The organism is Cellulomonas aerilata (assembly GCF_007991755.1).
Taxonomy (GTDB): domain Bacteria; phylum Actinomycetota; class Actinomycetes; order Actinomycetales; family Cellulomonadaceae; genus Pengzhenrongella; species Pengzhenrongella aerilata.
In genome coordinates this window covers 114364-228268 of sequence record NZ_BJYY01000001.1, presented here as the reverse complement: position 1 = coordinate 228268, position 113905 = coordinate 114364, and the positions used below count along the sequence as shown (strand labels likewise).

100 protein-coding genes, 3 tRNA genes and 2 riboswitches (2 of these 105 running past the window's edge) are annotated in these 113905 nt (G+C 74.8%); of the genes, 55 read left to right on the top strand and 48 right to left on the bottom strand.

Annotated features, from left to right (window positions below):
• The 4 genes in view from yidC to rpmH are tightly spaced (at most 51 nt apart) and all read right to left on the bottom strand, a layout consistent with a single transcriptional unit that may run on beyond the window.
• A protein-coding gene (gene yidC / locus CAE01nite_RS01000; protein WP_146898631.1) for a membrane protein insertase YidC crosses the window boundary here: on the bottom strand, nucleotides 1–443 show its start. It extends 754 nt beyond the left edge of the window; only the first 443 of its 1197 coding nucleotides appear in the window; it begins with the start codon at nucleotides 441–443; the stop codon falls past the left edge of the window.
• A gap of 51 nt (nucleotides 444–494) precedes the next feature.
• The gene (gene yidD / locus CAE01nite_RS00995) at nucleotides 495–803 is read right to left on the bottom strand and encodes a membrane protein insertion efficiency factor YidD (protein ID WP_146898628.1); all 309 of its coding nucleotides are present in this window, start codon (nucleotides 801–803) and stop codon (nucleotides 495–497) included.
• A 4-nt stretch (nucleotides 804–807) separates the two neighbouring features.
• Nucleotides 808–1167 carry a ribonuclease P protein component gene (gene rnpA / locus CAE01nite_RS00990; protein WP_146898625.1) on the bottom strand — a complete coding sequence of 120 codons (360 nt, stop codon included), beginning with the start codon at nucleotides 1165–1167 and terminating at the stop codon, nucleotides 808–810.
• A 7-nt stretch (nucleotides 1168–1174) separates the two neighbouring features.
• Nucleotides 1175–1312, bottom strand: coding sequence for a 50S ribosomal protein L34 (rpmH, locus tag CAE01nite_RS00985; protein ID WP_109131294.1), 138 nt, complete (start codon nucleotides 1310–1312; stop codon nucleotides 1175–1177).
• Nucleotides 1313–1698: 386 nt separating this feature from the next.
• Between rpmH and dnaA the strand changes: the two genes are divergently transcribed.
• The 11 genes from dnaA (at nucleotide 1699) to CAE01nite_RS00935 (ending at nucleotide 14141) form a co-directional block, all read left to right on the top strand.
• Nucleotides 1699–3177 carry a chromosomal replication initiator protein DnaA gene (gene dnaA / locus CAE01nite_RS00980; RefSeq protein ID WP_146898623.1) on the top strand — a complete coding sequence of 493 codons (1479 nt, stop codon included), beginning with the start codon at nucleotides 1699–1701 and terminating at the stop codon, nucleotides 3175–3177.
• 541 nt (nucleotides 3178–3718) lie between these two features.
• Entirely contained in the window at nucleotides 3719–4849 is a 1131-nt protein-coding gene (dnaN, locus tag CAE01nite_RS00975; RefSeq protein ID WP_146898620.1) for a DNA polymerase III subunit beta, read from the top strand.
• Nucleotides 4850–4863: 14 nt separating this feature from the next.
• Nucleotides 4864–5805, top strand: a complete 942-nt coding sequence (gene gnd, locus CAE01nite_RS00970; RefSeq protein WP_146898617.1) for a phosphogluconate dehydrogenase (NAD(+)-dependent, decarboxylating) — start codon at nucleotides 4864–4866, stop codon at nucleotides 5803–5805.
• Between the two features lie 91 nt (nucleotides 5806–5896).
• Nucleotides 5897–7123, top strand: a complete 1227-nt coding sequence (gene recF, locus CAE01nite_RS00965) for a DNA replication/repair protein RecF (RefSeq protein WP_146898615.1) — start codon at nucleotides 5897–5899, stop codon at nucleotides 7121–7123.
• Nucleotides 7113–7769, top strand: coding sequence for a DciA family protein (locus tag CAE01nite_RS00960; RefSeq protein WP_307724963.1), 657 nt, complete (start codon nucleotides 7113–7115; stop codon nucleotides 7767–7769). Before recF ends, CAE01nite_RS00960 begins: the two co-directional genes overlap by 11 nt.
• Nucleotides 7770–7935: 166 nt before the next feature.
• Nucleotides 7936–9990, top strand: coding sequence for a DNA topoisomerase (ATP-hydrolyzing) subunit B (gyrB, locus tag CAE01nite_RS00955; protein ID WP_246130965.1), 2055 nt, complete (start codon nucleotides 7936–7938; stop codon nucleotides 9988–9990).
• Between the two features lie 206 nt (nucleotides 9991–10196).
• Nucleotides 10197–12884, top strand: coding sequence for a DNA gyrase subunit A (gene gyrA / locus CAE01nite_RS00950; protein WP_246130964.1), 2688 nt, complete (start codon nucleotides 10197–10199; stop codon nucleotides 12882–12884).
• Nucleotides 12885–13015: 131 nt separating this feature from the next.
• Nucleotides 13016–13744 (top strand): DUF3566 domain-containing protein, encoded by a 729-nt coding sequence (locus tag CAE01nite_RS00945; RefSeq protein ID WP_246130924.1) that lies wholly within the window; start codon nucleotides 13016–13018, stop codon nucleotides 13742–13744.
• Between the two features lie 73 nt (nucleotides 13745–13817).
• Nucleotides 13818–13891: transfer RNA gene (locus CAE01nite_RS00940), tRNA-Ile, on the top strand.
• Nucleotides 13892–13912: 21 nt separating this feature from the next.
• On the top strand, nucleotides 13913–14032 hold the full coding sequence (locus CAE01nite_RS18305) for a DLW-39 family protein (RefSeq protein ID WP_222595784.1): 120 nt from the start codon (nucleotides 13913–13915) through the stop codon (nucleotides 14030–14032).
• A 33-nt stretch (nucleotides 14033–14065) separates the two neighbouring features.
• Nucleotides 14066–14141: transfer RNA gene (locus CAE01nite_RS00935), tRNA-Ala, on the top strand.
• Nucleotides 14142–14201: 60 nt separating this feature from the next.
• Here the strand turns inward: CAE01nite_RS00935 and CAE01nite_RS00930 are convergent.
• Entirely contained in the window at nucleotides 14202–14417 is a 216-nt protein-coding gene (locus tag CAE01nite_RS00930; RefSeq protein ID WP_146898607.1) for a hypothetical protein, read from the bottom strand.
• A 180-nt stretch (nucleotides 14418–14597) separates the two neighbouring features.
• Between CAE01nite_RS00930 and CAE01nite_RS00925 the strand changes: the two genes are divergently transcribed.
• Entirely contained in the window at nucleotides 14598–15251 is a 654-nt protein-coding gene (locus tag CAE01nite_RS00925; protein WP_246130923.1) for a methyltransferase, read from the top strand.
• 103 nt (nucleotides 15252–15354) lie between these two features.
• Here the strand turns inward: CAE01nite_RS00925 and CAE01nite_RS00920 are convergent, their stop codons facing one another.
• A complete protein-coding gene (locus CAE01nite_RS00920; RefSeq protein ID WP_146898601.1) occupies nucleotides 15355–16530 on the bottom strand; it encodes a hypothetical protein in 1176 nt (391 codons plus the stop codon).
• Between the two features lie 186 nt (nucleotides 16531–16716).
• Between CAE01nite_RS00920 and CAE01nite_RS00915 the strand changes: the two genes are divergently transcribed.
• On the top strand, nucleotides 16717–17256 hold the full coding sequence (locus CAE01nite_RS00915) for a peptidylprolyl isomerase (RefSeq protein ID WP_146898599.1): 540 nt from the start codon (nucleotides 16717–16719) through the stop codon (nucleotides 17254–17256).
• A 27-nt stretch (nucleotides 17257–17283) separates the two neighbouring features.
• Nucleotides 17284–18144, top strand: a complete 861-nt coding sequence (locus CAE01nite_RS00910) for a rhomboid family intramembrane serine protease (protein WP_146898596.1) — start codon at nucleotides 17284–17286, stop codon at nucleotides 18142–18144.
• 173 nt (nucleotides 18145–18317) lie between these two features.
• On the opposite strand, the gene CAE01nite_RS00905 is transcribed toward CAE01nite_RS00910, so the two are convergent.
• Complete coding sequence (locus tag CAE01nite_RS00905; protein WP_146898594.1) at nucleotides 18318–18566, bottom strand: cell division protein CrgA; 249 nt, start codon at nucleotides 18564–18566, stop codon at nucleotides 18318–18320.
• Between the two features lie 90 nt (nucleotides 18567–18656).
• On the opposite strand from CAE01nite_RS00905, the gene CAE01nite_RS00900 reads away from it, so the two are divergent.
• From CAE01nite_RS00900 to CAE01nite_RS00890, 4 genes are read left to right on the top strand one after another with little or no spacing between them, the layout of a single operon-like run.
• Entirely contained in the window at nucleotides 18657–19484 is an 828-nt protein-coding gene (locus tag CAE01nite_RS00900; protein ID WP_246130922.1) for a DUF881 domain-containing protein, read from the top strand.
• Nucleotides 19481–20266, top strand: coding sequence for a class E sortase (locus tag CAE01nite_RS00895; protein WP_246130921.1), 786 nt, complete (start codon nucleotides 19481–19483; stop codon nucleotides 20264–20266). The genes CAE01nite_RS00900 and CAE01nite_RS00895 overlap by 4 nt, the downstream gene beginning before the upstream one ends.
• The gene (locus CAE01nite_RS17955) at nucleotides 20266–20430 is read left to right on the top strand and encodes a hypothetical protein (RefSeq protein WP_186816356.1); all 165 of its coding nucleotides are present in this window, start codon (nucleotides 20266–20268) and stop codon (nucleotides 20428–20430) included. Before CAE01nite_RS00895 ends, CAE01nite_RS17955 begins: the two co-directional genes overlap by 1 nt.
• A complete protein-coding gene (locus CAE01nite_RS00890; protein WP_146898591.1) occupies nucleotides 20427–21053 on the top strand; it encodes an aminodeoxychorismate/anthranilate synthase component II in 627 nt (208 codons plus the stop codon). The genes CAE01nite_RS17955 and CAE01nite_RS00890 overlap by 4 nt, the downstream gene beginning before the upstream one ends.
• A gap of 103 nt (nucleotides 21054–21156) precedes the next feature.
• On the opposite strand, the gene pknB is transcribed toward CAE01nite_RS00890, so the two are convergent.
• Genes pknB through CAE01nite_RS00855 form a run of 7 tightly spaced genes read right to left on the bottom strand, consistent with a single transcriptional unit; the run spans nucleotide 21157 to nucleotide 30370 of the window.
• Nucleotides 21157–23268, bottom strand: a complete 2112-nt coding sequence (gene pknB / locus CAE01nite_RS00885; protein ID WP_146898588.1) for a Stk1 family PASTA domain-containing Ser/Thr kinase — start codon at nucleotides 23266–23268, stop codon at nucleotides 21157–21159.
• Complete coding sequence (locus CAE01nite_RS18300; RefSeq protein WP_222595783.1) at nucleotides 23268–24872, bottom strand: serine/threonine-protein kinase; 1605 nt, start codon at nucleotides 24870–24872, stop codon at nucleotides 23268–23270. Before CAE01nite_RS18300 ends, pknB begins: the two co-directional genes overlap by 1 nt.
• Entirely contained in the window at nucleotides 24869–26320 is a 1452-nt protein-coding gene (locus CAE01nite_RS00875) for a peptidoglycan D,D-transpeptidase FtsI family protein (RefSeq protein WP_146898585.1), read from the bottom strand. The genes CAE01nite_RS18300 and CAE01nite_RS00875 overlap by 4 nt, the downstream gene beginning before the upstream one ends.
• Nucleotides 26317–27750: an FtsW/RodA/SpoVE family cell cycle protein gene (locus CAE01nite_RS00870; RefSeq protein WP_146898582.1), complete on the bottom strand. Its 1434-nt coding sequence runs from the start codon at nucleotides 27748–27750 to the stop codon at nucleotides 26317–26319. Before CAE01nite_RS00870 ends, CAE01nite_RS00875 begins: the two co-directional genes overlap by 4 nt.
• Nucleotides 27751–29151 (bottom strand): Stp1/IreP family PP2C-type Ser/Thr phosphatase, encoded by a 1401-nt coding sequence (locus CAE01nite_RS00865; RefSeq protein ID WP_146898579.1) that lies wholly within the window; start codon nucleotides 29149–29151, stop codon nucleotides 27751–27753.
• A 10-nt stretch (nucleotides 29152–29161) separates the two neighbouring features.
• Entirely contained in the window at nucleotides 29162–29650 is a 489-nt protein-coding gene (locus CAE01nite_RS00860) for an FHA domain-containing protein FhaB/FipA (RefSeq protein ID WP_146898576.1), read from the bottom strand.
• 9 nt (nucleotides 29651–29659) lie between these two features.
• Nucleotides 29660–30370, bottom strand: coding sequence for an FHA domain-containing protein (locus CAE01nite_RS00855; RefSeq protein WP_146898573.1), 711 nt, complete (start codon nucleotides 30368–30370; stop codon nucleotides 29660–29662).
• 236 nt (nucleotides 30371–30606) lie between these two features.
• On the opposite strand from CAE01nite_RS00855, the gene CAE01nite_RS00850 reads away from it, so the two are divergent.
• From CAE01nite_RS00850 to CAE01nite_RS00825, 6 genes are all read left to right on the top strand, one after another.
• Nucleotides 30607–30689 (top strand) — tRNA-Leu (locus tag CAE01nite_RS00850).
• Nucleotides 30690–30807: 118 nt separating this feature from the next.
• Complete coding sequence (locus CAE01nite_RS00845) at nucleotides 30808–31812, top strand: Bug family tripartite tricarboxylate transporter substrate binding protein (protein WP_146898570.1); 1005 nt, start codon at nucleotides 30808–30810, stop codon at nucleotides 31810–31812.
• Nucleotides 31809–32345 carry a tripartite tricarboxylate transporter TctB family protein gene (locus CAE01nite_RS00840; RefSeq protein WP_146898568.1) on the top strand — a complete coding sequence of 179 codons (537 nt, stop codon included), beginning with the start codon at nucleotides 31809–31811 and terminating at the stop codon, nucleotides 32343–32345. The genes CAE01nite_RS00845 and CAE01nite_RS00840 overlap by 4 nt, the downstream gene beginning before the upstream one ends.
• Nucleotides 32346–32358: 13 nt before the next feature.
• A complete protein-coding gene (locus CAE01nite_RS00835) occupies nucleotides 32359–33888 on the top strand; it encodes a tripartite tricarboxylate transporter permease (RefSeq protein WP_246130920.1) in 1530 nt (509 codons plus the stop codon).
• Entirely contained in the window at nucleotides 33885–34289 is a 405-nt protein-coding gene (locus CAE01nite_RS00830) for a universal stress protein (RefSeq protein ID WP_146898566.1), read from the top strand. The genes CAE01nite_RS00835 and CAE01nite_RS00830 overlap by 4 nt, the downstream gene beginning before the upstream one ends.
• A gap of 124 nt (nucleotides 34290–34413) precedes the next feature.
• The gene (locus tag CAE01nite_RS00825; protein WP_146898563.1) at nucleotides 34414–35019 is read left to right on the top strand and encodes a flavodoxin family protein; all 606 of its coding nucleotides are present in this window, start codon (nucleotides 34414–34416) and stop codon (nucleotides 35017–35019) included.
• A 92-nt stretch (nucleotides 35020–35111) separates the two neighbouring features.
• Here the strand turns inward: CAE01nite_RS00825 and CAE01nite_RS00820 are convergent, their stop codons facing one another.
• Nucleotides 35112–36233 carry a ScyD/ScyE family protein gene (locus CAE01nite_RS00820; RefSeq protein ID WP_146898561.1) on the bottom strand — a complete coding sequence of 374 codons (1122 nt, stop codon included), beginning with the start codon at nucleotides 36231–36233 and terminating at the stop codon, nucleotides 35112–35114.
• 608 nt (nucleotides 36234–36841) lie between these two features.
• Between CAE01nite_RS00820 and map the strand changes: the two genes are divergently transcribed.
• A complete protein-coding gene (gene map / locus CAE01nite_RS00815) occupies nucleotides 36842–37651 on the top strand; it encodes a type I methionyl aminopeptidase (protein WP_146898559.1) in 810 nt (269 codons plus the stop codon).
• A 55-nt stretch (nucleotides 37652–37706) separates the two neighbouring features.
• The gene (locus tag CAE01nite_RS00810; protein ID WP_146899783.1) at nucleotides 37707–38219 is read left to right on the top strand and encodes a low molecular weight protein-tyrosine-phosphatase; all 513 of its coding nucleotides are present in this window, start codon (nucleotides 37707–37709) and stop codon (nucleotides 38217–38219) included.
• Between the two features lie 13 nt (nucleotides 38220–38232).
• Here the strand turns inward: CAE01nite_RS00810 and CAE01nite_RS00805 are convergent, their stop codons facing one another.
• A complete protein-coding gene (locus tag CAE01nite_RS00805) occupies nucleotides 38233–39225 on the bottom strand; it encodes a magnesium and cobalt transport protein CorA (protein WP_146898557.1) in 993 nt (330 codons plus the stop codon).
• Nucleotides 39226–39290: 65 nt separating this feature from the next.
• On the opposite strand from CAE01nite_RS00805, the gene CAE01nite_RS00800 reads away from it, so the two are divergent.
• From CAE01nite_RS00800 to CAE01nite_RS00755, 10 genes are all read left to right on the top strand, one after another.
• Entirely contained in the window at nucleotides 39291–40460 is a 1170-nt protein-coding gene (locus CAE01nite_RS00800; protein ID WP_146898555.1) for a pyridoxal phosphate-dependent aminotransferase, read from the top strand.
• Nucleotides 40461–40547: 87 nt separating this feature from the next.
• Complete coding sequence (locus CAE01nite_RS00795) at nucleotides 40548–40991, top strand: TFIIB-type zinc ribbon-containing protein (protein WP_146898553.1); 444 nt, start codon at nucleotides 40548–40550, stop codon at nucleotides 40989–40991.
• Between the two features lie 137 nt (nucleotides 40992–41128).
• Entirely contained in the window at nucleotides 41129–41347 is a 219-nt protein-coding gene (locus CAE01nite_RS00790) for an Lsr2 dimerization domain-containing protein (protein WP_186816355.1), read from the top strand.
• Between the two features lie 82 nt (nucleotides 41348–41429).
• Nucleotides 41430–41554, top strand: a riboswitch (glycine riboswitch).
• A gap of 374 nt (nucleotides 41555–41928) precedes the next feature.
• The gene (gene gcvP, locus CAE01nite_RS00785; protein ID WP_246130963.1) at nucleotides 41929–44784 is read left to right on the top strand and encodes an aminomethyl-transferring glycine dehydrogenase; all 2856 of its coding nucleotides are present in this window, start codon (nucleotides 41929–41931) and stop codon (nucleotides 44782–44784) included.
• Complete coding sequence (gene gcvT, locus CAE01nite_RS00780; RefSeq protein ID WP_246130919.1) at nucleotides 44781–46007, top strand: glycine cleavage system aminomethyltransferase GcvT; 1227 nt, start codon at nucleotides 44781–44783, stop codon at nucleotides 46005–46007. Before gcvP ends, gcvT begins: the two co-directional genes overlap by 4 nt.
• Entirely contained in the window at nucleotides 46008–46379 is a 372-nt protein-coding gene (gcvH, locus tag CAE01nite_RS00775) for a glycine cleavage system protein GcvH (protein ID WP_146898550.1), read from the top strand.
• 197 nt (nucleotides 46380–46576) lie between these two features.
• Entirely contained in the window at nucleotides 46577–46819 is a 243-nt protein-coding gene (locus CAE01nite_RS00770; protein WP_146898549.1) for a LuxR C-terminal-related transcriptional regulator, read from the top strand.
• Between the two features lie 56 nt (nucleotides 46820–46875).
• Nucleotides 46876–47964 (top strand): YeiH family protein, encoded by a 1089-nt coding sequence (locus CAE01nite_RS00765; RefSeq protein WP_246130918.1) that lies wholly within the window; start codon nucleotides 46876–46878, stop codon nucleotides 47962–47964.
• A gap of 153 nt (nucleotides 47965–48117) precedes the next feature.
• Nucleotides 48118–48597 (top strand): (deoxy)nucleoside triphosphate pyrophosphohydrolase, encoded by a 480-nt coding sequence (locus CAE01nite_RS00760; protein ID WP_281285545.1) that lies wholly within the window; start codon nucleotides 48118–48120, stop codon nucleotides 48595–48597.
• Between the two features lie 136 nt (nucleotides 48598–48733).
• The gene (locus tag CAE01nite_RS00755) at nucleotides 48734–49186 is read left to right on the top strand and encodes an Hsp20/alpha crystallin family protein (protein WP_146898547.1); all 453 of its coding nucleotides are present in this window, start codon (nucleotides 48734–48736) and stop codon (nucleotides 49184–49186) included.
• Between the two features lie 120 nt (nucleotides 49187–49306).
• On the opposite strand, the gene metE is transcribed toward CAE01nite_RS00755, so the two are convergent.
• The 4 genes from metE to CAE01nite_RS00735 form a co-directional block, all read right to left on the bottom strand.
• A complete protein-coding gene (gene metE / locus CAE01nite_RS00750) occupies nucleotides 49307–51679 on the bottom strand; it encodes a 5-methyltetrahydropteroyltriglutamate--homocysteine S-methyltransferase (RefSeq protein WP_146898546.1) in 2373 nt (790 codons plus the stop codon).
• The gene (locus tag CAE01nite_RS00745) at nucleotides 51676–52731 is read right to left on the bottom strand and encodes a methylenetetrahydrofolate reductase (protein WP_146898545.1); all 1056 of its coding nucleotides are present in this window, start codon (nucleotides 52729–52731) and stop codon (nucleotides 51676–51678) included. Before CAE01nite_RS00745 ends, metE begins: the two co-directional genes overlap by 4 nt.
• A 3-nt stretch (nucleotides 52732–52734) precedes the next feature.
• Nucleotides 52735–52830, bottom strand: a riboswitch (SAM riboswitch).
• Between the two features lie 51 nt (nucleotides 52831–52881).
• The gene (locus tag CAE01nite_RS00740) at nucleotides 52882–53496 is read right to left on the bottom strand and encodes a hypothetical protein (RefSeq protein ID WP_146898543.1); all 615 of its coding nucleotides are present in this window, start codon (nucleotides 53494–53496) and stop codon (nucleotides 52882–52884) included.
• Between the two features lie 10 nt (nucleotides 53497–53506).
• Nucleotides 53507–54235: a class I SAM-dependent methyltransferase gene (locus CAE01nite_RS00735; protein WP_246130917.1), complete on the bottom strand. Its 729-nt coding sequence runs from the start codon at nucleotides 54233–54235 to the stop codon at nucleotides 53507–53509.
• 131 nt (nucleotides 54236–54366) lie between these two features.
• Here CAE01nite_RS00735 and CAE01nite_RS00730 point away from each other — a divergent pair, with 131 nt between their 5' ends.
• Nucleotides 54367–54606 carry a hypothetical protein gene (locus CAE01nite_RS00730; RefSeq protein ID WP_146898541.1) on the top strand — a complete coding sequence of 80 codons (240 nt, stop codon included), beginning with the start codon at nucleotides 54367–54369 and terminating at the stop codon, nucleotides 54604–54606.
• Between the two features lie 55 nt (nucleotides 54607–54661).
• Here the strand turns inward: CAE01nite_RS00730 and CAE01nite_RS00725 are convergent, their stop codons facing one another.
• From CAE01nite_RS00725 to CAE01nite_RS00700, 6 genes are all read right to left on the bottom strand, one after another.
• Entirely contained in the window at nucleotides 54662–55672 is a 1011-nt protein-coding gene (locus CAE01nite_RS00725; protein ID WP_146898539.1) for a DUF2332 domain-containing protein, read from the bottom strand.
• A 64-nt stretch (nucleotides 55673–55736) separates the two neighbouring features.
• Complete coding sequence (hrpA, locus tag CAE01nite_RS00720) at nucleotides 55737–60464, bottom strand: ATP-dependent RNA helicase HrpA (RefSeq protein WP_146898537.1); 4728 nt, start codon at nucleotides 60462–60464, stop codon at nucleotides 55737–55739.
• A gap of 184 nt (nucleotides 60465–60648) precedes the next feature.
• The gene (locus CAE01nite_RS00715; protein WP_146898535.1) at nucleotides 60649–61821 is read right to left on the bottom strand and encodes a phenylacetate--CoA ligase family protein; all 1173 of its coding nucleotides are present in this window, start codon (nucleotides 61819–61821) and stop codon (nucleotides 60649–60651) included.
• Nucleotides 61822–62118: 297 nt separating this feature from the next.
• Nucleotides 62119–62559, bottom strand: coding sequence for a MarR family winged helix-turn-helix transcriptional regulator (locus CAE01nite_RS00710; RefSeq protein ID WP_146898533.1), 441 nt, complete (start codon nucleotides 62557–62559; stop codon nucleotides 62119–62121).
• A gap of 129 nt (nucleotides 62560–62688) precedes the next feature.
• Nucleotides 62689–63246 carry an aminoacyl-tRNA deacylase gene (locus CAE01nite_RS00705; protein WP_146898531.1) on the bottom strand — a complete coding sequence of 186 codons (558 nt, stop codon included), beginning with the start codon at nucleotides 63244–63246 and terminating at the stop codon, nucleotides 62689–62691.
• Nucleotides 63247–63269: 23 nt separating this feature from the next.
• Nucleotides 63270–64718 carry an MFS transporter gene (locus CAE01nite_RS00700; RefSeq protein ID WP_222595782.1) on the bottom strand — a complete coding sequence of 483 codons (1449 nt, stop codon included), beginning with the start codon at nucleotides 64716–64718 and terminating at the stop codon, nucleotides 63270–63272.
• A gap of 103 nt (nucleotides 64719–64821) precedes the next feature.
• Here CAE01nite_RS00700 and CAE01nite_RS00695 point away from each other — a divergent pair, with 103 nt between their 5' ends.
• From CAE01nite_RS00695 to CAE01nite_RS00675, 5 genes are all read left to right on the top strand, one after another.
• Nucleotides 64822–65166, top strand: coding sequence for an STAS domain-containing protein (locus CAE01nite_RS00695; protein ID WP_146898528.1), 345 nt, complete (start codon nucleotides 64822–64824; stop codon nucleotides 65164–65166).
• Nucleotides 65167–65291: 125 nt separating this feature from the next.
• A complete protein-coding gene (locus tag CAE01nite_RS00690; protein ID WP_146898526.1) occupies nucleotides 65292–66656 on the top strand; it encodes an APC family permease in 1365 nt (454 codons plus the stop codon).
• A 79-nt stretch (nucleotides 66657–66735) separates the two neighbouring features.
• Entirely contained in the window at nucleotides 66736–67941 is a 1206-nt protein-coding gene (locus tag CAE01nite_RS00685) for an exonuclease SbcCD subunit D (RefSeq protein ID WP_146898524.1), read from the top strand.
• Nucleotides 67941–71018: an AAA family ATPase gene (locus CAE01nite_RS00680; protein ID WP_146898522.1), complete on the top strand. Its 3078-nt coding sequence runs from the start codon at nucleotides 67941–67943 to the stop codon at nucleotides 71016–71018. The genes CAE01nite_RS00685 and CAE01nite_RS00680 overlap by 1 nt, the downstream gene beginning before the upstream one ends.
• Before the next feature lie 82 nt (nucleotides 71019–71100).
• Nucleotides 71101–71532, top strand: a complete 432-nt coding sequence (locus CAE01nite_RS00675; protein ID WP_146898520.1) for a hypothetical protein — start codon at nucleotides 71101–71103, stop codon at nucleotides 71530–71532.
• 6 nt (nucleotides 71533–71538) lie between these two features.
• On the opposite strand, the gene CAE01nite_RS00670 is transcribed toward CAE01nite_RS00675, so the two are convergent.
• The 4 genes from CAE01nite_RS00670 to CAE01nite_RS00655 all read right to left on the bottom strand — a co-directional run bounded on the left by CAE01nite_RS00670 (nucleotide 71539) and on the right by CAE01nite_RS00655 (nucleotide 75285).
• Nucleotides 71539–72552 (bottom strand): TIGR03885 family FMN-dependent LLM class oxidoreductase, encoded by a 1014-nt coding sequence (locus tag CAE01nite_RS00670; RefSeq protein ID WP_146898518.1) that lies wholly within the window; start codon nucleotides 72550–72552, stop codon nucleotides 71539–71541.
• A 69-nt stretch (nucleotides 72553–72621) separates the two neighbouring features.
• On the bottom strand, nucleotides 72622–73395 hold the full coding sequence (locus tag CAE01nite_RS00665) for a hypothetical protein (RefSeq protein ID WP_222595781.1): 774 nt from the start codon (nucleotides 73393–73395) through the stop codon (nucleotides 72622–72624).
• 80 nt (nucleotides 73396–73475) lie between these two features.
• Nucleotides 73476–74786 carry a multidrug effflux MFS transporter gene (locus CAE01nite_RS00660; protein WP_146898517.1) on the bottom strand — a complete coding sequence of 437 codons (1311 nt, stop codon included), beginning with the start codon at nucleotides 74784–74786 and terminating at the stop codon, nucleotides 73476–73478.
• 187 nt (nucleotides 74787–74973) lie between these two features.
• A complete protein-coding gene (locus CAE01nite_RS00655) occupies nucleotides 74974–75285 on the bottom strand; it encodes a hypothetical protein (RefSeq protein WP_146898515.1) in 312 nt (103 codons plus the stop codon).
• Between the two features lie 106 nt (nucleotides 75286–75391).
• Between CAE01nite_RS00655 and CAE01nite_RS00650 the strand changes: the two genes are divergently transcribed.
• Nucleotides 75392–76084: an LmeA family phospholipid-binding protein gene (locus CAE01nite_RS00650; RefSeq protein ID WP_146898513.1), complete on the top strand. Its 693-nt coding sequence runs from the start codon at nucleotides 75392–75394 to the stop codon at nucleotides 76082–76084.
• A gap of 53 nt (nucleotides 76085–76137) precedes the next feature.
• Here CAE01nite_RS00650 and CAE01nite_RS00645 read toward each other — a convergent pair whose 3' ends face one another.
• Nucleotides 76138–76866, bottom strand: coding sequence for an HNH endonuclease family protein (locus tag CAE01nite_RS00645; RefSeq protein WP_246130916.1), 729 nt, complete (start codon nucleotides 76864–76866; stop codon nucleotides 76138–76140).
• 218 nt (nucleotides 76867–77084) lie between these two features.
• A complete protein-coding gene (locus CAE01nite_RS00640) occupies nucleotides 77085–77606 on the bottom strand; it encodes a hypothetical protein (RefSeq protein ID WP_246130915.1) in 522 nt (173 codons plus the stop codon).
• Nucleotides 77607–77792: 186 nt separating this feature from the next.
• Between CAE01nite_RS00640 and CAE01nite_RS00635 the strand changes: the two genes are divergently transcribed.
• Nucleotides 77793–78233, top strand: a complete 441-nt coding sequence (locus CAE01nite_RS00635; protein WP_146898511.1) for a hypothetical protein — start codon at nucleotides 77793–77795, stop codon at nucleotides 78231–78233.
• A gap of 105 nt (nucleotides 78234–78338) precedes the next feature.
• Here CAE01nite_RS00635 and CAE01nite_RS00630 read toward each other — a convergent pair whose 3' ends face one another.
• From CAE01nite_RS00630 to CAE01nite_RS00620, 3 genes are all read right to left on the bottom strand, one after another.
• Complete coding sequence (locus tag CAE01nite_RS00630) at nucleotides 78339–79094, bottom strand: ZIP family metal transporter (RefSeq protein WP_146898509.1); 756 nt, start codon at nucleotides 79092–79094, stop codon at nucleotides 78339–78341.
• Between the two features lie 172 nt (nucleotides 79095–79266).
• Complete coding sequence (locus tag CAE01nite_RS00625; protein ID WP_146898507.1) at nucleotides 79267–80217, bottom strand: ABC transporter permease; 951 nt, start codon at nucleotides 80215–80217, stop codon at nucleotides 79267–79269.
• Nucleotides 80214–80933 (bottom strand): ABC transporter ATP-binding protein, encoded by a 720-nt coding sequence (locus tag CAE01nite_RS00620; RefSeq protein WP_146898505.1) that lies wholly within the window; start codon nucleotides 80931–80933, stop codon nucleotides 80214–80216. Before CAE01nite_RS00620 ends, CAE01nite_RS00625 begins: the two co-directional genes overlap by 4 nt.
• A gap of 128 nt (nucleotides 80934–81061) precedes the next feature.
• On the opposite strand from CAE01nite_RS00620, the gene CAE01nite_RS00615 reads away from it, so the two are divergent.
• From CAE01nite_RS00615 to CAE01nite_RS00605, 3 genes are read left to right on the top strand one after another with little or no spacing between them, the layout of a single operon-like run.
• Nucleotides 81062–82189, top strand: a complete 1128-nt coding sequence (locus CAE01nite_RS00615; protein ID WP_186816354.1) for a sensor histidine kinase — start codon at nucleotides 81062–81064, stop codon at nucleotides 82187–82189.
• Entirely contained in the window at nucleotides 82186–82938 is a 753-nt protein-coding gene (locus CAE01nite_RS00610; protein ID WP_146898502.1) for a response regulator, read from the top strand. Before CAE01nite_RS00615 ends, CAE01nite_RS00610 begins: the two co-directional genes overlap by 4 nt.
• Nucleotides 82928–83326, top strand: a complete 399-nt coding sequence (locus CAE01nite_RS00605; protein WP_146898500.1) for a VOC family protein — start codon at nucleotides 82928–82930, stop codon at nucleotides 83324–83326. Before CAE01nite_RS00610 ends, CAE01nite_RS00605 begins: the two co-directional genes overlap by 11 nt.
• Before the next feature lie 73 nt (nucleotides 83327–83399).
• Here CAE01nite_RS00605 and recD read toward each other — a convergent pair whose 3' ends face one another.
• Genes recD through recC form a run of 3 tightly spaced genes read right to left on the bottom strand, consistent with a single transcriptional unit; the run spans nucleotide 83400 to nucleotide 92346 of the window.
• Nucleotides 83400–85448 carry an exodeoxyribonuclease V subunit alpha gene (gene recD, locus CAE01nite_RS00600; protein ID WP_246130914.1) on the bottom strand — a complete coding sequence of 683 codons (2049 nt, stop codon included), beginning with the start codon at nucleotides 85446–85448 and terminating at the stop codon, nucleotides 83400–83402.
• Nucleotides 85445–88966, bottom strand: a complete 3522-nt coding sequence (locus CAE01nite_RS00595) for a UvrD-helicase domain-containing protein (RefSeq protein ID WP_246130913.1) — start codon at nucleotides 88964–88966, stop codon at nucleotides 85445–85447. The genes recD and CAE01nite_RS00595 overlap by 4 nt, the downstream gene beginning before the upstream one ends.
• Entirely contained in the window at nucleotides 88963–92346 is a 3384-nt protein-coding gene (gene recC, locus CAE01nite_RS00590) for an exodeoxyribonuclease V subunit gamma (RefSeq protein ID WP_146898499.1), read from the bottom strand. The genes CAE01nite_RS00595 and recC overlap by 4 nt, the downstream gene beginning before the upstream one ends.
• A gap of 164 nt (nucleotides 92347–92510) precedes the next feature.
• Between recC and CAE01nite_RS00585 the strand changes: the two genes are divergently transcribed.
• Entirely contained in the window at nucleotides 92511–94160 is a 1650-nt protein-coding gene (locus CAE01nite_RS00585; RefSeq protein WP_146898497.1) for an OmpA family protein, read from the top strand.
• 15 nt (nucleotides 94161–94175) lie between these two features.
• Here CAE01nite_RS00585 and CAE01nite_RS00580 read toward each other — a convergent pair whose 3' ends face one another.
• On the bottom strand, nucleotides 94176–95525 hold the full coding sequence (locus CAE01nite_RS00580) for an MFS transporter (protein ID WP_146898495.1): 1350 nt from the start codon (nucleotides 95523–95525) through the stop codon (nucleotides 94176–94178).
• A gap of 289 nt (nucleotides 95526–95814) precedes the next feature.
• Here CAE01nite_RS00580 and CAE01nite_RS17950 point away from each other — a divergent pair, with 289 nt between their 5' ends.
• Entirely contained in the window at nucleotides 95815–96453 is a 639-nt protein-coding gene (locus tag CAE01nite_RS17950; protein WP_186816353.1) for a hypothetical protein, read from the top strand.
• 72 nt (nucleotides 96454–96525) lie between these two features.
• Here the strand turns inward: CAE01nite_RS17950 and CAE01nite_RS00565 are convergent, their stop codons facing one another.
• Nucleotides 96526–97449: an NADP-dependent oxidoreductase gene (locus tag CAE01nite_RS00565; protein WP_146898490.1), complete on the bottom strand. Its 924-nt coding sequence runs from the start codon at nucleotides 97447–97449 to the stop codon at nucleotides 96526–96528.
• A 122-nt stretch (nucleotides 97450–97571) separates the two neighbouring features.
• Here CAE01nite_RS00565 and CAE01nite_RS00560 point away from each other — a divergent pair, with 122 nt between their 5' ends.
• On the top strand, nucleotides 97572–97862 hold the full coding sequence (locus tag CAE01nite_RS00560; RefSeq protein WP_146898488.1) for a hypothetical protein: 291 nt from the start codon (nucleotides 97572–97574) through the stop codon (nucleotides 97860–97862).
• A 24-nt stretch (nucleotides 97863–97886) separates the two neighbouring features.
• On the opposite strand, the gene CAE01nite_RS00555 is transcribed toward CAE01nite_RS00560, so the two are convergent.
• From CAE01nite_RS00555 to CAE01nite_RS00525, 7 genes are all read right to left on the bottom strand, one after another.
• Nucleotides 97887–99200, bottom strand: coding sequence for a glycosyltransferase (locus tag CAE01nite_RS00555; RefSeq protein WP_146898486.1), 1314 nt, complete (start codon nucleotides 99198–99200; stop codon nucleotides 97887–97889).
• A gap of 112 nt (nucleotides 99201–99312) precedes the next feature.
• Nucleotides 99313–101511 (bottom strand): glycoside hydrolase domain-containing protein, encoded by a 2199-nt coding sequence (locus tag CAE01nite_RS00550; protein ID WP_246130912.1) that lies wholly within the window; start codon nucleotides 101509–101511, stop codon nucleotides 99313–99315.
• Nucleotides 101512–101718: 207 nt separating this feature from the next.
• Complete coding sequence (locus tag CAE01nite_RS00545) at nucleotides 101719–102570, bottom strand: hypothetical protein (RefSeq protein WP_146898483.1); 852 nt, start codon at nucleotides 102568–102570, stop codon at nucleotides 101719–101721.
• Nucleotides 102571–102771: 201 nt separating this feature from the next.
• Entirely contained in the window at nucleotides 102772–103515 is a 744-nt protein-coding gene (locus tag CAE01nite_RS00540; protein ID WP_146898481.1) for a uracil-DNA glycosylase, read from the bottom strand.
• On the bottom strand, nucleotides 103512–104774 hold the full coding sequence (locus CAE01nite_RS00535; protein ID WP_186816352.1) for a low temperature requirement protein A: 1263 nt from the start codon (nucleotides 104772–104774) through the stop codon (nucleotides 103512–103514). The genes CAE01nite_RS00540 and CAE01nite_RS00535 overlap by 4 nt, the downstream gene beginning before the upstream one ends.
• Nucleotides 104775–105000: 226 nt before the next feature.
• Nucleotides 105001–105654, bottom strand: a complete 654-nt coding sequence (locus CAE01nite_RS00530) for a class I SAM-dependent methyltransferase (RefSeq protein ID WP_246130911.1) — start codon at nucleotides 105652–105654, stop codon at nucleotides 105001–105003.
• Complete coding sequence (locus CAE01nite_RS00525; RefSeq protein ID WP_222595779.1) at nucleotides 105651–106253, bottom strand: LURP-one-related family protein; 603 nt, start codon at nucleotides 106251–106253, stop codon at nucleotides 105651–105653. The genes CAE01nite_RS00530 and CAE01nite_RS00525 overlap by 4 nt, the downstream gene beginning before the upstream one ends.
• Nucleotides 106254–106423: 170 nt before the next feature.
• Here CAE01nite_RS00525 and CAE01nite_RS00520 point away from each other — a divergent pair, with 170 nt between their 5' ends.
• The 5 genes from CAE01nite_RS00520 (at nucleotide 106424) to CAE01nite_RS00500 (ending at nucleotide 113329) form a co-directional block, all read left to right on the top strand.
• Nucleotides 106424–108784: a glycoside hydrolase family 43 protein gene (locus CAE01nite_RS00520; RefSeq protein ID WP_222595778.1), complete on the top strand. Its 2361-nt coding sequence runs from the start codon at nucleotides 106424–106426 to the stop codon at nucleotides 108782–108784.
• A gap of 346 nt (nucleotides 108785–109130) precedes the next feature.
• The gene (locus tag CAE01nite_RS00515; RefSeq protein ID WP_186816351.1) at nucleotides 109131–110423 is read left to right on the top strand and encodes an ABC transporter substrate-binding protein; all 1293 of its coding nucleotides are present in this window, start codon (nucleotides 109131–109133) and stop codon (nucleotides 110421–110423) included.
• A gap of 1 nt (nucleotide 110424) precedes the next feature.
• A complete protein-coding gene (locus CAE01nite_RS00510) occupies nucleotides 110425–111384 on the top strand; it encodes a carbohydrate ABC transporter permease (RefSeq protein ID WP_146898476.1) in 960 nt (319 codons plus the stop codon).
• 1 nt (nucleotide 111385) lies between these two features.
• Nucleotides 111386–112312 carry a carbohydrate ABC transporter permease gene (locus tag CAE01nite_RS00505; RefSeq protein WP_146898474.1) on the top strand — a complete coding sequence of 309 codons (927 nt, stop codon included), beginning with the start codon at nucleotides 111386–111388 and terminating at the stop codon, nucleotides 112310–112312.
• A 3-nt stretch (nucleotides 112313–112315) separates the two neighbouring features.
• Nucleotides 112316–113329, top strand: coding sequence for a glycoside hydrolase family 43 protein (locus CAE01nite_RS00500; RefSeq protein ID WP_146898472.1), 1014 nt, complete (start codon nucleotides 112316–112318; stop codon nucleotides 113327–113329).
• A 15-nt stretch (nucleotides 113330–113344) separates the two neighbouring features.
• Here CAE01nite_RS00500 and CAE01nite_RS00495 read toward each other — a convergent pair whose 3' ends face one another.
• On the bottom strand, nucleotides 113345–113905 hold the 3' portion of the coding sequence (locus tag CAE01nite_RS00495) for an NAD(P)/FAD-dependent oxidoreductase (protein ID WP_146898470.1). It continues 399 nt past the right edge of the window; the window shows 561 of its 960 coding nt (coding positions 400–960); its start codon lies beyond the right edge, outside the window — the gene reads right to left on this strand; its stop codon occupies nucleotides 113345–113347.

Here is a 113905-nt window from a genome sequence, read left to right as displayed (position 1 = left end):
CGACCGAGCGGGCCGATCGGGTCCGCCGTGCCGGCGCCGATCTCGTCGAGCGAGTTCAGCACGCGGAACAGCGCGAAGAAGATCGGGGACTGGGCGAGGATCGGCAGGCAGGACGCGAACGGGTTCGTGCCGTGCTTCTTGTACAGCGCCATCGTCTCGCGGCTCATCGCCTCGCGGGACGCGGGGTCGGTCTTCCCCTTGTACTTCTTCTGGATCGCCTGCATCTCCGGCGCGAGCAGCTGCATCCCGCGCGACGCCTTGATCTGCTTGAAGAAGAGCGGGATCAGCAGGATCCGCATCACGATCACGAGCACGACGATGGAGAGCCCCCAGGCGAGCCCGGACTCCGGCGACAGCCCCACGGCGGTGAGCCCCGAGTGCGCCAGGTACATGATCCAGGCGACGACCCATTCGATCGGTGCCAGGAAGGCGAAGAAGTCCATCGGTGCGATCCCTACGTCGGTCAGAGCTCAGGTGCCCGCGAAGGGCGCTGTTCAGTGCTGGTGGTCGTGCGAGGTCCGAGCCTCATCCTTCACCCTCGCGGGCGGAACGTCGTCCACCCCACCGGGGTTCCACGGGTTGCACCGCAGCAGCCGCCACGCCGCCAGCGCCGCGCCCCGCAGCACGCCGTGCCGCTCCACGGCGACCAGGGCGTACTGCGAGCAGCTCGGGTAGAAGCGGCACGACGGCGGGTACAGCGGCGACACCACCTGCTGGTAGAGGCGCAGGAACCAGCCCACGACCCGCCGTGGCCACGCCGCCGCCCCGTGCACGGGACGCTCGTCGGGGACGTCGTCAGCCATGACGTCACCGCTGCCGGGAACGCAGGCGCTTCGTCGCCCCGGCCAGCGCCCGGTCGAGATCGCGGGCCAGGGCGTCGGACGTCAGGCCCGCCGCAGGAGGCAACGCACGAACGACCAGCCGCCCACCGTCGGGCAGCTGGTCGATCCGATGTGTCATCTGGGCGCGCAGCCGGCGCTTGACGCGGTTGCGCACCACGGCGTTGCCGACGCTCTTCGCGACGACGAACCCCACGTGGGGGTTCGTGCCCGGGACCGAGTCGCTCGCGAGGTGCACCACGAGAGACGTCGTCCCGCTGCGGGCACCGCGACGCACCGCCTGCTCGAACTCGGCAGGGCGGCGCATGCGGGACGCCGCGGGGAGCACCGAGCGGTCAGGCGGAGAGCTCTTCGCGGCCCTTGCGGCGACGCGCGGCGAGGATCGCGCGGCCCGCGCGGGTGCGCATCCGCAGGCGGAAGCCGTGGGTCTTCGCCCGGCGCCGGTTGTTCGGCTGGAAGGTCCGCTTGCTCACGAGGGTTCTCCAAGTACTTCGGGGATCACACCGCTCGGCGTGAGCGGTGCCAGGTCTGCTGCCACCCCGACGTCGCGGCGACGGGCCGCGGTGGTCCGTCGTGCGGGCACGACGGGGGAGCCGTCGAGAACGGCTTGGCAACGTTACGCTCCGCCGCTCGACCGGGTCAAATGGTGGCGCGTGGGTGCGATATCACTCGTGAGGTACTGGCGCCGGCACGCCACGCCGGGGGAAGATCCTCGGCGGAGTCCCGCCCGCGTGCTGGCGCGATCCTGCCACGAAGGTCACGGGCAGGTCGCGGAGATCACACAGGGTGTGGACAACTGTGTGGATCACGGGGGGCCGTGCCAGACTTCCGGCCGGACGTGCGACCAGCTGCAGCGAGGATGACCGTGTCAGGACAGGACGAGGGCATCAGCCATGTCTGGGACCGGGCCCTCGCGCAGATCGAGGAGAGCCCCGACGTCACCCCTCGTCAGCTCGCCTTCGTCAAGCTCGCCAAGCCCCTCGGGCTGCTGGACGGGACCATGCTGCTCGCGGTCCGCAACGACCTCACCAAGGACTACCTCGAGTCCCGGGTGCGCGCCGAGGTCAACGCCGCGCTGACCCACGCGCTCGGTCGCGAGGCACGGTTCGCCATCACCGTCGACCCCGACCTGGAGACGCCGATCCCGGAGCCGACGACGCTGCGGCCCGCGCCGCCGCTCCCGGTCGCCGTGGACGACGACGTCATGCGTCCCTTCGACGACGACCTGTCCTACGACGACCAGCCGTTCGAGCCCGGGTACACCGGTCAGCGGAGCGTCCCGGGCAAGAAGATCGTGGTCGAGCCGGCACGGCTCAACCCCAAGTACCTGTTCGAGACGTTCGTCATCGGCTCGTCGAACCGGTTCGCGCACGCGGCGGCGGTCGCGGTCGCCGAGGCGCCGGCCAAGGCGTACAACCCGCTGTTCATCTACGGCGACTCGGGGCTGGGCAAGACGCACCTGCTGCACGCGATCGGCCACTACGCGCACAACCTGTACCCCGGGGTCCGCGTGCGGTACGTGAACTCCGAGGAGTTCACCAACGACTTCATCAACTCGATCCGCGACGACAAGGCCGGCGCCTTCCAGCGCCGCTACCGCGAGGTCGACGTGCTCCTCGTCGACGACATCCAGTTCCTGCAGGGCAAGGAACAGACGATGGAGGAGTTCTTCCACACCTTCAACACCCTGCACAACGCCAACAAGCAGGTCGTGATCACCTCCGACCTGCCGCCCAAGCAGCTCAACGGGTTCGAGGACCGCATGCGGTCGCGGTTCGAGTGGGGCCTCATCACCGACGTCCAGCCGCCGGACCTCGAGACGCGCATCGCGATCCTGCGCAAGAAGGCCGGCAGCGAGCGGCTCCAGGCACCCGACGACGTCCTGGAGTACATCGCGTCGAAGATCTCCACCAACATCCGCGAGCTCGAGGGCGCCCTGATCCGGGTCACCGCGTTCGCCAACCTCAACCGCCAGCAGGTGGACCAGGCGCTCGCCGAGATCGTGCTCAAGGACCTGATCTCCGACGACAACGCCGAGCAGATCACGGCCGCCGTCGTGATCGGGCAGACGGCCTCGTACTTCGGGCTGACGATCGACGACCTGTGCGGGTCGTCACGGTCCCGGGTGCTGGTCACGGCCCGGCAGATCGCCATGTACCTGTGCCGGGAGCTCACCGACATGTCGCTGCCCAAGATCGGCCAGGCCTTCGGCGGGCGTGACCACACCACCGTGATGCACGCCAACCGCAAGATCCGCGAGCAGATGGCCGAGCGGCGGTCGACCTACAACCAGGTCACCGAGCTCACCAGCCGCATCAAGCAGCAGCGCCGCGGCTGACCTGCGGGCGCAGCGCGACGGCGGCAATCGCACCGAGATCTCCCCGTCGGAGTCACAGGTCCTGTCACGCCGGACGGCGCTCCGCTGTGCCCGCCCGGACCGACGTCGTCCTGCTCACAGGCGACCTTGTTCACACCTGTGCACATCTCTGTGGACGGCGGTGGACGGCGCGCCTGGCGCATGTGGACGCCACGGGTCGCTCCCGTGGACGCCAGATGACAGGAATCTATCCGTCCACGGGCGCACCCGGCGGTCCACGGCCCGGACACCGCGGGCGTCCACAGCGTCGGCACCGCCCTGACCAGGGAACTCGTCCTCGGTCCACACCGTGCACAGAGGCGATGACAACGATGAACGTGTCATTCCAGGAGAGATCCACAACGCCTTCATCAGGGCACGAGGGCGATCCGGCGCAGGGTCGGACGAGCGGTCGCGGGACCGTTACCCGCCCCTGGCGCTCTGCCGTAGTGTTCGGACGCAATCACCACGAGGCGCCTGACGCCGTCGTGCGTGGACGACGGCGCAGCGAACGGGGAGTGGCATGAAGTTCCGGGTCGAGCGCGATGTCCTGGCCGAAGCCGTCACCTGGACCGCACGCTCCTTGCCCACCCGTCCGCCGGTCCCGGTGCTCGCCGGGGTGCGGATCGAGGCGGACGCGGCCGGGACCCTGCACCTGTCGAGCTTCGACTACGAGGTCTCGGCGCGGTCCGAGGTCGTCGCCGAGGTCAGCGAGCCGGGGACCGTCCTGGTCTCGGGCCGCCTGCTCGCCGAGATCTCCCGTGCCCTGCCGGCCAAGCCGGTCGACGTGGTGCTGGACGGCACCAAGGTCACCGTCACCTGCGGTGCCAGCCGCTTCACGCTGCTGACCATGCCGGTCGAGGACTACCCGGCACTGCCGGTGATGCCGCCGCTGTCCGGGACGATCGACGGCGACCAGCTGACCCAGGCGGTCGCGCAGGTGACCGTGGCCGCCAGCCGGGACGACACGCTGCCCCTGCTCACCGGCGTCCGGGTCGAGATCGAGGGCGAGAAGATCACCATGCTCGCCACCGACCGCTACCGGCTGGCGATGCGTGAGCTCACCTGGAACCCGGCCTCGCCGGACTTGTCGGCCGTCGCGCTCGTCCGTGCCCGCACGCTCTCCGACGCCGCGAAGTCGCTCGGCGGCGCCGCGCAGGTCAACGTCGCCCTGGCCACCGGCGCCGGCGTCGACCTCATCGGCTTCGAGGCGGGCGGCCGGCACACGACGTCGCTGCTCGTCGAGGGCGACTACCCCGCCGTGCGCCGGCTGTTCCCCGACGAGACGCCGATCCACGCGGTCGTGGCGACCCAGCAGCTGGCCGACGCCGCCAAGCGCGTGGCCCTGGTCGCCGAGCGCAACACCCCGATCCGGCTGTCGTTCACCGAGGGCCAGGTCGTCCTGGACGCGGGGCAGGGCGACGACGCCCAGGCGTCCGAGGCGCTCGAGGCGGCGCTGGTCGGCGAGGACATCTCGGTGGCGTTCAACCCCCAGTTCCTGCTCGACGGCCTGGGCGCGCTGACCACGGACTTCGTGCGGCTGTCGTTCACGCACCCGAACAAGCCGGTGGAGTTCACCGGGCAGACCTCGCTCGAGGGTGATGACATCCAGCAGTACAGGTACCTGCTGGTGCCGATCCGGTTCGCGAGCTGACGAGGGGTTCGAACATGCACATCGGCCTGGTGGGTCTCGGCAAGATGGGCGCCAACATGCGCGAGCGCCTGCGCGACGGCGGGGTCGAGGTGACCGGCTACGACCGCAACCCCGACGTGACGGACGTGCCGTCGCTGGAGGCTCTCGTCCAGGCGCTGCCGGCCGAGCAGCGCGTCGTGTGGGTCATGGTCCCGGCCGGTGCGATCACGCGCGGCGTCGTGGACGAGCTCGCCAGGCTGCTGGGCGCGGGCGACATCCTCATCGACGGCGGCAACTCGTACTACAAGGACGACCTCGTGCACGCCGAGGTGCTCAGCCCGCGCGGCGTCCGCTACCTCGACGTCGGGGTCTCCGGCGGCGTGTGGGGCCTGAAGAACGGGTACGGGCTCATGGTCGGTGGCGACGACGAGTCGGTCGCCACCCTCATGCCGGTGTTCGACGCGCTGCGGCCCGAGGGTCCGCGCGACGAGGGCTTCGTGCACGCCGGCAGCGTCGGCGCGGGCCACTTCGCCAAGATGGTGCACAACGGCATCGAGTACGGCCTCATGCAGGCCTACGCCGAGGGCTTCGAGCTGCTGTCGGCGAAGAAGGACATCGTCACCGACGTCCCCGGCACCCTCAAGGCGTGGACCCGCGGGACGGTCGTGCGGTCCTGGCTGCTGGACCTGCTGGTCAAGGCCCTCGAGTCCGACCCGGAGCTGGGCACGATCGACGACTTCGTCGAGGACTCCGGCGAGGGCCGCTGGACGGTGGACGAGGCGATCGACGCCGCGGTCCCCCTGCCGGTGATCTCCGCCGCGCTGTTCGCCCGGTTCGCGTCCCGGCAGGAGCCGTCGCCGGCCATGCAGGCGGTCGCGGCGCTGCGCCAGCAGTTCGGCGGCCACGCCGTGCGCGCCGCCGGCGTCCACCTCCCGCCCGCCGGCACCGGCGAGGGTCAGCCGGCCGTCGCCGGCTGACCGGCCGCCCGACGGCGTCCCGTCCGGCCGGACCGGTGAGGTCCGGCCGGCCAGGGCCGCCCCCGCACCGCCCGTCGACCCGAGAGCCTGCGTGTACGTCTCCCACCTGTCCCTGACCGACTTCCGCTCGTACCACGCCGTCGACCTCGAGCTCGAGCCGGGGGTCACGGCGCTGGTCGGACCGAACGGCCAGGGCAAGACGAACCTCGTCGAGGCGATCGGGTACGTCGCGACCCTAGGCAGCCACCGCGTACCCACCGACGCGGCGCTGATCCGGGCCGGCGCGCCGCGGGCGGTCGTGCGCGCCAAGGTGGTGCGCGGGGACCGTCCGACGCTGGTGGAGATCGAGGTCACCGCGGGCAGGGCGAACCGCGCCCGGATCAACCGGTCCCCGGTGCCGCGCGCCCGTGACGTGCTGGGCATCCTGCGCACCGTCCTGTTCGCGCCGGAGGACCTGGCCCTGGTGAAGGGCGACCCGGACGGGCGCCGCCGGTTCCTGGACGAGCTGTCGTTGCTGGTGACGCCGCGGATGGCCGCGGTCGTCGGCGACTACGACCGGGTGCTGCGTCAGCGCAGCGCGCTGCTGAAGTCCGCCGGCGCGGCGATGCGTGGCGCACGCGGCGGTGCCGACCTGCGCACCCTCGACGTGTGGGACGCCAAGCTCGCCCAGACCGGTGCGCAGATCATCGCCGCACGTCAGGCGCTCGTCGGCGCCCTGCACCCGCACGTGGCCGGCGCGTACGAGCAGGTCAGTGCGGGGCAGGGCGAGGCACGGATCGAGTACCGGTCGTCGCTGGAGGCCGCCCTGAGCGACCCGTCCGACGCGGCCGGGCCGTCGGGCCCGTCGGTGCCGCCGGACCCGGCCGCCCCCCGGCTGCCGGGCGTCGAGGTCCTCGAGGCGCAGCTGCTCGAGGCGATGGGTCGGCTGCGCAGCAGGGAGATCGAGCGCGGGGTGTGCCTCGTCGGGCCGCACCGCGACGACCTGACCCTGACGCTGGCCGGCCTCCCGGCCAAGGGGTACGCCAGCCACGGGGAGTCGTGGTCGTTCGCCCTGGCGCTGAGGCTCGCGTCCTACCGGCTGCTGACCGAGCCGGACGGGCCGGAGTGGGTGTCGGACTGGGGCGAGGACGGGGAGCCGGTGCTCGTCCTGGACGACGTCTTCGCCGAGCTCGACGTCCGCCGGCGCGACCGCCTGGCGCAGCTGGTGTCCGGTGCCGGGCAGGTGCTCGTGACCGCGGCGGTCGCCGGTGACGTGCCCGAGCAGCTGTCCGGCGGGCGGGTCGACGTCGTGGACGGGACCGTCACCCGTGCCGTCTGACGACCGGGACCCGGTCCAGCCGGCGGAGCCGATCGAGCTACCGGAGCCGGGGGCCCGGGCGGCCCGGTCCGACGAGGACCCGGACGCCGAGGACCTCGCGCCGCGACGGCCGCCGGGCGAGGACGTCCGCCCGGTGGGCGAGCGGGTCGACCTCACGCCGCCCGCCGAGGTCGCGCGGGCCGCGCTCAACCGCGCCAAGGCCGCGGCGGCCGCGCGCGGCATCCGGCCCGGTCAGGAGCCGCGACGCCGCTCGCCGCTGGAGCCGCCCCGCGGGTCGCCGGGCAAGGACGGTCGCGACCCCCGGCTGGTCGCGGACACGCTGGCCGCCCTGGTGCGCGACCGCGGCTGGACGCAGGACGTGTCGGTCGGCGGGGTGGTGGGGCGCTGGCGCGACGTCGTGGGCGACCAGGTGGCCGACCACTGCGAGCCCGAGACGTTCGAGGACGGCGTGCTGACGGTGCGGACGGACTCGACGAGCTGGGCGACCAACCTCAAGCTCCTCGCGCCGCAGCTGCTGCGCCGGCTGGCCGACGACGTCGGGGAGGGCGTGGTCACCGAGGTGCGCGTCCTGGGACCGTCCGGACCGGGGTTCAAGCGGGGTCCGCGATCGGTGCCGGGACGCGGTCCGCGCGACACCTGGGGATAGCGGCTCCGCGGCGGGGGTTGGCGGCCTCCGCCAGGTAGACTGTGAGGGTCATTCCTGGCGCGTCTGCGCCCGGAACTCCAGCGCCCCGGACTGATCCGCCATCGACGGGTCTGTCGCGGCGCGTGCGAGACCTTGAGGAGCACCACCCACAGTGGCCGAACAGAGCCTGGACACGCCGACGCCGACGCCGACGGACGGCGGGCCGGCGACCCCCGACGGTGGCTACGACGCCAGCAACATCACCGTCCTCGAGGGTCTCGAAGCGGTCCGCAAGCGGCCCGGCATGTACATCGGCTCCACCGGCGAGCGCGGGCTCCACCACCTGGTGTACGAGGTCGTCGACAACTCCGTCGACGAGGCGCTGGCCGGCTACTGCGACACCATCGACGTCACGCTGCTCGCCGACGGCGGCGTGCGCGTGGTGGACAACGGCCGTGGCATCCCGGTCGACATCGTCGCCAGCGAGGGCAAGCCGGCCGTGGAGGTCGTGCTGACGGTCCTGCACGCCGGCGGCAAGTTCGGCGGCGGCGGGTACGCGGTGTCCGGCGGCCTGCACGGCGTCGGCGTTTCGGTCGTCAACGCGCTCTCGGAGCGGCTCGCGGTCGAGGTCCGCCGCGGCGGCAGCACCTACCAGCAGGCCTACCGCAACGGCGTCCCCCAGGCCGCTCTCGCCGAGGTCGGCCCCGCGGACTCCACCGGCACCTCGGTGACGTTCTGGGCCAGCGCGGAGACGTTCGAGACCACCACGTACGACTTCGAGACGCTGCGGTCGCGCTTCCAGCAGATGGCGTTCCTCAACAAGGGCCTGCGGATCTCCCTCACGGACGAGCGCCCCGAGCACACCGGCACCGAGGACGAGGTCGCCGGCGGCGCGACGGAGACCACCCCGGCGGAGACCGACGACCCGGCGCCCACCCGTCGCCGGGTGAGCTACAAGTACGACGGCGGCCTCGTCGACTACGTCAAGCACCTGAACTCGGCCAAGAAGGTCGAGGTGGTCCACCCGGAGATCATCGACTTCGAGTCCGAGGACACCGACCGCCGGATCTCGGTGGAGATCGCGATGCAGTGGACCTCCGCCTACTCGGAGTCGGTGCACACGTACGCGAACACGATCAGCACGACCGAGGGCGGCACCCACGAGGAGGGCTTCCGCGCGGCGATGACGTCGCTGGTCAACCGGTACGCCCGGGACAAGAACATCATCAAGGAGAAGGACGAGAACCTCACCGGGGACGACATCCGCGAGGGCCTGACCGCCGTCATCTCCATCAAGCTCGGCGAACCGCAGTTCGAGGGCCAGACGAAGACCAAGCTCGGCAACACCGAGGCCAAGACCTTCGTGCAGAAGGTCGTCAACGACCAGCTCGGTGACTGGCTCGACTCCCACCCGTCCGAGGCGCGCGACGTCATCCGCAAGTCCATCCAGGCCGCCGCCGCACGCATGGCGGCGCGCAAGGCGCGCGAGGCGACCCGGCGCAAGGGCCTGCTGGAGTCCGGCGGGATGCCCGGCAAGCTGCGTGACTGCCAGTCGAACAAGCCGTCGGAGTGCGAGGTCTTCATCGTCGAGGGCGACTCGGCCGGCGGCTCGGCCGTGCGTGGCCGCAACCCCCGCACCCAGGCGATCCTGCCCATCCGCGGCAAGATCCTCAACGTCGAGCGGGCTCGGCTGGACAAGGCGCTGAACAACCAGGAGGTTCAGGCGCTCATCACGGCGTTCGGCACCGGCATCGGCGAGGACTTCGACCTGGCCAAGCTGCGGTACCACAAGATCGTGCTCATGGCCGACGCCGACGTCGACGGCCAGCACATCTGCACCCTGCTGCTGACCCTGCTGTTCCGGTACATGCGCCCGCTGATCGAGAACGGGCACGTGTTCCTCGCCCAGCCGCCGCTGTACCGGATCAAGTGGTCCAACGCCGACCACGACTACGTCTACTCGGACCGGGAGCGCGACGCGGTGGTCGCCGCGGGGCAGGCCGCCGGCAAGCGGATCCCCAAGGACAACGCGATCCAGCGCTACAAGGGCCTGGGCGAGATGGACTACTCCGAGCTGTGGGACACCACGATGGACCCCGAGCAGCGGACGCTCTTGCAGGTCACGCTGGACGAGGCCGCCGCCGCGGACGAGATCTTCGCGATCCTCATGGGCGAGGACGTGGAGTCGCGCCGGTCGTTCATCCAGCGCAACGCCAAGGACGTGAGGTTCCTCGACATCTGACGCCGCCGGCCGGGCCCCGCACGGGCCCGGCCGGCCGCACGCGAGCAGCTCTCGAGGACAGCGCACGGATCAGGCGGCCACGGCCGCGGCACGAGACGAGGTAGACGGTGACGGATCAGACTCCCCCCGGCACGGGGGACGGCACAGCGGGCGGCCCCCGCGTCGCTCAGGGCGGCGACGGGCAGGCCGACGGCGCGTTCCACGACGTGCTCGCGCACGGGCGCATCGACCAGGTGGACCTCCAGCTGGAGATGCAGCGGTCGTACCTCGACTACGCGATGAGCGTCATCGTCGGGCGTGCGCTGCCCGACGTCCGGGACGGCCTGAAGCCGGTGCACCGCCGCGTGCTGTACGCGATGTTCGACGGCGGCTACCGCCCGGACCGCGCGTACTCCAAGTGCTCGCGCGTCGTCGGCGACGTCATGGGCAAGTTCCACCCGCACGGCGACACGTCCATCTACGACGCGCTCGTGCGCCTCGTGCAGGACTGGTCCCTGCGGTACCCGCTGGTCGCCGGGCAGGGCAACTTCGGCTCGCCCGGGAACGACCCCGCCGCGGCGCCCCGGTACACCGAGTGCCGCATGGCCCCGATCGCCATGGAGATGGTTCGGGACATCGACCAGGAGACGGTCGACTTCCGGGACAACTACGACGGCCGGACGCAGGAGCCCGCAGTCCTGCCGTCGCGGTTCCCGAACCTGCTCGTCAACGGCAGCGCCGGCATCGCCGTCGGCATGGCCACCAACATCCCGCCGCACAACCTGCGCGAGGTCGCCGAGGGCGTGCGCTGGCACCTGCAGCACCCCGAGGCGTCCAAGGACGAGCTCCTCGACGCGCTGCTCGAGCGGATCAAGGGGCCGGACTTCCCGACCGGCGCGCAGATCCTCGGCCACCGCGGCATCGAGGAGGCGTACCGGACCGGTCGCGGCTCCATCACGATGCGTGCGGTCGTGAACGTCGAGGAGATCCAGGGACGCATCTGCCTGGTCATCACCGAGCTGCCGTTCCAGGTCAACCCGGACAACCTCGCCACCAAGATCGCGGACCTCGTCAAGGAGGGCCGCATGCAAGGCATCGCGGACATCCGCGACGAGACCTCCGGCCGCACCGGCCAGCGCCTGGTCATCGTGCTCAAGCGCGACGCCGTCGCGAAGGTCGTGCTCAACAACCTTTACAAGAACACCCAGCTGCAGGAGAACTTTTCCGCGAACATGCTAGCGCTGGTCGACGACGTGCCGCGCACGCTGAGCATCGACGCGTTCGTCCGGCACTGGGTGTCCCACCAGCTCGACGTCATCGTCCGGCGGAGCCGGTTCCGGCTGCGCGAGGCCGAGGAGCGCGCGCACATCCAGCGCGGGTACCTCAAGGCGCTCGACGCGCTGGACGAGGTCATCGCCCTCATCCGCCGCACCCCCACGGTGGAGGAGGCCCGCGACGGCCTGATGGCGCTGCTCGGGGTGGACGAGATCCAGGCGACCGCGATCCTCAACCTGCAGCTGCGCCGGCTCGCGGCCCTGGAGCGCCAGCGCATCCTCGACCTGTTCCAGGAGCTCGAGCGCCAGATCGCCGACCTCCAGGACATCCTCCGCGACGAGAGCCGGCAGCGAGCGATCGTCGGCGACGAGCTCGACGAGATGGTGGCCCGGTACGGCGACGAGCGCCGCACCACCATCCTGCCCTTCGACGGGGAGGTCTCCATGGAGGACCTCATCGCGGAGGAGGAGGTCGTGGTGACGATCACGCGCGGCGGCTACGTCAAGCGCACCCGGACCGACGCGTACCGCGCGCAGCGGCGCGGCGGCAAGGGCGTGCGCGGGGCGCAGCTGCGCGAGGACGACATCGTCGACCACTTCTTCGTCACGACGACCCACCACTGGCTGCTGTTCTTCACCAACTACGGCCGGGTGTACCGGGCCAAGGGCTACGAGCTGCCCGAGGGCGGCCGCGACGCCAAGGGCCAGCACGTCGCGAACCTCATGGCGTTCCAGCCCGGGGAGCGGATCGCCCAGGTCCTGGACCTGCGCGACTACGAGCAGGCCGAGTACCTGGTGCTCGCCACCCGCCGTGGGCTGGTCAAGAAGACCCGCCTGACCGAGTACGACTCGAACCGGTCGGGCGGGGTCATCGCGATCAACCTGCGCGAGGACGCCGAGGGGCAGGCCGACGAGCTGGTCTCGGCGCGGCTGGTCGACCCGAGCCACGACCTCATCCTGGTGTCGCGCAAGGGCCAGTCGATCCGCTTCACCGCGAGCGACGAGGCGATGCGGCCGCTGGGGCGTGCGACGTCCGGCGTCACCGGGATGAAGTTCCGCACCGACGACGAGCTGCTGGCCATGGACGTGGTGCGTCCGGGGGCCCAGCTGTTCGTGGTCACCGAGGGCGGGTTCGCCAAGCGCACCGACATCGACGAGTACCGCGTCCAGGGCCGCGGGGGCCTGGGCATCAAGGTGGCCAACCTGGTCGAGGCCCGTGGCGACCTGGTCGGGGCGCTCATCACCGACGAGGACGACGAGGTGCTGGTCATCATGGAGCGCGGGAAGATCGTGCGCTCCGCCGTGGCGGAGGTGAACGTCACCGGCCGCAACACCCAGGGCGTCACGTTCGCCAAGCCCGACCGGGGCGACCGGATCATCGCCGTGGCGCGGAACATCGAACGTCAGGTGGAGGAGGCCGCTAGCGTGGACGGCGGCCTGCATGCCGAGCCGGCCGGGGAGACCCTCGGCGACGACGTGCCCCAGGTGGTGACCGACGACGCGGCGGTGGTCGACGAGGCCCCCGTCGTGGACGACGCCGAGCCGGACGACAGGCCGGCCGACAGGCTGGACGACGACGCCGCGGACCAGGACGGCGTGCCCGACGAGACGACCGTGGTGAGCGAGGGCGACGACGAATGAGCACCGAGCAGCCGGTACCCCCGTCGATCCCGCCGCAGGGACGACCGCCGCGCCCGCCGGCGGGACCGTCCGTCGGTGCGCCCGCAGGCGGAGCACCCGGCCAGTTCGCCGCTCCTGCGGCCGGCGCCAGGGTGACGACCCCCGAGACGGTGGGCGCCGAGGCCGCGCGTGCCGCCGAGGCCGGGACGAGCCCGGAGCCGGGCCGAGAGGAGTCGGTCATGGCCGGGTCCCGGGCCCGCGCCGCTGCCGCGGGAGGCGCAGCGGCCGGCGCGGTCCGGCGGGTCGTCCGCGGCGCGACCGCTGCGGCCATCAACGCGTCGTCGGGACCGTCGGGCGCCGACCCGGCGACCGGTGCGCAGGGCACGACCAGCGGTGCCGGCAGGGTGCCGCGTGCCTCGCAGACCGAAGGGGACCCGACCATCGCCGCCACCGACACCGCCCCGCGCACCGCCTCGGCCCGCACCGGCCAGACCGCACCGGCGCCGGCCCGTGACTCCGGTCCCCGTCGCGTCCGGCTCAACCTCTCCCGGGTCGACCCGTGGTCCGTGATGAAGCTGTCGTTCCTTCTGTCCTTCGCGATCGGCATCATGATCGTGGTCGCCGCGGTGGTCGTGTGGTTCGCCCTCGACAGCCTCGCGGTCTTCACCACGATCAACGACATGATCACCGAGATCGTCGGGCAGGAGTCGCCCATCGACGTGCTCCAGTTCCTCGACCTCAGCCGCGTGGTGTCCGGTGCGATGGTGGTCGCGGTCGTCGACGTCGTCCTGCTGACCGCGCTGTCGACCATCGGGGCCTTCCTCTACAACATCACCGCGGCCCTCGTCGGCGGCGTGAACGTGACGCTCACCGACGAGTGATCGGCGGATTGGGACGGGCGGCCCGGCTGGGGTAGTCTCGTCCGGCGCCCGGGGACGACCCGGTCGCGAGTGCGGGCCTTTAGCTCAGGCGGTTAGAGCGCTTCCCTGATAAGGAAGAGGTCACAGGTTCAAGTCCTGTAAGGCCCACTCCCGCTCCCTGGGGGTCCGATGAAGAAGGTCCTGCTCCTCATGCTCACCGCGGCAGGTGGCTACCTGGCGTGGCGCCGGGTCAGCGAGGACCGCGCGGACCGGGACCTGTGGGCGGAGATCACCGACACCGTCGAGTGATCGACCGGCGGGCCGGCGTCCGCAGCGGTCACCGGGGCCATGGCGCAATTGGTAGCGCACCTGCTTTGCAAGCAGGGGGTTAGGGGTTCGAGTCCCCTTGGCTCCACCACAGGTCGAAGGCCCTTCCCACATCGCGGGAGGGCCTTCTCCGTCTCACTTCCCCGACCGGTTACGACTCGCGTCCCGCGACCGGGGCCGAGGTCCGGTCCGCGCCGGCGCGTCGGCGGTGGGCCTCGATCAGTGCGACGGGGACGAGGACCACGATCAGCGCGATGCTCCAGCGCACCAGCATCGGCAGGTCGAAGGCGACGTCGAGCGCGATGTTGACGAGGACGGCGAGGACCAGGGTCGGCAGCGTGCGGAGCGTGCCGTCGGATCGCCTCATGGCTCGGACTGTATCGAACAGCCTCCACCACCGGCCCCGGGATGATCGCACCTCACCGCCAGCCAGAATCCTCACGGGTTACGGAGCCTCCCCGGCGACCAGGTCGGCCCGCCGTCGTCCCCCGGCCTGCTCGACCGACTGGGGCGGCGTCGTGAGCGACGGCGGGGGAGGATGTCCGCCGTGCCCGACCAGACCGCTGACCTGCCCCGCGGGAGCATGGACTTCGGCCCGCTCGTCGTGACCTTCGACGACCGGGTGCTCCGCCCGCGCCTGTGGACCCTGCTCCAGGCGTCCTGGGCCGCCGAGCTCGCACCCGCGCTGCCGCCCGGGCCCGTGCTGGAGCTGTGCTCGGGTGCCGGCCACATCGGCCAGGCCGCGGCCGTCCTCACCGGGCGCCCGCTCGTGCAGGTGGACCTCGACGCCCACGCCTGCGACCTGGCCCGTGCCAACGCCGCGAGCAACCGGATCGCCACGCCCGTGCAGGTGCGGTGCGGAGACCTGGGGGACGCGCTGACACCGGACGAGCGGTTCGCGCTCGTCCTCGCGGACCCGCCCTACCTGCCGCAGGACGAGGTCGACGAGTGGCCGGACGACCCCGACCACGCGATCGACGGCGGTCCCGAGGGCCTCGATCTGCTGCGCCGGTGCCTCGCGGTCGCGGGTGCCCACCTGCTGCCCGGCGGGGTCGTGCTGCTGCAGGCGCGGGGTCGGGAGCAGGTCGAGGGGCTCCGGGACGACCTGGCGGCCGCCGGTCTGGAGCTCACCGACGTCCGGGTGCAGGACGACCGTCGCGCCGTCGCGCTGCTGCGTCGCGCGGGGACCGTCGCGACGTAGCGCCTGCGTCGTGGTCGCGGCGCCGCCGGCCTCTGGGGCCCACGACGACGCAGGGCCCCGACCGCCGAGGCGGCCGGGGCCCTGCGTGGCGAGGCCGGGGAGGTCAGGACTCGGTCGTGGACTGACCCGAGCCCCACTGGCCGGCGGAGTTCTTCGAGCCCTGGCTCGGCGAGTCCTCGGTGCCGGTGCCGGTGCCGACCGTGTCGGTCGTGTCGGTCGTGCCCAGCGGGTCCGTGGTGCCGAGCGCGTCGGACGTGCCCAGCGTGTCGGTGGTGCCCAGGACGGAGTCGCCCGCGCCCGGCGCGGACGCCGGGGCGACGACGACGGACTCGCCGGACGCACCGGTCGACGTCTCGTCCGAGGTGTCGGTGCCGGCCCGGCGACGAGCCGCGAGCTTCGCGGCGGCCTCGCGGGCCTCGGTGACCTTCTCGGTCAGGTCCCCGCGGACGTCGGCCACGCGCTCGGCGGCCTTGCGGGCGGCCTCGCGCGACTTCGCCAGGCTGGAGCCGGCGGCCTCGCCGACGGCGTCCGCCGCGTCGCCGGCACGGTCGTGCGGCTTGGCGTCGGCGCTGGACCCCGGCGTCGCGCTGGCGGGCTCCCACGGGTCGGCCCACGGGTCGGTGGCCGGACGGCTGCGCCGCCAGGCGGCGTAGCCCCCGACGCCGGCGCCCGCGATGGCGAGGAACCACAGCGCACGGGACCCCCGGCCCTTCTTCTCCGCCGCGGCTGCGGCGGCGGCCGCCGCGGCCTCGCTCGCCTTCGTCACACCGGTGGCCCGCTCGGCCGCCTCGTTGACGAGCGCGACCACGCGGGGCAGGAACTCGTCGACGATCTTGTCGTGCGCGACGTCGATCGCGGGCGTCGCCCGGCCCGCAACCCGCTCCACCTGCGGGGCGGCAGCCCGGACGCTCTCGCGCCACGCGCTCTCGAGCTTCGGCACCGCCCAGGCGACCGCGTGCTCGACGTGCGGCGTCCCCCAGGTGCGGGCCTGCTCGGCAGCGGTGCGGGCGTGCACGGCCGCCTCGTTGGCGGCGGTGCGGGCGGCCAGCGCGGCGGAGCGCGCCTGCTCCGTGAGCTGGGCCGCGCTCAGGCCGGCCAGACCCGAGGCGCCGACGAGCGCGGCTCCGGCCTTGGCCGCGTGGGCCTTGAGGCCGGCGGCCTGGGCGGCCTCGACCGCGGCCGCGGAGGCCGCCTCGGCGGCAGCGGCGGCGGCCGCAGCCTCGGCGGCCTCTGCCGCGACGGCGGACGAGCTGGCAGAACGACGGATGATGCGAACCATGTCCACTCCCTGTTTCGACGCCCGGTGCAGTCGTGGGGTCCCACTCTGCCACCCGGTACGAGGCCATGCCGCTGGTCAGCGAGGTGGGTGCGATCCCGCACCGTCGGACCCGCCGGGGGCCTGCCGGCGCGGACCCGCCGGCCCCAGCACGAGAGCCGGCGACCGCCCCGTGAAAGACTGTGCCGCATGATCGCGACTCTGCACACCACCGCCGGCGACATCCGGATCGAGCTCTTCCCGAACCACGCGCCGAAGACGGTGGCCAACTTCACCGGCCTGGCGACCGGGTCCACGACGTGGACCGACCCGCGCACCGGCGCCGAGCGCAACGACCCGCTCTACTCCGGCGTGCTGTTCCACCGGGTCATCGAGGGCTTCATGATCCAGTGCGGCGACCCGCTGGGCACCGGCACCGGTGGCCCCGGCTACACGTTCGACGACGAGATCCACCCCGAGCTCGGCTTCACCGAGCCGTACCTGCTCGCGATGGCGAACGCCGGCATGCGGCGCGACCCGATCAGCGGCAAGGTCGGCGGGACGAACGGCTCGCAGTTCTTCATCTCGGTCGCCCCGACCACCTGGCTGACCGGCAAGCACACCATCTTCGGCAAGGTGGCCGACGACGACAGCCGCGCCGTCGTCGACGCCATCGCCTCGGCGACCACGCGTCCGGGTGACCGCCCGGTCGAGGACATCGTCCTGAGCTCGGTCACGATCGAGGACTGAGCGCCACCCGGCGTCGCCCCCGCACCCATGTCGACACAGTTCCCCGCGGGGGCGACCCCGACCGAGCAGCCACCGGTGTGCCCGCGCCACCCCGACCGCGTCTCCTACGTCCGCTGCCAGCGCTGCGGGCGCCCGGCGTGCCCGGAGTGCCAGCGACCCGCGGCGGTCGGCGTGCAGTGCGTCGACTGCGTCCGCGAGGCCGCGCGGGCGACGCCCACGGTGCGCACGGCGCTGGGCGGGCGGGTCCGTGGCGGCCGCCCCGTCGTCACGCTGACGATCATCGGGCTGTGCGCCGCGAGCTTCCTGCTGCAGCGGGCCCTGCCCGGGTGGACCGGGCAGTGGGCGTTCTGGCCGGCTGCGGGGGAGGTCCAGCCGTGGCGGTTCGTCACGGCCGCCTTCCTGCACTCCCCCCGGGGCTTCCTGCACATCCTGTTCAACATGTACGCGCTGTGGCTCGTCGGGCCGTACCTGGAGCAGACCCTGGGCCGCTGGCGGTACGTCGCCCTGTATCTGCTCGCAGCCGTCGGCGGCCAGGTCGGCGTGACCCTGCTCGCGGCGCCGACGCTCCCGGGCGGCTGGCTGACTCCGGTCGTCGGTGCGTCCGGGGCGGTGTTCGGGCTGTTCGGCGCGGTGCTCGTGGTGCTGCGGCGTCTGGGCCGGGACGCCCGGCAGATCCTGGTGTTCCTCGCGCTGAACAGCGTCATCGGCTTCCTCGTCCCCGGCATCGCCTGGCAGGCGCACCTGGGTGGCCTGCTCACCGGGCTCGCCCTCGGGGCGGCCTACGCCTATGCGCCCCGACCCCGCCGCGAGGTCCTCGGCGTGACGGCGACCGTCGGAGCGGTGGTCGTCCTCGTGGTGCTCGCCGCCGCGAAGTACGCACTGGTGTGAGGCACCGCGGCGCCGTCTCGTCCGGCGTCCCCAGGTTTGCTCACAGCTGTGGAATTACACCCGTGTAGTTATCCACAGCGCGGTCCACCGCTGTGCACGGAGCCGGCTGGGCCGGCCGACCTCGGACGGAGGCTCGCCCGGCCCGTCGCGCCCGACCAGCGGGCCAGCGGGCCTCAGTGCCAGCGCGTGGTGAGCGCGAACCCGGCGATGATGAGGGCGAACCCGATGAGCAGGTTCCACTGGCCGATGCCCGGCACCGGGTACTCGGCGTTGAGCAGGTAGGTGGCGACGATCCACAGCAGGCCGAGCACCATCAGGCCGAGCATCACGGGCACGAGCCAGCGCGGGTTCACCTTGGGGGCAGCCGCCTGGCCGGGCGGGGGGATGTACGCGGTCTTCTTCCGCGACCTCGACTCGGGCACGTCGGCTTGCTCCTTCGGGAGGATCGGCGGGCGTCATGGCTCCGCCCTCGTGAAGTAGCGTAGTGCCCGACGACCGGCAGGGGAGCGTGCGTGAACGACCGACAGCACCAGGCGCGTCGGCATGCCCGGCGACACGCCCTGCGCGGCACCGTCTCGGTCGGGCTCGTCCTCGCGCTCGCGGGGCTCATGTTCACCGCCAACGCCCGGCTGGCGAGCTCCGCGCAGGAGCGCCACCCGCAGAACCTGGGCGAGCTGGCCGAGGCCGAGTCGTCCCGGGTCGGGACCCTCGCGGCCCGGGTGGAGGAGTTGCGCGCCAACGTCGAGGACCTCACGCAGGAGCAGACGGACGCCATCGACGTCGGCGACCCCGAGGCGGCGGTGCTGACCGCTCTCGCCGCGGGCCGGGCCGCCGTGACCGGGCCCGGGCTGACGGTGCAGCTGACCGACGCGCCCGCCGACGGGCCGCACCGCGAGGACTACCCGCCCGACTACTTCGTCGTGCACCAGCAGGACCTGCAGGCGGTGATCAACGCGCTGTGGGCCGGGGGCGCGGAGGCGATGGCGCTGCAGGACCAGCGCGTGACCGCGACCACCGCGTTCCGCTGCGTGGGCAACGTGCTGTCGCTCGGCGGCCGGGTCTACTCCCCGCCCTACGTCGTGCGGGCGGTCGGCGACCCCGACGCGCTGCGATCGGCGCTGACGGCGTCCCCGGACATCCAGGGGTACCTGGACTGGGTGGACGCCGTGGGGCTCGGGTGGTCGACGACGTCCGAGACCGCCCTGAGGCTGCCGGCCGCCGAGACGGGGGGCGAGCTCACCCACGCCCGCGTGCCGGACGGCGTCGCGGTGTTCCCCGGAGCCGGCGACGTCGACGCGTCCGCGGCCGCGACGGGTGCCGGGACGGGTGGGGACCGGTGACGGCGACCGCGCAGGGGACCGGCACGGGGGCGCTCGCGCCCGCCCGGCACGGGCGCGCGCACGACCTGCTGCTCGGCGTCGTGGGTGTGGTCGGCGAGCTGATGATCACCGCGGGCGTCCTGCTCGGCGGGTTCATCGTGTGGCAGCTGTGGTGGACCGACGTCGAGGGCGACCGCGCGCAGGCGCAGGCCGTCGAGCGCCTGGGCTGGGAGCCGGCACCCGTCGCGGCGCCTGCCTCGGCGCCCGCCGCACCCACGGTCGCCGCCCGGGAGACCGGCGAGCCGCCGGTCCCGGCCGAGCCGGAGCACGCCACGACCTTCGCGACCATGGTCGTCCCCCGCTGGGCCGGTGAGCCGGAGCGGCCGATCAGCCAGGGCGTCGACCGCGAGACGGTGCTGGACCCGCTCGGCGTCGGGCACTACCCGGGGACCGCCATGCCCGGTGCCGTCGGCAACTTCTCGGTGGCGGCGCACCGCACGACGTACGGCAAGCCGTTCAACCGGGTCGAGGAGCTCGTCGCCGGCGACCCCGTCGTCGTGCGGACGCAGGACACCTGGTACGTGTACCGGGTCACCTCGACGCGCGTGGTCGACCCGTCCGACGTGAGCGTCGTCGCGCCCGACCCGGTGGACCCGCAGGCCCAGCCGACCCAGCGGACCATGACCATGACGACGTGCCACCCGATGTTCTCCGCGCGGGAGCGGTACGTCGTGCACCTGGCCCTGGACTACTGGGCGCCCACGTCGGGTCCGGCGCCGGTTGAGCTCGTGGGGGGCGCCTGATGTACGCGTGGCTCTGGCGGCACCTGCCCGGACCGGGGTGGGTGCGCGCGATGGTCCTGCTGGTGGCGGCGCTCGGGGTCGCGGTCCTGTGCTTCACGACCGTGTACCCGGCGGTCGCGCCGCTCATGCCGTTCAACGACACGACCGTAGGAGATGAGCCGTGACACGCATCCTGGTGATCGACAACTACGACTCGTTCGTCTACACGATCGTCGGCTACCTCCACCAGCTCGGTGCCGAGACCGACGTCGTCCGCAACGACGCCGTGCCCGCCCGCGCCGACCGCGTGGGCTACGACGGCGTGCTGATCTCCCCGGGGCCGGGCACACCGGCCGACGCCGGCGCGAGCATGGACGTCATCCGCGACTGCGCGGAGCAGGGAACGCCGATGCTCGGCGTGTGCCTGGGGCACCAGGCGCTCGGCGAGGTGTTCGGCGGCACCGTGACGCACGCGACGGAGCTCATGCACGGCAAGACCAGCCTCGTGGAGCACCACGGCGAGGGTGTGCTGGCCGGTCTGCCGACCCCCTTCACCGCCACGCGGTACCACTCCCTGGCCGTGGTCGACGGCACCGTCGGGGACGAGCTCGAGGTGACCGCCAGCACGGCGAACGGCATCATCATGGGGCTGCAGCACCGCACGCTGCCGCTGCACGGCGTCCAGTTCCACCCGGAGTCGGTGCTGACGGAGGGCGGACACCGGCTGCTGGCGAACTGGCTGGAGATCTGCGGCGACGACGGCGCCGTCGCCCGCTCGGAGGGTCTGCACCCGCTGGTGCGCACCTGACGCGTCGCCCGGGCGGACGCCGCTGACGCACGCGAGCGCCCCTCCCGGTCGGGAGGGGCGCTCGCTCGTCAGAACGCGGCAGGCAGCAGGCAGCGCGCCGGGGTCAGCGGCTGCGGCCCGGGGCGGCCGTGGACGGGTTGTCGGTCGCCCGCGGGTTCCGGTCAGCGCCCGGGGCCTCCTGCGCGCCGCCGCCCGGTCCGTCCGACCCGGCGTCGCCGTCCGACGCCGCCCCGGCGTTGGTGTCGCCGTCCTCCTCCTCGTCCGGGCCCTGCGAGACGTTCAGCGTGACCTGGGACCCGATCTGGACCGTCGTGCCGCGGTTGGGGTTCGTGGAGATGACCCGGCCCGCCTCCTCGTCGCTGACGACGTCGGCGCGCACCGGTGCCAGGCCGAGCGCCGTCAGCTGCGCCGCCGCCTCGTCGTAGGTCTTGCCGACCAGGTCCGCGGGGATGGCGACCGACGTCGGGGCGACCGCCACGGTCAGCTCGACGCTCGTCGTCTGCGGCACCTGGCCCGGGCTGCGGCCCTGGGCGATGACGGTGTCGGGCGCCTGGTCGCTCTCCTCCTCGGTGATGGTGGAGCTCAGGCCGAGGCCGTTGAGGATCTCCAGCGCCTCGGCGCGGGGCTTGCCGACCAGGTCGGGCAGCTCCACCTGCCCCGACGCGACGTAGAGCACGACGGTCGAGCCCTGCGGCTGGGACTCGCCCGCCGCCGGGACGGTCTTGGTGACCTCGTTGCGCGGTACCCGGGCGACGTTCTCGAACTCGACGCTGGAGATCTCGAACCCGGCGTCGCGCAGCTCGGCGGTCGCCTGCTCCTGGGTCATGCCGGCCACGTCGGGGATCGCGACGGCGTCGGGACCGGCGGACACCCACACCCGGACCTCGGAGCCGGCCTCCACGTCGGCGTCCCCCTCCGGGTCCGTGCGGGTGACCAGGCCCTCGTCGACCTCGTCGCTGGGCTCCTCGAGGCGCTCCATGGTCAGCCCGGCGCTCTGCAAGGTCTGCTGGGCCGCCTCCTGGGTCATGCCCACGACGTCGGGCATCGCGACGGTCTCCGGAGCCTGCTCGCGCTGGTTGTTGAGCACCATGAGCGTGACCAGCACCGCCAGCGCCGCGATCGCCACGACGACCAGGGCCCACAGCAGGCCCCGGCCGCGTCGGGGCTCGGCCGGTGGCGGGGGTGGCGCGGGAGCGGTCGTGGTCGACGTCGTGCCGGCCCTCGGTGCGGCGCCCGCGGGGAGCACCTGGGTGGAGGGTCCGGCGAGCGGGGTGAGGATCTGGGTCGCCGGTGCCGCGGCGGCCTCCGCGGCCGCGGTCGCCGCGAGCACGCCGAGGGCGGGGGCGGTGACCCGGCCGCCGCGGGCCGCGGCCTCCAGGTCGGACCGGAACTCGGCGGCGGTGCTGTAGCGGGAGTCGCGCTCCTTGGCGAGCGCCTTGAGCGTGATCCGGTCCAGCGGCTCCGGGACGTCGGAGGCGAACGAGCTCGGCGCGGGCGCCGGCTCGCGCACGTGCTGGTACGCCACCGCGACGGGGGAGTCGCCGGTGAACGGGGGGCGGCCGGTGAGGAGCTCGAACAGCAGGCAGCCGGTGGAGTACAGGTCGCTGCGGGCGTCGACCGTCTCCCCGCGCGCCTGCTCCGGGGACAGGTACTGGGCGGTGCCGATGACGGCCTGCGTCTGCGTCATCGTCGCCGCGGAGTCCGCCATCGCGCGGGCGATGCCGAAGTCCATGACCTTGACCGCACCGGTGGGGGTCAGCATGACGTTGGCGGGCTTGATGTCACGGTGCACGATCCCGGCGTGGTGGCTGTACTCCAGCGCCGAGAGCACGCCCGCGGTGATCTCGACGGCCTCCTCGATCGGGACCGCCTCGCCGTCCCGCAGGATGTCGCGGACCGTGTGGCCCTCGACGTACTCCATGACGATGAACGGCACGTGCGCGACGGCGCCCGTGGGTGCGGTGATGACGTCCTCGCCGGTGTCGTACACCGCCACGACCGCGGGGTGGTTGAGCGAGGCCGCGGCCTGGGCCTCGCGCCGGAACCGGGCCTGGAAGGAGGGGTCGCGGGCCAGGTCCGACCGCAGGATCTTGATCGCCACGGTCCGTCCGAGGCGGTTGTCGTGGCCGATGTGCACCTCGGCCATGCCACCGCGCCCGATGAGCTCACCGACCTCGTAGCGGTTGGCGAGGATCCGGGGTGCGTCGTCGACCACTACGCGTCCTTAGCTGTTGTCGTGTCCATGCCGTCCCGTTCTGCCGACGGCACGTCTGTGATCATCCCACCGATGCCGCCGCCGTCCCCGGTGGTGAGCGCGTCGGCGGCTGCGCGGAGGCCGGCGGCGCACCCGCAGGCCGACCCGGTCGCGGGAGGTGCGCCGTCCCCGGTGCCGGCCACGCCGTCCACGATCGAGGCGACCAGCAGCCCCAGCAGGAGAGCGAGGAGCCCGACGAGCGGCCAGCTCAGCCGTCCCAGGCGCCCGAGCCGCCGACCCGTGGTGGTCGACGTGCGCACCGGGGCGACCGGTGGCGCGACACGGGTGCCCCCCGTCCGCCCGCCGACGGGACCGGACCTCGTCGTCGTCCCCTGGTGCGCATGACCCGCTGCCGAGCGGGACGGGGCCGGGGCGCCCACCGGCGGGCGTCCGGTCACCGGCCGCGTCGCCGGTCGGATGCTCCCGGTGCCGGTCGCGCCCGGGGTGCCGGTGCCCCCCGGGAGAACGGTGCCCGGGGAGCCGGCCAGGTCCCCCGGCCGCCGGCCGCCGTCCCGCAGCTCGCGGCGAGGCGGGTAGGACGGGGGCACGATGCTCGGCGGGGTGGAGGTCCGCGGTCCGGACGACGTCCCGGTCCCGCCACCGCGCGCGCCGGGGAGGGACCGGGCCGCCGAGGCGCCGGACCGTCCGACCGGGCGCGGGGTCGCTGCGGGGTGCGCCGGGACAGCGGGAGAGTGGACCGGCGAGGCAGCGGGCGCGGGCTCCACCAGCTCCTGCCCGTCGGGCGGGGTCCGGCCCATCAGACCGTCCAGCGCACGCGCGAGGGACGCCGCCGTGGCCGGGCGCTCGGCCGGGTCCTTGGCCAGCAGCCGCATCACCAGCGCGGCGAGCGGTGCCGACACGTGCGGCGGCAGCGGCGGAACGGGGTCGTTCACGTGCGCGACGGCGATGTCGACGGCGGTCGGTCCGGTGAACGGCCGCCGCCCGGCCAGCGACTCGTACGCGACGATCCCGAGCGAGTACAGGTCGGACGACGCCGTCGCCGGCCGCCCGACGGCCTGCTCGGGGGACAGGTACTGCGCGGTGCCCATGACCATCCCGGTCGCGGTCATCGGGGCCTGGTCCGGCGCGGTGGACACCCCGAAGTCGGTGATCTTCACCCGGCCGCCGGGCCCGAGCAGGATGTTGCCCGGCTTGACGTCCCGGTGCACCACCCCGGCGAGGTGCGCGGCGTGCAGCGCGCGGGCTGTCTGGGCCAGCACCGGCAGCAGCCGTGCCTCCGGCAGCACCGGCTCCCGCTCGAGGAGGTCGCTCAGCGGCTCCCCGGAGACGAGCTCCATGACGAGGTAGCTGGACCCGGACTGCTCGCCGTAGTCGAACAGCGCCGCGATGTTCGGGTGCGACAGCGACGCGGCGTTGCGGGCCTCGGTGCGGAAGCGCGCCAGGAAGCCGGCGTCCCCGGCGAACTCCTCGCGCAGCACCTTCACGGCGACGTCGCGACCGAGCGACAGGTCGTGCGCGACCCAGACCTCACCCATCCCGCCGACCGCGATGCGGCGGTCCAGGCGGTACCGGCCCCCCAGGGCGATCCCCTCCGTCGGCCTCATCGGGCGAGCACCGCCTCGATGACCGCGCGCGCGACCGGCGCCGCGACCCGGCCGCCGGTCGCCTCGTTGCCGACGTTGCCACCGTTCTCCACGATCACGGCGACCGCGACCCGCGGGGCGTCGGCCGGGGCGAAGGCGGTGAACCAGGCGTGCGGGGCGACGTCGTCGGTGGTCTGCGCGGTGCCGGTCTTGCCGGCGACCAGGACGCCGGGGATGCGGGCCGCGGTGCCCGTGCCGGTCTCGACGACGCCGACCATCATGTCGCGCAGGGCCGCAGCGGTCGCCGGGGAGACCGGGGTGCGCAGCACGCTGGGGGACGTCTCCTCGACCACCTCCAGGTCGGGGCTGCGCACGGTCCGGACGAGGAACGGCGCCATCTGCTCGCCGCCGTTCGCGATGGCGGCGGAGACCATCGCCATCTGCAGCGGCGTCGCCCGGACGTCCTGCTGGCCGATGGCGGCCAGCGCCGTCTGCGGCTGGTCCGGGTCCTCGGGGAACCGGCTGGGGGTGACCCGCAGCGGGATGGACAGCGGGGCACCGAAGCCGAAGCGCTCGGCCTGCTCGCGCAGCGCGTCGTCGCCCAGGTCCAGGCCGAGCTGGGCGAACGCGGTGTTGCAGGAGATCCGCAGCGCCTCGGCGAGGCTGACGGTCCCGCCGCCACCGCACGAGGCGCCACCGAAGTTGCCGATGGTCGCGCTGGACGCGGGCAGCGGCAGGACGTCGGGGGCCGCGAGCGGGCTCTCGGGGGTCAGGCCGGACTCCAGCGCGGCGGCGGCGTCGACAAGCTTGAACGTCGAGCCCGGCGGGTACGTGTCCCCCGCGATCGCGCGGTTGACGAGCGGCTCGCCGGGGTCGTCGGTCAGGGTGCGGTAGAGGTCGTTGACCGTCGAGGTGTCGTGGCCCGCCAGGACGTTGGGGTCGAAGCTGGGCGAGGAGACCATGGCCAGGACAGCGCCGGTGGTCGGGTCGAGCGCGACGACGGCCCCGCGCTGGTCGCCGAGCGCCTCGGCGGCGGCCGCCTGGACCGCGGGGTCCAGGGTCAGCTCGACGGACGACCCCTGCGGCTGACGGCCGGTGACGAGGTCCTGGATGCGGGACAGGAACAGCGAGTCCGCCGTGCCGGTGAGCAGGTCGTTGGAGGCGCGCTCGAGGCCGGTCCGTCCGTAGACGATGGAGTAGTACCCGGTGGCGTGGGCGTACAGCGGCCCGTTCGTGTAGGCGCGCTGGAACCCGAACGGGTCGTCGACCGGTGTCGACGACGCGACGGGCTCCCCGCCGACGACGATCGGCCCGCGGAAGTTGTCGTACTCGCGGTAGAGGGTCCGCACGTTGCGCGGGTCGGCGTTGAGCTGGGCCGCCTGCACGTACTGCACCCAGGTGGCGGCGCCCATGAGGGCGAGGAACATGACGACGACGACGACGGCGATGCGGCGCAGCGGGGTGTTCATCCGCGTGCCTCCCGCAGCCCCGTGAGGACCTCGGTCGCCTGGCCGTCCGCGGCGGTGGACGCCGGCGCGCCCGGGTCGTAGCCCTGGACCTCCGGCGCCGGGCGTCGGGCGCTGTCCGAGATGCGCAGCAGCAGGGCGACGATGACCCAGTTCGCCAGCAGCGACGAGCCCCCGTACGCCAGGAACGGCATGGTCAGGCCGGTCAGCGGGATGACCCGGGTGACCCCGCCGACCACGACGAAGCACTGGAACGCCACGACGAACGACACACCGCCGGCCAGCAGCTTGCCGAACCCGTCCCGGACGCCGATCGCGGTGCGCATGCCCCGCTCGGCGAGCACGAGGTAGACGAGCAGCAGCGCGAGCAGCCCGGTCAGGCCGAGCTCCTCGCCGAGGGAGGCGATGATGAAGTCGCTCTCGGCGTACGGCACCAGGTCCGGCCGGCCCTGGCCCCAGCCGGTGCCGAACAGCCCGCCGCTGGCCATGCCGTACAGCGCGCTGACCAGCTGGAAGGACCCGCCGGGGGACTGGTTGATGACGTCGTCGTCGAAGGCGTGCAGCCAGCCCTCGAAGCGCGCGGCGACGTGCGAGAACGTCCGGGCCGCGACCAGCGCGCCGCCGAGGAACAGCCCGAGGCCAATGAGGATCCAGCCCGTCCGCTCGGTCGCCAGGTACAGCATCGCGACGAAGAGCCCGAAGAACAGCAGCGACGTGCCCAGGTCCCGCTCGAACACCAGGACGGCGAGCGAGCCGGCCCACACCACGAGGATCGGTCCCAGGTCCCGCAGGCGCGGCAGGTGCAGGCCCAGCACGGTGGGCCCGGCCAGCGCGAGGGTGTCGCGGTGGGTGACGAGGTACCCGGCGAAGAACACCGCCAGGGCGATCTTGGCGAACTCGGCCGGCTGCAACGACATCCCGCCCAGGTGCACCCAGATCCGGGCGCCGTTGATCGTCGTGCCCAGGCCCGGGACCAGCGGCAGCAGGATCAGCGCCAGACCGGCGACCATCGCGGTGTAGGTGTACCGCCGCAGGGTCCGGTGGTCGCGCAGGACCACGAGCACGACGCAGGCCAGCAGGACCCCGATCCCGGTCCAGGCGAGCTGCCGGTTCGCGAACGTGCTCGGGTCCGCGGCCGTCGACTCGGCCAGGTCGATGCGGTAGATCATCGCCAGGCCGATGCCGTTGAGGGCGACGGCCGCAGGCAGGATGACCGGGTCGGCGTAGGGCGCCCGCACCCGCAGGACCAGGTGCATCACGACGGCCAGCACGGCCATCCCCGCCCCGTAGCGGGCGATGTTGGCCGGCAGCACCCCGGTGACGTTGAGCCCGACGAGCGCGTAGGCGCCGACGCCGAGCGCCAGCGCGACCACCAGCAGGCCGAGCTCGACTCCGCGGCCGGGGCGGACCTGGTGCGGTGCGACGGTGACCATCTACGTGCCCGCCGGTGGTGCCACGCCCGGGTCCGGCGCGACGGCGGGGTCCGGTGCGGGGGTCGGAGCGGGGGTCGACGCCGGGTCGGCGGTGGGCGCCGGCGCCGGCGTCGCGACGGGCTCCTGCGCGGAGGCCGCCGTCCGGTCCAGCCCGTCGACGCGGGCACGGGCCGCCTGCAGCGACCCGGCCGGGATGGTCTGGGTGAGGCGGTCCTGCACGTAGGCCGGCAGGTCGTCCGCCGTCAGCGACGTCCGCTCGACGACCTGGGACAGGACCAGCGGGCCGAGCGTCTGCGGGATGCCGCGGTAGATGGCGACGTCGTCGTCGGCGAGGCCGACGTAGTACTGGTCCTGCGTCCAGCGGTAGCCGAGCACGCCGGCCGTCGCGGCGGCCGCGAGCACCACCAGCGTGGCCAGGGCGGCGACGAGGCGACGGCGGCCGCGGGGAGAGGGGTCGTCGTCCTCGAGGTCGGTGGCTGCGGCCGGGCCCGGACCGGCGCCGGCCGACCCGCTGGTGCCGGTGCCGGCGGACGCCGCCGGCGGCGCGGTCGCCCGGAGCCCGGCCGCGCGGGCGGCGGGGCCGTCCGCAGCGGCGGTCGGGCGGTGCCGCGACGTCGCCGCGGAGCCCACGACGTGCGCCGACGTCGTCGGGCCGGCGCCGTCGGGCAGGGCGTCCAGGTCGACGACGTCCGCGACGATGACGGTGACGTTGTCCGGCCCGCCGCCGCGCAGGGCGAGCTGGACCAGGCGGTCCGCGCAGGCGCCGACGTCGGCGACCTCGCGCAGGGTGTCCGCGAGGGTCTCCGCGCTGACGACGCCGGACAGGCCGTCGGAGCACAGCATCCAGCGGTCGCCGGCGCGGGCCTCGCGGACCGACAGGTCCGGGACGATCTCCATGTCGAAGTCGCCCAGCACGCGCATGACGACCGAGCGCTGCGGGTGGTGCTCGGCCTCCTCGGCGGTGATCTTGCCGGTGTTCACCAGGTGCTGGACGAACGTGTGGTCCGTGGTGACCTGCGTCAGCTGCCCCTCGCGCAGCAGGTAGGCGCGCGAGTCGCCGATGTGCGCCATCGCCAGCTTGCTGCCCGCGCGCAGCAGCGCGGTGACGGTGGTGCCCAGGCCCGCGAGCTCGGGGTCCTGGTCGGCGCGGTTGAGCAGCTCCTCCTGCGCGGCGTGCAGCGCGCGGTCGAGCTCCTGCAGGGCGTCGTCCGGGCCGTGCGCCTCGTCGTCCAGCGGCGCCAGCGTGGCGACGGCCACCGACGACGCGACGTCGCCCCCCGCGTGCCCGCCCATGCCGTCGGCGACGACGAGCAGGTGGGGGCCGGCGTAGGCGGAGTCCTGGTTGTTGGCGCGCACGAGGCCCACGTCGGAGCGGGCGGCGTACCGCAGGGCGATGGTCACCGGCGCCCCCTCATGCCTGGAGCTCCAGGACGCTCTTGCCGACCTTCACCCGCGCGCCCGGCGGGATCGCCAGCGGTGCGTCGACCCGGGTGCTGTCCAGGAAGGTGCCGTTGGTCGAGCCGAGGTCCTCGACGAACCACTGGCCACCCTCGGGGTACAGGCGCGCGTGCCGCGAGGAGGAGTAGTCGTCGTCCAGCACGAGCGTGCAGGACGGCGCCCGGCCGATGAGGATCGCCGACGAGGTCAGCGGCAGCGTCGTGCCCCGCAGGGGCCCCTCGGTGACGACCAGCCGGGTGGGGCCGCGGTCGCGGTGCCCGTCCCCGGCGGCCGAGCCGTTCGCCTCGGCCGGGCCCGGCGACGCGGCCGTGGCGGCACGGCGCCGGGGCACGATCCGGGTGCCGTACAGGTCGCGGCGCAGCACGCCGATCGCGGAGAGCACGAAGACCCACAGCAGGACCAGGTAGCCCAGCCGCAGCAGCGTGACCGCGAGCTCGCTCATGCCGACCGCTCACTCATCGGGTCCGGCGTCCGCCTCGCCGGTCCAGAACATGATCCGTGTGCGGCCGATGGTCAGGGTGTTGCCGTCCAGCAGCGTGGCTGCCGGGACCTGGTGCCCCTCGACGAAGAGCCCGTTGGTCGAGCCGAGGTCGGTCGCGATGACGCCGTCGCGGGTGACCCGGATCTCCAGGTGCCGGCGGGAGACCCCCGGGTCGTCGACGATGATGTCCGCCTCCGAGCCGCGCCCGATGACGGTGACCGGCCCGGTCAGCAGGTACCGCTGCCCGTCGATGTCCACGAGCGGGTGACGGGCGCTGGGTGCCGCCGTCGTGGCCGGTGCCACGGCCCCGCGGGCGGTGGCGCTGCGGACGCGGAAGCGGCCGGTCTCCAGGTCGTCGTGCTCGTCGAACGTGACGGTCACCGGCCCGACGAACGCGTACCGCTGCCCGGCGGCGTGCTCGGTGACGTTGGCGGCCAGCTCGTCGGCGAGGGCCTCGGCGCCCCAGTCGACCACCTGGGCGTAGTCCGTCGGGGACAGCTCGATGGTGAAGTCGTTGGGCACCAAGGTGCGCTCGCGGTCGACGACGGCGGCCCGGTCGTCGACCTCGCGGCGCAGGGCGCTGGCGAGCTCGACGGGCTTGACCTCGCTGCGGAACGCCTTGGCGAACGCGGTGTTGACCACCCGCTCGACCCCGTGCTCGAACCGGTCGAGAATGCCCATGACCACCTCCCTGCGCCGTCATGCTGATGTTCCGGTCGGCCCTCCCCGGCGCCTGACCTGGGCAGGCGGGCGCCGAACGGCGGGCACCCGTTCACCGACGATGGTAACGATCCGGCGTCCCGGAGGCGTTCGCTGGGCGTCCGGCGACCGGGTGAGTCGCGCCTCCGGGGCGCGCCGCGGCGCCCCCGGAGGCGATTCGGAACCCCCGCCGTCCCCGTGTTAATGTGCTCCGGCGCGCGCGAGTGGCGGAATGGCAGACGCGCTGGCTTCAGGTGCCAGTGTCCGAAAGGGCGTGGGGGTTCAAGTCCCCCCTCGCGCACAGGATGAAGGACAGACCCCCGGTCGGACCTCGGTCCCGGCCGGGGGTCTTCTGCGTCCGGGGTGACGTGGAGCGCCGGACGGGCCAGGATCGTGGCAGGCACGAGGAGGTGCACTGCATGGGACGGGCGCACGAGAGGCATCGGGGGACCCCGGCGCGGGCCGTGCTCGCGGCGGCGCTGGTGGCCGTCCTCGGGCTCACCGGCTGCGGGGTCACGCGCGGCGACGAGGGCGGGGAGAACCGCCGGCTGCGGATGATGATCCCCAACTCCCCCGGCGGGGGGTACGACCAGACAGGACGCGCGGCCACGCGGGTCATGGAGTCCTCGGACCTCACCGGCCGGTTCGAGGTCAGCAACGTCATCGGCGCGAGCGGGACGGTCGCGATGCAGCGGCTCGTCAACGAGCGCGGCGCCGAGGACCTGCTCATGACGATGGGTCTGGGCGTCGTCGGGGCCACGTACACGAACGGCTCGGACGCCCGGGTGAGCGGGGCGACGCCGATCGCCCAGCTCATCGAGGAGCAGGAGGGCCTGCTGGTGCCGGCCGACTCGCCGTTCGCGACGGTCCAGGACCTCGTCGAGGCGTGGCGGGCGGATCCCGGCAGCGTGCGGGTCGGAGGCGGGTCGAGCCCGGGCGGCCCGGACCACCTGTTCCCGATGCAGCTCGCCGACGCGGTCGGCGTCGACCCCACGGAGGTCAACTACATCGTCTACGACGGCGGCGGGCCGCTGACCACGGCGCTGCTGGGCGCGAAGATCGACGTCGGCACCTCGGGGCTCGGCGAGTTCGAGGGCCAGATCGCGGACGGCTCGCTGCGCGTGCTCGCCACCTCGGGCGAGGAGCGGCTCGACGGCATCGACGCCCCCACGCTGGTCGAGTCGGGCATCGACCTCGTCTTCACCAACTGGCGCGGCGTGCTCGCGCCGCCCGGCATCCCCGACGCCGTCCGCGACCAGCACATCGCTCTGCTCGAGGAGATGCACGGCACTCCCGAGTGGCAGGAGGCGCTGGAGGCGAACGGCTGGGTGGATGCCTTCCTCACCGGCGACGAGTTCGGGGAGTTCCTCGTGGAGCAGGACGAGCGGGTGGCGGGGACCCTCGAGGACCTGGGGCTGCTATGACGACCGAGCACGTCACCCACGACCGGCCCGACATCGACAAGCACGTCGACCCGGGCCCCGACCGCGCGCAGTACGGCCTGGCGGCCCTGCTCGCGCTGATCGGGGTGTGGACGGTGGTCGACTCCGCCGGCCTCGGGCCGGGGTTCGCCGACCAGGTGGTGCGGCCTGGGGCGTTCGGGTACGTCATCGGGTCCGCGCTGGTGGTGCTCGCCGTGCTGCTGGCCGTCGCGACGGCTCGCGGCAGCCGTGCCGAGGGCGAGGGCGGCGAGGACGTCGACCTCGACGTGAGCACCGACTGGCGGACGCTCGCCGGCCTCGCCGGGGTGCTGGTGGCGACGATCGCGCTCATCGACTGGCTCGGCTGGGCCGTCGTCGGCGCCCTGCTGTTCGCCGGTGCCGCCACCGTGCTGGGCAACCGGCACTGGGTGCGCAACCTGGTCCTCGGCGCCGTGCTGTCGGTCACCTCCTGGTACGGGTTCTACGTCGGGCTGGGCATCCCCATCCCGGCCGGCGTGCTCGACGGAATCCTGTAGAGGACGGCCCATCGTGATCCACGCGCTGCTCACGGGCTTCGGGTCGGCGCTCGCGCCGGAGAACCTGCTGTTCGCGGTCGTGGGGGTGCTGCTCGGCACGGCGGTCGGCGTGCTGCCCGGCATCGGGCCCGCCATGACGGTCGCGCTGCTGCTGCCCGTCACCTACAACGTCTCCCCGTCCGCCGCCCTGATCATGTTCGCCGGCATCTACTACGGCGGGATGTACGGCGGCTCCACGACGTCGATCCTGCTCAACACGCCGGGTGAGTCGTCGTCGGTCATCACGGCGCTCGAGGGCAACAAGATGGCCAAAGGCGGGCGGGCGGCGCAGGCGCTGGCCACGGCCGCGATCGGCTCGTTCGTCGCGGGGACGATCGGCACGGTACTGCTCATCGCGCTCGCGCCCACGGTCGCGGAGTGGGTGGTCGTGCTGGGCGCCCCGTCGTACTTCGCGCTCATGCTGCTCGCCCTGCTCGCGGTCACGACGGTGCTGGGCAGCTCGAAGCTGCGCGGGTTCATCTCCCTGGCGCTGGGGCTGACGATCGGGCTCGTGGGCACGACGACCGGGCAGGCGCGCCTGACGTTCGACAACCCGCTGCTCGCCGACGGCATCGACATCGTCGTGGTCGCGGTCGCCATCTTCGCGGTCGGTGAGGCCCTCTGGGTGGCCGCGCACCTGCGGCGTCGGCCGCTCGAGATCATCCCGGTCGGCCGTCCCTGGATGGACCGCACGGACTGGGGCCGGTCCTGGAAGCCGTGGCTGCGCGGCACCGCCTACGGCTTCCCGTTCGGCGCGCTGCCCGCCGGGGGCGCCGAGATGCCGACGTTCCTGTCGTACATCACCGAGCGGCGGCTGGCGGGCCGGCACCGCGCGGAGTTCGGGAAGGGCGCGATCGAGGGCGTCGCCGGGCCGGAGGCCGCGAACAACGCGTCCGCGGCCGGCACGCTCGTCCCGCTGCTCGCGATCGGCCTGCCGACCACGGCGACCGCAGCCGTCATCCTCGCCGCCATGCAGAGCTACGGCCTGCAGCCGGGACCGCAGCTGTTCGAGGCCGAGCCCGAGCTCGTGTGGACGCTGCTGGCCAGCCTGTTCGTCGCCAACACGCTGCTGCTCGTCATCAACCTGCCGCTCGCACCGGTGTGGGCGCGGCTGCTGCGGATCCCGCGGCCCTACCTGTACGCCGGGATCCTGTTCTTCGCGGTCCTCGGTGCGTACAGCGTCAACTTCCAGTGGTTCGACGTCGCGCTGCTCAGCCTGTTCGGAGCCCTCGGGTTCGCCATGCGGCGGTTCGGGTTGCCGGTCCTGCCGCTGATCGTCGGGGTGATCCTCGGGCCCCGGCTCGAGGAGCAGCTCGCTCAGGCGCTGCAGCTGTCCCAGGGCGACGTGTCCGCGCTGTGGAGCGAACCCGTCGCGGTGATCGTCTACGTGGTGATCGCCGCGCTGCTGCTGGCGCCGATCGTGCTGCGGCTGATGCCGGGACGGCAGGGCCCGGAGCGGCTGGAGGACCAGGTGGACGCGCTCGAGGAAGAGGTGAGGTCATGACCGTCGTCGTGGGCTGGACGTCCGACGCCCGGGGCCAGGCTGCGCTGGTGCGGGGCGCGGAGGAGGCGCGGGCGCACGGCGAGCCGCTGGTGGTCGTCAACGCCACCAGCGGGACCGCGGCGGTCGACGACCGGTTCGCCGGCGCCGACGACGTCAGCGGCGTCCGGGCGCTGCTCGACTCGCTCGGCGTCCAGGCGGAGGTCCGACAGCCCGTCGTGCGGGACGTGACCGAGGCCCTGCTCGCCGTCGCCGAGGAGGTGGACGCGTCGATGCTGGTGATCGGCATCCGGCACCGCTCACCGGTCGGCAAGCTGCTCATGGGCTCGACCGCGCAACGGCTGCTGCTCGACGCCCGGTGCCCCGTGCTGGCGGTCAAGGCCAAGGAGCCGGCGGGCCGCTGACCCGGCCCGCCGGCTCACCACCGTTCCCGCCGGTCGCCCGGCTCCCCGGGTGCGACGGGCGGACGTGGCGGCCACGATCGGTCAGTCCCCGGTGCGGGGGCGGATCGGTCAGCAAGGGGAGCCCATGAGCGTCAAGGTCGCGATCGTCTACTACTCGTCCACCGGCACCGTGCAGGCGATGGCCGAACGGCTGGAGCGCGCGGCGTCGGCGGCCGGTGCGCAGGTGCGCCGGCGGCACGTCACCGAGATCGCCCCGGGGGAGGCGATCGCGAGCAACCCGGAGTGGGCCGACCACGTGGCAGCCGTCCGGGACGAGCCGCGAGCTGCGCCGGACGACCTCGTGTGGGCCGACGTGGTGCTGCTCGGCTCACCCACTCGGTTCGGCAACGTCAGCAGCCAGCTGCAGCAGTTCATGGACACCCTGGGCCCGGCGTGGTCGCAGGGCCAGCTGGCCGACAAGGTCTACGCGGGCTTCACGGCGTCGCAGACGGCTCACGGCGGCCAGGAGTCGACGCTGCTCGCGCTCTACCAGCAGGTCATCCACTTCGGCGGCATCCTCGTGACGCCCGGTTACACCGACCCGGTCAAGTTCGCCGACGGCAACCCGTACGGCGTCTCGCACGCGACGGGCGCGGACAACGACATCCCGCTCGGGCAGGCCGAGCTCGACGCGCTGGACCACCTCGCGGAGCGCACGATCCGGGTGGCCGAGCGGCTGCAGGACGCGTAGCGGCCGGCCGGGCAGGCCGACGGCGGCGAGGCAGCCTGCGCCCCGCCGCCGTCGGTCAGCCGCGTCGCGCCCCGGTGCGACGCGGCCGTGCGTCAGTACCGCAGGTCGACCTTGACGACCTTGCCGGCCGGCGGGGCGTCCTCACCGGGCAGCGCGTCGGTGGTGACGTACAGCGACTTGCCGTCGACCTCGACCGCAGCGGGCAGCGGCACCTCGAGGAACGTCTGCGGCGTGGTGGAGCCGTGCGGGATGACCGACACCTTGCCGCCGAAGAGCTCGGTCACGTAGATCTCGCCCTTGGTGCCGATCGCGAGGTTCGTCGCGCCGGAGAACCCGCGGGTGACGAGCTCCACGGCGCCGGACTCCGGGTTCACCTTGTAGACCGCACCCAGTGGCAGCCCGGGACCCTCGGGTCCGCCCGGCAGCGACGTCACGTAGAGCCAGCCGTCCTTGCCGACCTCGACGTCGGTCGGGACCGCCTCCAGCAGGTACGTCGAGCCGGCGGTGCACGCGGGGAGCCCGACGCCGGCCGCGACCTCCGCGGTGATCTCCAGGGGCGTCGGGGGGAGGACCGCCACCGTGCTCACGTTGCCGTCGCGGTCGACCGACAGGATGTCGTTGCCGCCCGCGTCCGCGACGAAGACCTTGCCGTGCCACAGCTCGGTCGAGTACGGGTGCGAGTCGAGGATGCCGGTGTAGCTCGCCGGGATCTGCGGCGGGACCTCGCAGTCGTCCGGCAGGCCGACGAACCCGTAGGTCGTCGCTGCGTCGGGGTTGTGGTCGCGCTCGTGCCGGCCGAGGTCCGCGACCTCCTCGACGTTGCCGCGGGCGTCCCGCAGCTTCAGGTGCGCATCGAAGTTCCCGGCGGGATCGCCGGCGCCCGCGGACGTCACGTAGTACAGCCGGCCGCCCAGGGCGGACACCGCACCTACCTCGACCTCCGGTGCGGGGGACGTCACCACCGTGGTGACCTCGCCCCGGTGGACGGCGTCGATGGACCCCGCGAAGTTCTGGCTGACGTAGACGGTGCGGTGGTTGCCGACGCTCAGGCTGAGCGGTCCGACCAGGTCGTCGGCGAGGACCTCCTGGTCACCGGCCGTGGGGACGCGGCCGTCCGAGGCCTGTGCGGCGCCGCCGGAGGCGACCAGGGCGCCGCACATGACGGTGGACACGAGTGCCGCTCGGGCGGAGCGGTACCGGGGGGCGGGGTGCATGCGTGCTCCTTGTCGGAGGAGGAAGGACGGTGGGACTGCCTGGGAGGGGCGGCGCCGTCGCCGTCCCGACCGGTCCACGCCCCGGCCCGGACGGGCAGAGGGGACCACGCGAGGATCTCCGGTCCGCCGGGGGCGCACCGGGACAAGGCAAGCGCAGGTCACCGGATCGGGGCAAGAGGGATATTTCGGACATCCGAGGCGCGGCCGGCCCAGCGGGGCGTCCGCGGACGGCGAAAACGTGTGGCGCGGGCGCCGGACCGGACGTACGGTCGTCGGCATCGGGAAAGGAGGTGGTCCAGAAGTGAGTTCTCTTCGGACGCGAGAGGTGACTGTCCGCTAGTCGCCCGAACCACTCGGACGGACTGACCGAGCTCGGAGCCTCGTACGGCTGGCGAGTTCCCGGCAGTCACCGCAGCCCGTGGGAGCCGCGATCTCGTCCATCGCGGCAGGGTCCACCCAGACCCGGCCCACGGGCTGTTCCCTGCCCGGCCACGCCGGCCGCCGTCGGCCCGCCCGCTGACCCGCCGCTGACCCGCCGCCGCCCCTGGCCGTGCCCTGCGGCCCGCGACCGACGCGAGGCGCCCGCCGCCGGGTGAGAGGCTGACCGCATGGTGGAGCTCAAGAGCACCGCGGAGATCGAGGGCATCCGTACGGCGGGCCGGTTCGTCGCGGAGGTCCTGGCGTCGGTCCGGCAGCGGGCTGCCGTCGGCGTGACGCTGCGCGAGCTGGACGCCCACGCCCACGCCATGATCACCGCCGCCGGCGCCCGCTCGGTGTACCTCGGCTACCACCCGTCGTTCGGCGCGATCCCGTACCCCGGTGTGCTGTGCACCTCGGTCAACGACGCCGCGCTGCACGGCCTGCCGTCCGACCACGTGCTGGCCGACGGCGACCTGCTGAGCATCGACTTCGCCGCCGAGGTCGGCGGGTGGGTGGCGGACTCGGCCGTGTCCTTCCAGGTCGGCACGCCGGACCCCCGGTCCGCCCGGCTCATCGAGGTGACCGAGCGCGCCCTGCGGGCCGGCATCGCCGCCGCCCGGCCGGGTGGGCGCATGGGGGACATCTCGGCCGCCATCGGCGCCGTGGGCCGCGGGGCCGGGCTGGGGGTCAACGCCGACTTCGGCGGGCACGGCGTCGGCCGGACCATGCACGAGGAGCCGCACGTGCCCAACCTCGGCACCGCCGGACGCGGGATCAAGCTGCGCACGGGCCTGGTCATCGCGATCGAGCCGTGGTTCATGGACGGCGGCGACGACTACGTCGTCGACGACGACGGCTGGACCATCCGGTCCGCCGACGGCTCCCGTGCCGCGCATGCCGAGCACACCGTCGCGATCACCGCTCGCGGCCCGGTCGTCCTGACCGCGCCCGCCCGACCGGTCGCGACCGGCACCGGCGGCGGGGCGACGGCAGACTGAGGGCGTGAACCCTCGAACCCCTGGGACCGACGCCCGTGAGCCCGCCTTCCGGCTGATGACCGTGTGCACGGGCAACATCTGCCGTTCGCCCATGGCCGAGGTCGTGCTGCGCGACCGGCTGGAGAAGGCCGGTCTCGGCGACGTCGTCGAGGTGACCTCGACCGGGATCAGCGACGAGGAGCACGGCAACCCGATCGACCACCGCGCCCAGGAGGTGCTGCGCGAGCACGGGTACCCGGTCCCGCGCCGGGGCGCACGTCAGGTGGCCCCGACCGACCTGACCGCCAACCACCTCGTGCTGGCCATGACCTCCGTGCACGCCCGCGCGCTGCGCCGGCTGGCGAAGACGCCGGACGTCGCCGAGCGGGTGGTCATGTACCGCACGTTCGACCCGGCCGCCCCCGAGCTCGGCCCCGGCGTCGCGGAGCACGTGCTGGACATCGCCGACCCCTGGTACGGCGGGATCGAGGACTTCGAGGTCTGCCTGGAGCAGGTGGAGGCTGCGGCCGACGCCGTCGTCGACCACGTGCGCGCCGCGGTGCGTGAGCGGGGGCGCGCCGAGGCGTGACCCGTCGGGCCGGTCAGAGCCAGTGGTTGCGGCGGAACAGCGCGTGCAGCCCGACGCACGCCGCGACGATGACGAGCAGCACGGCGTAGTACCCGTACCGCCAGTGCAGCTCGGGGATGTTGTCGAAGTTCATGCCGTAGATGCCCGCGATCGCCGTCGGGACGAGCGCGATGGCGGCCCAGGCGGAGATCTTGCGCATGTCCTCGTTCTGCCGCACCGCGACCCGGTTCTGCTCGACCGTCACCTGGGCCAGGTCGGCCTGCAGGACGTCGCTGAGCAGGTTGTCGTACCGCTCGATCGCGTCGGCGGCCCGCAGGACGTGGTCCTGCACGTCCCGGAAGTACGGCAGCGCCTCCGCGCCCATCCACCTCACCTCGCCGCTGACGAGCCGCTGCAGGGGGTGGACGAGGGGCACGACGGCGCGCCGGAAGTCCAGCACCTCCCGCTTGAGCTTGTAGATGCGCTCCGCGTGCTCGCCGCCGCGCCCGCTGAACACCTGCCCCTCGATCTCGTCGACGTCGACCTCGATGGCGTCGACCACGTCGAGGTAGTCGTCGACGACGAGGTCCAGCACGCGGTGCAGCACCGACGTCGGGCCGTGCGTGAGCAGCGAGGGGTCGGACTCCAGGTCCGCGCGGGCGCGGGACGGCACCTCGGTGTCGCCGTGCCGGACGGTGATGACGAAGTCCCGCCCGAGGAAGACGGCCAGCTCGGCGAGCTCGACGATCTCCTCGTGGTCGACGTACCGGGCCGGCTTGACCACGGCGAACGTCAGGTCGCCGTAGCGCTCGAGCTTGGGTCGCTGGTGCGCCTTGACGGCGTCCTCGACCGCGAGCTGCGGGAGCTCGAACGCGGCGGCGAGCTCGGCGAACTCGACCGCGGTGGGCTGGGTGAGGCCGATCCAGACGAAGCCGCCGTCCGTCCGGGCGGTGGCCCGCGCCCCGGCGAGGTCGGTCTGACCGGGTCGGCGTCGTCCCCCGGTGTACACGGCGCAGTCCACGATCACGCCGTGAGGCTACCCGCGGCGGGTCGGGCGGTGCGCCCGCAGGCGGGCGGGGCCAGGATGGCCGGGTGAAGGTGTCGCGCCGGTCCCAGGTCCCCCCGTTCGCCGTGATGGAGATCCTGGCGGCCGCGAACGCGCGGCGCGCCGCCGGGGAGTCGGTGCTGAACCTGTGCGCGGGTGAGCCGGCGACCGGGGCGTCGGAGGTGGTGCGACGGCGGGCCGCCGAGCTGCTGGCCGGCGGGGACCTGGGCTACACCGAGGCCATGGGTGCCCCGCCGCTGCGGGCGGCGATCGCCCGCCACTACGCGCACTGGTACGACGTCGACGTCGACCCCGCCCGCGTCGCGGTGACCACCGGGTCGTCGGGCGGGTTCATGCTCGCGTTCCTCGCCGCGTTCGACGTCGGTGACCGGGTGGCCCTCGCCCGCCCGGGGTACCCGGCCTACAAGAACATCCTCGCGGCGCTCGGCTGCGAGGTCGTCGAGCTCGCGTGCGGTCCGCAGACGCGCTACCAGCCCACCGTCGCCCAGCTCGAGGCGCTGGACGGCCCCCTCGACGGGCTCGTGGTGGCGAGCCCGGCCAACCCCACCGGGACGATGATCCGCGAGGAGGAGCTCGCCGCGCTCGCGTCCTGGTGCGCCGCGCACGGCGTCCGGCTGGTCAGCGACGAGATCTACCACGGCATCACCTACGGCGGGCCGGGTGCCGCCGGCCCGGCGACGGCCGCGCAGTACCTCGACGACGGCGCCGTCGTCGTCAACTCGTTCTCCAAGTACTGGGCGATGACCGGGTGGCGCCTGGGCTGGATGGTGCTCCCCGAGGACCTCGTGGCCGCGGTCGACGCGCTGGCCGGCAACGTGGCGCTGTGCCCGCCCGCGCTCGCCCAGCACGCCGGGGTCGCCGCGCTGAGCCCCGAGGGGTACGCCGCGGCGCAGGAGAACGTCGACCGCTACGCCGTGTGCCGGGACCTGCTGCTGGCCCGGCTGCCCGAGCTCGGGTGGTCGAGGGTCGCACCGGCCGACGGCGCGTTCTACCTGTACGCGGACGTGTCCGGGTCGGGTCTGGACTCGGTGACCTGGTGCGCCCGGCTGCTCGACGAGGCGGGCGTCGCCCTGACCCCGGGCAGCGACTTCGACGGGGTCGACGGCGACGCGTGGGTGCGGCTGTCGTTCGCGTCGTCGGTCGAGGTGGTCGGGGAGGCCGTCGACCGGGTGGTGGCCTGGCAGCGCACGCTGTGACCCCGGCACGAGGGGCGGACCCGGCCGCCCGAGGGGACGGACCGCACCGGCCGCCAGGGCCGGTGGGCTGACGGTGAGGAGAGCGCGATGAGGTGTCCGCTGGACGTCGGTGTCGACCTGGTGATGACCGAGCGGCAGGGCGTGGAGATCGACTACTGCCCTACCTGCCGCGGGGTGTGGCTGGATCGCGGCGAGCTCGACAAGATCCTCGACCGCGCAGCCGAGCTGGCACCCTCGCCGGCTCCGGCCGGGCCGGCCCCCAGGGTGCCGGTCCACGACCCCGGTGCGCCCTCCACCGGTGGCTACGGCGTCGGCGGGTACCCGCCCGCCGGGGCGTACGGCGACGACGACCGGCGCTACGCCCGCCCCGACGACCGGCCCCGCTCCGACGACCCCCGCCGGTACGACGACGACGACCGTCGCCGCTACGGGGAGGACCGGTCCCGGTACGAGCGCCACGGTGAGCGGGGGCACGACCCGCGCCGCAAGCGCAAGGAGTCCTGGCTCGGGGACCTGCTCGACTTCGGCTAGGCCGGCGCAGGGCCCGCGCAGGGCCCGCGCAAGGCCCGCGCAGGGGGACGGCGCGACGCGTCAGCCGTGGGCCGAGCGGGCTCGCCGGGGTCCGGCGCGTCCCCGGCGCTGGCCGTCGACCCGCCATGATGAGACCCATGGCCCAGCAGACCCGCGTCATCACCACGGACGACCTCGACGGCTCGGAGGGCGCACGGACGTACGCCTTCTCCTGGGGCGACACCTCGTACGAGATCGACCTGACCGACGCCCACCGCGACGAGCTCCTGCGCGCGCTGGAGCCGTACATCTCGAGCGGTCGCCGCACCTCGCCGCGACGGACGGCCCGGCCGGCGTCGTCGTCCGCGTCGGCCTGACGCCCGGCGCGGTCCGGCGAGAGGGATCGGCCCCCGGCCGCGTACCCTGTCCACGGACGACAACTGAACGCGACATGCTGCTCGAACCGCGGCGGGAGAGCCCTCCCGCACCGGCCGCCCGTCCCCGACGGACGCGCCGGACGCGCGAGGCGCCGAAGGAGCAACCCTCCCCGGGAAACTCTCAGGCCCCCGTACCGCCACGGCGAGGCAACTCTGGAAAGCAGCCGGCCCCGCACGACGACGGGTCCGGCTCACCGACGGTGCAAGCCGGCGCGCCCCGGGCCCCGCGAGGGGCCACGGCGGACCGGCCAAACTCTCAGGTCGGCGACCCCTGCGGACGCTGGATGACAGAGCGGGGAGGCCACCACCCGTCCCCGGCGAGAGCCGGGCGAACCCGGAGCCGCCACGTGACCCAGCTGGACCAGACCGCGCCCGACCGCACCGCGCCCGACCGCACCGTGCCCGACCGCACCGCGCGCGACCGGACGCCGGCCGGCGTCGACCAGACGTCCCGCACCCACCTCGACCGCGACGCGCTCGCGCACCGCACCGACGCCGCCGAGGACTTCGCCGACCGGCACATCGGCCCGCGCAGCACCGAGGTCGCGCACATGCTCGCCCAGCTGGGGTTCGACTCCATGGACGAGCTCGTCGACGCCGCGGTGCCGGCGTCGATCCGCACCGACCGCCCGCTGGACCTGCCCGCCGCGCGCAGCGAGGAGGAGGTCCTCGCGGCACTGCGCGCGATCGCCGCGAAGAACACCGTGATGACGCAGATGATCGGCCTGGGCTACTCCGACACCGTCACGCCGCCCGTCATCCGCCGCAACGTGCTCGAGTCGCCGGCCTGGTACACGGCGTACACGCCCTACCAGCCCGAGATCTCCCAGGGCCGGCTGGAGGCGCTGCTCAACTTCCAGACCGTCGTCGCGGACCTCACCGCCCTGCCGGTCGCGAACGCGTCGCTGCTCGACGAGGCCACCGCGGTCGCCGAGGCCGCCATGCTCATGCGCCGCGCGGTCAAGGGACGCCCGGGCGGCGTCGTCGTCGTGGACGCCGAGTGCCTGCCGCAGACGATCGAGGTGACCCGGGGCCGAGCCGACGCGGCCGGGCTGCCGCTGGTGGTCGCCGACCTGCGCGACGGGCTGCCGGAGGGACTGGGCGGCGAGGACGGCGTCGTGGGCGTGGTGCTGCAGCAGCCGGGCGTGTCCGGCGTCGTGCGGGACCTGCGCCCCGTCATCGCGCAGGCCAAGGGCGCCGGCGCGCTCGTCGCCGTGGCCGCGGACCTGCTGTCGCTGACGCTGCTGACGCCGCCCGGCGAGCTCGGCGCCGACGTCGCGGTGGGCAGCGCGCAGCGGTTCGGCGTCCCGCTGTTCTACGGCGGCCCGCACGCCGCGTTCATGGCCGTGCGCACGGGCCTGGAGCGGATGCTCCCGGGCCGGCTGGTCGGCGTCTCGATCGACGCGGACGGCGACCGCGCGTACCGCCTGGCGCTGCAGACCCGGGAGCAGCACATCCGCCGCGAGAAGGCGACGAGCAACATCTGCACCGCCCAGGCGCTGCTGGCGATCGTGGCGTCGATGTACGCCGTGCACCACGGCCCGGACGGCCTGCGGGCGATCGCCGAGCGGGTGCACGGCCGCGCCGTGGCGCTCGCGGACGGGCTGCGGGCAGCCGGCGTGGGCGTCGAGCACGAGGTCTTCTTCGACACCGTCCGGGCGCTCGTGCCCGGGTCGGCCGCGGCCGTGGTCCGCGCCGCCGCCGAGCGGGGCATCAACGTGTGGGCCCCGGACGCCGACCACGTGCAGGTCGCGTGCGACGAGACGACGACCGTCGCGCACGTGACGGCGGTGCTCGCGGCGTTCGCGGCGGCCGGAGCGGGCACGGCGTCCGGGACGGCGTCCCCCGTCGACCCCCCTGCGGACCCGCGACCCACCGACCTGCCCGCCGACCTGCGGCGCACCAGCGACTACCTCACGCACCCCGTCTTCCACGCGCACCGCTCGGAGACGGCGATGCTGCGGTACCTGCGCCGGCTGTCCGACAAGGACCTGGCGCTGGACCGCACGATGATCCCGCTGGGCTCGTGCACGATGAAGCTCAACGCGACCGTCGAGATGGAGCCCGTCTCCTGGCCCGCGTTCGCGTCCATCCACCCGTTCGCCCCGCGCGAGCAGGCCGCCGGCTACACCGAGCTCATCGAGACGCTCGAGTCGTGGCTGGCCGAGATCACCGGCTACGCCGCGGTGTCGGTGCAGCCCAACGCCGGGTCCCAGGGCGAGCTCGCCGGGCTGCTCGCGATCCGCGACTACCACCGGGCCGAGGCCGGCCCCGACGACCTGCCGCGCGACGTGTGCCTCATCCCGGCGTCCGCGCACGGGACGAACGCGGCGTCGGCCGCGCTCGCGGGCATGCGCGTCGTGGTGGTGGCCACCGCCGAGGACGGCTCCGTCCAGCTCGACGACCTGCGCGCCAAGCTGGACCAGCACGGCCCGCGGGTCGCCGCGATCATGATCACCTACCCCTCCACGCACGGCGTGTACGAGGAGGAGGTCCGCACGGTGTGCGACCTCGTGCACGCCGCGGGCGGCCAGGTCTACATCGACGGGGCGAACCTCAACGCGCTCGTGGGGCTCGCCCGGCCGGGCGAGTTCGGTGGCGACGTGTCGCACCTGAACCTGCACAAGACGTTCTGCATCCCGCACGGCGGCGGCGGGCCCGGCGTCGGACCGGTCGCGGTCGGTGCGCACCTGGCGCCGTACCTCCCGGGGCGCGGGGTGACGGCGCCGGTGTCCGCGGCGCCGTTCGGGTCGGCCGGCATCCTGCCGATCTCGTGGGCGTACGTCGCCCTCATGGGCGGGGAGGGGCTGCGCCGGGCGACCGAGACCGCCGTCCTGGGCGCGAACTACCTCGCCTCCCGCCTCACCGACCACTACCCCGTGCTCTACACCGGGCCGCGCGGCCTGGTCGCGCACGAGTGCATCCTGGACCTGCGCGCGATCACCAAGCAGACCGGCGTCACGGCGGAGGACGTCGCCAAGCGCCTCATGGACTACGGGTTCCACGCACCGACCCTGTCCTTCCCCGTGCCGGGCACGCTCATGGTGGAGCCCACCGAGAGCGAGGACCTGGCCGAGCTGGACCGCTTCGTCGACGCGCTGGTCGCGATCCGCGGCGAGATCGACGCCGTCGCCGCCGGACGCTGGGCGCTGGCCGACTCCCCGCTGCGGGGCGCGCCGCACACGGCAGCCGCGGTGACCAGCGACGACTGGAGCCGCCCGTACGGCCGTGAGCTCGCGGCGTACCCGCTGGCGTCCCTGCGCGCCGACAAGTACTGGCCGCCGGTGCGCCGCATCGACGGTGCGCACGGGGACCGCAACCTGGTCTGCTCGTGCCCGCCGGTCGAGGCCTACGAGCAGGGGCCGGTGGACCTGTGAGCGTGGTCGGCTCCGCGGGACCGCCGCCGGAGCGCACGGGGCCGCTGCACGACGAGCACGTCGCCCTGGGCGCCGCGCTGACCCCGTTCGCCGGGTGGTCCATGCCGCTGCGGTACTCCAGCGACCTCGCCGAGCACACCGCGGTGCGGGCCGCGGCCGGCCTGTTCGACCTGTCGCACATGGGCGAGATCCGGGTCACCGGGCCGGACGCCGCGGCGATGCTCGACCACGCCCTGGTCGGGCACCTGTCGGCGGTGGGGGTCGGGCGCGCCCGCTACACGATGATCTGCGCCGAGGACGGCGGGGTCCTCGACGACCTCGTCGTCTACCGGCCGGGCGTGGACGACTACCTCGTCGTGGCGAACGCGTCCAACGCCGACCTGGTGCTCGCCGAGCTGGTGGCCCGCGGGGCCGGGTTCGACGTCGCGGTGACGGACGAGTCGGCCGTCACCGCGCTGGTCGCCGTCCAGGGCCCGCGAGCGGTCGAGATCGTCACCTCGGTCACCGCGCCGGACGACGTCGCGGCGGTGACGGGGCTGCGCTACTACGCGGGGCTGCGGGCGACCGTGGCCGGCACGCCGGTCATGGTGGCGCGGACCGGGTACACCGGCGAGGACGGATTCGAGCTGTTCGCACCGGCCGACCGGGCCGTGCCCCTGTGGCGCGCGCTGCTCGCGGCCGGTGCCCCGCTCGGGCTCGTCCCGGTGGGCCTCGCGGCGCGCGACAGCCTGCGTCTGGAGGCCGGGATGCCGCTGTACGGCAACGAGCTGGACCGGACGACCACCCCCTTCGACGCCGGGCTCGCCCGCGTGGTCCGGCTGGACAAGACCCGGCCCGACGGCGAGCCGGTCGCCTTCGTCGGGCGCGCCGCGCTGGCCGCCCGCGCCGAGGCGGAGCCGGCTCGCGTGCTCGTCGGGCTCCGCGGGCTGGGCCGTCGAGCCGCCCGGCACGGCTACCCGGTGGTGCGGTCGGCGGGTGACCTCGCGGACGTCGTCGGCGAGGTCACGTCCGGGGCGCCGTCGCCCACGCTCGGCCACCCCGTCGCGATGGCCTACGTCGCGCCGGAGGTCGCCGCGCAGGGGACCGAGCTCGCCGTGGACGTGCGCGGCCGCGCCGAACCCGTGCGCGTGGTGGCCCTGCCCTTCTACCGTCGACCTGCGGGCGCACCTGCCGCCGCGCCGGCACCCCTGCAGCCCACGCCCGCCCCGACCCTGGAGACCTGAGTGACCGACTTCCCCGAGCACCTGAGCTACACCGCCGAGCACGAGTGGCTGCAGGAGGGCGACCCCGCGACGTTCGGGATCACCCGGACCGCGGCTGACGCCCTCGGTGAGCTGGTCTACGTGGAGCTGCCCGCGGTGGGCGACGAGGTGACCGCGGGCTCGGTGTGCGGGGAGGTCGAGTCGACCAAGTCGGTGTCCGAGCTGTTCTCCCCGGTGACCGGGACGGTCGCGGAGGTCAACCAGGCCGCCGTGGACGACCCCGCGCTGGTCAACTCCGACCCGTACGGCGAGGGCTGGCTGCTGCGCGTCTCGGTCACCGGGACGGGCCCGCTGCTGTCGGCCGAGGAGTACCGCGGTCAGGTCGAGTCCTGAGCCGTGCGCCTCGGCGCCCTGACCTGCACCTTCGCCGTAGCGCACGCCCGCGGAGAGGTCCGGGAGGCGCGCGGCCAAGATCTCGGGTGAAACCCGCGTCATAGCCGGCGGGGTCGTGCGTCTCTCCTGGTGACAAGAACAGTGGCTGTGTCCAGGCTCCCGCCGATGCACGCCGCGTGGAACACCTGGAGGTCACCGTGAGCACTCTCGAGCTGGTCAGGCCGGTTGCGGCTCCCGCACCCGTCGCCGAGCCCCTGACGCGCCGCGAGCTCGTCGTCCTGGAGCACCTCTCCGAGGACGTCACTCTCGAGGAGATCGCGACGACGCTCTTCGTCACGCGCAACACCATCAAGTCGCAGGTGCGCAGCCTGTACCGCAAGCTCGGCGTCTCCACCCGCGCCGACGCCGTCGCCTGGGCCTACGCCGCCGGTCTGCGCTGACCCACGCCCGTCCCCCCGGGCGGCCGCCTCGCCGCCGGTGAGGCAGGGTGGTCGGCGTGCCGACGACCTCGACCGACCGACCCGCTGCCGGTGACCCGGTCCCCGGTGGGCGTGGTGGCGCCGGTCGTGGCGCCCCCGGTGGGCCCGCACCTCGGGCCCGGGCGTGGTGGGGCACCGCGGTCCGGCGGACGCCGGGCGTCGCCGCGGTCCTCGTGGTCGCCGTCGCGTGCCTCGTCACGGCGGCTCGCGTGCCGCTGTCGGCCCTGCTGCTGGCGATCGCCGTCGGCGCCCTGGCCCGCAACCTGCACGCCGTCCCGCGGGCCCTCGAGCCGGGGCTGACCTGGTCGTCCCGGCGCCTGCTGCGCGCCGGCGTCGTCCTGCTCGGGCTGCAGTTGGCCCTCACCGACGTGCTCAGGCTCGGGCTCGGTGAGATCGGCGTCCTCCTGCTGACCGTCGCTGCCACGTACACCGCCACCCTGGTCGCCGGACGCCGGCTGGGCGTCGGCCGCCCGCTGCGCCTGCTGGTGGCCACGGGCTTCTCGATCTGCGGCGCCGCCGCGGTCGCCGCCATGGCTCCGGTCGCCGACGCGGACGACGACGACGTCGCCACCGCCATCGCCCTCGTGACGCTCTACGGCAGCGGCACCATCCTGCTCGTCCCCGTGCTCGCGCGCGCGCTCGGGCTGGCCGACCGCACGGCAGGGCTGTGGGCTGGGCTGGCCGTGCACGAGGTCGCCCAGGTCGTCGCCGCGGCGGGCGCCGTCTCCGGGGTCGCGCTGGCCGCCGCCGTGGTCGCCAAGCTCGCTCGCGTCGTGCTGCTCGCTCCCCTGGTCGCGGGTGTCGGCGTCGTCCTGCACCGCACCGCACCGCGCGACGGACGCGCCCGCCCGCCGCTGCTGCCGCTCTTCGTCGTGGGGTTCCTCGCCGCGGTCGCGGTGCGCAGCACCGGGCTGCTCACGGACCGCGTGCTCACCCACGCCGCCGTGCTCACCACGGTGCTGCTCGCCGCCGCCATGGTCGGGCTCGGCGCTCAGGTGGACGTCCGCCGCCTGCTGCGCACGGGCGGCCGGCCGCTGGCGCTCGGCGCCGTCTCGACGATCGTGGCGCTCGCCGTCAGCCTCGGCGGGCTCGTGGTGGTCACGTAGGGGAGACTGCGCGCCATGGCGCCGCCCTCGCCCGACCTGCCCACGCCCGCCCCACCCGCGCCCGCCGCAGCCACGCCCGCCGCAGCCCCGCCCGCCGCAGCCACGCCCGCCCCACCCACGCCCGCCGCAGCCACGCCCGCCGCACCCACGCCCGTGCTCGTGGTCGCGGCCGCGATCGTCGACGACCTCGGTGCCCCGCGACGGCTGCTCGCCGCCCGCCGCGCCCAGCCGGTCAGCCTGGCCGGACGGTGGGAGTTCCCCGGCGGGAAGGTCGAGCCCGGCGAGGACGTCCTGGCGGCGGTGCACCGCGAGCTCGCCGAGGAGCTCGGCGTCGAGGTCGAGCTGGGGACCGAGCTCGTCGGGCCGGAGGGCGGCGCGTGGCGGCTGTCGGACCGGTACGTCATGCGGCTCTGGACGGCGCGGGTCACCGTCGGGGAGCCGCAGCCGCTGGTGGAGCACGACGAGCTGCGCTGGCTGGACGCCGGGGACTGGCTCGCGGTGCCCTGGCTGGACGCGGACGTCCCGATCGTGCACGCGCTCGCGCGGAGCCTGCACGTGCCCGTCGAGCCGCCTCCGGCGCCGTCCGCACCATCGCCCGGGTCGTCGTCCGCGCCCCCGCCGGTTTCACCCTGAGCGAACGAGCGGACGCTGGCACTCTCGTTGCGAGAGTGCTAAAAAATCGCTGTAGCCACCCGGGCCGGGGACCTCCGGACCGGGAGCATCCGGGCCCCGGCGGCCGGGGCCTTCGTGGGACGAGGAGGTGATGGGTGTGGCTACGCGTTACGACCCCTTCCAGGAGATGGACCGCCTGATGGGGCAGGTGTTCGGCTCGGCCAAGGCGGCCGGCACGATGCCGATGGACCTCTACCGGTCCGGCGACCACTACGTCCTGCACGTCGACCTGCCCGGTGCCGACCCGGGGACGATCGACGTCAACATCGAGGACCGCACGCTGACGATCCGCGCGCAGCGGACCTCGCGGACCGAGCAGGACGTCCAGTGGCTCGTCAACGAGCGGCCCAGCGGCACGTACGCGCGTCAGCTCACCGTCGGGCGCGGTCTCGCCCTGGACAAGATGGGCGCGACGTACGCCGACGGCGTGCTGACGCTGACCATCCCGGTGGCCGAGGAGTCCAAGCCGCGCCGCGTCGAGGTGCAGCACGTGGCGTCCGGCGCGGACGCCAAGCAGATCAACAGCTCGGCGCCGTCGACGCAGGGCTGACGCCTCGGGGCACGGCGGCCGCACACCGCCGTGCCCCACCGGACCGGCGGCGCTGGTCCCACGGCGAGACCGATCCACTGGTCAGGACATGACCCCGGTCGACCTGGACCGGACGTGCGGTCAGACCCGTGTGGCCAGCGTCGCCCTGACCGTCCGCGCGGCGCCGACCAGGTGCCGCAGCGCCGGGTCCACCTCCTCGTAGCGGCGGGTCTTGAGCCCGCAGTCCGGGTTGACCCACAGCAGCGTCGGGTCGACCGAGCGGACCGCCTCGGTGAGCAGCGACGTGATCTCGTCCTCGCTCGGGACCCGCGGGGAGTGGATGTCGTACACCCCGGGGCCGATGCCCCGCGGGTACCCTTGGTCCGCGAGGTCGACGAGGATCTCCATCCGCGACCGGGCCGCCTCCACGCTCGTGACGTCCGCGTCCAGGCCGTCGATCGCGCCGATGACCTGCCCGAACTCCGAGTAGCACAGGTGCGTGTGGACCTGGGTCTCGTCGCGCACGCCGGAGGTCGCCAGCCGGAAGGCCGTCACCGACCAGTCGAGGTAGGCCGGGTGGTCCACGGTGCGCAGGGGCAGCAGCTCGCGCAGCGCGGGCTCGTCGACCTGGATCACCGCGATGCCGGCGGCCTCGAGGTCGCCGATCTCGTCCCGCAGCGCCAGGGCGACCTGGCGGGCGGTGTCGGCGAGCGGCTGGTCGTCGCGCACGAACGACCACGCCAGGATCGTCACCGGACCCGTGAGCATGCCCTTGACCGGCTTGGTGGTGAGCGACGCGGCGTACGTGGACCAGCCGACCGTCATGGGCGCCGGCCGGCTGACGTCCCCCCACAGGATCGGCGGCCGCACGCAGCGCGAGCCGTAGGACTGCACCCAGCCGTTGACCGTCGCGGCGAACCCCGTGAGCTGCTCGGCGAAGTACTGCACCATGTCGTTGCGCTCCGCCTCGCCGTGCACGACGACGTCCAGGCCGATGTCCTCCTGCAGCGCCACCACCCGGCGGATCTCGGCGCGCATCGCGTCCTCGTAGTCGGCGGTGCTCAGCGCGCCGCGGGCGTGCGCCGCCCGCGCGGCGCGGATCTCGGCGGTCTGCGGGAACGACCCGATGGTCGTGGTGGGCAGCGGCGGCAGGTCCAGCCGGGCCTCCTGCGCGGCCCGCCGCACCGGGTAGTCCGAGCGGCGCAGCGCGTCGCCGGTCAGGGAGGCCAGCCGGTCGCGCACCTGGGGGCGGACGACGCCGTCGGCGGTCCGGCGGGTCCCGTGGGCGACGGACGCGGCCGTGAGGTGGTCGGCGACCGCGTCCGGGCCCTCGGTCAGGCCGCGGGCCAGGGCGACCACCTCGCGCACCTTCTGGTCGGCGAACGCCAGCCAGGTCCGCAGCGTGGGGTCGAGGTCCGGCTCGTCGTCGACGTCGTGCGGCACGTGCAGCAGCGACGTGGACGTCGACACGGTGACCGCGACGTCCGGGCCGAGCGCCTCGCGCAGCCCGGTCAGCCGGTCCAGGGCGGCGGCCAGGTCGGTGCGCCAGACGTTGTGCCCGTCCACCACGCCCGCGACCACGGTCTTGCCGGCCAGCCCGGCCACCGGCCCGGCCGGGACGGCGCCGCGCACGAGGTCGAGCCCGATCGCGTCGACGTCGGACGCGGCCAGGACCCCGAGCGCGTCGCCGACGTCGCCGTACGGGGCCGTGACCAGGACGCAGGGCCGCTGGTCCGCGGGCAGGTCGGTGGTCAGCGCGGCCAGCGCCCGCTCGAGCGCGCGGTGCACCTGCCCGGCGGGGACGTCGAGCAGGTCGGAGACCAGCGCCGGCTCGTCCAGCTGCACCCAGGTCGCGCCGGCCGCGGCGAGCTCGCGCAGCAGCCGGGCGTAGACGGGCAGCAGGTCGTCCAGCCGGTCGAGCGGGTGGAAGCCGTCGGGCGCGTCGGCCGACGTCTTGGACAGCAGCAGCAGCGTCACCGGGCCGACGACGACGGGCCGGGTCGCGACGCCCTCGGCGAGCCCCTCGGCGACCTCGCGGACCACGCGGTCGTCGGCGTACCGCAGCGGCGTGGCCGGGCCGATCTCCGGGACGAGGTAGTGGTAGTTCGTGTCGAACCACTTCGTCATCTCCAGCGGCGCCAGTCCCTCGGTGCCGCGGGCGAGCACCGAGTACGCCGCCAGGTCGAGGCCGGTGGGGCTCTGCCCCGGGTCCCCGGCGCCGTCGGCGGGTGCGAGGTGCGCGAACCGCTCCGGCAGCGCCCCCACGGTCACCGCGGCGTCGAGCACCTGGTCGTAGAACGAGAACGACGACGGGATCGCCGGTGCGTCCGTCGGCAGCCCGAGCTCGGCCAGCCGCGTCCGGGTGCGGGTGCGCAGCGCGGCGCCGGTCCGCTCCACGTCGCCGGCGTCGGCGCGGCCGGACCAGAACGCCTCGATCGCCTTCTTGAGCTCCCGGCGGGGGCCGATGCGGGGATAGCCGAGGACGGTCGCCGCCGGGAACGGACACGCGCTCATGGAGCTCCTTGGGTCTCGAGGTCGTGCGGGTGGGGGATGACGGACGGGATCGGGGGTGGCGGTCCGAGCGGCCGGGACGGCCCGGCGACCGACGCCTCCGCCAGCCCCGCGCCTTCCACGAGGGCGAGCGCGGCCCGGTGCCGGTTGAACGTGTAGACGTGCAGACCGGGGGCCCCGCCGTCCAGCACGGCGTTGGCGAGGTCGACGCTGGCGCGGGTGCCGATGCGGTGCCGCTCGTCCTCGTCGTCGGTGGCCAGCAGGCGGCCGAGCAGGTCCGCCGGGACGGTCACCCCGGTCATCTGCTCCAGGCGCAGCAGCCGGGCGGGGTCGGTCGTGGGGAACACGCCGGCCAGGATCGGGATGCTCACGCCGAGGGCGCGCGCGTCCCGCACGAGGTCGAGGTAGGTCCGGGCGTCGAAGAACACCTGGGTGATGGCGAAGTCGGCCCCGGCGGCCTGCTTGGCGACGAGGGACTGCAGGTCCCGCGCGCGCCGCTCCTCGGGGGACTCCGGGCCGGGGTGGCCGGTCGGGAACGCGGCCACGGCGATGCTCAGCTTGTGCGCCGCCCCGCGCAGCGCACCACTCGCCGACGAGCCGCACCGGGCGTGCTCCACCTCGCGGATGAGCTCGACGAGCTCGGAGGCGCGGGTGAGCCCGCCGGGGTGCGGGCGCCACTCGGCGGCGCCGGTGGGCGGGTCCCCGCGCAGGGCGAGGAACGTCCGCACGCCCTCGTCGAGGAACTCCTCGATGACCGTGACGAGGTCCCGACGCGTGGCGCCCACGCAGGTCAGGTGCGCGATCGGCAGCACGTGCGTCTCGGCGAGCAGCCGCCGGACGAGCTCGCGCGTGGTGGCCCGGGTGGACCCGGACGCGCCGTAGGTCACCGACATGAAGTCCGGGCGCACGCGGGCGAGCGCCTCGACGGTGCGCCACAGCGTCGCGGTGGCCTCCGGCGTGCGGGGTGGGAACAGCTCGAAGGACACGGTCGGACGGTCGATCGCCGCGGGGCCGTGCGTGAGCCCCGGGCGGCGTGCGGGTACGGGTGCGGGCATGGCTCTCCATCGCTCCCGGCCGAAGCACCCACTCCCTCCGAGCGAGGGGGGTTGCTGCGGCGTCGTCGAGCCGGGTCTCTCAGCCGCTCTGGATGGTGTGCGCGAGCATAGGCGCGCGTCCTGGCCCGGGCAACGACCCCGGCGGGCGGGTCAGCGCACCGCGGCGAGGGCGCCGAGGCGGGCGAGGCGGTCCGCCCAGGACGCCTTCGCGGCGCTGACGGCCGCCGCGTCGGCCAGGCGGCGGTGCTGGACCGCGACCCGGGTCGCGTCGTCCCGGACCGCCTGCACCCGGACCACGACGCGCGAGCCGTCCGGCATGGTCCAGCGGACCGAGCGCTCCGCCGTCCGGCCGGTGACCTCCACCGGCACGTCCAGCCAGCGCTCGCGGGCCGCGTCGTCGGCGAGCAGCCGGTACGCGTCGCCGACCGGGAGCGCCACGGTCCTGGACGCGCTCGACTCGAACAGGCCGTCGGCGCGCTGCCCGGGCGCCCGCATACCGCGCTCCTGCTCGTAGCCGACCGTGATCCCCTGGGCCCACCACGCGTCCACCCCCTGGGCCACGACCAGCCAGGCGGCGATGTCGCGGTGCGACCAGCCGGTCGCGCCCTGCCCGTCGAGCAGCGCGAACCAGTGCGCCCGCGGCTCGCCGGTGGCGGCCGCCATCGCGTCGTCGCCGACCATCCCGGTGTGGGCGCGCGTGTGGGCCCTGGCAGGCGCGGGGGAGGCGCCGGGTGTGCGCGGGGCGGGGGGCGTCATGGGCGGCATGGCCAGCACCCTAGGGCGCACCGCCCGGCGTCCGGGCGCTGCCCAGCACGTGGTGGGTGACCGGGGTGGGCACCTGCGTCACCGGGTACCGCAGCGCACGCAGGTCGGTGACCGCGACGCCGGCCGCCGTGAGGGTGCCCACCGGGTCTCGGGAGGTGTGGCAGCCGCCGGTGAGCAGCGGCCACACGGTCGCGTCCAGGGTCCGCTGGACCACCCGCAGCCCGCGGGTGGGCGCGACGGCGTGCTCGAGGAACCGCACGGTCCCGCCGGGACGCAGGACGCGGACGACCTCCGCCACCGCGGCACGCGGGTCCGCGACGGAGCACAGCACCAGGCACAGGACGGCGGCGTCCGCGCTGCGGTCGGGCAGCGGGAGCCGCTCGGCCGTCCCCGGCCGGACGGTGACCGGCACGGGCGCCGACGCCGCGGCCGCCGTCGCGAGCGCCCGCAGGCTCGGCTCGGGCTCCACGGCCTGGACCCGGGTGACGCCCGGCGGGTAGTGGGCGAACATCCGCCCGTTCCCGGCGCCGACCTCCACCACCGTCCCGGCCAGCCCGCGCACGAGCTCCGCGCGCAGGTCCGCCAGGCCCTCGGCGTCCATCCGCGCGCTGGCCCGCGCGTACAGGCGGGCGAACACGGGGTGCGGCCGGTCCTGGGGACCGCCGCCGCCCGGGTCGCCGCCGTGGTCGTCGCCGTCGTCGCCGTGGTCGCCGTGGCGGGACGGTCCGGTCTGGCTCACCCGACGCATCATGCTCCGATCCGGGCGACTCCTGGTCCGGTCGGCCCGACGGGGTGGGCGACCGGTTCCGGGCGCTAGCGTGCGGCCAGGGTCGCGCGACGGCGGGCGGCCACGGGGACCGGGAGGGACGCATGTCGCAGCACACCGCAGCGCACGTCGGGGGCGGTCCGGCCGCGGTCGGGGGCAGCGTGGTCGTCGAGCTGGGCGGTCCGGACGCCGCCGGGCCGGGCGGTGACCCCGGGCGTCCGGAGCGGCTGCCCGACGTCACCACGGCGGACCTGCGCGGGGCGCTGGACGAGCTGCTGGACACGCGCAACGCGATGACGCGGGTGCTGCTCGGCGGCCGCCCGGACCACGCGCCGGCGGACTGACCGGCTGCCAGCGCCCGGCTCGCCGGGTCGCTCGGCGCGCCGGCCGGCCGGGCCGTCAGGCGCGCCGGTCCGGCGGGGTGGGCAGCGCGGACCACGTGGCGCCGTGCTGACCGGTCAGGGCCCGCGGGACGCCGTCGACGGCCAGGACGTTGCGGCTCCCCACCTGCGGTGCCGGCGGGTCGGTCCAGCCGTCGTAGGTCAGGACGCCCGGTGACTCGTTGCTGATCCAGGTCGCGTCCAGGTCCCGCACCCGTCGGACGAACTCGGTGCGCCGGGCCTCGGGGAGGTAGGCGAGCACGGCGGTGTGGAGGACGACGAGGCGGGCGCCGGACGGTGCCTGGGCGGCGGTCCGCTCCAGCGCCTCCACGAGGTCGCCGCGCACGATCCTCGGCGGGTCCGCCGCGACGAGCCGGGCGGCGGCGTGCAGCCGGGCCAGCCGCTCGTCCTGACCGGGCCAGACCAGCGCCGACAGCCACGCCAGGTCGTCCGGGTCGGTGACGTCGACGGGGGCCAGGTCGATCCCCGCTCGCCAGGCCACGTCCGGCAGCCGGGTGGGCACGTCGTCGGGCGGGTCGAGGCGGCACGGCAGGACCACCGGGCCGGGCCCGTCCGGCGGGTCCAGCCGGACCGGGCCGTCCACGGTGTCGTACCGGTAGCTGTACCGGTCCGGGAGCAGGCACAGCCCGGCGGACGCGCCCACCTCCAGGAGGGCGACCGGGCCGTCGACCGCGGCCAGGTGCGGCAGCAGGGTCGCGCAGCGGCCGGCCTCGTTGGTCTGCGTGCTCCGCCGGGCGGTCACCTCGGCGACGTCCTCCCAGTGCGCGAGCAGCCAGGACCGCAGGTCCGGCCAGGTCCCGTCCGGTGCGCCGAGGTACCGGGCGGCGCCCAGGACGAGGTTCGGCTGGCGCCGGGGCCGGGGCAGTGCGTCGATCAGCGCGAGCACCCGGTCGTCGCCGGCGATGCCGGCGGCCCACTCGCTCAGCACGGGCGACGCGTCACGGGTGTCCTGCTCGGCGAAGCGGGCGTACCAGGCCGCCGTGGTCGTGGGGGCGTCCAGCGGATCCATGCCGGTCAGGCTAGGTCGGCGGGACCGGCAGGGTCCGCACGAGGGCCGGGGTGACGCAGCGGGCTCAGATCGCGGCCAGGGCGGCGCGGACCCGCTTCTCCGACACGGGCGAGGGCGTCCCGAGCCCCTGCGCGAACAGGCTGACCCGCAGCTCCTCGAGCATCCAGCGCACGTCCGCCAGCGCCGCGACCTTGGCCGGGTCGGGCGGGCCCGCCGCGACCCGGGCGCGCGCCGCGTCCAGCAGCCCTTCGAGGTCGTGCACCTTCCAGGCGAGCTCGGCGTCCCGGTTCGGGTTGTCGGCCGCCTTGGCAAGCCGGTGCTGCGCGGCGCGCAGGTACCGGGTCAGGTGCCGCAGGCGCTCGGCACCCGTCTCCGAGACGAACCCGTCGTGGACGAGCGCCGCGGCCTGCTCGCGCACGTCCTGCAGGGTGTTCAGCAGCGCGAGGCTGGTGCCGGACCGGACCGCGGCGTCGAGCTCGCGCGCGGCGGTGAGCGCCGCGACGAGGTCGGTGACGACCCGGTGGACGACGTCCTCCAGGCGTGGGCGGACGGCGTCGCGCAGGGCGCGGTACGCGTCGGCGTCCCGGACGGCTCCGCCGTCGGGCCGCTCGGACATGAGCGCGTCCACGGCGGCGAGCTGGACGTCGGCGACCAGCGCCTCCGTCGTCCGGTACGGGCTGGAGGCCAGCGTCAGCGCCTGCGTGCCGCTCCACCGCGTGGTGACCCGCGACGTGGCCAGCGCGGTCTCGGCGAGCAGCAGCCGGCGGACCCCGCGCCGGTGCGCGGACGCCTGCTGCATGGGATCGGCCAGGACCCGCAGGGCGACGGTCGGCTCGTGCCGGGGTCCGGGCTCCTCGACCAGGGCCGGGAACCCGCGCACGACCACCCCGCCCGGCAGGCTCGTCTGGACGGCCTCGGGCAGGTGCCCGCCGGGCACGTCCGCGGGCCACGTCGTCAGGCCGGTGCGCTCGGCGACCGGCGCCGGGAGCGTCGGCGCGGCGGGGTCGCCCGCGTGGTGGTCGCCCGTGCCGGCCGGGCCCGTCCCGTCCGGGGTGCCCGCGGCGCCGGCGCCGGCGGTCGCGCCGTCGCGGGCGGCCTCCCGCATCGCGTCGCGGACGGCGGACCGCACCGCGACCCGGACGGCGTCCTGGGTGCGTGCCGCCAGTCGGCGCTGGAGCGCCACCAGGTCCTTGCCCTCGTCCAGCACGACCGCGCCGCCGCCGCGCTCCTCCTCGACCCGGAACGTCAGGCGCAGGTGCGCGGGCAGGCGCTCGTCGTCCCACGCCTCCGGCGGCACGACGACGTCCCGCAGCGCCCGCACGGCGGAGGCGACGGCCTCGTGGAACGACGGCGCGAGGTCGGCGGCCCGCACGGTGTCCGCCCAGCCCGCCATGTGCGCGTCGATCCAGGCGACGACGTCCCGGGCGACGTCCGGCGCGGGGACGAGCTGCACGCGGACCGGCTTGGGCAGGGACCGGATCAGCGCGACCACGAGCTCCTCGCGCAGCCCCGGCACCATCCAGTCGAAGCCCTCGGGACGGACCCGGTTGAGGACGACGAGCGGGACGTGCACGGTGACGCCGTCGGCGTCGGTGCCCGGCTGGAACTGGTAGGTGAGCGGCAGCTCGAGGTCGCCCTGCGGCCACACGGAGGGGAAGTCGGCCTCGCTCACGTCGGCGTCGTCGGCGACGAGCATGCTCAGCGTGAAGTCCAGCAGGTCGGGCTTCTCGCGCCGGGCGGACTTCCACCAGGTGTCGAAGTGCCGGGAGGAGACGACGTCGGCCGGGATGCGCTCGTCGTAGAAGGCGAAGAGGGCGTCGTCGTCGACCACGAGGTCCCGGCGGCGGGCGCGGTGCTCCAGGCTCTCCGCCTGCGCCAGCAGCGCGCGGTTGTCGTGGAAGAAGGCGTGGTGGGTGGTCCACTCGCCCTCGACGAGCGCGTGCCGGATGAACAGCTCGCGGGCGTGCTCCGGGTCGACCTTGGCGTACAGCACGCGGCGCTGGGCGACGATCGGGACGCCGTAGAGCAGCACCCGCTCGAACGCCATCGCGGCGCCCTGCTTGGTGGACCAGGTCGGCTCGGAGTAGGTCCGCCGCACCAGGTGGGCGGCCAGCTCCTCGGCCCACTCCGGCTGGATGCGGGCGGCGTCGCGGGCCCACAGGCGCGAGGTCTCCACGAGCTCGCCGGCCATGACCCACGCGGGTGGCTTCCGGGACAGCGGCGAGCCAGGGAAGATCGCGAACCGCACGCCGCGGGCGCCCACGTACTCGTTGCGGCCGCCCTTGCGCGGCTTCCCGGGCGGCGGCTTGCGGTCACCGCCCTTGGGGGCGGCCCGGACGTCGTTGACCTCCTGCATGCCGATCTGGCTGAGCAGCCCCGACAGCAGGGACACGTGGATGCGGTCGGCGTCCCAGTCCAGGCGCAGGCTCTGCGTCCCGTCGCCGGTGTCGGACGCCAGCGCGTCCTGGGCGGCGCCGGGGGCGGTGCGCCGTCGGGGGGCGGCGGACGACGTGGTGGTGCCGGGCGTGGTGGCGGCCGTGGCGGCCGGTGCCGGCGCGCCCGGTCCGGGCTCGGCGGGTCGGCGCGGCGGCTCGACGCGGATGCCCAGCGGCTTGGCCATCTCCCGCAGCTGGGTGACGACGTCCTGCCACTCGCGCAGCCGCAGGTAGTTGAGGTGCTCGGCGCGGCACAGCCGCCGGAACGCCGACCCGGACAGCTCGCGCTGGGAGTCCTTCACGTACTGCCACAGGTTGAGGTAGCTGAGGAAGTCCGACGAGGGGTCGGCGAACCGGGCGTGCAGCTGGTCCGCCTGGGGGCGCTGCTCGGCGGGACGCTCGCGCGGGTCCTGAATGGACAGCGCGGCGGCGATGACCATGACCTCGCGCGCGACGCCGCGGCGCCCGCCCTCGACGATCATCCGGGCCAGCCGCGGGTCCATCGGCAGCTGGGCGAGCGCGCGGCCGGTCTCGGTGAGGAGCTGGGCCGGGGCCGCGGCGCCGTCCTGGGCTGCCGGGTCCTGCGAGGGGTCCTGTGCGACGCCGTCCTGCGTGACCGGGTCCTGGGCGGTGCCGGCCGTCCCCGGCGCGCGGCTCGCCAGCGCGCCGAGCTCGGTGAGGAGCTGCACGCCGTCGCGGATGGCGCGCACGTCCGGCGGCTCCACGAACGGGAAGCGGGCGACGTCGTCCGGGGTGGCGGCCACCCCCACCGCGACCATCTGCAGGATGACGGCGGCCAGCGACGTGCGCAGGATCTCCGGCTCGGTGTACTCCGGCCGGGACGCGAAGTCCTGCTCGGAGTAGAGCCGGATCGCGATGCCCTCCGCGACGCGCCCGCAGCGGCCCGAGCGCTGGTTCGCGCTGGCCTGGGAGATCGGCTCGATCGGCAGCCGCTGGACCTTGGTGGCCTTGGAGAAGCGCGAGATGCGGGCGGTGCCGGGGTCGATGACGTACCGGATCCCGGGGACGGTCAGCGACGTCTCGGCGACGTTGGTGGCCAGGACGACCCGGCGCGTCCGGTGCGGCTCGAACACCCGGTGCTGCTCGGCGGAGGACAGCCGGGCGTACAGCGGGACGATCTCGACGGCGTCCGGGTGCCGTGGGTCGGTGACGCGCGGACCGAGCGCCCCGGTGAGCGCGTCCTCGGCGTCGCGGATCTCCCGCTCGCCGGACAGGAACACGAGGATGTCGCCGGGGCCCTCCGCGCAGAGCTCGTCGACCGCCTCGGTGAGGGCGGTCATCAGGTCGCGGTCCTCGCGCGGCGCCGTGGGCGCTCCGGTCCCGGCTGACGACCTGCGGCGGAGCGGCGTGCCCAGCTCGGGCTCCAGGTCGTCGTCCGCCGCGCCGACGTCCTCGGCGGACAGGGGGCGGTAGCGGATCTCGACCGGGTAGGTCCGGCCGGTGACCTCGACGACCGGCGCCGGCACGCCGTCCGGGTGCTCGGCGGTCGGTGGGCCGGCGAAGTGCGCGGCGAACCGCTCGGAGTCGATGGTCGCCGAGGTGATGACGACCTTGAGGTCCGGGCGCTGGGGCAGCAGCCGGGTCAGGTACCCGAGGATGAAGTCGATGTTGAGGGAGCGCTCGTGCGCCTCGTCGATGATCAGCGTGTCGTAGCCGCGCAGCATCGGGTCGCGCTGGATCTGCGCGAGCAGGATGCCGTCGGTCATGACGCGGACGAGCGTCTCGTCGGACGAGGTGTCCGTGAACCGGACCTGGTACCCGACGATCTGGCCCAGCTCGGTGCCGACCTCCTCGGCGATCCGCTCGGCCACGGTCCGGGCGGCGATCCGGCGCGGCTGGGTGTGGCCGATCTGGCCGTCGCGCCCGCGGCCCAGGTCGAGCAGGATCTTGGGCAGCTGGGTCGTCTTCCCCGAGCCGGTCGCGCCGGCGACGATGACGACCTGGTGGTCGCGGATGGCGGCGGCGATGTCGTCGCGCCGGCCGGACACCGGCAGCTCGGCCGGGTAGGCGAGCGGCGGGACGACGACGCCGCGGCGGACCTCGGCCTTGCGCGCGACGCGGGCGACCTGGCGGCGGTCGAGCTCGGCCGGGTCGTGCGGGCGGGTACGGAACGGCCGGGCGGTGCGGTCGGGGCGCTGAACGGTGCTGAGGCGGGTCGCGTCGCCGGTGCTGGGGTCGCTGGTGCCCTCGGGGTGCCGGTCGGCGCGGGGGGCGCCTTGCTGCCGCGGGCCTCGACCCGAGGACCCGCGACGGCGTCGCGGACGGGGGGACGGAGCCCCGGGAGCCGTCGCGGGCGCGGGCTGGGGCCGCGCGGCAGGGCGGTCGACGTCACTCATCGTCGACCATCCTCCCCGACCGGCCGACCTGGGTCGCGGCGAAGGCTGCTCCACGGTCCACGGCCGAGCCCCGACAGCTGCACCGAGGCGACGCCGCTCGTCGCCGCGTCCGGCCGCACGAGCCGGTACCCCTCACAGCGGGCCGGGACGGATCACGCGGTGTGCGGGGCCGGCAGCCGTCAGGTCACTGGCCGGGCCGCCACTCGTTGAGCACCGGCCGGCGCTTGCCGGACGAGAGGAGCGGCACCTCGTCGACGTACTCGAACCGGAGGTCGGCGTCTGCTCCGAGCACATCGAGGAACTCGGCCCGGATGCGGGCGTCCCGCTCCGGATCCCGGTCGGCGTTGATCCGGAGCGTGTATCGGCCGTGACCGGTCTGAACGAGCTGGAACTGGCGCAGGTCGTAGTCGGCCAGCTCAGGGGTCACCATCGGGTTGACGAAGCGGCCGTGGGTGTCGAACAGCCGATCGTAGGTGCGGCCGCTCATGGACACCAGGACGGTGTCGTCCACGATGCCGTCCTCGTCTGCGCCGAAGGCACCCAGGTCACCGGTGTCGTACCGGACGAAGGGCATGGCGCGGTTGAAGAGATCCGTGAGGACGATGCGCCCCTCCTCGCCTGGATCGGCGGGCTCGTCCGACCCGTGCCGGAGGATCTCGACGTGGTACCCCGCCACGTTGATCCGGTAGGCGGACTCACCCGGCTCCTGCTGGGCGATGAGCCCGTTCTCGGTGTTGGAGTACCGGGCGACGAGCGGGCGGCCGAAGGTCACGGGCACCGCCGTACGGAGGTATGTGGTGGGTGTCTCCCCGAACGCGATGACGCCCGCGACGCGGCCGCGGACGTCGATGCCCGTCCTCTCGGATGCGCGGCAGAGCTCCTCCAGGGCGGAGCCGTAGCCCAGCATCATCACCGGGTGCGAGCGACGCCGGATCGCGAGGAGGACCTCGCGCGCCCGAGACGCATCCAGGGTGCGGACCTCGATGGGCGTGATGCCTTCCTTCAGCCTGCGCAGGCGGCCCTTGCCGTACTGGCCGCCCCAGGCGCGGAGGTAGAGCAGGGGAGTGCCCAGCCGGTAGCCCGCCCGCTCGGCGAGCGCGACGGTGTCGGCCTGGTTGCGGAGGACCTTGCCTGCATCCCACAAGGACTCGAACGGGATGCCCGTGGAGCCGGAGGTGTAGTGGGGGTGCAGCGTCGACCGGTCGACGCCGCGCGCGAGCATCGCCGGGCCCTGGGTGCGGAACGTCATCTTGTCGACGACGGGGAGGTCGGCGAGGTGGTCCGGCTCGTGCCCGGCGTAGAAGTCGGTGTGCTCGACCGCATGCCGGACGATGTTCGTCAGGCGGGCTCGGCGCACCTCGAGCGCGTGAGGTGACCGAGGGGCGTCCAGGAGCGCACCGATGTCGGCGACAGCAGCTGCGACGCGGCCTCCACGAGCCCGGTCGAGGGTCCAGTAAGCCGATCGACGACCGGCGGCTGCCAGATCCATAGCGCGGCTCCGCTTGACAGACCCTCGACTCGGTCACCGACCCGGACCGCTCGTTCGCAGGGGCGCCCTCGCCGACGAACAGTGCTGGCGTGAAAATATCGGGTTCGGACGTCGTCGGGCAAGCGTCGTCAGGCCCCTCTGCTGCCCCACCGGAGGGGCGCGCGGTCACGCCGTCGGGGTGCCCGGTGCGCGCAGCTTGGTGCACAGCCGGGCGAGCTCCGCCTGCTCCGGAGCCGTCAGGGCGCCGGTCATCCGGGCGACGATCGACCCGGCGTGGGTGCGTCCGACGGCGCGCTGGGCGTCCCGTCCCCGATCGGTGAGGCCGACCAGCGTCCCGCGACCGTCCTGCGGGTCGCGCTCGCGGACCACCAGCCCGTCGGCCTCCATGCGCTCGACGAGCCGGCTCAGTCCCGGCTGGCTCAGCCGCACCCGCTCGGACAGGTCCCGCAGCCGCGTCCGTCCGCCCGGGCACCCGGTGAGGGTGTACAGCACGTCGTACTCCTGCATGGACACCGGGGCGCCGCGGAAGTCCTCGGCGAACTCCTTCATCAGCGTCACCTGCGCGAGCAGCAGCGACTCCCAGGCGTCGACCGCCAGGTGAGCCATGTCGGTGCCTCCCCGTGGTGCCGCACCGGACCGGGTGGTCGATGCGTCTGCATGGAACAAGCGCCGGCGCGCGCCCGGTATTCCGGACGGACGAGGGTGCCGGTCAGCAGTGCCGGTCGGGGGTGCCGGTCAGCGAGCGCCGGGCTCGGGCTCCGGGTCGGTCACGTCCGCGACCTGCGCCTGCAGCACCCGGACCAGGTCGTCGCCGTCGACGGTGGCCGCGGTCCCGTGCGCACCGGCGCCGATGGACGCCGGCCGGCCCGGGACGCGCTCGTCCGCCACGACCGGCCACGTCCGGGTCGAGCCGAACGGCGTGATGGTGCCGCGCTCGTAGCCGGTGACCGCCTGAGCCGTCGCGGCGTCGGGCATGGACATCCGGCTGACGCCGAGCAGCTCACGGAGCTTGGGCCAGGAGATCGTCCGGTCCCCTGGGACGAGCACGAACAGGTAGTCGTCCTCCCCGCGCCGGACCACGAGCGTCTTGACGATGCCGGACGGGTCGATGCCACGGACCTCGGCCGCCTCGGCGAGCGAGCGGACCCGGCCGTGGCGCGTGAGCCGGTACGGGACACCGGCCCCGTCGAGGGCGGCCACGGCGCGCCGCTCGCCCTCCGTCGGCTGGACCGCGAGGGGGTCGTCATGCGCCTGCGCGCTCGCCGGACCGCTGGGGATCGTGGGGTCGGTCATGCGCGCCAGCGTACGGACGTCGGTCAGCCGGCGGTCGACGCGGCGACGCGGTGGGGGACGCGCGCGCAGACCGCCGCACCGAGCAGCGCGAGCAGGCCGGCGCCCGCGAAGCACGCGACGAACGCCGTCGTCGGCCGGTCCGCCACGAGCAGGGCGAACACCGGGCCGCTGACCGCGAGGGCGAGCGCGATGGACAGCGACTCCACCAGCTGCAGGGCGGCGGTGTTCTCGCCCTGCTCGGTGGGTGCCGACAGGCGCAGCACCAGCAGGGAGAGTGTCGGGTACGTCAGGCCCATGCCGAGCCCGGCCGCGCCCCACCCGGCGACGGTCGCCACGACGGGGAACGATGGCCACAGCCCCAGGGCGGCGAGCACGATGCCGACGGCGATCGCCCCGGCGCCGATGACGAGCACGACGCGGTCCGCCCACCGGCCCTCGAAGCGTCCGCGCAGCCACGAGCCGAGCGACCAGGTCAGCGCCGCAGCGGTCAGCGCCAGACCCGCCTGCGCAGCGCTCAGCCCGCGCTCGCGGGTCAGCAGCAGCGGCAGGTAGACCTCGGCACCGAAGAACGCGCCGGCGAGCAGGCCGCGCACCACCAGGACCGCCGGCAGCCCGGCGGCCGCGCGCAGCGTCCCGCGCGGCACCAGACCGCGCACGGTCCCCAGCAGAGCGACGCCGACGGCGACGAGCACGACCGCCCGTCCGCCGTCCGCCCGGCCGCCCACCTGCAGCAGGAGCAGCCCGGTCGCGGCGCCCACCGCCCCGGCCAGCCGACGGGAGGCCGCCGCCGACGGTGCCGGGTCGTCCGGCGACGCCGTCGGACCGGCGGTGGCGGACGTCGGCGGCCCTCCCCTCACTGCAGCCGACGCCAGGGCCGGACGCAGCAGCAGCACGGCGGGGACCGCGAGCACCGGCACGGCGAGGAAGACCCACCGCCACCCCAGGTGCTCGGCGATGGTCCCGGCGATCGCCGGACCGACCACGGCAGGCAGCACCCACGCCGCCGAGAAGGCGGACAGCACCCGGGGCTGCAGCGCGTCGGGGTAGACGCGGGCGACGACGACGTACAGGGCGACCCCGAACATGCCCGACCCCAGGCCTTGCACCACCCGGCCCGTCACGACGACGCCCATGGTCGTGGCCGTGCCGGCGACGAGCAGGCCGGCGACGAAGAGCGCGACGCCGGTGTGGAGCGAGCCGGTCGGCCCGCGCCGGTCGGTCCACCCGCCGGCCGCGACCATGCCGACCACGCTCGAGGCCAGCGGTCCGGCGAACGCCATGGCGTAGAGACCGAGCCCACCGAGCGCCCCGACGACCGTCGGCATCACCGTCGTGACCGCCAGCGCCTCGAACGCGCCGAGCCCGACCAGCGCCACCATGCCGGTGGTGACCGTCCGGTAGCGGGCGGCGAACGGCGAGGCCTCGGCGGCCGGGATGCCGGCCGGGTCGGCCCGCGGTGTGGGGTTCTTCACATCGCTGCCTCTCGGGTGTCGGTGGGCGTGCGTAGCGTGCAGCCTGCTCGATGGCCGCCACCCGCTGCCATCCCGCGCCGACGCGGAGGGGACGACAGGAGACATGGACGAGACCACCCAGGCAGTGGAGCCCCACGCCATCACGGTCCAGGGGGCGGACGGCCTCACGGTGGTGACGCTGCGCGGCGAGATCGACGCCGGCCTGCGTCACGCCGCCAGCGACGCGATGGTCGCCGTCCTGGCCGGTCAGGGTCCGCTGGTCATCGACACGTCCGCGGTCACGTTCATCGACTCCTCCGGGATGGCGTTCCTGCTGCAGCTCCACGGCGTCGCGTCCGACGCCGCACGACCGGTGGTGCTGCGCGACCCCGCGGGCGCCGTCACGGACCTGCTCGCACTCGTCGGGCTCGACCAGCTGTTCCGGCCGGAGGACCCGCAGGGGGTCTGACGCACCGTTTGCTCGCGAGGTGCGGCCCGCCGCGCGCCGCCCGGTCGCGACGCCCCCCCGGTCCCGGCGGTGTGACGTGGACCTCCCGGCGGGCGCCGGAGCGAGGCTCGCGGGACGATCGCCGCATGACCACGACCGCCCCCTCCCCGGCAGAGGAGTCCACGCGTCTGCGCCGCAGCGTGACCGGACCTCTGCTGTTCCTCTTCATCCTCGGTGACGTGCTCGGCGCCGGCGTGTACGCGCTGGTCGGCGTGATGAGCGACGCCGCCGGCGGCATGTTCTGGCTCCCGCTGCTCGTCGCGCTGGCGATGGCGCTGCTCACGGCGGCGTCCTACGCCGAGCTCGTCACGAAGTACCCGCGCGCCGGCGGCTCGGCCGTGTTCGCCGAGCGCGCCTTCCGCAGGCCGCTGATCTCGTTCCTCGTCGGGTTCTCCATGCTCGCCGCCGGCGTGACGAGCGCCGCCGGCCTGTCGCTGGCCTTCGCCGGGGCCTACCTCGGGGAGTTCCTCGACGTCCCCGCCGTCCCCGCCGCCATCGTGTTCCTGCTGCTCGTGGCGCTCCTCAACGCCCGCGGCATCAAGGAGTCGCTGCGCGCCAACCTCGTCATGACCGCCATCGAGGTGTCCGGCCTGCTGCTCGTCGTCGTGCTGGGCGCCGTGGTCCTGGGCCGCGGCGACGGCGACCTGAGCCGCCTCACGCAGCTGCCCGACGGCGTGGGCCTCGGCTCGGCGGTGCTCGCCGGCTCCCTCATCGCGTACTACTCGTTCGTCGGCTTCGAGACCTCGGCGAACATCGCCGAGGAGGTCCGCGACGTGCGGCGCGTGTACCCGCGCGCCCTGTTCGGTGCGCTGCTCGTCGCCGGCGTCGTCTACCTGCTCATCGCCGTCGTCGCGCCGACCGCGGTCAGCCCGGCCCAGCTGTCCGGCTCGACCGGTCCGCTGCTGGAGGTCGTGCGTGCCGCCGGTGGGGTGCCGCTGCGGCTCTTCGCGGTGGTCGCCCTCATCGCGGTCGCCAACGGCGCCCTGCTCACGATGATCATGTCCAGCCGCCTGGCCTTCGGCATGGCGGAGCAGGGCCTGCTGCCCTCCGTGCTGGGCCGGGTGCTGCCTGGGCGCCGGACCCCCTGGGTCGCGATCGTCGCCACCACGGCCGTCGCGATGGTGCTCACCACGACCGCGACCCTGGAGGACCTCGCCTCCACGGTCGTCCTGCTGCTGCTGTTCGTCTTCCTCAGCACCAACCTCGCGGTGCTGGTCCTGCGCAAGGACCGCGTGGCCCACTCGCACTACCGCGCCTGGACCGCGCTGCCGGTCCTGGCGATCGTGTCCTGCCTGGTGCTCCTCACGCAGCAGGAGGCGTTCCACTGGCTGCTCGCCGGGGCGCTGCTCGCGGTCGGCGTCGTGCTCTACCTCGTGACGCGGCGGGTGTCGGCGCCCACCGAGGGGTCGGTGGCGTCCGAGGTGTCCTCCGGGACGGCGCACACCGGCTGAGCCGGCCGTCGAGGCACCCACCTCCCGCGGCGCGGCACGGCGCCGCGGGAGTGTCGGTGCCCCCGGTTACCGTCGCCGCATGCGGCTGCTGCACACCTCCGACTGGCACCTCGGGCGCACCCTGCACGGGGTGGACCTGCTCGAGCACCAGGCCGCCTACCTCGACCACCTCGTGGAGGTGGCGCGCGAGGAGGGGGTCGACGCCGTCCTGGTCGCGGGAGACGTCTACGACCGCGCGGTCCCGCCCGTCGAGGCGGTCACGCTGCTGTCCGAGACCCTGGCGCGGCTGTCCGAGCGCTGTGCGGTCGTGCTCACCCCCGGCAACCACGACTCCGCGGCGCGGCTCGGGTTCGGCGCCGGCCTCATGCGCGACGGCGTGCACCTGCGGACCCGCGTCGCCGACGTCGGCGCCCCCGTCGAGCTGAGGCCGCGGGACCGGTCGGGTCGGTCCGACGGTGCGCCGGTCCTGGTGTACGGCCTGCCGTACCTCGACCCGGACGGCTGCCGGCACGCCCTGGCGTCCGGCGACGTGCCCCTGGCCCGGTCGCACGAGTCCGTGACCCGCGCGGCGATGGACCGGGTGCGGGCCGACCTCGCCACCCGGACGGCAGGCGGCGCCGGCGGTGGCGTGCGACCCCGGGCGGTGGTGCTCGCGCACGCGTTCGTGCTGGGCGGGCAGGCGTCGGAGTCCGAGCGCGACATCCGCGTCGGCGGGGTCGACCACGTCCCGGCCGACGTGTTCGCCGGGGTGGACTACGTCGCCCTGGGTCACCTGCACGGTCCCCAGCGGGTATCCGGGCCGCCCGGCGTCGTCCTGCGGTACTCCGGGTCACCGCTGGCGTACTCGTTCTCCGAGCAGCACCACGCGAAGTCCACCGTCCTGCTCGAGCTCGACCGGGACGGGGTCCGGGGTGACGTGCGGCTGGTCCCCGCGCCGGTGCCGCGCCGGCTCTCGGACGTGACCGGGACCATGGCGGACCTGCTCGGCGCCGCCGGTGACCCGTTCACCGGCGACTGGGTCCGCGTCGTGGTGACCGACGCCGCCCGGCCGGCGGAGCTGTTCGCGCGGGTCCGGCGACGGTTCCCGCACGCCCTGGTCGTGCAGCACCGGCCCCCGGCCGTCGGCGCACGGTCGTCCTCGGTGGCCGTGACCGCCGCGCACGACCCCGTCCAGGTCGCAGCCGAGTTCGTCGAGCACGTGACCGGTGGGCGGCCGTCCGACGCCGAGGCGGCGGTCCTGCGGGCCGCGTTCGAGCACGTCGCGGGCCTGGAGCGGAGCGCCTGATGCACCTGCGGACCATGACCCTGCAGGCCCTCGGGCCGTTCGCCGGCACCCACACCGTCGACTTCGCCGAGCTCGGCGCGTCCGGGCTGTACCTGCTGGAGGGTCCGACGGGGGCGGGCAAGTCCACGATCATCGACGCCGTCGTGTTCGCCCTGTACGGCAAGGTCGCCTCGGCGGCCACGAGCGACGACCGGCTCCGGTCCGGCTACGCGCCCGACGACGTCGACACGGTCGTCGACCTCGTGTTCGAGACCGGGTCGGGCGTCTACCGGGTCCGCCGGACCCCGGAGCGGCAGCGCGCGAAGAAGCGCGGCACCGGCACGACGCGGCAGAACGCGACCATCAAGCTGTGGCGGCTGGCGAGCGCCGACGACGTCGACGGCGGCGAGCTGCTGTCCACCCGCCTGGACGAGGCCGGACCGGAGATCCAGCGGGCGATCGGGCTGGACCGCGCCCAGTTCGTGCAGACGATCGTGCTGCCGCAGGGGGAGTTCGCGAGCTTCCTGCGGGCCGACCCCGAGCAGCGCCGCGGCCTGCTGCAGAAGGTGTTCGGGACCGAGGTGTACGAGCGCGTGCAGGAGCGCCTGGTCGCCATGCGGCGGGAGGCGCAGGCGTCCGTCGACTCCGCCCGGTCGGCGGTGGCCGTCGCCGCCGCGCACTTCGTCGGAGCGGCGTCGGTGACCGACGAGCCGGCGTTCGCCGAGGGTCGGGCGCGAGCCGCGGCGGACCCGGACGACGGGCCGCGCGGGCCGTCACCGGCGCCGCTGGCGACGGCCTCCGAGCTGCGCTCCCTGGGCGAGGCGGCGGACCCCGACCTGCTCCCCGCGGCGACGGCCCACGTCGTCGCGCTCACCCACGAGGCCGAGGCGGACGCCGAGCGGGACGGCGCCGCCCGGGCGGTCCTCGCCGACGCCCGGGCCGAGCTGGACGACGCCCGCGCGCTGGCCGGCACGGTCCGTCGCCGGGACGCGCTGCGGGCCGAGCAGCAGCAGCTGCGGTCGGCCGCCGACGTGCACGCCGAGGGAGTCGCCCGCCGGGACCTCGCGCGCCGCGCCGCGGTCCTGGCGTCCGTCCTGACCGGCGCGGACACCGCCCAGCGCTCGGCGGACGAGGCCCGCCGGGCGGTCGAGCGGCTGCGCGGCGAGGAGCCGGACCTCGCCGGCCTCGACGGGGACGCGCTCGGCCGGCTCCGGGAGTCGCTGGCCGTCGAGGCGGGACGGCTGAGGGCCGTCGCGCAGGTCGAGCGCACGCTGCCCCGGCGTCGCACGGAGCTGGCCACGCAGGAGGCCGCCATGGGTGCCGCGATGGCCGAGCGCGCGGCGCTGACCGCCGAGCTCGCCGCGCGCCCGGTGCTGCGAGCCGAGCTCGTCGACCTCATGGACCTCCTCGGCGACCCCGGCGCCGAGCTCGCGAGCGGTCGCACCGCGCTCGCCGCCGCGCAGGAGCGTCACGACGCCGCCCGGCGGGCCGAGACGCTGGACGAGCAGCTGGACGCCGCCCGGTCCCGGGCGCTGGACGCCCTGGAGGCCGCCCGGCACGCGGTCCGGACGGAGGCCGACCTGCGCGGTCGGCGCCTGGCCGGGATGGCGGGGGAGCTGGCCCTGGGGCTCGTCCCCGGCGACGCGTGCCCGGTGTGCGGGTCGCCGGAGCACCCCGACCCGGCCGCCCTCGCCGAGGACCACCCCGACGACGAGCAGGTGGCCGCCGCGGAGGCGGCGAGGGCGCGGGCCGAGACGTGGTCGGCCGAGGCGGGCGCCGCCGTCGCCGTGCTCGTCGAGCGGGCCGCGGCCCAGCGTGTGCTCGCCGGTGGGTCCCGCCCCGAGCTGGAGGCGCTCGTCGCCGAGATCGAGGCGCGCGTGACGCTCGCCGAGGCGGCGCAGCGCGAGCTGCTCGCGACGCGGCAGCGGCTGCAGGTCCACGACGCCGAGAGCGACGTGCTGCTGGACCGGGCCCGAGGCCTCGACGTCGCGGTGGCCCGCGGTCAGGCGACCATCGAGGCCTCGGTGACCGCGCTCGAGGCGGACGACAAGGAGGTCGACGCGGCACGGGTCGGGGCGCCCACCGTCGCCGCGCGGCTCGCCGAGATCGAGGCGCACGCGACGTCCGTCACGGCGCTCGCCCGGGCGCTGACGTCCGCCGCGGCGGCCGAGGACGACCTGCGCACGCGACTCGGCGAGCTGCACCGCGGCCTGGCCGAGCACGGGTTCGCCGACGCCGGTGCCGCCCGCGCCGCGCTGCTCGGTGCGGCGGAGCTCGGGGCGCTGGAGCGGTCCCTCGGTGCGTTCGAGGCGGCGGTCGCCCGGGTCGAGGCGGGGTTGGCCGAGCCGGCCGTCGCTGCCCTCCCCGACGACGTGGTCGTCGACGTGGCCGCCGCTCAGGCCGCCTGCGAGCAGGCGGAGGGCCTCGCAGCCGCCGCGTCGCGTCAGGCGACGCTCTCGGCCCGCTGCGCCTCCGCCGCGACGGACGGGCTCCAGGAGGTCACCCGGGCGCTCGGGACGTTCACCGCGGCGCGCGACGCCGCCGCTCCGGTCACGCGCATCGCCGACCTGGCGTCCGCGTCCGGCGGCGACAACGCGCTGCGGCTGACGCTGGCGACGTACGTCCTGGCGCGGCGGTTCGAGGACGTGGTGGCGGCGGCCAACGACCGGCTGGCCGGCATGTCCGACGGGCGGTTCGAGCTCGTCCGCAGCGAGGAGCGGGAGGACGTGTCCTCCCGCAAGCGTGGTCTGGCCATGAAGGTCCTCGACCACCGGATCGAGGCCGAGCGCGACCCTCGGACGCTGTCCGGCGGGGAGACGTTCTACGTGTCGCTGTGCCTCGCGCTCGGGATGGCCGACGTGGTCACGGCCGAGGCCGGCGGGATCGACGTGGGGACGCTCTTCGTCGACGAGGGGTTCGGCACGCTGGACCCGGAGACGCTGGAGGCCGTCCTGACCGAGCTCGGCAAGCTGCGTGCCGGGGGGCGGGTGGTCGGGGTGGTGTCGCACGTGGAGGCGCTCAAGCAGTCGATCGCGGAGCGGATCGAGGTCCGCCGGCTGCCGGACGGGTCCAGCACGCTGACCGTGCGCGCGGGCTGACGGGTCACCCGCCCGGGTGCCGTCGGGACCGGTGTCCTGCCTCACCGGTCAGGACGCCGCCCGCCACTCCTAGGCTGCCGTCGTGTCCTGGAACCGCCGCCGCAGGGTCGCCGCCGGTGTCGCCGCGGGTGGGGTGGCCCTGCTCGCCGCGGCCGTCGTGCCCGGCGGGGGTCCCCTGCGGGCGTGCTCCGCTGTGGGCTTCGCCGACGTCGCGCCCATCGAGCTGAGGTTCGACCCGGCACTCGGGGTCGACTCGGTCGCCGCGTGCCTCGGGGCGCCCTGCCGGCCGGTCGCCCTCGCCGACGCGGGCGGCGGCTGGGCGGTCCCGCAGACCCGGGAGTACCTCCAGGCGGTCGAGCCCGGGGCCGTCACGCACGTCACCGTCCGGGCCACGGCCGCCGGCGTCGTCGTGGTCGACCGCGTCGCGGAGGTCGGGCGGGCGGACGACGGCGGCTCCGGGTGGCCCGAGTGCCCCGGGCCGTACCGGTTCCTGCCGGTGACGATCGACGCCTGACGGGCGCTAGGCCGTGGCGGTGACGCCCGCCTCGTCCACCCGTGCCGCACCGACCGCACGGCCGGGGCGCAGCTGCGGCAGCACGTGCTGACCGAAGGCGTCGAGGAAGGCCTCCTGCCGTTGGCCGACGTGGTGCAGGTACACCCGGTCGACGCCGACGTCGACGAGCTCCGCCAGGTACTGCGCGTGGCGGCCGAGGTCGTGGGACACCATCACCACGCCCCGCACCATCTCCTCGGTGACGCCCTCCCCGACGACGTCGAAGTGCCCGGGCGTCTCCAGGTCCCAGCAGACCGGCGGCGGGTAGACGTTGGTGCGCCACTGGTCGTGCGCGAGCGCGAAGGCCTCGTCCTCTGTCGGCGCCCAGGACAGGTGCGCCTGGACCGCCACCTCGCCCCGTCCGCCGGCGCCCCGGTAGGCGTCGACCAGCTCGCGCACCGTCTCCAGCGGCTGGTTCGTGGTGACGAGCCCGTCGGCCCAGTCGGCGTGCGCGCGCGCGGTCGGGGCGGTGACCGCGGGTCCGATCAGCAGCGGGGGCTCGTCCGGCAGCGACCACAGCCGGGCGCGGTCGACGACGACGTGTCCCCGGTGGGTGACCTCCTCACCCCGGTGGAGGGCGCGGATGACGTCGACGCACTCGCGCAGCCGGGCGTCCCGCTCGGCCTTGGACGGCCAGCGGTCGCCGGTGATGTGCTCGTTGGCGTTCTCCCCCGAGCCCAGTGCCACCCACAGCCGCCCGGGGTACATCGCCGCCAGGGTCGCGCTGGCCTGGGCCAGGACGGCCGGGTGGTAGCGCTGACCGGGTGCGCTCACCGTGCCGTAGGTCAGGTCGGTCGTCGCCAGGGCGGCACCCAGCCACGACCACGCGAACCCGGAGTGGCCCTGGCGCTCGCTCCACGGCATGAAGTGGTCGGAGCACATGGCGGCGTCGAAGCCGGCGTCCTGCGCCAGCCGCGCGGAGCGCAGGAGCTCGGCCGGGTGGATCTGCTCGTGCGAGGCGTGCCAGCCGATCTGCGTCATGCCGACGTGTCTACCGTGCCCCGCGCGGGGCCGCGCGACGCCGGGTCGGTGGCGACGGTCGGGCCCGGGTCAGGCGGTGGCCATCCAGACCCGCAGGGGTCCGAGGGCCGCGAACCCGCCGGCCAGGGCGGCAGCCAGGTCGTCGCCACGCTCGTAGCCCACGAGCGGGCGACCGGCGTGACGGTCCGCGGCCCATCCGAGCGGACCCGCCCACGCCTCGCCGGCCGTCGCGCCGGCCGTGAAGACGTTGGAGACGCCGACGACGCCGGGGACGCCCGTGGTGAGGATCGCCCCGGCGACGACGTCGCCGCCGTCACCGGTGCCGTCGCGCGCCGCGAGCACGGTGACCTCGGGCTCGGCGAGCAGCGCCGGGAGCAGGGGGTGCGCGGTGTCGCCCCGGGCGTCCTGCCAGGCCGACAGCGTCGCGGCGTCCGTCACCCGCGCCCACCGCAGGCGCCCGGGAGCCGGGGCGCGGTGGGACGTGCCCGGGTGCCCGATCCAGGTCGCGGCGAACAGCTCCCGGAAGCCGGACGGCGCCAGGTCGAGGTCGGCGAAGCTGTCCTTCACCGAGCACCCCGGTGCCTCCGTGTCGATGCGGGAGAGCACGGACCCGGGGGCGAGCCGCGGCCGGAGCGTCACCGCGTCGGGGTAGCCGGGCGGCGTCCGGCGCCGGGCGGTCCACGCGTCGGCGTCCGCCCGGCCGGCGATCCCGTGGCTCGCCGAGACGAGCGCGCACCACCGCGCGTTGTCCCGCACCGCGCCGAGCAGGACGCCGGCCCTGCGGGCGTCGGGGGACGCCGGGGGGTGGGTCGCCGCGGTGGGTGCGGCGACGGTCGGGCTCACGGGGCGGTCCGGCACGACCCCGATCCTGCCGCCGCCTCGCGGGCGCCGGAAGCCCGGTCACGCACGCCGCGCCGGTGCCGTCAGCGGACCGGCTGCGCCTCCGGCGCCGTCACGACGGACGCCTCGGTCCCCGACCCCACCGGCTCGGGCGCCACGGCGCCCGGGACGGAGAGCGCCGCCGTCGCCCGGCGCGTCCGGCGCCACCCGCGGGACACGGCGAGGAGCAGCAGGGCGCTGACGAGGATGAGCAGGGCCATGACGAGGGCCATCGCCGTCGCGGGGGACCCGCCCACGAGCCCGGTCACCGGCGCGATCGCGGCGCCCATGCCGAACTGCAGGGCGCCGAGCAGCGCCGCGGCGCTGCCCGCCCGGTGCGGGTTCTGGTCCAGCGCGATCGCCGGCGCCGACGGCATCACCAGACCGGCGGTGCTCAGGGTGAGCACCAGCAGGACCAGGACCGGGACCAGCCCGGCTCCGCTGGCTGCGACCGCGACCAGCGTCGCGGAGAGCACGAGGCCCGCGATCACGGCGACCGTGAGGATCTGCTCCGGCCGGAAGCGGTCGACCAGCGCGCCGTACACCTGGCTGGCGATGGTGATGGCCACCGCGCCGCTGGCGAAGACGTAGCCGAACTGCTGCGGGTCGAGGCCGAACCCGTCCTGGAAGACGAACGTCGAGCCGGACACGTAGGTGAACAGCGCACCCATGTAGAACGCCGACAGCAGCGCCAGGCCGAGGAAGCCGCGGTCGAGCAGCAGGTCGCGGTAGGTGCGCAGGGCCGCGACGGTACCTCCGGTGCGACGGCGCTCGACGGGCAGCGTCTCCTGCAGGCGCCGGGCGGCGAGGGCGAGCAGCAGGACCCCGGCCACGGTGAGGAAGCCGAAGATCATCCGCCACGACCCGAACCGCAGCAGCTGCGCCCCGAGCGTCGGGGCGAGCACGGGCGCGACGCCGACGACGAGCATGAGGCGTGCCATGGCCTTGGAGACCGCGAGGCCCTCGTAGCTGTCCCGCAGGATCGCCATCGACAGGACCATGCCGGCCGCGGCGCTGAACCCCTGGACGAACCGCAGGGCGGTGAACAGCGCGATCGAGTCGACGAAGATCAGCGCGGCCGAGACGAGGACGTACAGGCTCAGCCCGCCCAGCAGCGGCCGGCGCCGGCCGAACGTGTCGGACAGCGACCCGATCAGCACCTGGCCGAGCGCCAGCCCGGCGAGCGACGCCGTCAGCGTCAGCTGCACCGTGGCGCGCGAGGCGGACAGGTCCTGCGCGATCTGCGGGAACGCGGCCAGGTAGGTGTCGAAGGTCAGCGGGCCGATGGCCGTGAGCGCGGACAGCAGCAGGATGAGTCCCGCGCTGATCCGCGTGCGCGCGGGGATCTGAGGCATGTCGGCGGCAACCGCCCGGCGCTCCCGCCTTCTTCCCTCGGCCCCGCCTCGTCCACATGGTGGACGGCACCCGGCCGTGCACGGGCTCGACCGGTGGGGGGCACGGGCCGGGGGCGTGGCCGACGTCACCCGCACGGTCGCCGTCACCGGACCGGCGGAGGTCAGCGGCGCGGACCGGGGCGGCCGGTCACCACGACCAGCCGCGCGCCGCGAGCTCCACCTCGGCCCGGAACCGCTCCTCCTGGCTCTGCGGCACGGTGGTGCGCTCGTCGGGCCCGTGGCTGGTCGGCACCCCGGCGAGGTGGCACGCACGGATCAGCATCGCGTCGTAGGCGGCCTCGGTCGCGCGCAGGTGGTGCATGCGGGCGTAGACGTCGTCGCTGCGCTCGAGCGCGCGCACCTCGTCGGCGAGGACCGCCAGCCGCATCTGGACGCGCAGGACCTCGAACGGGTCCGGAGGCGGCGGTCGACGCCGCAGCCGGAGCAGGAGCCACCGCATCGCGTACCGCCCTCGTCGGCGTGGACGGCTCCAGGCTAAGCCGGGCTCGCGCGGGCCGCCACGCCCGCCCGGCAACGATCCGGGAGCGCTGGGTAGAGTCCGCCCGATGGGGGCACGGACGGTCGTCGCGGTCACGGTGGCGCTCGCGTCGCTGGTCGGCGGGGCGTGCGTCGGGGACCGCTGGGCCCTGGGGCGCGCCGAGGAGCAGTTCGCCGACCGGATCGGTGAGGGGGTCGACGGTGTCACCGGTCGTCCCGGGGTCGACATCGCCGGCTTCCCGTTCCTCACCCAGCTGGCGGCGGGCTCGCTCGACGACGTCTCGGTCGACCTGGCCACCGCCTCGCTCTCCGGCGTGGACCTGCGGGACGTCGACCTGCGCGCGCACGGCGTGAGCACCTCCGCGCCGTACCGGGCCGGCAGCGCCGAGGTCCGCGGCACGCTGACCACGGGCGCCCTGGAGGCGCTGGTGGCCGAGCGCACCGACGCCGACGTCGACCTCGCCGTGGACGGCGGCCGGCTCACCGCGACGCTGCAGGTGCTGCGTGCCGACGTGACGGCCGAGCTGGTCCCGACCGCGCAGGGCGACTCGATCGCCGTGGACGTGGTGAGCGTGACGCTCGCCGGAGCGGTGATCGACGTCGAGGACCTCCCGCGCGCCGCCGCGTCGCGGCTGCGGGACCTCGCCGTCCCGGTGGACGGGCTGCCGGACGGGCTGGCGCTGACCGACGTCGTCGTGCAGGACGGCGGGCTGCGCGTCACCGCGAGCGGGACGGACGTCGTCCTGCCGATGGCCGGCTAGGCCGCTCAGCCGGGCGCGCCGTCCCTGCCCGGACGGCCTGCGCCCGGGCGCTCTCAGGGCCCCGGCGGCGTGACCTCGCAGCGGTCCATCTCGCGCGCCATGGCGTCCCGCTCCGCCGCCGTGACCCACAGCCGGTAGGTCGCCTTCACCTGGGCCTGGCGCAGGACGTAGCGGCAGCGGTACGGCCGGTGCGGGGGCAGCCAGGTGGCGGCGTCCGAGGCGCCCTTGGCCTGGTTGATCGGTCCGTCGACGGCGAGCAGGTTGAGCGGGTCGTTCGCGAAGGCGGTGCGGGTCGCGTCGTCCCAGCCCTGGGCGCCCTTCTGCCATGCGTCGGAGAGCGCGACGACGTGGTCGATCTGCACGTCCGCGCTGGTGGAGGGCCCGCGGACGAAGCGCTCGACCCCGCCGCCGTACGGGTCCTGGAGCGTGCCGGCCAGCACCACGCAGTCGCGCGTCCCGGGCTTGAAGGTCTCCCCGGTCAGGTCCCGGGCCAGGACGTCGTTGCGGGTGTCGCAGCCGTTGCGGTCCACGTCCGCCCAGGCCGCCCCGAACAGGTCGCGGTCGTAGCCGGTGCGCGGCGCCCGTCCCTTCACCTCGAGGGAGTCGAGCGCGGCGCGCCCCGTGGCCAGCTCCTCGGTGGTCACCGGGTAGCGCGGGCCGTCCGGCGACGTGAGCTCGGGCAGGGCGAGGCCGGCGCCCACCACCACCGCCACCGCCGACACGAGGTAGACGACCAGCGAGACGGTGCGGCGCCGCACGCGGCGGGAGGTGAGCGACGGCACGGGACGAGGGTGCCACCGGTCACCCACACGTCCGCGCCGGCGCGGCCGTGGTGATGGTCACGACGACGCCGGCCGGGTTGGGGGTCGGCCGGGGGTCGGCCGGCGGTCCGGTGTGCCCGTCGCACGGCGGTCGGCCGGGGGTCGGCCGGCGGTCCGGTGTGCCCGTCGCGCCGCGGTCGGGCCGGCCGTCCGTCGTGCCGGGCGACGGCCCGCCCGGTTCAGGCGTCCGGCGTCATCTCACCCGGCCGGGCCTCGTGACCCCGGCGGCCGTGCGTGCGGTTGCGCTCCTTCATGGACGACTCGTAGACGTGCCGGCGCCCACCCACCAGCCGGTCGCGCACCGTGCGCTCCGCCTCCCGGAACCGGGACCAGTAGTTGTCGTCGAAGTCCTCCACGACCTGGAAGCTCCAGCGGCCCTCCAGGACGTTGCGGCCGACCACCTCGGCGCGCACGGCGTCGGCCAGGTCACCGTGGCCGGCCTCCTCCAGCTCGTCCAGGGCCTCCTGCAGCTCGTTGTCGGCGCGGCCGATCAGCCGGTGGAACGCGTACAGGTTGCCGCGGGCGTGCTCGGCCACCTCCAGGGCCGCGGTGACCTTGCCGACGGCGCGGACGGTCGCCTCGTCGACCTCCTCCGGCGGCTGGTGCGCGGGGTCGGGCCGGTCGGGGTCGCTGGGCAGGGCCGGGGCGCCGGCCAGCACGTCGGCGGGCAGCTCGGAGGAGACCGTGTCGGGGTGCGTCATGGCGCCATCGTGGGACCCCGTGGCGCCGCTCGCATCAGCGCGCCCCGACAATGGACGGGCGTGTGGGTGGGGCCGCGTGGGTGCCGGGGGCGTCGCCGGGCCACCCGGGTCACCTCGGGGGAGGGGCGTTAGGCTGCCGCCCGCGTGGCCGATCGGCTCTGCAGAACCGTCCACCCGGGAGCCCTCATGGCTGTCCTGTCCGAAGTGTTCGCCACCAGGCACCGGGGTGCGCTGGCGCGCTCCGAGGCGCTCGACGCCGGGGAGGACGCGCCGGACGACGTCCGGCACCTCGAGCTGAGCGACGTCACGACGATGGAGCTCGAGGCGCTCGGGGAGATCGCGGCCCGCGTGCTGCGCTTCGGCACCGGGGACCTGGAGCTGGAGGAGGTGGACCTCGACCACGAGTCCCTGTTCGAGCTGCCGCCGTTCCTGTGCGAGGTGCTCACCGAGCTGGGCCGGGCCGAGGACCCGGAGGCGCTCGCGGACGTCGCGGCCGAGTGGGCCCGCTCGGAGGAGATGGGAGCCACCCCGGAGGTCACCCAGCCGATCGTCGCCGACCTCGTCGAGCTGGTGACCGCCGCGGCGAAGGACGGGCTCACCGTCTACCTGTGGGTGCAGCCCGTCTGACGGCACCTGGCCGGCACCGGACCGGCGCGGATCGCCACCGGGCCGGCAGCTGATCGCCACCTGGCCGGCACCGGACCGGAGCAGCCGCCCGGCGGACCGGCGACCTCAGCCGCCGGCCCGGCTGATGCTGAACGCGGTGAGGAACCCCAGCGTCGTGATGAACCCGGTGAGCAGGTGGGTGCGCTCGAACGCCTCGGGGATCATCGTGTCGGCGACCATCGTGAGGATGGCACCGGCGGCGACCGCGGTGATGACCGCGACCGTCCCGGGGCTCGCCGATCCCAGCGCCGCGTACCCCACCGCGGCCGCGACCGCGCTGGCCGCGGCGATGCCCGACCACACCCCGAACACGTAGCGAGCGCTGCGTCCCGCGCGACGCATGCCGGCCGCGCTGGACAGCCCCTCCGGCACGTTCGAGATGAACACGGCGGCGACCACGGCGGTGCTCACCCCGCCGCCGCCGAGCAGGCTCACCCCCAGGACGACCGACTCCGGGATCCCGTCCAGCAAGGCCCCGACCGCGATCGCCGACCCGCTGCCGGCCTGCTGGTCCTCGCCGACCTGCAGGTCCCCCGACCGCTTGCGGTGCCGGGCGCCGCGGCGCGCCAGCGCGGCGTTCGCCAGCACGTACGCGCCCGCCCCGCTGAGGAAGCCCGCGACGGTCGGGCCGAGCCCACCGGTCTCCACCGCCTCCTGCGCGAGGTCGAACGACAGCGCCGAGATCAGCACCCCCGAGCCGAACGCCATGACGCCGGCGATGACCTGCCGGGGCACCCGGACGTACCAGGCCACCGCTGCGCCGATCACCAGCGCCGCCCCGCCCAGCAGTCCCCACGCAGCCGCCTCGACCCATCCCGTCACCGCGTGATCGTCGGCGCGGCCCGGCGCCCCGGCAACTCGGCCCAGTCAGCTGGGCCCGGCCAGCTCGGCCCGGCCGGCGTGACGGCCGCGGGCACGGACAGGTCCGCGCGGGCACGCGACGAGGGGTGCCGGTCCGATCCGACCGGCACCCCCGTCGACACGCCGCCCCCGGTCACCCTCGCCGGGTGACCGCCTCACGGCGGGCCGCCAGCAGCGCGGCCGCGGCCAGGACGGCGGCGGACCCGAGGACCCACCCGAGGTGCGCACCCAGGGGCTGCGTCGCCGCCCCGGTGAAGGCGACGACGTCGTCGGCGGGGAGGAGGGCGCCGTACGCGATCTGGCCGAAGTGGAACGTCGGCAGGTAGCGCGCGATGTCGCCCATGACGTCCGGCAGCTCGGACAGCGGGGCGAAGAACCCGGACGCGAACGCCAGCGGCAGGAAGATCACGTTGGCGACCACGGCCGCCGTCCTGGGCTTGGCGAGGTAGGCGATGGCGAACCCGAGCGGGCTGAAGACCACGACGCCGGCCAGCATGAGCGCGCCGTACACGGCCCACTGACCCGGACGCAGGTCCACACCGCCGGCGGTGCCGGCGAGGACGGCCATCACGACGGCGATGAGCGCGGCATGGACGAGGGCCGCCCCGAGCTTGCCCGCGAGGTACACGCCGGTCGGGAACGGGGTGGCGCGCAGGGTCCGCAGCCATCCGCGACCCCGGTCCTTGGCGACGTCCTCGCCGAACACGACGATCGCGAGGGTGACGACGCCGTAGCAGGACAGCGACACGAGCATCGCCAGGCCGATCCGCGTCCCGCCGGGAAGGAGGCTCGAGGCGTTCGTCAGCCCGAACATCGCGTAAAGGATCACCGGGATGATCACCGCCCCGACCGCGAACTCCGGGCTGCGCAGGCTGGACCGCACCTCGGTCGCGACCTGCAGGCCGAGGAGCCCGGCACGGCCGCCGGTGGGTCGGGCGCGGACCTCGGGGACCGGCTCGGCGGCCGGCGCGGCGGCCGGTCCTGTGGCGGGGCTCGCGGGCGCGGGGGTGCGGCCGGACGGGGCAGGTGCCCGGGTGGCGTCGGTGGTGGGCCGACGGCCCGGCTCGATCGCGTGGGTGCTCATCGGACTGCTCCTTCGGGGTGTGCGGTGGAGAGCTCCTCGGTCAGGGCGAGGAAGACCTCCTCGAGGTCGTCGTCGCCGACGAGCTCGGTGGGGGTGCCGTCGGCGAGCAGCCGCCCGCGGGCGATGACGAGGATGCGGTCGGCGACCGTCTCGGCCTCGGTCATGTCGTGCGTGGCGAACAGGACGGTGGCGCCGTGCCCGACGGCGGTGCGCGCCTGCGCCCAGAACGAGCGCCGGGAGACGACGTCCATGGCCGCCGTCGGTTCGTCGAGCAGCAGCAGCTCGGGCTCGCCGATGAGCGCGAGGGCGAGCAGCAGCCGCTGACGCTCGCCGCCGGACAGGGTGGTGACGCTGCGGCCGGCACGCCCGTCCAGGTGCACCCGCTCGAGGACCTCGTCGACCGGGACCGCGCGGGGGTACGACCGCCCGATCAGCCGGACGAGCTCGCGGACGGTCACCTGCTCGGGCAGGCCGGCGGACTGCAGCATCGCACCGACCCGGCCTCGTGCCGCGGACGGCGGGCCGCCCAGGACCTCGACGCGGCCCCGCGTGGGCCGGGCCAGGGCGAGCAGGAGCTCGAACGTGGTGGTCTTGCCGGCGCCGTTGGGTCCGAGCAGGGCGACGATCTCCCCTCGCTCGACCCGCAGGTCCACGCCGTCGAGCGCGTGGACCGGTCCGTACTCCTTGGTGACACCGGACATCTCGATGACGGTCATCGGTGGCTCCCTTCGTCGGTCCGACGCTAGGGACCGGCCTGCCCCGGCACCTGTGCCGGAGGTCACCGATCCGAGCCATGACCTCTGGCACGGGTCCGGCGGCCGGGGCCGCTCGTAGCATCGGGACCGTGCAGACGCGCACGGACGACCGACTGGCGGCGGGCACCGGCCTCGCCGCGACGCTCGTGGTCGGCCTCGCCGCCCTGTCCGCGCCGTGGTCCGCCACCGTGAGCCCTCGCCTGATGCTGCTGTGGTGGACGGCCTACGGCGTGTTCCTCCTCGCGTTCGTCGCCGACCTGGACCTCGTCGGGCGACGCCCGGGATGGCTGCGGCCGGGCGTCGTCGTCGGCCTGGAGGTGGTCACGGCCCTGGTCGCGTGGTTCGTCGCGCCGCAGTCCGGGTTCACCGCGGTGCTGTTCGTGGTCAGCGCCGCGGCGGCGGCCTTCGAGCTGTCCCGCGGGGTGACCGCGGTGGTGGTGGGGGTGCAGACCCTGGCGGTCGCCGTGGGGACGGCGCTGACGGGCCGGGCCACCACGGACGTCGTCCTGTCGACGGTCGTCTACGCGTCCTTCCAGGCCTTCGCCGCGCTCGTGGTGCTGTCCGCCCGTCGCGAGGCCGAGAACCGCGCCGCGCTCGCGGCGGCGCACGCGGACCTGCGGGCGGCGTCCACGCTGCTGGCGACGTCCACCCGGGACGCCGAGCGGCTGCGGATCTCCCGGGACCTGCACGACGTCGTCGGGCACCAGCTCACCGCGCTCGCGCTGGAGCTCGAGGTCGCGTCCCACCAGGCCGGCGGGGAGGCGGGCGAGCACGTCGTGCGCGCCCGGGGCATCGCCAAGGACCTGCTGCGCGACGTGCGCGCGACCGTGAGCGACCTGCGCCAGGAGGTGCACGGGCTGGAGGCCGCGCTGCGCGACGCCGTCGACCACGTGGCCGGCCTGGACGTCCACCTGCACGTGGAGGAGCGCGTGCCGGTCGACCCGACGCAGGCGCTCGTCCTGGTGCGCTGCGTCCAGGAGCTGGTGACGAACACCGTCCGGCACGCCGGCGCGCGGCACCTGTCGATCCGGGTGGTCGCGGACGACGACGGCGTCACCCTGGAGGCGCGTGACGACGGCAGCGGCGCGCGGCGGCTCGCCCTCGGCAACGGGCTCACCGGCATGTCGGAGCGGGTGGAGGACCGGGGCGGCCAGATCGCGTTCGACCCGGGCAGCGGCCGCGGGTTCGGCGTCACGGCACGGATGCCGGCGTCATGACCCGGGTCGCGATCGTCGACGACCAGACCCTGGTCCGCCAGGGCATCCGCAGCCTGCTCGGGCTCAGCGCGGAGGTCGAGGTGGTGGCCGAGGGCGCCGACGGCGACGACGCGCTGGACATCGTGGCGCGGGGCGGGGTCGACGTCGTGCTGCTCGACCTGCGGATGCCGCGGCGGGACGGGATCGCGGCCCTGGAGGCGATGCGGGACCGCGGGGACACGGTGCCCGTGCTCGTGCTGACCACGTTCGACGACGACGAGCTCGTGCTGGCCGCCCTGCGGGCCGGGGCCCGGGGCTACCTGCTGAAGGACGTGACCCTCGACCAGCTGCTCGGGGGGATCCGGACCGTGGCGACCGGCGGGACGCTGCTGCAGCCGGCGCTGACCGACCGGCTGCTCCGCGCCGCCGCGCGCCGTCCGACGCCGGTGGCCGGCATCGACCGTCCGGAGCCGCTCACCGGCCGCGAGCTGGACGTGCTGCGGCTCGTGGCGGCGGGGTACTCCAACAACGAGATCGCGTCCGCCCTGCACCTGGCGCCGGGGACGGTGAAGAACCACGTGACCGGCGTGCTGCTGAAGCTCGGGGTGCGGGACCGGACCCGGGCGGTCCTGCGGGCGCTCGACCTTGGTCTGCTCGAGTCGCCGCGCGGCACGGTGGACCGCCCGGCGGGTGGCGCCTCGGACGGCTCGGCGGAGCAGCGCGGACGACGGGGCAGGACTCACGGAGGGAGTGGTCGGCATGGTGGGTGAACCGGCGTTCGTCGAGATCGGGGTGGACGACGCCGAGCGGGCTCGCGTCTTCTACGGCGAGCCGTTCGGGTGGCGATCCACGCCGGGACCGTCGGGGAGCGGACTCCTGGTGGAGAGGGGCACGCTCACCGGCGGGATCCACGGCGGCGACCCCCGGGCGGCGCCGTCCGTGTTCTTCCGCGTCGACGACCTCGGGGCGGCCGTCGACGAGGTGCGTGCGCTCGGCGGGTCGACGCAGAGCCTCGCCGACGAGGGCGCTGCCGACGCCGACGCGGCGACCGACGCGGCGACGATGGAGACGGTGCGCGGGCGCTTCGTCCTGTGCCGCGACGACCAGGGGTCGCCGTTCGGGCTGTTCGAGCCGCCGGTCGGCGGTGCCGGGGGCTGAGTGACGCTTCGCCGGGTGCGGTCCGCCGGTGCGGACCTGCTCGGTGGTTCGCCGCTCGGTTGAGGTCGGCGGGTCACAGCGGCTCCTGCAGCCCGCTCGCGCGGCGGATGGGACGCCCGACCGCGGCCCGGACGGCGGCCTCGGTGCCCACCACCCGCACGTGCTCGCGTGCACGGGTGACCGCCGTGTACAGCAGCTCACGGGTGAGCAGCGGGGAGCCCGGGGGCGGCAGCAGCACCGACACGCGGCGGAACTGGCTGCCCTGACCGCGGTGGACGGTCATCGCGTGCACCGGCTGGACCGCCGGCAGCCGGTGCGGTCGGACCAGTCGCGGTTGGTCCGGGTCGCCGAAGGCGACGACCGTCCCACCCGCGCCGTCGGCGACGACGACCCCGGTGTCGCCGTTGTAGAGGCCGGTGTCCCGGTCGTTGGCGGTCACGAGGAGCGGCAGCCCGGGCGGCCACGGCCCGTCGGCGGCCGGTCCGACGGCCTCCGCCACCCACTCCTCCGCGACCGCCGCCCAGTGCGCGACGCCGGCGGGCCCGCGCCGGTGGGCCAGCAGCAGCCGGTGCTCCTCGAGGGCTCGCAGGGCCTGCGCCGCGTCCCCGGCCCGGGCGGCCCCGGTGAGCGCCACCCCGGTGGCGACCACGTCGGCGCGCACGCCCGCCAGGTCCACGTCGGTCAGCCGCTCGCCGGTCTCGACGAAGGACGCGGCGTCGGACCCGGCACGCAGCTCCGCCAGGGCGGACTCCGCGTCGCCCTGCCGGATCGCCTCGGCCAGTCGGCCCAGCCGGGCACCGTACCGGTAGGTCTCCGTCAGCCGGACGACGCCGTTGCGCAGCACGGTCAGGTCGTCCGGTGCGTGCGGCACGTCCGCCGGCACGACGGCGCGCAGCCGGTCCGGCAGTCCGTCGGCGACCGGTGGGCGCCGCACGAGGTCACCGAGCACCGCCCCGGCCTCGACCGAGGCGAGCTGGTCCGGGTCGCCGACCAGGACGAGCCGGGTCTGCGGCCGCAGGGCCTCGAGCAGCCGCGCCATCAGCGGCAGCGACACCATGGACGTCTCGTCCACGACGACGACGTCGTGCGGGAGCCGGTGAGCGGCGTCGTGGCGGAAGCGGGTCGACGAGCCCGGTCGCCAGCCGAGCAGGCGGTGGATCGTCGTCGCGGCGGGGGCGCCGACGCGGGCTCGGTCGGCCTCGTCCATGCCACGGACGACCCCGCCGATCGACTCCTGCAGCCGCGCGGCCGCCTTGCCGGTGGGCGCGGCCAGCGCCACCCGCAGGTCCGGACCGGCCACCTCCTGGAGCACCGCGAGCAGACGCGCGATGGTCGTCGTCTTGCCGGTGCCCGGGCCGCCGGTCAGCACGGTGACCCGGCTGAGCGCCGCCGTCGTGGCGGCGAGCCGCTGGCGGCTGTTGTCGGACGTCGCGGACGCGCCGACCCGTGCGTCCGGGCGTGCGGCGTCGGGGAAGTGCCGGTGGACCGCCGCGGCCAGCGCCGCGGTGTCGACCGTGAACGGCTCGGCGGCGAGCCGCCCGTCCACCTCCCGCCGCACGACCTGCTCGTGCCGCCAGTACCTGTCCAGGTACAGCCGCCCGCCCACCCAGCGCACCGGCCGGTCCGCCGGACCGTCGACGCCGACGGCGACCAGCGGGCTGGCCCCGATCGCGGCCGACCAGGCGGGGATCGGGGGCCAGGGGAGCGCGCCGGCGACCGGCTCCCCGGCCGGCCCGGCCGCCGGCCCCGGTGCGGCGGCCTGGACCTCGTCGGCGGCGTCGGCGACCGCGAGGCTCTCCGCGTCGGCGAGGTCGACGCACACGGCGCCCGCGCGCACACCGCGCACGGCCAGCGCCACCGCCAGCAGGACGCGCTCGTCGGACTCGCCGGTCAGCCGCCCCAGCCGGTCCGCGACGTGCACGTCGGCGGCGTCCAGCACGCCCGCGACGTTGAATTGGGCCAGCAGCGGACGTGCGGCGACGGCCAGGCCCGGGTCGACGCCTCCGCCGGTGCCCCGGGCAGGCGGCCGGGCGGGCGGGCCGGTCGTCGGGCCGGTGGACGGCCGGGCGGTCCGGCCGGTGGTCGGCGCGGCGGTCCGGCTGGTCGTCGGCTCGGCGCTCACGACGCGCCCCCGTGCAGGGCCGCCGACAGCTCGACGACGAGCGGCGTCGGAGGGCGCCACGCCAGGACCCCGCACGGCATCCCGTCGACCACCGGCGTCGCCGGCCCGACCATCCCCCGGACGAACAGGTAGAGGGCGCCGCCCAGGTGGCGGTCCGGGTCGTACCCGGGCTGTCGCCAGCGCAGGAACCGGTGCAGGGCGACGGAGTACAGCAGCAGCTGCAGCGGGTAGTGCGCGTCGATCATCGCGGCCGCCATCGCGCCCGGCCGGTAGTGCCAGGCGGTGACGGGCTCGGTCGCGGGCGCCAGGCGGTTCGTCTTGTAGTCGACGACCAGGTACCGCGGCTCGCCGTCGTCGCCGCGGACCCGCAGCACCGCGTCGACGGACCCGGTCAGGTAGCCGCGCAGCGGCTCCGTGGGCAGGTGGGGCCCGGCGAGCCGGTCCGCGTACGAAGCGAACGGGTCGTCGTCCGGCAGGTGGCGCCGCAGCAGGGAGGCGAGGGTGCGCAGCGTGGCGGCGCCCCGGCGTGGGGTGTCGCCGCCGGCGAGCGGCAGCTCGAACGTGAGCTCGGCGAGCCGGTCCCGGCCGGCAATCCCGCCCAGCGTCGCACCGCCCGCCAGGTCGCCGAGCGGGGTCTGCATGACCGGGAGCAGAGCCCCGGCGAGGGTGTCGGCGTCGACCCCGAGGCCCCGGGTCAGCGTCGCCTCCCGGCAGTGGAGCCGCAGCTGCCCGGGGAGGTCCCCGGTGTCGGTGTCGACGTACTCGAGCACCTCGTGCACCAGCGTCCCGAACGCCGTGCCGCCGGGGAGCTCGCTCATCGGCGAGGCGATCGCGCGGAGCCGGTGCTCGAGGTCAGGGTCGCCCGCGCCGCCCGCGCCGCCCGCGCCGCCCGCGCCGCCCGCCGTCCGAGCGCCGCCGGGGACGGGACCGTCGGCGACCTCGCCACCGGCGACCGTGCCGACCTGACCGTCGTCCGTGCCCGCACGGCGGCCGACGCGCCCGGGCCCGAGGGTCGTCAGGGGCCCCCCGGACGTGTCCGGCTCGTCCTGGGTCCCGGTCGCCTCGGGCTCGCTCGACACCGTCGCCTCGTGCGCGGACGCCGTGAGCCCGGAGTAGGAGGTCCGCCGCCAGGACGCGTCGAGCCGGCGCGTGAACCGGCCGACCTCGAGCCCGGGCCGCTGCGTCGCGGGGGGCGACCACCGCGCCCCCGGCACCGGCACCGCGACGACCTCGTGCGCGACCGTGCCGCCCGAGCGGGCCGCCAGCGCCTCCAGCGCGGCCGCCACACCGGCGTCGTCGGGGACCGTGGCCGTCTGGGGCGGCTCCTGGCTCGCCCCGTGCCCCCCGAGCAGCAGACGCGTCAGCGGCGCGGAGGCGCTGTTCGTGGACGGCGCCCACCACGCGACCACCTGGGCGCTCGCGCGGGTCAGCGCCACGTACGCCAGGCGCAGGTCCTCGCCGAAGTCCTCCGAGCGGTGGCGCACCAGCGCCTCGTCGTACCCCGGCGACCCGGTCCCGCCCAGGTGCAGCAGCCGCCCGCCGTCGTCGTCGTGGTAGCGCAGCAGGGCGGGCGTCCTCTCCACGAACCGGTCCCAGGCGAACGGCACGTGCACCACCGGGAACTCCAGACCCTTGCTGGCGTGGATGGTGACCACCTGCACGGCGGCGGCGTCGGTCTCCAGCCGTCGGCTGCGCTCCTCGGAGTAGTCGGTCTCGGCCTCGGCGACCCGGGTGCGCAGCCACTCGGTGAGGGCCACGGTGCCGAGCCGGTCGGCGACGGCGGCGGCGTGCAGCGCCTGCCCGATGTGCCGGACGTCGGTGAGCATCCGCTCCCCACCGGCCGTCCGCAGCAGCCGCTCGGTCAGGCCGGTGGCGCCGGCCACCTCGAGGAGGGCCGCCACGCCCCGCCCGTCCAGCACGTGCGCCCAGGTGCGCAGCCGGTCCGCGAGCGTGTCCCGGGCGGGCTCGGGCGCCTCGGCCAGCTCGCGTGCCGTCCAGCCGACGAACACGGTGAGCGCCGCGGCCGCCACCCGCCCGGAGTGCCCGGGCTGGCTCAGCGCCGTCAGCAGCGACAGCCAGTGCGCGGCCGCCGGGGTGGTGAAGACGCTGGAGACGCCCGACTCGACGGCCGGGACGCCGGCCGCGACCAGCGCCGCCCGGATCGCCGACGCGTCGGCGTTCCGCCGGGCCAGGACCGCCACGTCCCCGGGCCGCAGCGGACGCCACCCGTCGGCGTCCCGCAGGCGCGTGGTCCCCAGCGACGCCACGACCTCGGCCGCGACGTCCGCGTAGATCAGCTCACGGACCTCCCCGACCTTCGGGTTCTTCACGCCCCTGACCCCGAGGGACGCCCGGGTGACCTGGCGGATGCGGACCGGCGGCGACCCCTCCAGGCGGCGACCGGCGTGCTCCGCCTCCACCGGTCGCACCACGATCCTGGGGTCGCCGAGGGCGGTCTCACGGAGCACGGCGGCGAGCCCGGTGAGGACCGGCTCGTCGCTGCGCCAGTTGCGGCCGAGGGTCTGCACGGTGTCCGCCTCGCCGACGGCGTGCAGGTAGGTCACGACGTCGGCGCCACGGAACGCGTAGATCGCCTGCTTGGGGTCGCCGATGAGCACCAGGGTGCGGTGGCCGTGGAACGCGGTCCGCAGGATCTCCCACTGCACCGGGTCGGTGTCCTGGAACTCGTCGACCATGACCACCCGGTACCGGGACCGGACCCGCTCGACCGCCGCCGCGCCGGTACCGGGGTCGACCAGCGCGTCCCGCAGGAGCACGAGCAGGTCGTCGTAGTCCAGCACCCGCCGTGCCCGCTTGCGACGGGCCAGCTCGGCGCGGACGGCTGCGGCGAACCGCTGCCTGTGCGCGGCGGGGCTGGTCGGCTCGGCGTCGAGGGGCCGCAGGTCGGCGTCGTGGTCCGAGACGGCGGCCCGCGCGGCGGACCGTGCCGCCTCGATGCTCAGGACCGGCTCGGGGTTCGTCGCGTACCCCCGCAGGTACAGGTCGTCGACCACCTCGTCGACCAGGTCGGCCAGGTCGGGGACCAGGACGGCGTCGGGGTCGACGTCGGCGGCGATGCCGAGGGCGGTGAGCATCTGCTGGCAGAACCCGTGCGTGGTGGCGATGGTCGCGGCGTCGAACTCGGCGAGCGCCCGGGTCAGCCGGCGGCGACGCCGGTCCCGCTCCGCGTCCCCGCCGCCGGCCAGGTGCCGGACCAGGGCGTCCGGCGACCCGGCCGACGCGGGGTCGCGCAGCGCCCGCTCGGTGCCGACCAGGCGCTCGCGGACGCGGTCGCGCAGCTCGGACGTCGCGGCGCGGCCGAAGGTGACGAGCATGAGCTCGGACAGCTCGGCCAGCCCCTCGGCGACGTACCGGGTGGCCAGCGCGGCGATCGTGAACGTCTTGCCGGTCCCGGCGCTCGCCTCCAGGACGGTCGTGCCCCGCGGCAGGGGGCCGCAGACGTCGAACACCGGCGGGGCGGGGGTCGTCACCGGGTCGGCCTGCGGGGCGGCGCTCACAGCGTCTCCGTCCGCTCGTGCGCGACCAGCGGCTCCCACAGCCGCCGGGCGAGCACCCCGAACCGCGTGCCCTCCTCCGGCCACCAGCTGCGCTCTCGCGCCGACGGCGCCGCGCCGAGCAGGTCCTCCAGGTGCAGGTCGTCGCCCCACACGTACCGGTGGTAGTCGTCGAGGTGCTCGTAGGCGTCCCGCAGCTCCCGGGCCGCGGTGCCCAGCGCCTGCTCGGTGAGGTCCCCGGCGGCGCGCGCCCGTGCGTAGGCGCAGCTCGCGGCGAGCGGGAGGGGCAGCGGCTCGGTGAGGGCGGCGTCCCGCAGCGCGACGAGCTCCTGCAGGTGGTCGAGCGCCTCGTCCGGGACCGGCGCGACCATGGTCGCCATCGCGGCGCGTGCGTTGCGTGCCGGGGACCGCCCGATCGTGACCGCCCGGTGCTGCCGCGTCCCGGTCGCCGCGGTCACCGCGAGCAGCTGGACCCAGGCGCGCAGGCGGTGCTTCGCCGCGAGCTTGGAGTACACCGCACGGAGCAGGATGCCGTCGTGCACACCGGGGACCGTCCCGGTCACCGCCCGACCACCGGGCAGCACCACCGTGACGTCGCGGGACCCGGCCGGTCCGGACGCGTGCTGCCGGGCGGCCTCCGCGATCGGCTCGACCCGGCCGCGCAGGTCGTCGACGACCGCCCCGCCCAGGCGCAGCGGTGGCAGGGACCCGCGCCGCAGCTCCGCCTGCCGCGCCCGGTCCAGGTCGACACCGGACTGCGCGGCCGCCAGCAGCCGGTCGCCGATGGACCACTGCGCGAGGCCGTCGAGGGTCAGCGGCAGGCGGTCGTCGACGTCCTCCGCCTCGGCGGGCAGGCTCACCCCCAGCCGCCGGCGCAGGAAGGCACGCAGCGGGTGCTCGAGGTCGCGGACCAGGTCGTCGAGGTCGACGTCCCCGAGCAGGTCCGGGTCGGGGGCGAGCGGCTCGGGCAGGAACGGCCCGGGGGTGACCCGGGTGCCCCGTCCGACGACCGCGGCGCGGTGGGCGACGGCGTCGTAGCTGAACGGCCCGGGGTGCCCGAGGGCCCCGGTGGTGAAGTTCCGCTCGTCCACGGTCTGCAGCGGGTGCCGGACGAGCACCTGCTCGCGCACGGCGGCGCCGTCGGTGGTCGCGGCGGCGCGGTCCAGGGCGTCGAGCAGCTCCCCGACGGGGACGGCCGGCGGCCGGGACGCCCCCGTCCGCTCGTCCGCGCCGGAGTACAGCACCACGAGGTGCTCGGTCGCGGCGGTGAGCGCGTCCAGGAACAGCTGCCTGTCCTCCCCGCGGCGGTCGCGCTCGCCGATCAGGGGGTCGCGCAGCAGCAGGTCGTCGCCGTCGGAGCCCGAGCCCCGCGGGAAGGCGCCGTCGTCCATGCCGAGCAGGACCACCACCCGGTGCGGCACCGCCCGCATCGGCTCCAGCGAGCACAGGGTCAGGGCCCCGGTGCGGAAGCCGGCGCGGGTGGGGCGCCCGCGCAGGCGCCGGGCGAGCAGTGCGCGCACGTCCGCCAGGCGCAGGTCCGAGCGGCCCCGCGTCGCGGCCGCGGTCCGCCGGGCCCCGTCGAGCACCGCCCGGGCCTCCACCTCCTGCCACACGTCGGTCGGGCTCGTGCCGGCGAGCAGGTCGAGCGCCCGGTCCAGCGCGTCGAGCCAGTGCTCGGCCGGGTGGGCGCCGTCGAGGTCGGCGAGCACGGCGGTGAGCCGGTCGACCAGCTCGGCCAGGCGCCCGGCGAGCTCGATGTCGGTGCTGTCGACGTCGTCCAGCGGCAGCGCGGAGCCGACGTAGCGCTGCTCCTCCTCGGCCATGGCCGCACCCAGCAGGATGCGGTCCAGGGCGGTCTCCCAGGTCCCCTGCGCCACGTGCACCAGACCGAAGCGCTCGCGGCGGGCTCGGTTCTCCCCCCAGCGCGCGCCCGACTCCACCGCCCACCGGCGGATCCGGTCGACGTCCTCGTCGACGAGGCGGAACCGGCGCCGGACCGGGTCACTGCCCACGAGGTCCACCACGTCCGGGGCGCTGACCCGCCCGTCGGCCATCTCGAGCAGGCGGCTGAGCAGCGACAGCAGCGGGTTCGTCTGCCGCAGCGACCGGTCGGCGAGCCGGACCCGCAGGGTGCGCCCCGGGTGGGTGTCGGGGGCGACGTCGTCGTCGGCGGCCAGGCCGAAGGTGGCGGCGACCAGGGGCGCGACGGCTTCGATGTCGGGGCAGAGCACGATGACGTCGCGCGGCTCCAGCGTCGGGTCGGCGTCGAAGAGGCCGATGAGGGCCTCGCGCAGCACCTCCACCTGACGGGACCGACCGTGGCAGGCGTGCACCTGCACGCTGCGGTCGTCGGGGGCGAGCCGGTGCGGCGGCGCCTCGGGGGCGTCGTCCCGCAGCCGCGCCTGCAGGGCCCCGAGCAGGGTCGGCGGCGGCTCGGGTGCGGGGTGGTGCGTGTCCGAGCCGGCGCCGGACGCGGCCAGCCGCAGCTGCAGCTCGGTCACGTCGCGGGCCATCGAGGCCAGCAGCGGGTGCTCGGCGGCGGGGCGCACACCCGACCGGCGGACCGAGGTCGGCGCCGCCGCGCCCACAACGTCGCTGGTCGCGGCCCACAGGGCAGGGGACGGGTGCGGCAGCCACAGGTGGACGTCACGGTGCTCGCCCAGCGCAGCCAGCACCCTCAGCCGCCCCGCCGCGAGCCGGGTCGCGCCGAAGACGGACAGGCGGTCGGGCAGGTCGACCGCGGCCGGCTCGTCGAGCAGGGCGGCCACCACCTCGTCCAGCCGCTCCGCGGGCCCGGGTGCGCCGATGCCCTCGCGGACGTGCTGCCAGAGCCGGACCTGCCAGTCGAGGTCGGCGGGCACGGCGTCACCGGCGCCGTCCTCATGACGGCCGTCGGCCCACGCCCGCAGCATCGCCGGGCGCTGGGTCCCGTACGAGCTGAACAGGGCGGCCAGGTGGGCCGCGGCCTGCAGCCGGCGGTCGCGGCGAGGGTCGTCCGGACCTCCGCCGGCGCCCAGGTGGCGGGCGAGCGGGGCGCACCACGGCTCGCCGGCGCACGCGTCGACGGCGTCGAGCACGTGCCAGGTCAGCCGTTCGCGCGACCACGGGTCGTCGGCGCCGCGGCCGGCGCCGAGGACGGCCGCGACGGCGTCGTCCAGGACGCGGCCGGGGGAGTCGAAGCGGATGTGGGCGGCGACGCCGCCCTCGCCCGCCGGGCCGGTCCCCAGGTGGTGGGACAGCCGCTGGGCGAGCCAGCGCTCCACACCGGGCGTCGGCACGGCGACGACGTCGACCGAGAACGGGTCGGGCGGCGGCTCGCGCAGGACCTCCGCGAGCGGCAGCACCAGCGCGTCCGAGCGCTCGGAGCGGTGCAGCCTCAGCACGGTGGTTCCCCTCGTCGTCGACGTCGTCGCGCACGCTACCCGCGGGCACCGACATCACCCGACCGGCGTCCAGGGGCCCTGTCCGGCGAGGGCGCCGCCTATCCTCGGCCCAGCCGCGCGGTGCGCCGCGCCGATCGACCTCGCCGAGCAGTCAGAAGGAACCCGTGCGCTCCGTCGTCCTGCCCGTCCTGCTCCCTGCTGCCGCGCTGCTCCTCGCCGGCTGCACCCCCACGCCCGCGGACCGGGACACGGACCCGACGCCCACCACAGCCCCGGCCGCCGCCGGGCCGTCGCCCGACGAGGTCGTCGAGACCCGGACGCTCACCGCCGGCGGGACCGACGTGACCGCGAGGATCCACCCGCTGGTCCGCGCCGGGGAGCACGTCGTCCTGACGATGGACCTCAGCGCCGAGGACGTCGAGCCGGACGGGCTGTTCCTGGCGGGCTACTTCGGGGGCACGTCCCAGGGGACCGCGATCACGATGGGCTCCTTCGCCGGGCTCCGGCTCGTCGACCTTGCCGCGGACCAGGTCTACACGGCCGGGGAGGACGCCGACGGCCAGGTGGTCCGGGCCGGCGACGACTCCTGGGTGACCGTCGAGCCGGAGGGCACCCGCGTCCAGCTCGCCTACGCGGCGCCACCGGACGACGTCGAGGCGCTCGACCTGTTCCTGCCGGGTGGCTCGTACGTCGAGGCCGTCCCCGTGGTCGACGGCGACGTGCCGGGTCCCGAGGTCGGTGCCCCGTCCCCGCCGGAGGCCACCCCGGGCGCCACCGCGACCCCGGGTGCCACCGCCACCGCGGGCGCCGCAGCGACGCCGGCCGCCGATCCGGGGGCTGCCGAGCCGCTCGACCTGGACGCCGTCGTGGAGGCGGAGACCCACTCGCTCGGGTCCTACACGCGCGAGCTCGCCGGGGCCGTCGCCACGCTGCAGTCCACGGAGGAGGTGCAGATCACCCTGGGCTCGGACGTGCTGTTCGCCGTCGACTCGGCCGACCTGTCACCCCAGGCGCAGGCAGCGCTCGACGCGGCCGCGGCGCACCTGGTCAGCCGCGCGCCGGGGACCATCGCCGTCGTCGGCCACACCGACGACGTGGACGACGACGCGCACAACCAGGACCTCTCGCAGCGCCGTGCGCAGAGCGTCGCCGCCGCCCTCGCCGAGCGCGTCGACACCGGGACCTACCCGGTCGAGACGTCCGGGAGGGGGGAGACCGAGCCCGCGGTGCCCAACGACAGCGACGAGAACCGGGCGCTCAACCGGCGCGTGACCCTCACGCTCACCTCGGAGGTCACCACGACGACCGAGGTGGAGACCTCCGGGGAGCTCCCCGCCTTCGACGGACCGGTCGGCACGGGCGAAGACGGGGTCGAGCTCGACGCGTCGCGCCCGTACCGCGTCGTGGCCCCCGAGGCGCGTCTCGTCGACGGGCACGTCGTCGTCGACCTGCAGATCTCCGCGCTGGACGACGAGGTCGACCCGTTCTACGGGATCGGCTGGCTGTCCGGCGTGTTCTCCTACCGTGGCGCCGAGACGTGGACGGCTCTCGACGCGGCGTCCGGCGTGACCCTCCTGACCGGCAGCACCGCGGTCCACCCGATGGACTACCTGGCGGACACCTCGACCGGTGGCGAGTTCGAGCTGTGGCTGCCGCTGACCGACCTCGACACGGTCAGCCGGATCGACGGGGGGCAGACGCGGACCTTCAGCATCGTCTACCCCGCCTTCGGTGACGTGGGGTCCGTGACCGTCCAGGTCGACGCGGGTCTCGGCTCGGTGCCGTTCCGGCTCACCGACATCCCGGTGCGCTGAGGGCGACGGGCGGCGTCAGTCCGCCTGGACCCGCTGCCCGCGCGGCATCCACAGCCCCGCGAGCACGACGGCGACCGCCATCGCCACCACGGCGACGAACACCCCGGTGACCGCGTCACCGAACACCTGCGGCGCCTCGATCGCGTCCCGACCGTCCAGCCGCGCGTTGACCAGAGCACCGAGGACCGCCACGCCCACGGCGCTGCCCACGGACCGGGCGAACATGTTGGTCCCGGTGACGACGCCGCGCTCGCCCCACCCGACGCTGGACTGCGCGGCGATGAGGCTCGGCGAGGCGACGAGCCCCATGCCGAGCCCGATCACGAAGCAGCACAGCCCGACGGCCAGGATGGACGGCGACCGGGACACGAACGTGAGCGCGATCGTGGCCGCGACCACCAGACCCGACCCGATGAGGACCGTGGACCGGAAGCCCAGGCGCAGGTACACCCGACCGGACAGCGTCGCGGCGATCGGCCAGCCCAGCGTCAGCGCCGCGAGCGTGAGCCCGGAGACGAGCGGCGAGGCCCCGAGCAGCGTCTCGAGGAAGGTCGGCACGTAGGACGTCAGCCCGATGAGGATGACGCCGACGCCGACGCCGATCAGCGCCGTGCTCAGCAGCAGCCGGCGCGAGAGCACCCACAGCGGCAGCACCGGCTCCTCGGCGCGGCGCTCGACGAGGACGAACACCGTGAGCAGCACCGCCGCCGCGACGAGCGACCCGACGCTGATCGGCGAGCTCCAGGCCCACGCGTTGCCGCCCTCGAGCAGGGCGAGGATCAGCAGGCTGACCCCGACCGTCAGCAGCACCCCGCCCAGCCAGTCGATGCGGTGGCTCTGCCGCTCGACCGACTCGTGCAGGTGCCGGACGATCAGCCACCCGGCGAGCAGGCACAGCGGGATGTTGACGAAGAAGATCCAGTTCCAGGTGAGGAACTCCGAGAAGACGCCGCCGAGCGTCGGCCCCACCACGGACGACATCGCCCAGACGCTGGCCATGTACCCCTGCGCCTTGGCGCGCTCGGCGACGGTGTAGATGTCGCCGGCGATCGTGATCGCCATGGGCTGCACCGCCCCCGCGCCGAGCCCCTGCACCGCACGGAACGCGATGAGCGCCGGCATCGACCAGGCGAAGCCGCACAGGACCGAGCCGAGCAGGAACAGCCCGATGCCCGCCAGCATCACGGGCTTGCGCCCGACGGTGTCGGCGAGCTTGGAGTAGATCGGGACGGAGACCGCCTGGGTCAGCAGGTAGATCGAGAACAGCCACGGGAAGCTGGAGAACCCGCCGAGGTCCGCGACGATCGTGGGGACGGCCGTCGCCAGGATCGTGGAGTCGATCGCGACCAGGCTCGTCGCCATCATGATCGCGACGAGGATCGGGCCGCGGCTCGAGCGGAAGCCGACGCCGTCGGCGTGCGTGGTCGTGTCGGCGGTGCTCAGGGGAGTGCCTCTCGATCGCGATGGCGTGGCCGTCGGTCCGGGCGTGACGGCGCCGCTCGGGACAAGTCTGGTCCGCCGTGGGGCATTCCCGCGCGGGCTCGGGCCCGGCTGGGTCGACGACGAGTCACCGTCACGTCAGATGCGCCACACCACTTCACGCCCGGGGATCCCGGCCGATGAGCACGGCAGCACCGTCGAGGCAGGAGGCACCGTGGACGGCATCGCCGGGATCGAGAACCGGATCGCCATGATCCAGACGAGCCTCGCCGCGCTGCGCCCGCAGCCGACGGTCACGTCGGTCGCGTCCACCAGGGCGCCGGGCGACGCCGCGACGCCGTCGTCGGCCACCCGGTTCGCCACCGCGCTCGCCACGGAGGTCTCCCGTACGGCGTCGACGACGGCGATCAGCTCGGCGGCTGCCTCGGCGCCCGTCGGCGGCTACTCCGGCGTCCAGCTCGACAACGCCCGCGCGATCGTCAACGCCGCTCAGACGATGGGCCTGTCCTCGCGCGACCAGGCCATCGGCGTGATGACCGCCATGGGCGAGTCGTCGCTCCAGGTGCTCGACCACGGCGACAAGGCCGGTCCCGACAGCCGCGGCTTGTTCCAGCAGCGCGACAACGGCGCGTGGGGCACCCTCGCGCAGCGCATGGACCCGGCCGCCAGCGCGACCAGCTTCTTCACCGCTCTGGACCGCGTGGGCGGCCGCGACGGCATGTCCCCGACGCAGGTCGCGCACACCGTGCAGCGCAACGCGGACCCGAACCACTACGCGAAGCACTGGGACGACGCCGTCGCCGTCGTCTCCCGCCTCACCGGCGCGACGGCGGCGCAGATCACCGGTCGCTGACCCCCGAAGACACCGGTGGCCGCCGGCGCGAGGCACGCCCGGCGGCCACTGGCACCAACCCCGTGGAGTCCGTCAGGACACCCGGATGACGACCTTCCCCTGCACGTGGCCCGTCGCGCTCAGGTCGTGCGCGGCTGCTGCCTCCTCCAGCGGGAAGGTCCGGGCGACCTGGACCTTCACGAGGCCGGCGTCGACCAGGTCACCCAGCGCGGCGAGGTCGGCCGCGTCCGGGCGCACCCAGAAGTTCGCGCCGCCGTGCGCCGCGACGTCGGCGTCCGCCACGGACCCGAGTCGCACGTCCGGGGTGCCGACCTGCGGCGTCGTGGCCACGACCCCACCGCCGGCGAGGTCCACGACGACGTCGACCCCCTGGGGAGCCAGCGCGCGCACCGCCTCCACCATCGCGTCGCCGTAGGGCACCGGCTCGCCACCGAGGCTTCGGACGTACTCGTGGCGCGCCGGGGACGCCGTGCCGATCACCCGGGCGCCGAACGCCGCCGCGATCTGCACCCCGAAGCTGCCGACGCCGCCGGCCGCGTTGTGGATCAGCACGGTGTCGCCCTCGGTGACGCCGAGGCGGCGCAGCGACTGGTACGCGGTCAGCCCGGCCAGCGGCAGGGCGGCGGCCTCCTCCCAGGACAGCGACGCCGGCTTCCGGGCGAGCGTCCGGACAGGAGCCGACACGAGCTCCGCCGTCGTCCCGCCGCCGACGACGTCCTTGCGGACGTACCCGACGACCTCGTCGCCCACCGCGAGCTCCGGCACGTCGAGGCCGACCTTCTCGACCACGCCCGCGACGTCCCACCCCGGCACGACGGGGAACACGGCGTCCATCAGCCCGTCGAGGTAGCCCTGCCGGACCTTCCAGTCGACGGGGTTGACCGAGGTGGCGCGCACCCGGACGAGGACGGAGTCGGGTCCGACCTTGGGCTCGGGCAGGTCCACGAGCTCGAGGACGTCGGGTCCGCCGTAGCGGGAGTAGGCGATGGCTCTCATGTGCGTCGGCAACCACGCCGGCGCGTCCCGTGTTCCGCTCGGTCGCCGGCGGTACGCCTGGCGGTCGCAGCCAGGGGCGGGTGGTCGGCGAGCCCCGGAGCGCACGGCCCTACGCTCACCCGGTGCCGTCCTACCGCGTCCGCGTCGTCCCCGGGGTCCTGCACCGGGGCGTGGACCCGGCCGCCGTCCTGCCGGCCGCGATCGAGGCGGCGGGGGAGCGGACCACCGTGGAGGCGGGCACGGTCGAGGTCGTGCGCGGCGAGCCGAGGATCACCGTGCGCTACGAGGCCTTGGACGACCAGACGGCGTCGGACGTCGGCCGGGCCGTCGTGGCGCGGGTCGGTGAGCTGGTCGTGGTGGAGACGAGCCGCGTCACCCGCAGGTCCGGCGCGCGCTGGTACCCCATGCGCTGACGGCCTCCGGCCGCGTGAACCCGTTCACACCAGCCGCAGCCGCGCCCTCGGTGCGGCGTCGACGTCCACGTCGGCCACCCGCGCGAGCACGCCGTCGAGCACGACCGACCGGTGGAACCGCCGGCCGTGCTCGCGCGCGCGACGCTCCCACTCGTGCCGCTCGGACTCCGACATCTCGAGCACCACCCGGTCCAGCGCCGCCGCGATCGCCGCCGGGTCCTCGACCGGGACGATCAGTGCGCACCCGCCGACCGCCTCACCGATCCCGCCCGTGTCGGTCGTGATCACCGGGCCGCCGCCGGACAGCATCTTCTCCACCAGCGCGATCCCGAACGTCTCGACGAACTCCGGGCGCGGCTTGCTCGGCAGCACGTAGGCGACCGACCCGGCCATGAGGTGGGACTTCTCGGCGTCGTCGACGTCGTCCAGGAAGACGATCCGGTCGGACGCGGGGGACGCCGCGGCCAGGGCCCGCAGGGTGCCGGCGTCCGGACCGTTGCCGGCGATGACCAGCCGCACCGAACCGGCCGCCTCGCTCCGCGCGTAGCCGGCGATGAGGTCGTCGACCCCCTTGGCGGCGACCAGCCGGGACAGGAACAGCACGTACCCGTCCCGCTCCAGCCCGCGGGACGCCAGCACGCGCGCGGTCTCGTCCGCGTCGACGGCGACGTAGGACGCCACGTCGATCGCGGGGTAGGAGACGTGCACGCGCTCGCGGCACCGGACGGCGAAGGTCGTGCCGTGGCGGGCGTCGATGAGCTCGGCCGCCGAGACGATCAGCTCGCGGGTGTACGCGGAGACGGCCAGGCACACGTCGTGCGCGAGGTAGCTCGCGAGCACGTGCGCGGCCGCGCCGAACCGGTCCTCCTCGACGCACGCCCGTACGACGTTGGTCACGTCGGACCCGACCGCCTCGGCGACCGTGACCACGTCCACCGGCAGGCCGGTGGCGTGCGCGACCCGGACGGCGTCCGCCACGGCCACCGCGTGCGGGCTGAGGTACAGCGACATCGCGACGGTCGGGACGCCGTCGGTGAACAGCTCCACCAGCCGACCGGTGACCCCGGCGAGGTAGCGCCCGTCCACCACCTTGTAGTCGCCGACGGGCTCGGGCCGCTCGACCGTGATCCCCGGGCTGTACGGCAGGACGCCGTCCACCGGCTTGAGCGGCAGGCCGCTGGCCACCAGGCGCTCCAGCGGCCAGGTGATGATCCGCACGTCGTCGAAACCGCGCGTCAGTGCGGCCTCGGCGAGGTTGCGCGCCTCGCCGGAGTGCCCGCAGATGACCGGGTCGGCGCGGACGACGATGACCAGCCGACGGGTCGGGGTGTGGGTCATGTGCTCGACCTCCAGGGTTCCGGCAGGGGTGTCAGGGCGGGCATCACGGCGGGTTGCACGGAGGGCATCTGGGCGGGCACGGCGGCCGGGGCGATCCGCATCGGGGCGGGCCTCACGCGGCGTGCGACGGGGTGGTGGAGTCGGACGGCGGTCGCACGACCGTCCCCCAGCGGCCGGGCTCGGGACCGAGCTCCACGACCAGCCGGCCGCCGCGGTGGACCTCCGTGCCGGTCAGCCACGTCCGCTCCAGCGGCTGCCCGTCGAGCCGGACGGACCGGACGTACTGCGCGGGTCGGTCCGGGGACGGCTCGACGAAGCCGGTCGTCTCGACCGCCAGCTCGCCGCCGGCCACCCGGACGCGGGACGACCGCCACGCCGGCGCGTTGATGAGGAACAGGCCCTGGCCGGCGACCGGGAACAGCCCCAGCGACGCCCATACGTACCAGGAGCTCAGGCCCCCGGAGTCGTCGTTGCCCGGCAGGCCGCCGCGGCCCACGCCGAATTGGTTCTGCACCACGGCGTGGATGACGTCGGCCGTCCGGTCCGGCCGCCCGGCGTACTGGTAGGCCCACGGCGCCTCCATGTCCGGCTCGTTGTTCAGACCCTCGAACCGGTGCAGGGCGTACCCGGCGACCATCTCCTGGACCCCTGGACGCACGCCGGGCTGCGTCACCGGCGGCGCGTCGAAGCCGAAGAACCGGTCGAGGGTCGCGACGAACTCCGCGTCGCCGCCGCCCAGTGCGATGCGGGCCGCCATGTCGTGCACGAGGCGGAACGAGTAGTTCCACTTGCCGCCCTCGTAGTAGGTGGAGTCCCGGACCAGCCCGGTGACCGGGTCGAACGCGTTGACCCACTGCGCGGCCAGCGGGGCGAACTGGTCGACGAGCGCCGCGTCCCCGACGTGCTCGGCGATGCGGGACGTGCACCAGTACCCGAACGCCAGGTCGAGGGTGTGGCTGATCGGGTGCGCGACGCCCCGCAGCAGGAACTCCTCGCCGTAGGTGCGCCGCAGGTCGTTGTGCAGGTGCACCAGCGCCCAGTCCCAGTCGACGCCCGGCAGCCCCAGCCGGCACAGGTCCGCGAAGAACGTGTGCGCCAGCGCGCTCCCCTGCCGGGAGAACTGGTCGGCGCCCCGGGCCATCCGGTACCCGATCGGCAGGTTGCCCTCCTCCTCGCAGATGTACAGCAGCGCCTGCGCCAGCTCTACCGCGCGGTCCGGGACCAGCGTCGTCAGCAGCGGCAGCTGGGTGCGGTAGATGTCCCACATCGTCGAGATGTCGAAGGCGAACGGCCCGTCCGCCGGCCAGAACGGGCTCTCGCCGGGGGCGAGGCACGGCTTGACCAGCGAGTGGTACAGCGCGGTGGTGAAGACCGTCTCCTGGTCCGACGACGGCGCCTCGACCTCCATCGCGCCCAGGTGGTCGTCCCAGGCCGCCGTCGTCGCCGCCAGCCGGGAGCGGAACGACGACGGTCCGGGACCGCAGTCGGCGTGGAGGTTGTCACGGGCCCGGTCCACCCCGCGCAACGAGAAGCCGAACCGCAGCTCGACCACCTGCCCGGCCTCCGTGGGCCCGGCCCACATGAGACCGAAGGGGCGCAGCGTCGTGGGGCGGATGTGGTCGAAGTCCAGCCGCGTGCCGCCCGGCATGAGCCGCCGGTCGTACCAGAGCAGTTGGCGCCACTGCGGGGTGTCGCACTCCACGTGGACGGCCAGCGGGGCGCCCTCCACGACTATCTCGCCCTGCGCGACCCCGGGGGCGAGCGTGTGCAGGTGGGCGCGCAGCGGGACCGTGCGCCCGTACGGGATCGCCAGACCGCCCAGCGACAGGTCGACGACGAGGCGCGCGTCGCGGTGCCGGGGGAACGTGTACCGGTGCACGGCGCTCTTGGGCCCCACCGTGATCTCGCACCGGATCCCGGACGCGAGCGTCGCGGCGTACAGGCCCGGGGTCGCGACCTCGTCCTGCAGGTCCCACGTCTGCCCGAGGTCGTCGAGCGGCTGGAGCATCGGGGTGACCCGGAAGTAGTTGTAGTACTTGCGGATCGCCCCGGTCCCCGACTGCTGGAAGTGCGTGAACCCGGACGCCACCTGCCGGTCGTACATCGCCGGCGGGACGCCCTCGGTGCTCAGGTCGTACCGTCCGTACCCGGTCGGGTAGGCGCCCGAGTACGCGCACGCCGAGACCATCCCGAGCGGGTACGTCGCCCCGGGGTGGGTGTTGCCGATCTGCGGCTTGGGCCACCACCAGGACGCCGCGACGCCGTGCGGCGGGGGCAGGTCGGTCACGCCGGTCCCGATGAACGGGTCCACGCGGCCCGTCACCGTGGACCCCGCAGGCCGGCGTCGTGACGGTGCGGACGGGCCGGCGCCGGCCGGGAGACGGGTGACGGCGGACGTCGGCCCGGCGTGGGCACGTCGCCGTCGAGGTCCATGCGCTGGACGCTACGGACGGCACGTGTCCGGGGTGTTGCGGGGTGATGACCCTCGTGGGTCGGGTGTGCTGCCGTCAGCGGCGGGTCACTCGGCGGCGTAGTCGACGTACAGCTCGGCGGCGGAGTCGATGGTCAGCTGCGTCAGGACCGAGGACTCCGTGGCGTCGTCCCAGGTCGCGGTGCCGCGGCAGGACAGCACGAGGGACTCCTCCGCGCCGGCCGGCACGGGGTAGTCGACGAGGTGGTCCTCGACGGGGACGGCGTCACGGACGTCGACCAGCACGGAGCCGGCCTCGGCCGTCGACTGCGACATCGCCACCGCCTGGTCGGCGAGCACGTCGCAGGTGAGGCCGGAGAAGTCCTCGCGGACCAGCTCGGGCGCACCCACATGGGGCTGCCCCGGCGCGTCGGCCACCTCGGCCGGGACCTCGGCCGTGGAGGCAGCGGGCTGCTCGCCGACGCCGGCCTCCTGCACCGCCTGGACCTCGTCCAGGATGGCGCCGAGCTCGCCGGACTCGTCCAGCGACTTCACCGCCGCGCCGATGACGAGGAGCATCACCACGGCGACGACGAGGCCGACCGCCCCGAGCACGGTCCCGGCGATCGCGAACCCCTTCCCCGGGACGCCGGGCCGGAGCGTGCGCAGCCCGACGACGCCCAGCACGACCGCGACCAGACCGCCGACGACCGAGATCAGGTTCACCAGCGGGAGCGCGCACAGGACGACGGACACCAGGCCGACGACGAACGCGGCGACGGCGGCACGGCTGTGGCGCGGCTGCGGGAGCGGCGAGCCCCCGGGCGCGTCGGCGGGCAGGTCGCGCCGGGCGTACGGCGACGCGTCGCCGGACGGCTGCTGCGCCGTCGCCTGTGCCGGCGCCTGCGAGCTCTCCGACGGTGGTGCGAAGGGGCTGACGGGCGCGTCGGGGGTGCTCATGAGATCTCCAGGTGGTCCGTGCGCGGGCCGCACGTGGCCGGTCGATCCTGAGGGCGGGCGCCGCTCCCCAGCGGTCGGCGGCGCCGTTTTCACCCGCGGGCCGGCCCTGCGTCACCCCGACGGCGGCCGACGTCGGCCGGTCGAGGTTGGCGATCGCGGTTCGCCGGTGGCGGGGCGGCCGGTGAGGCGTGGCGGCCGAGGTCAGAGGCCGGTCAGCTCGCGCGCCCGCAGCAGGACGGCGTCGAGCATCGCCGGGGTGAGCCGCCCGGTGAACGTGTTCTGCTGGCTCACGTGGAAGCACCCGAGCAGGGTGAGCATGCGCCCGGCGGGTCCGGTGAGCTCCACCTCGGCCCCGTGCCCGAACCGTGGGCGTGGCCGGGGCACGCGCCACCCCTGCTCCTCCAGGGTCGCCAGCAGCGCCTGCCACCCGAAGCCGCCCAGCACGACCACGACGTCGGGGTCGACCAGCTCCAGCTCCCGGCCGAGCCACGGCCCGCACCGCCGTCGCTCGTCCGGTGTCGGCAGGTTGGCCGGGGGAGCGCACCGCACCGGTGCCGTCATCCGCAGACCTGTGAGCGTCAGCCCGTCGCCGCGGTGGGTCGACGTGGGCTGCGACGCGAAGCCGGTGCGGTGCAGCGCCGCGAAGAGGAAGTCCCCGCTGCGGTCCCCGGTGAACATGCGCCCGGTGCGGTTCGCGCCGTGCGCCGCCGGCGCGAGCCCGACGACGAGCACCGGTGCGCGCTCGTCCCCGAACCCGGGTGCCGGGCGGGCCCAGTAGGTCTCGTCGCGGAACGCCGCCCGCTTCACGACGGCGACCTCCTCGCGCCAGGCGACCAGGCGTGGGCAGGCGCGGCACTCCACCACGAGGCGGTCGAGGTCGGCGACGGTCGACGCGTGGCGCCCGGACAGGGGGTACTCCGGGTCCGCGGTCGACGCGTGACTCATGGTGAGACGGTCGCAGACTGGTCCGAGCCCGTGGCCCCGGCCCCAGTTGCGGCCCCGACCCCGGCCGCCGCCACGGGCGCGCCGGCGCCGGAGGTCGCGCCCAGCCGCAGCTTGAGCGCGATGTACACCACCAGCAGCACGCCCATCGCCAGGACCGGCCACGGCGTCAGCACGGCCGCGAGGACCAGCAGCGCGAGGACCGGGATGCCCACGCGGCGGATCGGCGCGTCGTCCGACCGGACGTACATCGACCACAGGCTCAGCAGGTACGCCGCGAGGGGGACGGCGACGCTCAGGGCCGCCCCGGTCGCGCCGATCTCCCCGTGCCCGGTCGCGTGCTCCAGCGCGACCGCCAGCCCGGCGCCGACCGCCGCGACCGCGGCGAAGACGACGAGGTGGAGGTACGACCAGACGAACGCCGTCGGCAGGCGCCGGAGCATCCAGTCCTCCGGACGCTCGAAGTACACCCACCACATGGCGAACAGCACGAGCAGCCCGCCGCCGACGATCTGCAGGAGCGGTGCGGTGAACGCTCCCTCGTCGAGGACCGTCTGGATGGCGAGGGAGCCCGCGAGCACGGACTCGCCCAGCACGATGATCATGAACAGGCCGTACCGCTCGGCGATGTGGCCGGTGTGCCAGGACGTGCGCGCCGCCCGCTCCGCCCAGATCGGGACGCCCATCTCGCCCAGGGCCAGCAGGATCCACAGCGGTACGAGCGCTCGCTCGGGTGCGACGGCGGTGATGGTCAGCCACGCCGTCTGCAGCACGAGCAGCCCGATGACGAACCGTCGCCCGGCCGGGGCGCGCGGCCCGCCGCTGGCGGCGACGCGGAGCCACTCCGCGATCTGGGCGATGCGCATGATCGCGTAGCCGATGACGGCGACGTCGAAGTCCAGCCCCTCGACCGCGCGCGGGACGCCGGCCGCGAAGACGAGCGCGCCCCCCATCGTGACGAAGGTGGCGAGGCGGAACACGAGGTCGTCGGTGTCGAAGGAGGACGCGAACCAGGTGAAGTTGACCCAGGCCCAGTAGACGGCGAAGAACACCAGCGTGAAGCCGAGGACCGTCTCCGGTGCGTGCCCGTCGGCGATCCCGTGGTGCAGGCTCGCTGCCGCGAGGGCGACCGCGACGACGAACACGAGGTCGAAGAAGAGCTCGAGCGGCGTCGCGGCGCGGTGCGGCTCGTCCGGGTCGCGGCCGACCAGGGGGACGGCGAGGCGCACCCTGCCCCGACCGACCAGCGTGTCCACACTCATCCGCACTCCTCCTCCGGCTCGCCGCGCGACAGCGGGGCCATCAGACCACTGGCGTGCGACCGGCATCAACGACGGTCCGCGGGGCCCCCGGGTCGTCGTCGGAGCGGTCCGCCGCGCCACCCCGTGGGGACCGTCGCGACCGTCGACCGCACGACCGGCTCCGCGCACCACCACCGACGCCGGGCACCGGCGGGCACCCGCCCGGCCGCGCTACCACCCGGCCGCGCTACCGCGCGGACAGCACCGCGACCAGGAAGTCCGACCCCGGTCCGAAGGGGCGCAGGTCCCAGGTGGACAGCGTGACGTCGACCGCCAGCCCTGCCTGCGCCGCGTCGTCGAGGAAGGCGTCGAAGCCGTACCCGCGGCCGGCTCCGAACCCGGTGACCACCCGCCCGCCCGGCGCCAGATGGGCCGCCATCCGCCGCAGGACCTCGACCTCCGTGCCCGGTGCCAGGAACGTCAGGACGTTGCCCGCGCAGACGATCGCGTCGAACGGCTCCGGGACGCCGCGGGCGGGCAGGTCGAGCTCGGCCAGGTCCCCGACGAGCCACGTCGGTCCGGGGTGGTCGGTCTGCGCCGCCTCGACCAGGACCGGGTCGACGTCCACGCCGACCACGGTGTGCCCGCGCGCGGCGAGCTCGGCCCCGACCCGTCCCGGGCCGCAGCCGGCGTCCAGCACGCGGGAGCCTCGCGCGACCATGGCGTCGACCAGACGCGCCTCGCCGGCCAGGTCGGCGCCGCGCGCGGCCATCTGCCGGAACCGCTGCACGTACCAGTGCGAGTGGTCCGGGTTCGCCCGGACCTGCAGCTCCCAGCGGGACGGCGCCCGGCCGGCGTCGCTCCCGGGCCCGCCGGCCGGGCGGCCCGAGCGGTCGCTCACCGCGACTGCAGCGCGTCGAGGGCCACGGCCATCGCCGCCGCGACCCGCCCGTCGAGCACGCCGCCCGGCACCGTGACGACGTAGCGGTCGCGCAGGGCCCGGCGTCGTTCGGACGACATGACGACCGCCCCGGTCCCGCGGTCGGCGAAGTCGAAGTGGAACAGGAACGGGGACGGCAGGTCGTTGAGGACGGGCAGCAGCTCCCACCCCCGGCGCAGCAGGGCGATGGTCGCGTCCCGCTCCTGCCCGACGGCGTCCACCCCGGCGGACTGCAGGTGCCACGTCGAGCGCAGCAGCGACTGCGCGAAGTCCTTGCGGAACTCCCCGAGGGGGTTCCCGCGGGCGTCGGTCACGTCGTACGTCGCGCCGAGGTCCATCCGCTGCCGCGCGCGGAACGAGAACACCGGGGTGCGGCGGTCCTCGTCGGTGTAGAAGGTCACCTGCTCCTTGAACGCCATCCGCTTCTGCTGCGCGACGGCGAGCACGGCGCCGGGGCGGCCCTCGGCGTCCAGCTCTCGGATCTGGTAGCGGTTGACCATCATCGTGATCTTCTGGTCGACGGCGAACCGCTCGATCCCGATCAGGCTCTGCTCGCTCACGGTGGTCCCCTCGATGTCCGACGACGTCCTGCGCCCAGGCTGCCACGTCCCGGCGCGCGCACGGCCGGCGGCGGAGGACGAGCCGGACGAACGCCTCGCGGGTGTGGGTGGCGGGGAGTAGACAGGGAGGCGCGTCAACGACGACGCACCGCCTCCACAAGGGGTCACCAGTGACATCACACCGTTCCGCCCTGGCCACCGTGGCCGCCACCACCCTCGTCCTCGGTCTCGCCGGCACCGCGCCCTCCGTCGCGCAGACCCGCACGGCCGACGGACCCGACCCGACCGCCACCTACACCAACCCGGTGAGCGCCGATTTCGCCGACACCTTCGCCGACCCGGCCGTGATCCGCGGCAAGGACGGCTGGTGGTACGCCTACGGCACCACCGATCCGCTACGGGAGGGCGAGGGCACCCGACACCTGCTCCCGATCTCGCGCTCGGACGACCTCGTCGACTGGGAGTACGTCGGGGACGCCTTCACCGAGGCGACCATCCCGGCGTGGGCCGACACCGCCAACAGGGCCGCCCTGTGGGCGCCGGACATCCGCTACGTCGACGGCGAGTACCGGCTCTACTACGTCGTCACCGAGACCGGCACGAACCCGGAGCGCAACGACAACGCGATCGGCGTCGCCACCGCGCCCACGCCGACGGGACCCTGGACGGACTCGGGCGACGCCGTGGTGGACCCGCGCCGTGTGGCGGCGGACAACTACCTGTGGACGTTCGACCCGCACCACGTGATGACGGAGGACGGGACCCAGTACCTGTTCTTCGGCTCGTACTACGGCGGCCTGTGGGTCACCGAGCTCGACGAGACCGGCACGGAGGCGGTGGGGCCGGCGACCCAGGTCGCGATCGACAACAAGTTCGAGGGCTCCTACGTCGTGCAGCACGACGGCTGGTGGTACCTGTTCGCCTCGACGGCCAACTGCTGCGCCGGTCCGACGACGGGCTACAGCGTCCACGTCGGCCGGTCGCAGGACGTCCGCGGGCCGTACGTCGACCGCGACGGCGTCCCCCTCGACCAGTCGCGCGCGGGCGGCACGCCGACCCTGTACCAGAACGGCAACGCGTTCATCGGCGCCGGGCACAACGCGGTGGTCACCGACCTCGCCGGTCAGGACTGGATCGTCTACCACGCCCTCGACCGCGCCGACCCGTACCTCGACGACCCGTTCGGCATCAACGAGCGGCCCATGCTGATCGACCGCCTGGACTGGGTCGACGGCTGGCCGAGCGTCAACGCCGGCGCGGGCCCGTCCGAGGGGCCGCAGGTGGCCCCGGTGACGAGCGGGCGCGCCGTGACGACGTTCGACGACGACGCGCGCGCCTTCCGCGGCGACGGCGACTGGGACGACGAGGTCGACCCCCAGTCGGGTCGCTTCCAGGAGTCCGACGACGACGACGGCAACCTCCTCGTCACCCGCGCGGCCGCCCCGGCGGACGTCCGGGTCGAGGCGGACCTGCGTCAGGACGACGACGAGGACGGCGTCTACGGCCTCGTGGCCGCCTCCCGGTGGCAGGTGGACGGTCCCAAGCACCGCCAGGGCACCGGCACCGCCATCCAGGCGCTCGTCGATCCGGACGCCGGCACGCTGACCGTCCGGACCGTCGCGCGCGGCACGGTCACCGGCGAGGCGAGCGCAGAGCTCCCCGCCGGCCACACGGGCACCTGGCACAACCTCGCCCTGGAGGTGCGTGCCGGCGCTGCGCACGCCGAGCTGACCGAGGCCCGGCTGGGTGACCCGCTCGCGCACGTCGTGCTGGACCTGCCCGAGAGCACGCGCCTGAACGGTCAGGCGGGGGTGTACGCGGCCGACGAGGGTGTCGACGTCGACAACCTCTCCGTGGTCGGGCTCGCCGAGCCCGTCACCGCGGTCGAGCCGGCGCCCACGCCCGGGACCCTGGTGCCCGGTCTCAGCGACGAGTTCGACGCCGCGGCTCCCTCCGCCGGCTGGGAGGTCGTGCGCGACCCGGACGTCACCGTGTCCGGGGGCGAGCTCCGCTGGCAGGTGGAGACCGCGGACCTGGTCGGCACCGGCAACACCGCCGGGATCCTGCTGCGCGACGCGCCCGACGGCGACTGGACCGTGGAGACCAAGGTCTCCATCGACCTCGGACTGAACGAGATCCGCAACTTCCAGCAGGGCGGACTGGTCGCCTACGTCGACGACGACCTGTTCCTGCGCCTGTCGCACGTCGCGATTTGGAACACGCGGCAGACCGAGTTCGGCAAGGAGATGCCGTTCGCCGACGGGCTGTCCTACGGCGGGACGATCATCGGCCCGCCCGGGGAGGTCACCACCTACCTGCGTCTCGTGCACCGCACCGATGCCTCGGGCGAGCACGAGCTGCAGGCGTTCACCCGCGCGGAGGGGTCGTCGACCTGGGTCGAGGGTGGCGTCTGGACGCTGCCCGCGGACTCCGACCTCCGGATCGGCCTCATCTCGCACGGCCGCAACCCCGCCGAGGGCGGCGCGCCGGCGACGTCCCGGTTCGACTGGTTCCGCGTCTACCAGGACTGAGGTGTCCGGACCGGTCACCGGAGCCCCGCCGGGCTCCGGTGGCCGGGCCCGGCGCCCACCCCGGCGCCCACCCCGGCGCCCACCCCGGCGCCCACCCCGGCGGCCGCCCCGACGGCCGCGCCGCCCGGCGAGGCCGCCCGTTGGTCACGGCTCGATGACGGATCCGCGGCCCAGCCTGTCTAGACATGCCGGAACCCGACAAAAGGTGTACGAACGAGGAGCAAGGTTTGCAGGTCGGTCTGCCCCGGACCGCTACAGCGTGCCGGGCAGCGTCACGAGGAGCTCAATGATGAGTACCGCAGTTCGCTCTGGTGCGTCCCGGCGCCGTCGGTTCGTGCTGGGAACGATGTCCGTCGTGGCGGGCCTCGCGCTCGCCGCCTGCGGGGGCGGCGCGAGCCCCGAGGAAGCGGCGCAGGGTGGAGGTGCCGCCGAGGCCCCCGAGTTCACCGGCGAGTACGACGGCCCCGAGGTCACCCTGTCCTACTGGAACGGCTTCACCGGTGGTGACGGACCGTTCATGACCCAGATGGTCGACGACTTCATGGCCGAGCACCCGAACATCAAGGTCGAGTCCAACACGGTCCAGTGGGCGGAGTTCTACCAGCGCGTCCCCGCCGCGGTGAACGCGGGTGAGGGTCCCGACGTCGGGATCATGCACCTGACGCAGATCGCCACCAACGCCGCGCGCAACGTGATCGTGCCGCTCGACGACCTGGCCGAGAACCTGGAGCTCAGCGCCGACGACTTCACCGAGGAGGTCTGGGACGCCAGCGTCTACAACGACCAGCGCTACGGCATCCCGCTCGACGTGCACTCCCTGGCGATGTACTACAACCAGGACCACTTCACCGCGGCGGGCATCACGGAGGCCCCGACCGACCTCGCCTCGCTCGAGGAGGCGATCCCCAAGCTGCAGGCCGCCGGCTACGCCACCCCCCTGTGGATGCCGCAGCGGTGGCCCGCGCACCTGATCTACCTGTCGCTGCTGTGGCAGAACGGTGGCGAGCCGTACGCCGAGGAGGGCGACGAGGCGCTCTACAACTCCGCGGAGGGTGTGGAGGCCATGGAGTTCATGCGGGGCGCCGTGGACCAGGGGTGGAGCCCGAGCAACGTGGACCCGGACGCGGAGTACGTCGCGTTCAAGAACGGCGAGGTGTCGATCCACTTCAACGGGATCTGGCAGATCAACGACCTCGAGGCCACCGAGGGGCTCAACTACGGCATCGCGGCCTTCCCGACGATCGGTGAGGAGGACGCGGTGTGGGCCGACTCCCACAACTTCTTCATCACCAAGCAGGCGACCGACGACGAGAACAAGTACGCCGCCGCGCAGGTCTTCGTCGCGTGGATCAGCGAGCAGTCCGGCGAGTGGGCCGGCTCGGGCATGATCCCCGCCCGCCAGTCCGTGCGTGACTCCGGTGCCCTCGAGGGCCTGCCGCAGGCCGTCATCGCCGAGAAGATCGACACCATGCGGTTCCTGCCGCCGATCCCCGGCGTCCCGACGGTGCAGGGCGAGGCCTTGGAGCCGGCGATCTCCGAGGCGGTGCTCGGCAACGCCGAGCCCGAGGCTGCCATGACGACGGCCGCCGAGCAGGCCAGCGAGCTGATGAAGCGCAACCTCGAGAGCTTCGGAGGCTGACATGACCACGACGACGTCCGCCGCGGCGCCCGCCGCATCGAAGGCGGCCACCCGCCGAGGGGCGCCGCGGCGCGGCGTCGCCAACCACGGGCGGCTGACACCGTGGCTGTTCCTGGCGCCGTACCTCGTCCTGTTCCTGACATTCGTGATCGCCCCGGTGATCCTCGGCGGCTGGATCAGCCTGCACCAGTGGGACTACACGCTCCCCGGCAAGCCGTTCGTCGGCCTGCAGAACTACCAGGACCTGTTCGACCCGAGCTCGATCACGTTCGGCACGTTCTGGAACTCGATGCAGGCGACCGCGATCTTCACGCTGGCGAGCGTCCCGCTGCTGCTGGTCGTGCCGCTCATGGTGGCCCTGGTGATGAACCAGAAGTTCCCCGGCCGCAACCTGTTCCGTGCCGCCTACTTCGCGCCCTACGTCCTCGGCGTCGCCGTGGTCGCGGTGCTGTGGCGGTACCTGCTCGACCGGAACATCGGCCTCATCAACACCTACCTGGGGAACCTCGGGCTGCCGGACGACATCCCCTGGCTCAGCTCCGTCCCGGAGGCGTGGGTCGCGCTGGTCGGCGTCACGGTGTGGTGGACCCTCGGGTACAACGCGGTGATCTACCTCGCCGGCCTGCAGGACATCCCGCGCGAGCTGTACGAGGCCGCCACGGTGGACGGCGCCAACAAGTGGCAGCAGTTCTGGAACGTCACGTTCCCGGGCCTGCGACCGGTGCTGAGCTTCATCACGATGATCACGATCATCGCCTCGGCCAACATGTTTGGGCAGGCCTACCTGATGACCACGGGTGGCCCCGGACGCGAGACGCGCACGGCGATCTACGAGATCACCCAGACCGGCCTGCGCAACTTCCAGATGGGCTCCGCAGCGGCGATGAGCTACGTGCTGACGCTCTTCCTGATGCTGCTGAGCGTCGTGGTGTTCTGGCTGTTCCGCGAGAGGAAGGCGTGACATGAGCACGACCGTGGAACGCCCGCAGAACCCCCGTCGGGCGTCGGGTGGGGCCGGCCCCAAGCCGGTCACCTCGTCGTCCGGAGCCGGTCTGGCCGCCGGGCAGAGCACGGGCCGCACCGTGCTGCGCTACGTGGTGCTGACGGTCCTGGCGCTCATCTTCATCAGCCCGCTGGTGTTCATGATCCTGACGTCGTTCAAGACCTCGAACGACGCCGGGGCCGTCGGTGCCTCGTGGATCCCGAGCCCGTTCACCACCCAGGCCTACGAGTCGATCCTGTCGGCGTCGGGCACCCCGGTGCTGCGGTGGTTCGCCAACAGCATGATCGCCGCGCTGGGCAACGCGCTGCTGGTCGTGATCACGTCGTCGCTCGCGGCGTACGCGCTGGCCCGCATGCAGTTCCGCGGTCAGCGGCTGGTGTTCGCGGCGATCATCGCGACGCTGTTCGTCCCGCCGGTCATCCTGATCATCCCGAACTACCTCATCGTCGGGGAGCTGCGGTGGCTGAACACGCTGCTCGCGGTGATCGTGCCGACGGCGGCGTCGGCGTTCGGGGTGTTCTTCCTGCGGCAGTTCTTCCTCGGCATCCCGCTGGAGCTCGAGGAGGCCGCTCGCCTGGACGGCGCCAGCCCGTGGGGCATCTTCTGGCGGGTCGTCCTGCCGCTGTCCCGGCCCGCGCTGGCCACGCTCGCTCTGCTGTCGCTCCTGACGAACTGGAACGACTTCCTGTGGCCGGTGTACGTGCTGTTCGGGCCTGACGCCCAGACGCTGCCCGCCGGCCTGTCCACGCTGCAGTCGGCGAACAACGTCCGCTACGACCTGCTGATGGCCGGTGCGGTCATCGCCAGCGTCCCGGTGCTGATCCTGTTCGTCTTCCTGCAGCGGTTCATCATCGAGGGCGTCTCCCGCTCGGGCCTGAAGGGCTGACGGGTGCGGCTCCGATCGGCCGCCGCCTCGCGCGGCGGGCCGGTCGCCGCCGCGGTCGTCGCCACCGCACTGCTCCTCGGGGCGTGCGGTGGCGGCGACGCGCCGGCGTCCGACCCCGACCCCGCCTCGACCTCCGCGCCGTCGGACGACTCACCGAACCCGGTGGTGGCCGACGACTTCCCCGACCCCGACGTGCTCGAGGTCGACGGCGTCTACTACGCGTACGCGACCGAGGGGAACCTGCGCAACGTCCGGGTGGCCCGCTCCGACGACCTCGTCGAGTGGGAGACGCTGCCGGACGCGCTCCCGGACCTGCCGTCCTGGGTGATCCCGGGCAAGACGTGGGCGCCGGAGGTCGCCGAGATCGCGGCCGGGCAGTACGTCCTGTACTTCACCGCGACGAACGTCGAGCCCACGTTCCAGTGCATCGGGACGGCCACCGCGACCTCTCCGGAAGGGCCCTTCACCGTCGTCGGCGAGGGCATGCTGGTGTGCCCGCCCGACGAGGGCGGGGCGATCGACGCGGCCACGTTCGCCGACGCCGACGGCACCCGGTACCTGCTGTGGAAGAACGACGGCAACTGCTGCGGCCTGGACACGTGGATCCAGATCGCGCCGCTGGCGCCCGACGGCCTCTCGCTGGCCGGACCCCCCACCCGGCTCGTCCAGCAGGACCAGGAGTGGGAGGGGAACCTCGTCGAGGCGCCGACGCTGGTCCTGCGGGACGGGGTCTACACGCTGCTGTACTCGGCGAACGACTACGGCGGTGCGAGCTACGCGATCGGCCGGGCCACCGCCACCTCCGTGCTCGGTCCGTACACCAAGGACGAGGAGCCGTTCCTCACCACGAGCGACGCACCGGACTACGTGGGGCCGGGCGGGCAGGACGTCGTCGTCGGTCCGGACGGCGAGGACCTGCTGGTGTTCCACTCCTGGTACCTCGAGGAGACGTACCGCGGGATGAACGTCCTGCCGCTGGAGTGGCAGGACGGCGTGCCCGGCGTCGTCGTGGACTGAGCGCCCGACCGGCGCTCAGGCCGGGCGCGCGTACGCCAGGCGCCGTGCCGCGACGGCCGTCGCGACGTCCTCCTCGATGAGGTCGGTGTTGATCGCCACGCCGGCCTGGTACCCCTGCCCGGCTGCGACGACCACCTGGGCCGTGGGGTCGGTGACGTTGCCCGCCGCCCACACCCCGGCCACGGACGTCCGGCCGGACGGGTCGATCTCGGGCAGGTCGGTCACCGGGCCGTCCACGAACGCGGCGCCCAGCTCGCGCAGCAGCCCGTCGTGGGTCCTCGTGCCGGTCGCAGCGCCGACGAAGACCACGTCGCACGGCACGACCGTGCCGTCCACGAGCTCGACCCCGACCAGCCGCTCTCCCTCGGTGACGATGCGGCTGACCTCGCCGTCGACCACGTCGATGTCCCGGGCGGCGAGCTGCTCCAGGTCCTCGTCGGTGAGGGCGTCGAGCGTGTGCCGCAGCAGCAGCACGTGCGGCGACCACTGCCGGACCACCTGCGCGTAGTGCACGGACACCGGCCCGCGCCCCAGCACGGCGACCGGTCGGTCGCGCACCTCGTAGCCGTGGCAGTA

Coding starts and splice junctions, on each gene's coding strand:
- yidD (WP_146898628.1), bottom strand. CDS start 803: ATGGCTGACGACGTCCCCGACGAGCGTCCCGTGCACGGGGCGGCGGCG.
- dnaA (WP_146898623.1), top strand. CDS start 1,699: ATGACCGTGTCAGGACAGGACGAGGGCATCAGCCATGTCTGGGACCGG.
- dnaN (WP_146898620.1), top strand. CDS start 3,719: ATGAAGTTCCGGGTCGAGCGCGATGTCCTGGCCGAAGCCGTCACCTGG.
- gnd (WP_146898617.1), top strand. CDS start 4,864: ATGCACATCGGCCTGGTGGGTCTCGGCAAGATGGGCGCCAACATGCGC.
- CAE01nite_RS18305 (WP_222595784.1), top strand. CDS start 13,913: ATGAAGAAGGTCCTGCTCCTCATGCTCACCGCGGCAGGTGGCTACCTG.
- CAE01nite_RS00930 (WP_146898607.1), bottom strand. CDS start 14,417: ATGAGGCGATCCGACGGCACGCTCCGCACGCTGCCGACCCTGGTCCTC.
- CAE01nite_RS00920 (WP_146898601.1), bottom strand. CDS start 16,530: ATGGTTCGCATCATCCGTCGTTCTGCCAGCTCGTCCGCCGTCGCGGCA.
- CAE01nite_RS00915 (WP_146898599.1), top strand. CDS start 16,717: ATGATCGCGACTCTGCACACCACCGCCGGCGACATCCGGATCGAGCTC.
- CAE01nite_RS00910 (WP_146898596.1), top strand. CDS start 17,284: ATGTCGACACAGTTCCCCGCGGGGGCGACCCCGACCGAGCAGCCACCG.
- CAE01nite_RS17955 (WP_186816356.1), top strand. CDS start 20,266: ATGTACGCGTGGCTCTGGCGGCACCTGCCCGGACCGGGGTGGGTGCGC.
- CAE01nite_RS18300 (WP_222595783.1), bottom strand. CDS start 24,872: ATGAGGCCGACGGAGGGGATCGCCCTGGGGGGCCGGTACCGCCTGGAC.
- CAE01nite_RS00875 (WP_146898585.1), bottom strand. CDS start 26,320: ATGAACACCCCGCTGCGCCGCATCGCCGTCGTCGTCGTCGTCATGTTC.
- CAE01nite_RS00870 (WP_146898582.1), bottom strand. CDS start 27,750: ATGGTCACCGTCGCACCGCACCAGGTCCGCCCCGGCCGCGGAGTCGAG.
- CAE01nite_RS00860 (WP_146898576.1), bottom strand. CDS start 29,650: ATGAGCGAGCTCGCGGTCACGCTGCTGCGGCTGGGCTACCTGGTCCTG.
- CAE01nite_RS00855 (WP_146898573.1), bottom strand. CDS start 30,370: ATGGGCATTCTCGACCGGTTCGAGCACGGGGTCGAGCGGGTGGTCAAC.
- CAE01nite_RS00845 (WP_146898570.1), top strand. CDS start 30,808: ATGGGACGGGCGCACGAGAGGCATCGGGGGACCCCGGCGCGGGCCGTG.
- CAE01nite_RS00840 (WP_146898568.1), top strand. CDS start 31,809: ATGACGACCGAGCACGTCACCCACGACCGGCCCGACATCGACAAGCAC.
- CAE01nite_RS00830 (WP_146898566.1), top strand. CDS start 33,885: ATGACCGTCGTCGTGGGCTGGACGTCCGACGCCCGGGGCCAGGCTGCG.
- CAE01nite_RS00825 (WP_146898563.1), top strand. CDS start 34,414: ATGAGCGTCAAGGTCGCGATCGTCTACTACTCGTCCACCGGCACCGTG.
- CAE01nite_RS00820 (WP_146898561.1), bottom strand. CDS start 36,233: ATGCACCCCGCCCCCCGGTACCGCTCCGCCCGAGCGGCACTCGTGTCC.
- map (WP_146898559.1), top strand. CDS start 36,842: ATGGTGGAGCTCAAGAGCACCGCGGAGATCGAGGGCATCCGTACGGCG.
- CAE01nite_RS00810 (WP_146899783.1), top strand. CDS start 37,707: ATGACCGTGTGCACGGGCAACATCTGCCGTTCGCCCATGGCCGAGGTC.
- CAE01nite_RS00795 (WP_146898553.1), top strand. CDS start 40,548: ATGAGGTGTCCGCTGGACGTCGGTGTCGACCTGGTGATGACCGAGCGG.
- CAE01nite_RS00790 (WP_186816355.1), top strand. CDS start 41,129: ATGGCCCAGCAGACCCGCGTCATCACCACGGACGACCTCGACGGCTCG.
- metE (WP_146898546.1), bottom strand. CDS start 51,679: ATGAGCGCGTGTCCGTTCCCGGCGGCGACCGTCCTCGGCTATCCCCGC.
- CAE01nite_RS00745 (WP_146898545.1), bottom strand. CDS start 52,731: ATGCCCGCACCCGTACCCGCACGCCGCCCGGGGCTCACGCACGGCCCC.
- CAE01nite_RS00740 (WP_146898543.1), bottom strand. CDS start 53,496: ATGCCGCCCATGACGCCCCCCGCCCCGCGCACACCCGGCGCCTCCCCC.
- CAE01nite_RS00730 (WP_146898541.1), top strand. CDS start 54,367: ATGTCGCAGCACACCGCAGCGCACGTCGGGGGCGGTCCGGCCGCGGTC.
- CAE01nite_RS00725 (WP_146898539.1), bottom strand. CDS start 55,672: ATGGATCCGCTGGACGCCCCCACGACCACGGCGGCCTGGTACGCCCGC.
- hrpA (WP_146898537.1), bottom strand. CDS start 60,464: ATGAGTGACGTCGACCGCCCTGCCGCGCGGCCCCAGCCCGCGCCCGCG.
- CAE01nite_RS00710 (WP_146898533.1), bottom strand. CDS start 62,559: ATGGCTCACCTGGCGGTCGACGCCTGGGAGTCGCTGCTGCTCGCGCAG.
- CAE01nite_RS00705 (WP_146898531.1), bottom strand. CDS start 63,246: ATGACCGACCCCACGATCCCCAGCGGTCCGGCGAGCGCGCAGGCGCAT.
- CAE01nite_RS00695 (WP_146898528.1), top strand. CDS start 64,822: ATGGACGAGACCACCCAGGCAGTGGAGCCCCACGCCATCACGGTCCAG.
- CAE01nite_RS00690 (WP_146898526.1), top strand. CDS start 65,292: ATGACCACGACCGCCCCCTCCCCGGCAGAGGAGTCCACGCGTCTGCGC.
- CAE01nite_RS00685 (WP_146898524.1), top strand. CDS start 66,736: ATGCGGCTGCTGCACACCTCCGACTGGCACCTCGGGCGCACCCTGCAC.
- CAE01nite_RS00680 (WP_146898522.1), top strand. CDS start 67,941: ATGCACCTGCGGACCATGACCCTGCAGGCCCTCGGGCCGTTCGCCGGC.
- CAE01nite_RS00670 (WP_146898518.1), bottom strand. CDS start 72,552: ATGACGCAGATCGGCTGGCACGCCTCGCACGAGCAGATCCACCCGGCC.
- CAE01nite_RS00660 (WP_146898517.1), bottom strand. CDS start 74,786: ATGCCTCAGATCCCCGCGCGCACGCGGATCAGCGCGGGACTCATCCTG.
- CAE01nite_RS00655 (WP_146898515.1), bottom strand. CDS start 75,285: ATGCGGTGGCTCCTGCTCCGGCTGCGGCGTCGACCGCCGCCTCCGGAC.
- CAE01nite_RS00650 (WP_146898513.1), top strand. CDS start 75,392: ATGGGGGCACGGACGGTCGTCGCGGTCACGGTGGCGCTCGCGTCGCTG.
- CAE01nite_RS00640 (WP_246130915.1), bottom strand. CDS start 77,606: ATGACGCACCCCGACACGGTCTCCTCCGAGCTGCCCGCCGACGTGCTG.
- CAE01nite_RS00635 (WP_146898511.1), top strand. CDS start 77,793: ATGGCTGTCCTGTCCGAAGTGTTCGCCACCAGGCACCGGGGTGCGCTG.
- CAE01nite_RS00625 (WP_146898507.1), bottom strand. CDS start 80,217: ATGAGCACCCACGCGATCGAGCCGGGCCGTCGGCCCACCACCGACGCC.
- CAE01nite_RS00620 (WP_146898505.1), bottom strand. CDS start 80,933: ATGACCGTCATCGAGATGTCCGGTGTCACCAAGGAGTACGGACCGGTC.
- CAE01nite_RS00610 (WP_146898502.1), top strand. CDS start 82,186: ATGACCCGGGTCGCGATCGTCGACGACCAGACCCTGGTCCGCCAGGGC.
- CAE01nite_RS00605 (WP_146898500.1), top strand. CDS start 82,928: ATGGTGGGTGAACCGGCGTTCGTCGAGATCGGGGTGGACGACGCCGAG.
- CAE01nite_RS00580 (WP_146898495.1), bottom strand. CDS start 95,525: ATGATGGCGACGAGCCTGGTCGCGATCGACTCCACGATCCTGGCGACG.
- CAE01nite_RS00565 (WP_146898490.1), bottom strand. CDS start 97,449: ATGAGAGCCATCGCCTACTCCCGCTACGGCGGACCCGACGTCCTCGAG.
- CAE01nite_RS00555 (WP_146898486.1), bottom strand. CDS start 99,200: ATGACCCACACCCCGACCCGTCGGCTGGTCATCGTCGTCCGCGCCGAC.
- CAE01nite_RS00545 (WP_146898483.1), bottom strand. CDS start 102,570: ATGAGCACCCCCGACGCGCCCGTCAGCCCCTTCGCACCACCGTCGGAG.
- CAE01nite_RS00540 (WP_146898481.1), bottom strand. CDS start 103,515: ATGAGTCACGCGTCGACCGCGGACCCGGAGTACCCCCTGTCCGGGCGC.
- CAE01nite_RS00535 (WP_186816352.1), bottom strand. CDS start 104,774: ATGAGTGTGGACACGCTGGTCGGTCGGGGCAGGGTGCGCCTCGCCGTC.
- CAE01nite_RS00515 (WP_186816351.1), top strand. CDS start 109,131: ATGTCCGTCGTGGCGGGCCTCGCGCTCGCCGCCTGCGGGGGCGGCGCG.
- CAE01nite_RS00510 (WP_146898476.1), top strand. CDS start 110,425: ATGACCACGACGACGTCCGCCGCGGCGCCCGCCGCATCGAAGGCGGCC.
- CAE01nite_RS00505 (WP_146898474.1), top strand. CDS start 111,386: ATGAGCACGACCGTGGAACGCCCGCAGAACCCCCGTCGGGCGTCGGGT.